This is a genomic window from Chryseobacterium sp. R2A-55, from assembly GCF_021401085.1.
Taxonomy (GTDB): Bacteria; Bacteroidota; Bacteroidia; order Flavobacteriales; family Weeksellaceae; genus Kaistella.
This window is the reverse complement of record NZ_JACBFP010000004.1, coordinates 1-115,343: the sequence shown is the minus strand read 5'-3', so window position 1 is coordinate 115,343 and position 115,343 is coordinate 1. Positions and strand designations below refer to the sequence as shown.

97 protein-coding genes (1 of these 97 running past the window's edge) are annotated in these 115,343 nt (G+C 40.1%); 42 read left to right on the top strand and 55 right to left on the bottom strand.

Features of this window, described 5'->3' with window-relative positions:
* Both purB and L0951_RS06785 read right to left on the bottom strand, forming a co-directional pair.
* On the bottom strand, nt 1-412 hold the 5' portion of the coding sequence (gene purB, locus L0951_RS06790) for an adenylosuccinate lyase (RefSeq protein WP_234110474.1). It extends 1,016 nt beyond the left edge of the window; 412 of the gene's 1,428 nt are visible here — the first part of the coding sequence; its start codon is at nt 410-412; its stop codon lies beyond the left edge, outside the window.
* An 89-nt stretch (nt 413-501) separates the two neighbouring features.
* Nucleotides 502-1,308 carry an SDR family oxidoreductase gene (locus L0951_RS06785; RefSeq protein WP_234110473.1) on the bottom strand — a complete coding sequence of 269 codons (807 nt, stop codon included), beginning with the start codon at nt 1,306-1,308 and terminating at the stop codon, nt 502-504.
* Nucleotides 1,309-1,412: 104 nt separating this feature from the next.
* Between L0951_RS06785 and L0951_RS06780 the strand changes: the two genes are divergently transcribed.
* Nucleotides 1,413-2,774: an aldehyde dehydrogenase gene (locus L0951_RS06780; protein WP_234110472.1), complete on the top strand. Its 1,362-nt coding sequence runs from the start codon at nt 1,413-1,415 to the stop codon at nt 2,772-2,774.
* A gap of 211 nt (nt 2,775-2,985) precedes the next feature.
* Here L0951_RS06780 and L0951_RS06775 read toward each other — a convergent pair whose 3' ends face one another.
* Nucleotides 2,986-3,573 (bottom strand): thioredoxin family protein, encoded by a 588-nt coding sequence (locus tag L0951_RS06775; protein WP_410686171.1) that lies wholly within the window; start codon nt 3,571-3,573, stop codon nt 2,986-2,988.
* Between the two features lie 82 nt (nt 3,574-3,655).
* Here L0951_RS06775 and L0951_RS06770 point away from each other — a divergent pair, with 82 nt between their 5' ends.
* The 6 genes from L0951_RS06770 to L0951_RS06745 all read left to right on the top strand — a co-directional run bounded on the left by L0951_RS06770 (nt 3,656) and on the right by L0951_RS06745 (nt 8,474).
* Entirely contained in the window at nt 3,656-4,540 is an 885-nt protein-coding gene (locus L0951_RS06770; RefSeq protein ID WP_234110471.1) for a lysophospholipid acyltransferase family protein, read from the top strand.
* The gene (locus tag L0951_RS06765) at nt 4,533-5,525 is read left to right on the top strand and encodes a glycosyltransferase family 2 protein (RefSeq protein ID WP_234110470.1); all 993 of its coding nucleotides are present in this window, start codon (nt 4,533-4,535) and stop codon (nt 5,523-5,525) included. Before L0951_RS06770 ends, L0951_RS06765 begins: the two co-directional genes overlap by 8 nt.
* 67 nt (nt 5,526-5,592) lie before the next feature.
* Nucleotides 5,593-6,450 carry an alpha/beta hydrolase gene (locus L0951_RS06760; protein WP_234110469.1) on the top strand — a complete coding sequence of 286 codons (858 nt, stop codon included), beginning with the start codon at nt 5,593-5,595 and terminating at the stop codon, nt 6,448-6,450.
* A 75-nt stretch (nt 6,451-6,525) separates the two neighbouring features.
* On the top strand, nt 6,526-7,017 hold the full coding sequence (locus L0951_RS06755; protein ID WP_234110468.1) for a GEVED domain-containing protein: 492 nt from the start codon (nt 6,526-6,528) through the stop codon (nt 7,015-7,017).
* A gap of 89 nt (nt 7,018-7,106) precedes the next feature.
* Nucleotides 7,107-7,874 (top strand): alpha/beta hydrolase, encoded by a 768-nt coding sequence (locus L0951_RS06750; protein WP_234110467.1) that lies wholly within the window; start codon nt 7,107-7,109, stop codon nt 7,872-7,874.
* A gap of 42 nt (nt 7,875-7,916) precedes the next feature.
* Nucleotides 7,917-8,474 carry a 3'-5' exonuclease gene (locus L0951_RS06745; protein ID WP_234110466.1) on the top strand — a complete coding sequence of 186 codons (558 nt, stop codon included), beginning with the start codon at nt 7,917-7,919 and terminating at the stop codon, nt 8,472-8,474.
* A gap of 36 nt (nt 8,475-8,510) precedes the next feature.
* Here L0951_RS06745 and apaG read toward each other — a convergent pair whose 3' ends face one another.
* The 7 genes from apaG to L0951_RS06710 all read right to left on the bottom strand — a co-directional run bounded on the left by apaG (nt 8,511) and on the right by L0951_RS06710 (nt 18,252).
* Nucleotides 8,511-8,897 (bottom strand): Co2+/Mg2+ efflux protein ApaG, encoded by a 387-nt coding sequence (apaG, locus tag L0951_RS06740; protein WP_234110465.1) that lies wholly within the window; start codon nt 8,895-8,897, stop codon nt 8,511-8,513.
* Between the two features lie 85 nt (nt 8,898-8,982).
* Nucleotides 8,983-10,227 (bottom strand): 2-oxoglutarate dehydrogenase complex dihydrolipoyllysine-residue succinyltransferase, encoded by a 1,245-nt coding sequence (gene odhB, locus L0951_RS06735; RefSeq protein ID WP_234110464.1) that lies wholly within the window; start codon nt 10,225-10,227, stop codon nt 8,983-8,985.
* A 40-nt stretch (nt 10,228-10,267) separates the two neighbouring features.
* A complete protein-coding gene (locus L0951_RS06730) occupies nt 10,268-13,075 on the bottom strand; it encodes a 2-oxoglutarate dehydrogenase E1 component (protein WP_234110463.1) in 2,808 nt (935 codons plus the stop codon).
* Between the two features lie 100 nt (nt 13,076-13,175).
* On the bottom strand, nt 13,176-14,150 hold the full coding sequence (locus tag L0951_RS06725) for a polyketide cyclase (RefSeq protein WP_234110462.1): 975 nt from the start codon (nt 14,148-14,150) through the stop codon (nt 13,176-13,178).
* A 203-nt stretch (nt 14,151-14,353) separates the two neighbouring features.
* Nucleotides 14,354-15,622 carry a glucose-1-phosphate adenylyltransferase gene (locus tag L0951_RS06720; protein ID WP_234110461.1) on the bottom strand — a complete coding sequence of 423 codons (1,269 nt, stop codon included), beginning with the start codon at nt 15,620-15,622 and terminating at the stop codon, nt 14,354-14,356.
* A gap of 227 nt (nt 15,623-15,849) precedes the next feature.
* On the bottom strand, nt 15,850-17,253 hold the full coding sequence (locus L0951_RS06715) for an OmpP1/FadL family transporter (RefSeq protein WP_234110460.1): 1,404 nt from the start codon (nt 17,251-17,253) through the stop codon (nt 15,850-15,852).
* A gap of 24 nt (nt 17,254-17,277) precedes the next feature.
* Nucleotides 17,278-18,252: a prolyl-tRNA synthetase gene (locus L0951_RS06710; RefSeq protein ID WP_234110459.1), complete on the bottom strand. Its 975-nt coding sequence runs from the start codon at nt 18,250-18,252 to the stop codon at nt 17,278-17,280.
* A gap of 157 nt (nt 18,253-18,409) precedes the next feature.
* Between L0951_RS06710 and proS the strand changes: the two genes are divergently transcribed.
* From proS to dnaJ, 5 genes are all read left to right on the top strand, one after another.
* Entirely contained in the window at nt 18,410-19,885 is a 1,476-nt protein-coding gene (gene proS, locus L0951_RS06705; protein ID WP_234110458.1) for a proline--tRNA ligase, read from the top strand.
* A 109-nt stretch (nt 19,886-19,994) separates the two neighbouring features.
* Nucleotides 19,995-21,284, top strand: coding sequence for an OmpA family protein (locus tag L0951_RS06700; RefSeq protein WP_234110457.1), 1,290 nt, complete (start codon nt 19,995-19,997; stop codon nt 21,282-21,284).
* A 121-nt stretch (nt 21,285-21,405) separates the two neighbouring features.
* A complete protein-coding gene (locus L0951_RS06695; protein WP_234110456.1) occupies nt 21,406-22,737 on the top strand; it encodes an Nramp family divalent metal transporter in 1,332 nt (443 codons plus the stop codon).
* A 126-nt stretch (nt 22,738-22,863) separates the two neighbouring features.
* Nucleotides 22,864-23,403 (top strand): nucleotide exchange factor GrpE, encoded by a 540-nt coding sequence (locus L0951_RS06690; protein WP_234110455.1) that lies wholly within the window; start codon nt 22,864-22,866, stop codon nt 23,401-23,403.
* Nucleotides 23,404-23,459: 56 nt separating this feature from the next.
* Nucleotides 23,460-24,584, top strand: coding sequence for a molecular chaperone DnaJ (gene dnaJ, locus L0951_RS06685; protein ID WP_234110454.1), 1,125 nt, complete (start codon nt 23,460-23,462; stop codon nt 24,582-24,584).
* A gap of 57 nt (nt 24,585-24,641) precedes the next feature.
* On the opposite strand, the gene L0951_RS06680 is transcribed toward dnaJ, so the two are convergent.
* The 3 genes from L0951_RS06680 to L0951_RS06670 all read right to left on the bottom strand — a co-directional run bounded on the left by L0951_RS06680 (nt 24,642) and on the right by L0951_RS06670 (nt 28,926).
* Nucleotides 24,642-25,718 carry a GNAT family N-acetyltransferase gene (locus L0951_RS06680; protein WP_234110453.1) on the bottom strand — a complete coding sequence of 359 codons (1,077 nt, stop codon included), beginning with the start codon at nt 25,716-25,718 and terminating at the stop codon, nt 24,642-24,644.
* On the bottom strand, nt 25,715-26,689 hold the full coding sequence (locus L0951_RS06675) for a polysaccharide deacetylase family protein (protein WP_234110452.1): 975 nt from the start codon (nt 26,687-26,689) through the stop codon (nt 25,715-25,717). The genes L0951_RS06680 and L0951_RS06675 overlap by 4 nt, the downstream gene beginning before the upstream one ends.
* A gap of 95 nt (nt 26,690-26,784) precedes the next feature.
* The gene (locus L0951_RS06670) at nt 26,785-28,926 is read right to left on the bottom strand and encodes a S46 family peptidase (RefSeq protein ID WP_234110451.1); all 2,142 of its coding nucleotides are present in this window, start codon (nt 28,924-28,926) and stop codon (nt 26,785-26,787) included.
* A 47-nt stretch (nt 28,927-28,973) separates the two neighbouring features.
* Between L0951_RS06670 and L0951_RS06665 the strand changes: the two genes are divergently transcribed.
* Nucleotides 28,974-29,111, top strand: coding sequence for a hypothetical protein (locus tag L0951_RS06665; protein WP_234110450.1), 138 nt, complete (start codon nt 28,974-28,976; stop codon nt 29,109-29,111).
* Between the two features lie 135 nt (nt 29,112-29,246).
* Here the strand turns inward: L0951_RS06665 and L0951_RS06660 are convergent, their stop codons facing one another.
* From L0951_RS06660 to L0951_RS06650, 3 genes are all read right to left on the bottom strand, one after another.
* On the bottom strand, nt 29,247-30,812 hold the full coding sequence (locus L0951_RS06660; protein ID WP_234110449.1) for a SulP family inorganic anion transporter: 1,566 nt from the start codon (nt 30,810-30,812) through the stop codon (nt 29,247-29,249).
* Nucleotides 30,813-31,172: 360 nt separating this feature from the next.
* On the bottom strand, nt 31,173-32,087 hold the full coding sequence (locus tag L0951_RS06655) for an alpha/beta fold hydrolase (RefSeq protein ID WP_234110448.1): 915 nt from the start codon (nt 32,085-32,087) through the stop codon (nt 31,173-31,175).
* A gap of 66 nt (nt 32,088-32,153) precedes the next feature.
* On the bottom strand, nt 32,154-32,891 hold the full coding sequence (locus tag L0951_RS06650) for a hypothetical protein (RefSeq protein WP_234110447.1): 738 nt from the start codon (nt 32,889-32,891) through the stop codon (nt 32,154-32,156).
* Between the two features lie 160 nt (nt 32,892-33,051).
* On the opposite strand from L0951_RS06650, the gene L0951_RS06645 reads away from it, so the two are divergent.
* The 4 genes from L0951_RS06645 to L0951_RS06630 all read left to right on the top strand — a co-directional run bounded on the left by L0951_RS06645 (nt 33,052) and on the right by L0951_RS06630 (nt 39,540).
* Nucleotides 33,052-33,870: a DUF5995 family protein gene (locus L0951_RS06645; RefSeq protein ID WP_234110446.1), complete on the top strand. Its 819-nt coding sequence runs from the start codon at nt 33,052-33,054 to the stop codon at nt 33,868-33,870.
* 788 nt (nt 33,871-34,658) lie between these two features.
* On the top strand, nt 34,659-36,797 hold the full coding sequence (gene glgB, locus L0951_RS06640) for a 1,4-alpha-glucan branching protein GlgB (protein WP_234110445.1): 2,139 nt from the start codon (nt 34,659-34,661) through the stop codon (nt 36,795-36,797).
* A gap of 138 nt (nt 36,798-36,935) precedes the next feature.
* Nucleotides 36,936-38,342 (top strand): glycogen synthase, encoded by a 1,407-nt coding sequence (locus L0951_RS06635; protein ID WP_234110444.1) that lies wholly within the window; start codon nt 36,936-36,938, stop codon nt 38,340-38,342.
* A gap of 331 nt (nt 38,343-38,673) precedes the next feature.
* Nucleotides 38,674-39,540: a L,D-transpeptidase gene (locus tag L0951_RS06630; protein ID WP_234110443.1), complete on the top strand. Its 867-nt coding sequence runs from the start codon at nt 38,674-38,676 to the stop codon at nt 39,538-39,540.
* On the opposite strand, the gene L0951_RS06625 is transcribed toward L0951_RS06630, so the two are convergent.
* The gene (locus L0951_RS06625) at nt 39,537-40,076 is read right to left on the bottom strand and encodes a hypothetical protein (protein WP_234110442.1); all 540 of its coding nucleotides are present in this window, start codon (nt 40,074-40,076) and stop codon (nt 39,537-39,539) included. The genes L0951_RS06630 and L0951_RS06625 overlap by 4 nt on opposite strands.
* A gap of 189 nt (nt 40,077-40,265) precedes the next feature.
* Between L0951_RS06625 and L0951_RS06620 the strand changes: the two genes are divergently transcribed.
* The gene (locus L0951_RS06620) at nt 40,266-42,743 is read left to right on the top strand and encodes a DUF4394 domain-containing protein (RefSeq protein ID WP_234110441.1); all 2,478 of its coding nucleotides are present in this window, start codon (nt 40,266-40,268) and stop codon (nt 42,741-42,743) included.
* A 237-nt stretch (nt 42,744-42,980) separates the two neighbouring features.
* On the opposite strand, the gene L0951_RS06615 is transcribed toward L0951_RS06620, so the two are convergent.
* Nucleotides 42,981-44,504: an FMN-binding glutamate synthase family protein gene (locus L0951_RS06615; RefSeq protein WP_234110440.1), complete on the bottom strand. Its 1,524-nt coding sequence runs from the start codon at nt 44,502-44,504 to the stop codon at nt 42,981-42,983.
* Between the two features lie 272 nt (nt 44,505-44,776).
* On the opposite strand from L0951_RS06615, the gene L0951_RS06610 reads away from it, so the two are divergent.
* Both L0951_RS06610 and L0951_RS06605 read left to right on the top strand, forming a co-directional pair.
* The gene (locus L0951_RS06610) at nt 44,777-45,454 is read left to right on the top strand and encodes a DUF4197 family protein (RefSeq protein ID WP_234110439.1); all 678 of its coding nucleotides are present in this window, start codon (nt 44,777-44,779) and stop codon (nt 45,452-45,454) included.
* Between the two features lie 94 nt (nt 45,455-45,548).
* Nucleotides 45,549-45,854, top strand: coding sequence for a DUF493 domain-containing protein (locus tag L0951_RS06605; protein ID WP_234110438.1), 306 nt, complete (start codon nt 45,549-45,551; stop codon nt 45,852-45,854).
* Nucleotides 45,855-45,953: 99 nt separating this feature from the next.
* On the opposite strand, the gene L0951_RS06600 is transcribed toward L0951_RS06605, so the two are convergent.
* The 4 genes from L0951_RS06600 to L0951_RS06585 all read right to left on the bottom strand — a co-directional run bounded on the left by L0951_RS06600 (nt 45,954) and on the right by L0951_RS06585 (nt 48,900).
* On the bottom strand, nt 45,954-46,301 hold the full coding sequence (locus L0951_RS06600; protein WP_234110437.1) for an ArsC/Spx/MgsR family protein: 348 nt from the start codon (nt 46,299-46,301) through the stop codon (nt 45,954-45,956).
* 15 nt (nt 46,302-46,316) lie between these two features.
* Nucleotides 46,317-46,931, bottom strand: a complete 615-nt coding sequence (locus L0951_RS06595; protein ID WP_234110436.1) for a deoxynucleoside kinase — start codon at nt 46,929-46,931, stop codon at nt 46,317-46,319.
* Between the two features lie 79 nt (nt 46,932-47,010).
* Nucleotides 47,011-47,757 carry a hypothetical protein gene (locus L0951_RS06590; protein WP_234110435.1) on the bottom strand — a complete coding sequence of 249 codons (747 nt, stop codon included), beginning with the start codon at nt 47,755-47,757 and terminating at the stop codon, nt 47,011-47,013.
* Between the two features lie 117 nt (nt 47,758-47,874).
* The gene (locus L0951_RS06585) at nt 47,875-48,900 is read right to left on the bottom strand and encodes a glutaminyl-peptide cyclotransferase (RefSeq protein ID WP_234110434.1); all 1,026 of its coding nucleotides are present in this window, start codon (nt 48,898-48,900) and stop codon (nt 47,875-47,877) included.
* A gap of 144 nt (nt 48,901-49,044) precedes the next feature.
* On the opposite strand from L0951_RS06585, the gene L0951_RS06580 reads away from it, so the two are divergent.
* Nucleotides 49,045-49,902, top strand: coding sequence for a T9SS type A sorting domain-containing protein (locus tag L0951_RS06580; RefSeq protein ID WP_234110433.1), 858 nt, complete (start codon nt 49,045-49,047; stop codon nt 49,900-49,902).
* Between the two features lie 182 nt (nt 49,903-50,084).
* Entirely contained in the window at nt 50,085-51,698 is a 1,614-nt protein-coding gene (locus L0951_RS06575; RefSeq protein WP_234110432.1) for a M1 family metallopeptidase, read from the top strand.
* A 341-nt stretch (nt 51,699-52,039) separates the two neighbouring features.
* Here L0951_RS06575 and L0951_RS06570 read toward each other — a convergent pair whose 3' ends face one another.
* The 11 genes from L0951_RS06570 to L0951_RS06520 form a co-directional block, all read right to left on the bottom strand.
* Nucleotides 52,040-52,939: a TIGR01777 family oxidoreductase gene (locus L0951_RS06570; RefSeq protein ID WP_234110431.1), complete on the bottom strand. Its 900-nt coding sequence runs from the start codon at nt 52,937-52,939 to the stop codon at nt 52,040-52,042.
* Nucleotides 52,936-54,240 carry a cryptochrome/photolyase family protein gene (locus L0951_RS06565; protein ID WP_234110430.1) on the bottom strand — a complete coding sequence of 435 codons (1,305 nt, stop codon included), beginning with the start codon at nt 54,238-54,240 and terminating at the stop codon, nt 52,936-52,938. The genes L0951_RS06570 and L0951_RS06565 overlap by 4 nt, the downstream gene beginning before the upstream one ends.
* Complete coding sequence (locus L0951_RS06560; protein WP_234110429.1) at nt 54,230-54,790, bottom strand: lipocalin family protein; 561 nt, start codon at nt 54,788-54,790, stop codon at nt 54,230-54,232. Before L0951_RS06560 ends, L0951_RS06565 begins: the two co-directional genes overlap by 11 nt.
* Nucleotides 54,768-55,475, bottom strand: coding sequence for a lycopene cyclase domain-containing protein (locus tag L0951_RS06555; RefSeq protein WP_234110428.1), 708 nt, complete (start codon nt 55,473-55,475; stop codon nt 54,768-54,770). The genes L0951_RS06560 and L0951_RS06555 overlap by 23 nt, the downstream gene beginning before the upstream one ends.
* Entirely contained in the window at nt 55,472-55,930 is a 459-nt protein-coding gene (locus tag L0951_RS06550) for a sterol desaturase family protein (RefSeq protein WP_234110427.1), read from the bottom strand. The genes L0951_RS06555 and L0951_RS06550 overlap by 4 nt, the downstream gene beginning before the upstream one ends.
* A 12-nt stretch (nt 55,931-55,942) precedes the next feature.
* Nucleotides 55,943-56,401: an SRPBCC family protein gene (locus L0951_RS06545; protein ID WP_234110426.1), complete on the bottom strand. Its 459-nt coding sequence runs from the start codon at nt 56,399-56,401 to the stop codon at nt 55,943-55,945.
* Nucleotides 56,402-56,404: 3 nt separating this feature from the next.
* The gene (locus L0951_RS06540; protein WP_234110425.1) at nt 56,405-56,725 is read right to left on the bottom strand and encodes a hypothetical protein; all 321 of its coding nucleotides are present in this window, start codon (nt 56,723-56,725) and stop codon (nt 56,405-56,407) included.
* A 134-nt stretch (nt 56,726-56,859) separates the two neighbouring features.
* Nucleotides 56,860-57,696 (bottom strand): phytoene/squalene synthase family protein, encoded by an 837-nt coding sequence (locus L0951_RS06535; protein ID WP_234110424.1) that lies wholly within the window; start codon nt 57,694-57,696, stop codon nt 56,860-56,862.
* Nucleotides 57,697-57,810: 114 nt separating this feature from the next.
* Entirely contained in the window at nt 57,811-58,764 is a 954-nt protein-coding gene (locus L0951_RS06530; RefSeq protein WP_234110423.1) for a fasciclin domain-containing protein, read from the bottom strand.
* Nucleotides 58,765-58,902: 138 nt separating this feature from the next.
* Nucleotides 58,903-60,372 (bottom strand): phytoene desaturase family protein, encoded by a 1,470-nt coding sequence (locus tag L0951_RS06525; protein ID WP_234110422.1) that lies wholly within the window; start codon nt 60,370-60,372, stop codon nt 58,903-58,905.
* On the bottom strand, nt 60,369-61,025 hold the full coding sequence (locus tag L0951_RS06520) for a MarR family winged helix-turn-helix transcriptional regulator (RefSeq protein WP_234110421.1): 657 nt from the start codon (nt 61,023-61,025) through the stop codon (nt 60,369-60,371). The genes L0951_RS06525 and L0951_RS06520 overlap by 4 nt, the downstream gene beginning before the upstream one ends.
* 111 nt (nt 61,026-61,136) lie before the next feature.
* Between L0951_RS06520 and L0951_RS06515 the strand changes: the two genes are divergently transcribed.
* Together L0951_RS06515 and L0951_RS06510 are read left to right on the top strand one after the other, a co-directional pair.
* Nucleotides 61,137-63,563 (top strand): TonB-dependent receptor, encoded by a 2,427-nt coding sequence (locus L0951_RS06515; RefSeq protein ID WP_234110420.1) that lies wholly within the window; start codon nt 61,137-61,139, stop codon nt 63,561-63,563.
* A 491-nt stretch (nt 63,564-64,054) separates the two neighbouring features.
* Nucleotides 64,055-66,424, top strand: coding sequence for a TonB-dependent receptor (locus L0951_RS06510; RefSeq protein ID WP_234110419.1), 2,370 nt, complete (start codon nt 64,055-64,057; stop codon nt 66,422-66,424).
* 72 nt (nt 66,425-66,496) lie between these two features.
* Here L0951_RS06510 and L0951_RS06505 read toward each other — a convergent pair whose 3' ends face one another.
* Together L0951_RS06505 and dacB are read right to left on the bottom strand one after the other, a co-directional pair.
* Complete coding sequence (locus L0951_RS06505) at nt 66,497-67,666, bottom strand: sensor histidine kinase (RefSeq protein WP_234110418.1); 1,170 nt, start codon at nt 67,664-67,666, stop codon at nt 66,497-66,499.
* Nucleotides 67,667-67,668: 2 nt separating this feature from the next.
* Nucleotides 67,669-69,039 (bottom strand): D-alanyl-D-alanine carboxypeptidase/D-alanyl-D-alanine-endopeptidase, encoded by a 1,371-nt coding sequence (dacB, locus tag L0951_RS06500; protein WP_234110537.1) that lies wholly within the window; start codon nt 69,037-69,039, stop codon nt 67,669-67,671.
* Nucleotides 69,040-69,236: 197 nt separating this feature from the next.
* On the opposite strand from dacB, the gene L0951_RS06495 reads away from it, so the two are divergent.
* The 3 genes from L0951_RS06495 to nhaA all read left to right on the top strand — a co-directional run bounded on the left by L0951_RS06495 (nt 69,237) and on the right by nhaA (nt 73,456).
* Nucleotides 69,237-69,665, top strand: coding sequence for a hypothetical protein (locus L0951_RS06495; protein ID WP_234110417.1), 429 nt, complete (start codon nt 69,237-69,239; stop codon nt 69,663-69,665).
* Nucleotides 69,666-69,945: 280 nt separating this feature from the next.
* Nucleotides 69,946-72,150: a RelA/SpoT family protein gene (locus tag L0951_RS06490; protein WP_234110416.1), complete on the top strand. Its 2,205-nt coding sequence runs from the start codon at nt 69,946-69,948 to the stop codon at nt 72,148-72,150.
* A 124-nt stretch (nt 72,151-72,274) separates the two neighbouring features.
* Nucleotides 72,275-73,456: a Na+/H+ antiporter NhaA gene (gene nhaA / locus L0951_RS06485; RefSeq protein WP_234110415.1), complete on the top strand. Its 1,182-nt coding sequence runs from the start codon at nt 72,275-72,277 to the stop codon at nt 73,454-73,456.
* A 47-nt stretch (nt 73,457-73,503) separates the two neighbouring features.
* Here the strand turns inward: nhaA and L0951_RS06480 are convergent, their stop codons facing one another.
* From L0951_RS06480 to L0951_RS06470, 3 genes are all read right to left on the bottom strand, one after another.
* Nucleotides 73,504-76,176 (bottom strand): M36 family metallopeptidase, encoded by a 2,673-nt coding sequence (locus tag L0951_RS06480; protein ID WP_234110414.1) that lies wholly within the window; start codon nt 76,174-76,176, stop codon nt 73,504-73,506.
* A 147-nt stretch (nt 76,177-76,323) separates the two neighbouring features.
* Nucleotides 76,324-77,949, bottom strand: coding sequence for a tetratricopeptide repeat protein (locus L0951_RS06475; RefSeq protein ID WP_234110413.1), 1,626 nt, complete (start codon nt 77,947-77,949; stop codon nt 76,324-76,326).
* A 103-nt stretch (nt 77,950-78,052) separates the two neighbouring features.
* On the bottom strand, nt 78,053-79,000 hold the full coding sequence (locus L0951_RS06470; protein WP_234110412.1) for a YihY/virulence factor BrkB family protein: 948 nt from the start codon (nt 78,998-79,000) through the stop codon (nt 78,053-78,055).
* 30 nt (nt 79,001-79,030) lie between these two features.
* Between L0951_RS06470 and rlmH the strand changes: the two genes are divergently transcribed.
* From rlmH to L0951_RS06455, 3 genes are all read left to right on the top strand, one after another.
* Nucleotides 79,031-79,504 (top strand): 23S rRNA (pseudouridine(1915)-N(3))-methyltransferase RlmH, encoded by a 474-nt coding sequence (gene rlmH / locus L0951_RS06465; protein ID WP_234110411.1) that lies wholly within the window; start codon nt 79,031-79,033, stop codon nt 79,502-79,504.
* A gap of 122 nt (nt 79,505-79,626) precedes the next feature.
* On the top strand, nt 79,627-80,403 hold the full coding sequence (locus L0951_RS06460; protein WP_234110410.1) for a HipA family kinase: 777 nt from the start codon (nt 79,627-79,629) through the stop codon (nt 80,401-80,403).
* Nucleotides 80,390-80,773: a DUF3037 domain-containing protein gene (locus tag L0951_RS06455; protein WP_234110409.1), complete on the top strand. Its 384-nt coding sequence runs from the start codon at nt 80,390-80,392 to the stop codon at nt 80,771-80,773. Before L0951_RS06460 ends, L0951_RS06455 begins: the two co-directional genes overlap by 14 nt.
* 71 nt (nt 80,774-80,844) lie before the next feature.
* On the opposite strand, the gene L0951_RS06450 is transcribed toward L0951_RS06455, so the two are convergent.
* From L0951_RS06450 to L0951_RS06440, 3 genes are all read right to left on the bottom strand, one after another.
* Nucleotides 80,845-83,187: an ATP-dependent helicase gene (locus tag L0951_RS06450; RefSeq protein ID WP_234110536.1), complete on the bottom strand. Its 2,343-nt coding sequence runs from the start codon at nt 83,185-83,187 to the stop codon at nt 80,845-80,847.
* Between the two features lie 111 nt (nt 83,188-83,298).
* Nucleotides 83,299-83,664: a PleD family two-component system response regulator gene (locus L0951_RS06445; RefSeq protein ID WP_234110408.1), complete on the bottom strand. Its 366-nt coding sequence runs from the start codon at nt 83,662-83,664 to the stop codon at nt 83,299-83,301.
* An 11-nt stretch (nt 83,665-83,675) separates the two neighbouring features.
* A complete protein-coding gene (locus tag L0951_RS06440) occupies nt 83,676-85,547 on the bottom strand; it encodes an ATP-binding protein (protein ID WP_234110407.1) in 1,872 nt (623 codons plus the stop codon).
* A gap of 550 nt (nt 85,548-86,097) precedes the next feature.
* Here L0951_RS06440 and secG point away from each other — a divergent pair.
* On the top strand, nt 86,098-86,433 hold the full coding sequence (gene secG / locus L0951_RS06435; protein ID WP_234110406.1) for a preprotein translocase subunit SecG: 336 nt from the start codon (nt 86,098-86,100) through the stop codon (nt 86,431-86,433).
* Nucleotides 86,434-86,777: 344 nt separating this feature from the next.
* Here the strand turns inward: secG and L0951_RS06430 are convergent, their stop codons facing one another.
* Nucleotides 86,778-87,458 carry a DedA family protein gene (locus L0951_RS06430; protein WP_234110405.1) on the bottom strand — a complete coding sequence of 227 codons (681 nt, stop codon included), beginning with the start codon at nt 87,456-87,458 and terminating at the stop codon, nt 86,778-86,780.
* Between the two features lie 71 nt (nt 87,459-87,529).
* A complete protein-coding gene (gene prfB / locus L0951_RS06425) occupies nt 87,530-88,642 on the bottom strand; it encodes a peptide chain release factor 2 (RefSeq protein ID WP_234110404.1) in 1,113 nt (370 codons plus the stop codon).
* Nucleotides 88,643-88,897: 255 nt separating this feature from the next.
* Between prfB and L0951_RS06420 the strand changes: the two genes are divergently transcribed.
* The 3 genes from L0951_RS06420 (at nt 88,898) to L0951_RS06410 (ending at nt 91,633) form a co-directional block, all read left to right on the top strand.
* Nucleotides 88,898-89,503, top strand: coding sequence for a hypothetical protein (locus tag L0951_RS06420; protein WP_234110403.1), 606 nt, complete (start codon nt 88,898-88,900; stop codon nt 89,501-89,503).
* An 80-nt stretch (nt 89,504-89,583) separates the two neighbouring features.
* Nucleotides 89,584-91,032 carry an aminoacyl-histidine dipeptidase gene (locus L0951_RS06415; protein WP_234110402.1) on the top strand — a complete coding sequence of 483 codons (1,449 nt, stop codon included), beginning with the start codon at nt 89,584-89,586 and terminating at the stop codon, nt 91,030-91,032.
* Between the two features lie 64 nt (nt 91,033-91,096).
* The gene (locus L0951_RS06410; RefSeq protein WP_234110401.1) at nt 91,097-91,633 is read left to right on the top strand and encodes a DUF4256 domain-containing protein; all 537 of its coding nucleotides are present in this window, start codon (nt 91,097-91,099) and stop codon (nt 91,631-91,633) included.
* Between the two features lie 216 nt (nt 91,634-91,849).
* Here L0951_RS06410 and L0951_RS06405 read toward each other — a convergent pair whose 3' ends face one another.
* Nucleotides 91,850-92,185 (bottom strand): 2Fe-2S iron-sulfur cluster-binding protein, encoded by a 336-nt coding sequence (locus tag L0951_RS06405; RefSeq protein ID WP_234110400.1) that lies wholly within the window; start codon nt 92,183-92,185, stop codon nt 91,850-91,852.
* A 70-nt stretch (nt 92,186-92,255) separates the two neighbouring features.
* Nucleotides 92,256-93,308 carry an NAD(P)/FAD-dependent oxidoreductase gene (locus L0951_RS06400; protein WP_234110399.1) on the bottom strand — a complete coding sequence of 351 codons (1,053 nt, stop codon included), beginning with the start codon at nt 93,306-93,308 and terminating at the stop codon, nt 92,256-92,258.
* A gap of 144 nt (nt 93,309-93,452) precedes the next feature.
* On the opposite strand from L0951_RS06400, the gene L0951_RS06395 reads away from it, so the two are divergent.
* On the top strand, nt 93,453-94,217 hold the full coding sequence (locus tag L0951_RS06395; RefSeq protein WP_234110398.1) for a DUF3108 domain-containing protein: 765 nt from the start codon (nt 93,453-93,455) through the stop codon (nt 94,215-94,217).
* 107 nt (nt 94,218-94,324) lie between these two features.
* The gene (locus L0951_RS06390; protein WP_234110397.1) at nt 94,325-96,745 is read left to right on the top strand and encodes a DUF5916 domain-containing protein; all 2,421 of its coding nucleotides are present in this window, start codon (nt 94,325-94,327) and stop codon (nt 96,743-96,745) included.
* Between the two features lie 106 nt (nt 96,746-96,851).
* Here the strand turns inward: L0951_RS06390 and pheS are convergent, their stop codons facing one another.
* The 3 genes from pheS to L0951_RS06375 all read right to left on the bottom strand — a co-directional run bounded on the left by pheS (nt 96,852) and on the right by L0951_RS06375 (nt 99,412).
* Nucleotides 96,852-97,862, bottom strand: a complete 1,011-nt coding sequence (pheS, locus tag L0951_RS06385) for a phenylalanine--tRNA ligase subunit alpha (RefSeq protein WP_234110396.1) — start codon at nt 97,860-97,862, stop codon at nt 96,852-96,854.
* 117 nt (nt 97,863-97,979) lie between these two features.
* Nucleotides 97,980-98,552 (bottom strand): RdgB/HAM1 family non-canonical purine NTP pyrophosphatase, encoded by a 573-nt coding sequence (gene rdgB, locus L0951_RS06380; protein ID WP_234110535.1) that lies wholly within the window; start codon nt 98,550-98,552, stop codon nt 97,980-97,982.
* 23 nt (nt 98,553-98,575) lie between these two features.
* The gene (locus L0951_RS06375; protein ID WP_234110395.1) at nt 98,576-99,412 is read right to left on the bottom strand and encodes a CPBP family intramembrane glutamic endopeptidase; all 837 of its coding nucleotides are present in this window, start codon (nt 99,410-99,412) and stop codon (nt 98,576-98,578) included.
* 139 nt (nt 99,413-99,551) lie between these two features.
* Between L0951_RS06375 and L0951_RS06370 the strand changes: the two genes are divergently transcribed.
* Both L0951_RS06370 and L0951_RS06365 read left to right on the top strand, forming a co-directional pair.
* Entirely contained in the window at nt 99,552-100,376 is an 825-nt protein-coding gene (locus L0951_RS06370; RefSeq protein WP_234110394.1) for a class I SAM-dependent methyltransferase, read from the top strand.
* Nucleotides 100,377-100,439: 63 nt separating this feature from the next.
* Nucleotides 100,440-102,038 (top strand): peptide chain release factor 3, encoded by a 1,599-nt coding sequence (locus L0951_RS06365; protein ID WP_234110393.1) that lies wholly within the window; start codon nt 100,440-100,442, stop codon nt 102,036-102,038.
* A gap of 113 nt (nt 102,039-102,151) precedes the next feature.
* Here L0951_RS06365 and L0951_RS06360 read toward each other — a convergent pair whose 3' ends face one another.
* Nucleotides 102,152-102,937: a T9SS type A sorting domain-containing protein gene (locus L0951_RS06360; RefSeq protein WP_234110392.1), complete on the bottom strand. Its 786-nt coding sequence runs from the start codon at nt 102,935-102,937 to the stop codon at nt 102,152-102,154.
* Nucleotides 102,938-103,172: 235 nt separating this feature from the next.
* On the opposite strand from L0951_RS06360, the gene L0951_RS06355 reads away from it, so the two are divergent.
* Nucleotides 103,173-104,153 carry a hypothetical protein gene (locus L0951_RS06355; protein ID WP_234110391.1) on the top strand — a complete coding sequence of 327 codons (981 nt, stop codon included), beginning with the start codon at nt 103,173-103,175 and terminating at the stop codon, nt 104,151-104,153.
* A gap of 177 nt (nt 104,154-104,330) precedes the next feature.
* The gene (locus tag L0951_RS06350) at nt 104,331-107,528 is read left to right on the top strand and encodes a hypothetical protein (RefSeq protein WP_234110390.1); all 3,198 of its coding nucleotides are present in this window, start codon (nt 104,331-104,333) and stop codon (nt 107,526-107,528) included.
* Nucleotides 107,529-107,813: 285 nt separating this feature from the next.
* Here the strand turns inward: L0951_RS06350 and L0951_RS06345 are convergent, their stop codons facing one another.
* The 5 genes from L0951_RS06345 to L0951_RS06325 all read right to left on the bottom strand — a co-directional run bounded on the left by L0951_RS06345 (nt 107,814) and on the right by L0951_RS06325 (nt 112,175).
* Nucleotides 107,814-109,427 (bottom strand): hypothetical protein, encoded by a 1,614-nt coding sequence (locus tag L0951_RS06345; protein ID WP_234110389.1) that lies wholly within the window; start codon nt 109,425-109,427, stop codon nt 107,814-107,816.
* Between the two features lie 156 nt (nt 109,428-109,583).
* The gene (locus tag L0951_RS06340) at nt 109,584-109,886 is read right to left on the bottom strand and encodes a type II toxin-antitoxin system RelE/ParE family toxin (protein WP_234110388.1); all 303 of its coding nucleotides are present in this window, start codon (nt 109,884-109,886) and stop codon (nt 109,584-109,586) included.
* Nucleotides 109,868-110,092, bottom strand: a complete 225-nt coding sequence (locus L0951_RS06335; protein WP_234110387.1) for a hypothetical protein — start codon at nt 110,090-110,092, stop codon at nt 109,868-109,870. Before L0951_RS06335 ends, L0951_RS06340 begins: the two co-directional genes overlap by 19 nt.
* Before the next feature lie 646 nt (nt 110,093-110,738).
* On the bottom strand, nt 110,739-111,350 hold the full coding sequence (locus L0951_RS06330; RefSeq protein WP_234110386.1) for a hypothetical protein: 612 nt from the start codon (nt 111,348-111,350) through the stop codon (nt 110,739-110,741).
* A 168-nt stretch (nt 111,351-111,518) separates the two neighbouring features.
* On the bottom strand, nt 111,519-112,175 hold the full coding sequence (locus L0951_RS06325; RefSeq protein ID WP_234110385.1) for a hypothetical protein: 657 nt from the start codon (nt 112,173-112,175) through the stop codon (nt 111,519-111,521).
* Between the two features lie 284 nt (nt 112,176-112,459).
* On the opposite strand from L0951_RS06325, the gene L0951_RS06320 reads away from it, so the two are divergent.
* Nucleotides 112,460-113,998 (top strand): IS1182 family transposase, encoded by a 1,539-nt coding sequence (locus L0951_RS06320; RefSeq protein WP_234110384.1) that lies wholly within the window; start codon nt 112,460-112,462, stop codon nt 113,996-113,998.
* A 133-nt stretch (nt 113,999-114,131) separates the two neighbouring features.
* On the opposite strand, the gene L0951_RS06315 is transcribed toward L0951_RS06320, so the two are convergent.
* The gene (locus L0951_RS06315) at nt 114,132-114,806 is read right to left on the bottom strand and encodes a hypothetical protein (RefSeq protein WP_234110383.1); all 675 of its coding nucleotides are present in this window, start codon (nt 114,804-114,806) and stop codon (nt 114,132-114,134) included.
* A 314-nt stretch (nt 114,807-115,120) separates the two neighbouring features.
* On the opposite strand from L0951_RS06315, the gene L0951_RS06310 reads away from it, so the two are divergent.
* Nucleotides 115,121-115,343 (top strand): phage integrase N-terminal SAM-like domain-containing protein (locus tag L0951_RS06310; protein ID WP_317207194.1); only part of this gene is annotated, 223 nt, incomplete at its 3' end.

The window sequence follows — 115,343 nt, the reverse complement described above, 5'->3', positions numbered from 1 at the left end:
GGGCAAAATCCGAGAGACTTTTGATGACGTTCACCAGCTGTTTTCTGATGAGCAAAAGTCCGTCGCGGATTTGAATCAAGTCGGTATTGTCTCCCACAAATGCTGAAGTTGCTCCCAGGTGAATGATACCTTTAGCCAAAGGCGCAGCGTCGCCATACGTGTGCACATGCGCCATCACATCATGGCGGAATTTTTTTTCATACTCCGCCGCTTTTGCAAAGTCAATGTTTTCAGCGTGTTCTTTCAGTTGGGAAATCTGCTTGTCGGAAATCTCCAGACCTAAATCTTTTTCGATTTCTGCAAGTGCAATCCATAGTTTCCGCCAATTCTTGAACTTGTTCGAGGGCGAGAAATTATAGAGCATTTCCTCACTTGAATACCTTTCTTCAAGCGGGTTTTTGTAAGAATCCATTCTTTCTTTTTACTTTTTTAGAAGCCCAAAAATACGATTTTTTAACCTTAAATTAAAACTGAATTCACAAAATTAACAGAACCTTAATTTCAGCTCCTGCCTTTGAAATTCTTCATGGTATCATAAATCCCAAAAACATTCCGCATCACCCAGTCAAATGCCGGAAGTGGCAGTGTTCCCTGTGAAAATCTAATGAACCAGTACGGAAGCGGCATGGCCAACATTTTTCGGTTGGATTCGATGGCTTTCATGATTTTTTCGGAAGTTTTTTCGGGATCGAGAATTGGCAAGAGTCTGGATTTCACCCCATCAAACATTCCCGTATTGATATAAAACGGCATGATGGTGGTGAAGCATATGTTTTTCTGCAGCTGTTCCATTTCCAGTCGCAAACTGTCGCTCCAACCAACAACTGCCCATTTTGAAGCAGCATAAACCGACATTTTCGGATTAGAAATCAGACCCGCAGAAGACGCGATATTGCATACCGCACCCGAATTTTCGGCCATCATTTCAGGAAGAAATTCCAAAGTGATGTGCATTGCTGCATTGGCATTAATCTGCATGCTTTTTTGGATTTGCTCGTGCGTGTGCTCATGGAAAAATTTTCCGACCACGATTCCGGCGTTATTGATCAGGACATCTACTTTACCAATATCTGTACGGACTTTTTGAGCATTGGTGCGGATTTCATCAACATTCGAAATATCTACTTTAAATATAAATATTTTGCCACCCAGTTCGCAAAACTCATCTTGTATTTTTTGAGCACCTATTTCGTCAATATCCCAAACAATCAGCGTTTTGCACCCTCTTTGCAGGGCTTTTTTCGCCATGATCTTTCCGATTCCGGAAGCACCGCCGGTAACGAGTACTGTTTTTCCTTTAAAATTCATTATAGAAAATTTGTAAATTATTTCAAGTAACTTTGTGGTAGAGTCAGTTGGAAATCCTGTTCGGCAAAGCCAAACGGCATCCATTAATCTAAATCTTAAAAGTAATGAATTTTCAGGAAATTTTGTCCGCGCAGAGAGAATTTTTCGATTCCCAAAAAACCAAGAACGTTAATTTCAGAAAACGGCAGCTGCACATGTTGAAAGAAGTACTGGTGAAGAACGAAGACCTTTTATACGATGCGATTTATGACGATTTCGGAAAATCACGATTCGACACCTTTAGCACCGAAATTTCTTTCATTCTTAATGATATCGACTATTATTTGAAAAATCTGAATGCGCTAACCAAACCGAAACGGGTTTCTACCAATCTGGCAAATATGCCAGGTTCGAGTAAAATTTATTCTGAACCATTAGGAAATTCATTGGTCATTGGTGCGTGGAATTATCCCTATCAACTTTCACTTTCACCCGTGGTTGCAGCGATTGCAGCTGGAAACACTTGCATTTTGAAACCAAGTGAAGTGGCAGAAAATAGCATGAAGGCCATAGCGAAAATCATCAACGAAAATTTCCCGAAAGAATATCTGTTCGTGGCAGAAGGCGGAGTGGAAGAAATTACAGAGATCCTGAAACTCAAATTTGATAAGATTTTTTTTACCGGAAGTCCGAAAGTGGGAAAAATAGTGTACGAAGCCGCGGCAAAAAATCTCACTCCAGTCACGTTGGAACTGGGTGGAAAAAGCCCGGTAATTGTGACTTCGAGTGCCAATCTGCAGGTAACAGCAAAAAGGATTGTTTGGGGAAAATTTCTAAATGCCGGACAAACCTGCGTGGCGCCGGATTATATTTTGGTGGATGAAAAAATCAAGGATTCACTGATTGATCTGTTAAAATTTAACATTAACAAATTCAATTATCTTCCTAACTGCGAACATTATACAAGAATAATTAATGATAGAAATTTTAACAGACTGATAAACATGATCAACCCCGAAAAGGTGTTTTTTGGCGGAAAACACGATGCTGAAAAACGATTTATTGAACCAACCATTTTGCATGATGTCAATTGGAGCGATTCGGTGATGGAGGAAGAGATTTTTGGGCCGATTCTGCCGGTACTTACCTTTCAGAATTTCAATGAAGCACTCCAAATGGTGGCAGATCATGAAAAACCCCTTGCTGCGTATTTATTTAGTGGAAATAGTGAGGAGAAAAAACATTTCACAGAGAAAATTTCATTTGGTGGCGGCTGTATCAATGACGTGGTGATGCATTTGAGCAATGATCGCCTTCCTTTTGGCGGCGTAGGAAATTCGGGAATTGGAAATTACCACGGAAAGGCGGGGTTCGATGCATTTTCTCATCAAAAATCCGTGCTTTCGCGTGTAAATTGGGGAGAACCTGACTTTAAATATCCACCGTATTCTGAAAAGAAATTGAGCTGGATCAAGAGAATTCTTTGATGAAAAAAGCTGAAAAAGTTCTGTTCAAATCAGTGTACTTTTTACCAGAAAAGAAAAAACACAAACTCTAAAACCTTGAACAAAAGCATATTAATTTATAAAATTCACCATATTTAAAAGCAAATATTTTTACCGCTCATGCTTTAAAATTTGAGGTTCCCGATTCAGAATCTAAACAAAAAAAAAACGTGGAAAATCTCCACGTTTTAAATTATCCTTTCGGTAGCCATTCGTTGAAAAAAGCCTTAACCTTCTGTAAGCTATATCCTTTATCTTCCTCTAAAACAGCACTGTCTTGGGTATGGATTTGTTTGCCATTTTTATCTAAAACAATGAAAACCGGATATCCAAATTTGTCTCCTGGATTTCCGTATTTTGCGAACGTTTTTGGATTTTTATTTTTTGGCGAATAATTGAGGTGGTAATAAAGGTAATTTTCATCAACGATTTCCTTTAATTCCGGTGTTGTCTGAACAAAATTATTAAACCTCAAACACCAAATACACCAATTTCCTCCTGCTTGAAGGATGATATTTTTGTTTTCTTTTTGTGCTTGTTTTACCAGTTCTGCAATTCTTTTCTCAGCATCTTCCTTCTCATTATAGGGTTTTGGAAGTTTTGCCTTCTCATCTGCCGCAGCTTTTTTCTTGGCTTCAGCCATTGCGGTACTGTCTGCTTCTACCATTGATGACTTATCGTTATCCACTTTTACAGATTCCTGTTTCTGTGAACACGCTAATCCACTGACCAGAAGGCATGATAATGCGATCAATTTTATAGTATGGGTTCTCATTCGGATTAAAAATTAATTAAAAACTTTGCAAAATAACAAAATTCGAGCCAATCATAAATTTAATAATGCCTAAATTTGTTGGCAGTTTATGAATATACTTTTCCGCATCGCAATTATTTTTTCCCGCCTCCCATTAAAAATTCTGTATTTGTTTTCGGATCTGATTTTTTTTGTGCTGTATCATGGGGTTGGTTACCGGAAAAAGGTTGTTCTTGAAAACCTGAAGAATTCATTCCCGAGAAAATCTGATGACCAAATTAAAAGAATTCGAAGGGATTTTTATAAAAACTTTGCAGACTATCTGGTGGAAACCTTCAAGTCATTCACCATTTCTTCCGCGGAATTGCGGGTTCGGGTGCAACATGTTAACCAGCATCTTTTTCAGGAGGCAAAAAATGAGAAAAAGAATGTGATTTTGCTTACAGGCCATGTCTTCAACTGGGAATGGTTCACTGCCTTAGCCAAAATCATACCTCAGGAAAATTCTTTTCCGGTTTATCGAAAAGTACAGAACAGTTTCTGGGAAGAAAAAATTAAGGGAATCCGGAACCGGTTCGGCAACCAATCACTGGAGGCACGGGAAGTGATCCGCCATATTTTTCGTAATCCAAATGACGGGAACTCTGTCTATATGTTTGTTGCTGACCAGACTCCCCACTACTCTGAAGTGACTTATGGGCTTAAATTTCTTAACCAAAAAACTCCAGCGTTCGTGGGTTACGACAAACTTGCAACACGAATGGATCTTGCCTTTATTTATTGTGATATGAAAAAGGTAAAGCGCGGTTACTATCAGGTAAATTATTATCGGATTTATCCTGAGGATGAAAGTTTTCACGAGTATGAAGTAGTGAACAAATTCCATAAACTTCTGGAAAACACCATCGATAAAAGACCCGATAATTACTTGTGGTCTCACCGAAGATGGAAATATCAGAGTTCGATTAAAATAATGAACGGAAATCATGAATAGTGATCCATCTGAAATGAACAGCGGAAAATTGGCAGTGGTCATTCTGAACTGGAACGGGAAAAATTGGCTGGAGAAATTTCTCCCCACCGTGATTCGTTATTCGCCAAAGGCAGATATTTACGTTATTGACAATGCTTCCACCGATGATTCTGTGCAATATATTAATGCTCATTTTCCTTCTGTCAAAGTGATCTTGAATGAGCAGAATTTCGGTTTTGCAAAAGGTTATAATGAAGGTCTGAAACACATCGAAGCACCCATCTACTGCCTGCTGAATTCCGATGTTGAAGTCACTGAAAATTGGACCGAACCAGTTCTGAAGATATTCAAAAGTTCTGAAGATATTGCTGCTGTGCAACCAAAGATATTGGATTTCAACCGACGGAACTATTTTGAATTCGCGGGAGCCGGCGGAGGTTTGATTGACCAATTAGGCTATCCTTATTGCAGAGGAAGGATTTTTGAGAAAATTGAAGAGGATAATGGTCAATATGATGATGAAACAGAAATTTTCTGGGCATCCGGAGCATGCCTATTTATCCGTTCAACAGATTTTTGGGAGCAAAATGGTTTTGATGAGCGGTTTTTTGCACATCAAGAGGAGATCGATTTGTGTTGGCGTTTAAAAAATTGCGGAAAGAAAATTTTTTACACTGGGAAATCGCGGGTTTATCACATAGGAGGAGGAACTTTATCGAAACAAAATCCAGAGAAAACTTATTTGAATTTTCGCAATAACCTTTCGATGATGCTGAAAAACCTTCCTTTTCCTGATCTGATTTGGCTCATTTTCATGAGGCTTTCTTTAGACGGAATTGCGGGAATTTATTTTGGCTTAAAAAATGGTTTTCCTCATTTGTGGGCGATAGTTCGGGCACATTTTGGTTTTTATGCCCAAGTTCCGGAAACTATAAAACGGCGGAAAAAACTTCAAAAAACTGATTATTTCCAATCGAAATGGCTCGTCTTTCGGCATTTTCTTTAAGAATATTGCAAAAAAAATTTTCGTTCATCAGTGGATTCAATAAATAATCTCTATTTTTATACTGAAAATGAAAATAGATCTCTACACCTTTTTTGCAATTGTACTTTGTATTACCCTTTTTATTGGGCTTTTTATTTATTTTTTTCAAGATAAGTTTTTCTTCCAGGCCGAAAAGCTACCGCCAGATTTCAAATTTGCATATGACCATCTAAAAGCTGAGGAAGTCATTGTGGAGCCAGAACCCGGCGCAAAAATCAACTACCTTCACTTTTTGGTGGATGAACCGAAAGGCGTGGTAATTTATTTAAAGGGAAACACGAAAAGCATCAAAGGATGGGGAAAATTTGCCATTGATTTTACCAGACTAGGATATGACGTAATCATGATGGACTACCGCGGATTCGGAAAAAGCACCGGAAAAAGAACGGTGGATGCGATGAAGCGCGACTCTCAGTTTATCTATGACCTCGCGAAAAAGCAGTTTTCCGAGGAAAGAATTGTGGTTTATGGCAGGTCGCTTGGTTCAGGGTTTGCGGCAAGACTCGCAGCGAAGAACAATCCAAGACTTTTGATCCTTACTTCTCCGCTTTATTCTCTTCTTCGGACGATACACCGCTTTCTTCCTTTTATGCCTGCAAAACCATTCTTACGATATAATATTCCGACATTTCATTACCTGAAAAACGTCCGCTGTCCGATCAGGATAATTCATGGAAGCGATGACAGGTTGGTTCCTCTTTCCACGGCGGTTGACTTATCCGAAATCAATCCTGACCTGACCAGACTTTATGTGATTTTGAAAGCCGGACATATCAATGTGCATCAGTTTGAAGAATATCACCGGGTGATGGAGGAGATTTTCCAGGAAAGGAAAGCACGCTTCGATCCTGAAACAACCAGTATTGGTTATTCGCACCGCAAATAATTCGCAAAATTTCTCCGCTCAATTAGACCGGTTAAGGGAATATGGTATCTTTCAAAACATATCTCGTTGTATTAATTGATTGATTGGAATGGGAACGATCCGAATTTTACCAGTGCAACTGCCTATGATTTAGGTACAATCACCAACAATGCCAATGGAGCTCCTAGCTTGAGTCCGGTTGCAATCACAGTTCCTGCAGGTCAACCAGCTGGTTCTTACAGAATGAGGATCCGTGCGGTTTTTGGATCCACTACTGTACCTGTTCCATGCGGAAACCAAAACTGGAGTGAAGCTGAAGATTACACCATCGTGGTTGGAACCATGGGAGTAACTGACAACCAATCGAACCAAGCTGTTCAAATTTATCCTAATCCAACATCTGATGTGCTAAACGTAAAAGGATTTAATCCGAAAAACGTTCAAGTGTTTGACATCAGCGGTAAGAGAATTGATGTGAAAATTGATGGAAACGTCATCAATACCAGTAAACTTCAAACCGGCGCTTATGTAATTCAAATGACAGACGCAAATGGAAACGTGGTTTCCAGAAGATTTAGCAAAAATTAGAAGCAGGAAACTTTTTAATCCTTGACATGCGGCTTTGTGCCGCATGTTTTTTTTTGCCAAATTTCTCAATTCTTCCGTAAATTTGCCAAATGTCCGAACTCATCAAATATTTTCAAGAAAAAGTGGTCTTTTTGCCTAAAGTTTTGGCAAGTGAACACCAGTTTGATTTCCGAGAAAACTTTGAAGAACATCTCCTCGAAACTCCTTTCGGCGGTAAAATCAACATCCTTCATTTCAAAATCAAAAAGCCGAAAGGGGTAATCCTTTATTTCCACGGCAATGCGGATAATCTTGGCCGCTGGGGAAAAATAGCAATGGAATTCACCAAATTTGACTATGATGTTTTGGTAATGGATTATCGAGGTTATGGTAAAAGTTCAGGACCCCGAAATGAAAAATTTCTTTATTCAGACGCCCAGTCTTTTTATGATTTTGCGAAAGAGAATTATGACGAGAAGAACATTGTGGTTTATGGCAGAAGTTTGGGTGGTGCTTTCGCCACGAAGATAGCAGGCGAAAACCAACCGAAAATGGCAATCTTGGAAGCTACATTTTTCAACTTGCAGGATATAGCGAGCCGATGGTTACCTGTGAAGGTGACTGACAAAGTTTCGCCCAAAATGTACTACCACTTTCTTTCGAATGAACATATTTTGAAGGTGAAAGTTCCTCTATTTCAATTTCATGGAACTAAGGATTTAATGGTTCCGATAAAGTCCGCGAAAAAACTTTTCGAGACTTTTGAAAATACACATCCGAAAATCGATAAAAAATTCATCGAGATAAAAGGCGGAACCCATGATGATTTGATTCACCATAAGGAATTCCGTGAAGAATTAAGAAAAATTCTAAAATAATTTTAAAAACAAATCCGAACCCTACAACTCCATTGACTCATTATGCTCCATTTTTGCGCCATCGACTTTGAAACTGCTACCCACGAAAGAAACTCCGCCTGTGAAATGGGAATTTGTCTGGTGGAAAATGGTGAAATTGTGGAAACAAAAACCTGGCTGATCAAACCCCCAAGTTTTCCCTATTTTCATCCGAGAAATATTGATGTGCATGGAATTACCCCGGAAGATGTTCAAAATGCGCCAACTTTTGAAGACATTTGGCACGAAGCCGAAAATATGATATATGGCAATCTGATGATCGCACACAATGCCGCTTTTGATGCTGGCGTTTTGCGTGGTTGTCTTGATTATTATGGATTTTTCAAACCGAAAATCAATTATCTCTGCTCGATTTCATTGGCAAAAAAAGCATGGAAAACATTACCAAGATATGGATTGAAAAGTTTGGCGGAACAACACCACATCTCCTTCAACCATCACCGAGCAGGAGCAGATGCTGAAGTCTGCGCCCAAATTTCACTTCTGGCTTTCCAGAATTTGATGGTCACCTCAAATGACGAAATCCAAGAAGTGATGAAGAAAAGCTTGAAGCTGCTTTAGCAAAAAAACAGATCTCGAAAAATCTGTTTTTTTATCTTAATTACTCAAAACTTCCGCCACCAAATTGAACTTCGGAATTTCAACCCCGATTTCTTCGTTGTTCAAAAGGTTTCTGCAGTAATACACGCCATGCATGCTTCCCACACCTGATCGGAGAATGACGTTTGAAAAATACCGGAAACTCTCACCTGGTTTTATTTCTGGGGTAAGACCAATGACCCCATCTCCAGAAACTTCAGTATATCCAAAGCCCACATCGTAGATCAGCCATTTTCTCTTCATCAGCTGAATGGGCACTTCACCCATATTTTCAATAATAATGTGGTACCTGAAAACGAAACGGTTTTCTGAAGGAAAACTATTCTTCATGTCATATTCCGGATTTACCGAAACCTTGATGTCAAAAGTAGTTGTAGAGAACATGATATTGTGCTTTATGTATTCTATACAAAAATCCCGCCTTTTTTGACGGGATTTTGAATATTTTCAGAATCTTTACCTATTTTATTTAAAGTTCCAAAGCTTTTCTTTCGTCGCCGCCCATTAAGACTTCAACAGGATTGTCAATTCCCTCTTTCACCGCAACCAAGAATCCCACAGATTCTCTGCCGTCAATAATTCTGTGGTCATAAGACATGGCCACATACATCATCGGACGGATTTCCACCTGTCCATTTACAGCAACCGGTCTTTGAATAATGTTGTGCATTCCCAAAATCGCAGATTGTGGCGGATTGATAATCGGAGTAGAAAGCATGGAGCCGAAAACTCCACCATTGGTTATGGTAAAAGTTCCACCCGTCATTTCATCTACCGTAATTTTTCCGTCTCTTACTCTTTCTGCCAATTCTTTGATGCTGGCTTCAACACCTCTGAATGACATGGTTTCGGCATTTCTCAAAACGGGAACCATTAAGCCTTTCGGACCGGAAACCGCAATTGAAATATCGCAGAAGTCGTAATTAATCTTGAAATCTCCATCAATAGACGCATTCACATCCGGATACATTTGCAGTGCTCTGGTAACTGCCTTTGTAAAGAAGGACATGAAACCTAATCCAACGCCGTGTTTTGCCGAGAATTCGTCTTTATATTGTTTTCTGATTCTAAAGATTTCAGACATATCCACTTCGTTAAAAGTGGTCAACATCGCAGTTTCATTTTTCACGGAAACCAATCTTGTTGCCAATTTTCTTCTTAGAACTGAAAGCTTTGTGGTGGTAGAAGCTCTTGAACCGCTGATTGCAGAAACGGAACCCATTGCAGGAACAGCTGCTGTTTCTGCATCCTGTTTCGTTATTCTTCCGTCTTTTCCAGAACCTAAAACCTGTTCAGGTGTAATTCCTTTTTCATCCAAAATTTTCTTCGCTGCAGGTGAAGGAGTTCCCGCGGCATAAGAAGCAGGTTTTGCTGTTTCTTTCTTGGCTTCCTGCACTACTTCAGGTTTCTCCTCAATCTTCTGTTCTGCTTTCGGAGTTTGTGCAGCAGGAGCAGTGGCACCATCCGGTTTGGAAGCAGCGGTATCAATCAGGCAAACAACCTGTCCCACCTGCACCACTTCACCTTCTTCTGCCTTCAAAGTGATGACTCCGCTTTCTTCAGCCGGCAGTTCCAGGGTGGCTTTGTCGGAATCAACTTCGGCGATAGGTTGGTCTTTTTCCACATAATCGCCGTCTTTAACTAGCCATTGTGCGATTTCAACTTCTGTGATGGATTCTCCCGGTGATGGGACTTTCATTTCTAGTATGGACATCGTGAATATTTTTGTTTATGATTTAATATTTAAGCTGCAATTACGCGGTAACCGGTCTTTTCGCTGGTGCATCGTCCCGATCAAAAACCTTATTAATAATCGCGTTTTGATTCTTTTCAAACATTTTGTGACTTCCCGGAGCAGGACTTCCACTTGGAACCGGTGCAATCACCTGGATATCGGTATTTCGCAAATTTCTCAAAATATAGCTCCATGCGCCCATATTTTCAGGTTCTTCCTGAACCCAAATCAAAGATTTTTTGCTGGAATATTTGGCAAAGATTTCTTCAATCTTGTCCATGGCAAGGGGATAAAGCTGCTCAATTCTTACCAAAGCAATCGTATCACAACTGAGTTCTTCTTTCTTAGCCAATAATTCGTAATAGATTTTACCGGAGCAGAGCACTAGTTTTTCCACTTTTTCCGGTATTGCGGTTGGATCATCCAAAATCGGTTGAAAGTGACCATTGGCAAAGTCTTCTAAAGGTGAAACCACTTTTGGATGCCGAAGCAAAGATTTTGGGGTCATCACCACTAAAGGCTTTCTGAAATTCCATTTCATCTGTCTTCTTAATAAATGGAAATAATTGGCAGGAGTTGTTGCATTGGCAACCGTCATATTTTCGTTTGCACAAAGTGTCAAAAATCTCTCCAAACGGGCTGAAGAGTGTTCTGCACCCTGTCCTTCAGAACCGTGTGGAAGCAGCATCACCAAACCATTCTGGATTTTCCATTTTTCTTCGGCAGCAACCAAATATTGATCCACGATGATTTGCGCACCGTTTGTAAAGTCACCAAACTGCGCCTCCCAAACTGTCAGTGTATTTGGCGACGCCATTGCATAACCGTAATCAAATCCGAGTACTCCGTACTCTGAAAGATGTGAATTATAAATATCAAAACGGCTTTCAGAAACATGTCTTAATGGCACGTATTCTTCTTCAGTATCCTCAGTTTTCACTACAGCATGACGGTGAGAGAAAGTTCCCCGTTCCACGTCTTCACCGGAGATTCTCACGTTGTTTCCTTCCGTAAGCAAAGTAGCATACGCTAACCATTCACCGAGAGCCCAGTCCAGTGAATTGGAATCAATCGCCTTTAATCTGGCTTCATAAAGTCTGGTAATTTTACTGATGAATTTTTTATCTTTTGGTAAAGTTGACATTTTGATGGCCAAGTCTTTCAAATCATTAACCTTAAAGCCAGTATTTACCGATTTCAGCATCTCGCCTTTGGCATAGCTCGGATAGTCTTTCCAATCATCTGCCATAAAGACATCCATCGTGTTTTTCTCGATTTCCTTCGCGGCATCAAAATCTGCGTCAAGCAAAGTTTTAAATTTCGCTTCCATTTCCTTCATTTTTTCGTCGGAAACGATGCCTTCCTTAATCAGGACTTCTTTGTAGATTTCTCTTGGATTAGGATGTTTAGAAATCAGTTTATAGAGATTGGGTTGGGTGAATCTTGGTTCGTCACCTTCATTGTGACCATATTTCCTGTATCCCAATAAATCAATATACACATCTTTTCCGAAAGTCGCCCGGAAATCCGCAGCAAACCGAATAGCATGCACTACAGCTTCCACATCATCCGCATTCACATGCATCACAGGAGATTCCGTAACTTTTGCAATATCTGTACAATAGATGGACGATCTGGCGTCCAGATAATTAGTGGTAAACGAAACCTGGTTATTCACCACAATATGCACTGTTCCACCAGTTTTGTATCCGTCCAAGGTCATCATTTGAGCCACTTCATATACAATTCCCTGACCTGCAATTGCTCCGTCACCATGGATGACAATTGGCAGCACCTTCTTGTAGTCTTTATATTTGTTGTCCACTTTTGCCCTACAAATTCCCTCCACCAAGGCCGCTACTGTTTCCAGATGGGATGGATTGGGAGTGAGATTGATGCAGACTTGCTCGCCGTTTTCTGTGGTGATTTTTTTGGAGGCACCCAAGTGATATTTCACGTCCCCTGAAAAAATATCCTCCGTGAATTCCTTTCCTTCGAATTCAGAAAATATTTCCTTATATGATTTGCCGAAAATATTGGTTAAGACATTCAATCTGCCTCGGTGAGCCATTCCTAAAACCACCTCATCAACTCCCAGTTGAGAAGATCTGGTGATCAGCTGGTCCAAAGCCGGAATCAAAGATTCGTTACCTTCCAGGGAAAATCTTTTTTGACCCACGAATTTGGTATGGAGATAATTCTCGAAAGCAACACCCTGATTGAGTTTACCAAGGATCTCTACTTTTTCGGCAGCGTTGAGTTTTGCTTTGTTCTCATTGACCTGCAACCATTTCCGGATATAGAGTTTTTCCTCCACATTGTTGATGTGCATATACTCTGTCCCGATGGAAGCGCAATAAATATTTTCCAGGCGGCTAATGATTTCTGCCAATGTAGCTGCACCACTCATTCCGATTTCGGTTGCAGAATTGAACTTTTTATTCAAATCTTCTTTGGTTAGCCCAAAATTTTCTATTGCTAAAGTGGGCTCATAATGTCTTCTGTCCCGCACCGGATTGGTTTTCGTGAAAAGATGGCCGCGCTGTCTATAACCTTCGATCAGGTTTAGAACATGGAATTCCTTTTGGATATCATTCGAAATTTGTCCCGTTGCGAGTTGTTGGTTGGCAAACTGCGTTACCTTCTGCGGTGCAGAAACAGTTTGGTTTTCCGGTATATCTTCGCCATAATTTTCCAGAGCAAAATCAAATCCCTGGAAAAATGCTTTCCAGGAAGGCTCTAAAGAATCAGGAAATTTTTGGTATTGTTGGTATAGGTCCTCAATCAGCTGTGAATGAGCGGCATTCAGAAATGAAAATTTGTCCATTTTTTACAGGTTAACTGTTGAATTTTATTTAAACCACAAATTTAGGGAAAATAAGTGAAGTAGTAAAGCCGATAGACTTTTAAAAATAATCAAAAACAAATTATTTAAAAACAGGTAAAGACAATTTGATCACGGCATTGTTTTCGTCATCGGGTCGTTCCAAGAAAGTCTGCTGAAGATACCCGCTTTTTAGGGAATCCTTCTTTGCCTGCAAAAGCAATTGCTGTATGGGTTTTATTCTTCCTGCATAACTACCTTGGTAGTAAATCACGTAGTTTCTGGATGCATTTAAGGTCCTGAAACTGAAATTATTATCCGATATTTCCAATTTTCTGGAGAGAGGAATTCCATAGAAATATGAAACTTCTTTATCTTTAAAATTATCAGCGTCAGTGATCATCACCGGTGCGCCATATTCGTCATCTCTCTTGCCTAAATCCATGGTGATGAAATTCAGCACCTTGTTGTGATTCATCACGATATTTTTGAACAAGGTATTTTTCATGTTTTTAGTGGTCACGTTAATTCCTAGAAGCAACTGGTTTTGGGCATCTTCCACCATCAAACTGTCAAATTTGAGATTTTTTCTTTGCTCTTCCTTATCCACTTTATTTGCCAGAATATGGACCAGGTTTTTCATGCTTCTGTCAATTTGCTCAGCGATATAATCTTCATTGATTAAATTAAGAGAACGTTTGAGAAACGGCTGTTTCGGCGTGTGGATGATCCAGGTGATTTTGGTTTTTTGGTTACCAGTTTTAAATTTTAGATCAATTAAATAAGGGCTGTTATGTTTTCCCTCAAAAAGTTGATACCTCAGTGTGTGGAGTGGGTTTTCATACCGTATAAAGATTTCTCCCATGGTGCCGCTATTTTTAAGATTGCGGTAGGTCATCGAACTACCTTGACCTTCATATGGAGAAAAGAATTGGTAGCTCATTTGGGGATCATCGCTGAAGAAGGCATTCCACCGGGCAAAGTTTTGCAGATTATTGAATTGTGGAAATACTTTCTCTACAGGATAACTGATTTCCTTTTCGATGGTGAAGCTTCTACTTTCATCCACAAAATTCATTGAAACCGCATATATTGCTGCTAAAAAAAGCAGAATGACAATACCGAACTTAAGAAATCGCATGCGCAAAAATAGCGAATTGAATTGAAATTTCAGGACGAAAAGTTTTTCCTTGGAAGATGAAAATAGTCAATAGTGCAGTTTTATTACTTTTCGCAATAAATAAAAAACAGCATTAAGAAATGGGGCTTCCCGGTCACTTCTTAAGGAATATGGGTTCCGGGAGGAATCTGGGCGTTTTTCTTCACGACCACGATACCGTCTTTAATAGAATGGGTTTCAAAATCCCCGTCTGCGAGATGTTTTGCACCAATAATTCGCACATTGTCGCCAATACGGCAGTTTTTGTCCAAAATTGCCCGCTCGATATAGCAGTATTTCCCTACGCCCAAGTTAGGTTTGCCCTCGTTATCGTTTGCAATAATCTCTGATGGCTCCTGGTAATAATCTGAACCCATCATATAGGTACTCATCAAGGTGCTTCCTTTATCAATTCTGCTTCGGTTTCCCACGATTGAATTCTCAATTTTGTCTGCCATCACGATGGTTCCGTCTCCAAAAATCGCTTTGCTCACGTAGGAACCTAGGATTTTTGATGGTGGAAGCATTCTGGCTCTGGTATAAATCGGGGCTTTGGTAAATAGGTTAAATTTAGGAAAATCACCTGTCAAATCAAGATTGGCGTCAAAGAAGGATTGTATGGTTCCAATATCTGTCCAATAACCATCATATTGAAAACTGAGGGTTTTGTATTTCCCTATTCCATTGGGGATCAATTCACCTCCAAAATCGTCGCCGCAATCTTCAGCAAACATTTTCTTCAAAACATTTTTACTGAACACATAAATTCCCATTGAAGCAAGATATTCTTTGCCTTCATTTTTACTTTTCTCGGAGACCTCAGATTTCCATTCAGGCAGCATATCTGAAGAGGGTTTTTCAATAAATGAAGTGATATTTCCCTCATCATCTGACTTGAGGATTCCAAAACCAGTCGCATCATATGCATTCACAGGAATGGTCGCGATGGTGATATCGCCCTCATTCTTGCAATGGAAATCAATCATTTCGCGGAAATCCATCTGATACAGCTGGTCACCGGAAAGTATCAAAATAAAATCGTAGTCATATTTATCCAGGTGCTTCATCGATTGCCTCACTGCATCCGCTGTTCCCTGATACCACTGGTCGTTCTCCACATTCTGCTCAGCGGCCAAAATATCGACAAATCCGCGACTGAAAATATCGAAATGATAAGAGTTTTTAATATGCGAATTCAGCGATGCCGAATTGAATTGCGTCAATACCATAATTCTGTTAAAACCCGAGTTCAGACAGTTTGAAATTGGGATGTCCACCAAACGGTATTTTCCGGCAATGGGCACTGCCGGTTTTGAACGGGAATAAGTAAGCGGGAAAAGTCGAGTTCCTCTTCCGCCGCCTAAAACGATCGAAATAACGCTGGGTTTCATAGACTGATTAGATTAATGTTTCACACCAATTTGCACTTAACAATATTAATCATTTTTGAGACATTAGCAAAATAAAAAGTCTTGTTTTATGGCAGTTAATGCGAATTTGATTTTGTCTTAACCTGAAGTTAATTCCTATTTTTCAGCATGATACTTCTATGAAAAAATCCCGCACCTGAAACTTAAGGGCGGGATTCTCCATTATTTATTTCACCTCACTCTGGAACTTAAAACTTCCAGCCGAGCGTGATGAAGTAATTGTTCTTTTTATTTTTCACACTGGAAACTGAATAAGCTGGGGAATTAACGATGAAATTCGGGGTATAATAACCTGTTTCAGTAGCAGCAGAACCTGCCAAGAATGGACTGCTGTACTCGGAACTTACATTTTGATACGCTGCATCGATGAAGAATGCTTTGAAATCGTAACCTATTCCCGCGCCGACGGTATTTCTTTTCCCCACAAACATATTGGCAAATGAAGCATTCCCGGAAGTTCCGTCAGTTTTATATGAATTCACCGAAATATTGTCGAAAGGACTCGACGCATAAGCATACCCTCCTCTCAAACGGAAACCATCAATTCTGTATTCCGCACCTATTCTGATTTCAGACAAGTTTTTGTAATTTTCGGAAATAATTTGGTTGGCTTCCACATCTGCCGCTCCATATTCTTTAAACGTCGGTTTGGTAAGACCCAAAACATAGTCCACATTGATCGCGAAGTTTTTATTGGGAACATAGGCCGCGCTTAAAGTTGCTTTTAGTGGGCTTGAAAGTTTGCTGTCTTCGGTATAAGTTGCGTTATCCACATCACTGTATGCATTATAAAGTCTCACCATATTCCACCAGGTTGGCGTTTCCAAAGCCGCACCCAGTCGGAATTGCGGATTTATTTTCCCGATGATGCCCACCGAAGCTGAGAATCCGCTTGATGTTTCAGAATATGGAGTGTATTGCTTGTCCCCAATTTCAGTTTTGCCATCTGCACTCGATAAGAAACTGGCTCTGTCATACTGATCCAAAACAGCGTTGTGAAAATTCAGGCCTAAACCGACATAGATGCGGTTATCATAATTTCCACCAACCCCTACAGACATTTTCGAAACTTCACCGTACCGCTCATAATATTGACCCGCAAAACTCAAATCAGTATATGGCGTTCCATCATTGTTCAAATAATTAAAAACGATATTCGGATTACCAGCTGATCTGGTTCTATCCTCAATTTTTTGAGTAGAGAAATTTACTGCCAAGTTTACAAATTTCCAGGGCGTGTTCCCTTCAATTTTAAAGGCCGCAGTACCTCCCACATTTCCCAGAACCGTCTTATTGATATCGCTTTCTAAGGATTTACCAAATGAGGTTGTGGAATTGTTACTGTTTTGAATATCTAAAGTTCCTGAAATTTCACTGGTAATATTCACCCCAATACCTGCCGGATTGGAATTCAAAACTGAAATATCTCCACCCAAAGCTCCCATGGAACCCGCCATTGAATTAAATTTTGAAGTTCCGTTGACCGAAGAATTGGAATATACTTCCACGGTGTTTCTGATGACTGAAACCTGTTGCGCATTGACAAAATAAGCTGAAGCAATGCCCAAAATCATTAATGATTTTCTGACCATTTTATAATTTAAATAATATTAATGTTATCTTCTGAATCCGCCTCCACCAGATGATCTGGTTCCACTGGAGTTTGAAGAGCCACTGTTGAAGCCACCTCCGTTTCTGAAACCGCTGCTGTTTCCTGAACGGAAACCACTGTCTCCACCACTCCTGAAACCACCTCCGTCATTTCTTTTGATCGGCTGCTGATACCGTGGCGAAGTATCGTTTCTTGGCGTGGTGTTCGGATAGGTGTTTCGCATTCTTGGCTGCGGATTATTGTTTGGATTTGTTGGATTTATCCTTGTGTTATTATTGAATTGACCACTGTTATTCCTAAATCCGCCATTGGTATTCGTATTTCTAAATCCAGGTGAATCAGCATTTCTGACCCCCTGATTGACTGAATTTCTATTCACACCTCCGATAGACATACCTTCTGCACCTCGTCTTTTGTAAGGAACTGAATAACCATACCCGTAATTATATGGAGAATAATAAGGGTCATAATATCCATAATACGGATTGTATCCGTAATAATAAGGGCTGTAGTAACCGTACCAAGGATTGTAATAACCATACCAAGGATTATAGCCAAATCCCCAAGGACTGTAATATCCACTATATCCCCAACCGAATCCCATTCCAAATCCGAAACCATTATAGTAACCATAAGGAGAATACCCCCAATTGTCAGTGTAATAGGTTTCCGTTCCTGTAAAATTACCCCAATCAGAATTTCCGGAATCTTGCCATTTTTGGTTTCTGTTTTCAGAATTAAGATAAACGTTTTGGTCGTCATTTGCCTGGTAATCATAATACTCTCCAACACGGTTTCCGGAATTCATCACTATTCCCTCTGGCAAAGTGTCTTTGTTCGGGTCGTAATAAACTCCATCGGTCTCGCTGTATCCCCCAGTCTGAATGGTGCAGGAAGCAAGAACCAAAGCAGCCGAAATACCTAAAACCACATTCGATTTAAGCATTCCAAGCAAATTTTTATACGTAAATTTTTTCATGATAAGCTGAAAAGTTTTAATTTGAATTATATTTGCATTTTCTACCAAAATTATACCATTCGAAAGGTAAAATTCCCTTGTAAAATTAAGCTTTTTAAATTAGATAGGGCAGGTCGCAAAAAGTTAAAACAAAAATAGAAAAATAAAAGACAAAGATATGGCAAAACTTACTTCAAGAGCCGAAGATTACAGTAAATGGTATAATGAGTTAGTGGTAAAAGCAGACCTTGCCGAGAATTCGGGAGTTCGCGGATGCATGGTAATCAAACCGTATGGCTATGCAATCTGGGAAAAAATGAGGGATGAAATGGACAAAAAATTCAAGGAAACCGGCCACCAAAATGCCTATTTCCCGCTTTTTATCCCAAAAAGCTATTTTGAGGCAGAGGAACAAAATGCCGAAGGTTTTGCGAAAGAATGTGCCGTCGTCACACACTATCGATTAAAGTCTGATCCAGATAATCCAAAAAAACTCATCGTAGATCCCGATGCTAAGTTGGAAGAGGAACTGATCGTGAGACCAACTTCAGAAGCCATTATCTGGAACACCTATAAAAGCTGGATTCAATCTTATCGTGATTTGCCGATCCTCATCAACCAATGGGCTAATGTGGTTCGCTGGGAAATGAGAACGAGACTATTTCTAAGGACTGCCGAATTTCTTTGGCAAGAAGGTCACACTGCTCATTCCACCAAGGAAGAAGCCATCGAGGAAACAGAAAAAATGCTTGATGTTTATGCAGACTTTGCCGAAAATTTCATGGCAATCCCAGTCATTAAAGGCATCAAGACCCCATCTGAAAGATTTGCCGGTGCTGATGAAACCTATTGTATTGAAGCTTTGATGCAGGACGGAAAAGCTCTTCAGGCAGGAACCTCCCACTTCTTAGGGCAAAATTTTGCGAAAGCTTTCGATGTAAAGTTCACCAACAAAGAAGGTAAAATCGAACATGCATGGGCGACTTCATGGGGAACTTCCACCCGACTGATGGGAGCTCTGATCATGACCCATTCAGATGACTTAGGTTTGGTTTTGCCACCGAGTCTGGCGCCCATCCAAGTGGTAATCGTTCCTATTTTTAAAGGCGAAGAACAATTGAATCAGATCAGCGAAGTTGCTCTCGAAATTCAAAAGAAATTAGTTGCCAAGGGAATCTCCGTTAAATACGATAACGATGATCAAAATAAACCAGGTTGGAAATTTGCCGAATACGAACTAAAAGGAGTTCCGGTAAGAATCGCATTGGGTGCACGCGATTTGGAAAACAAAACAGTGGAAGTTGCCAGAAGAGACAATTTAACCAAATCTGTACAGCCTTTAGAAAACATCGATCTGTATATTGAGGAATTGCTGAAAACCATCCAACAAGCAATCTTCCAAAAGGCACTAGATTTCAGGGCATCTCATATTACCAAGGTAGATTCATATGAAGAATTCAAGAAAGTACTTGAAGAAAAAGGAGGTTTTATCTCTGCACATTGGGACGGAACTGCCGAAGAAGAGGAACAAATCAAAAATGAAACAAAGGCAACGATCCGCTGTATTCCTTTAGACAACCCTCAAGAAAATGGAATTTCACTGATCTCCGGAAAACCATCTAAGCAGCGGGTGATTTTCGCCAAAGCGTATTAAAACACTCATTTACAATAATGTTAATAATTATATAAAATGATTGAAATGTTAACATTTTGGATTAATTATTGCATAAATTTGGTTTATTAATCAAAAAAAATAAACTATTATGGCATTAAACATTATTGACCTTATCAAGGGGCAGTTGGGTTCTGCACTGATTTCGCAAGCCGCCTCGCAACTTGGTGAGAGCGAATCAGGAGTATCAAAAGCCATTAGTGGCTTACTTCCAGCAGTGGTAGGTGGATTGGCAAACAATGCGGATCAACCTGGAGTTATCGATTCTATTACCGGAGCTGCTTCCAGTGGAATTCTTGGCAACTTGCTAGGTGCATCCTCGGGTAATTCTTTGATTAGTACCGTACTTTCAGCAATTTTCGGTGATAAAGCAGGTGGTCTTGTCAATGCAGTTTCCACTTTTTCAGGAGTAAGCAATTCCAGTTCCCATTCATTATTAAATTTGGTCACCGGTGCCACTCTGGGATCTTTAGGAAAATATGTGGCCGATAATCATCTTGATGCATCGGGAATTAGCAGCTTATTACAGGAGCAAAAAGGAATCGTTTCTTCTCTTCTTCCTGCTGGATTGACTTTGGCGTCATTAGGATTAGGAAATTGGGGTTCTGTCGCTACTCCAGATGCAGAAAAAGTCCTACTAACTTCTGATGACCAAACAAAAGTGGAAGTCACCAGAGGCGGAACATCTACCACAAACGTTGAGACTAATGACTACAACACCGATGGCGGATCAATCTGGAAATGGCTATTGCCGCTATTGCTACTGGGTCTTGCCGGATGGTTCCTTTGGACACAATTCAATAAACCTACTACCGATTCCACAACGACTACATCAGACACCACAACCGAAGTGATTCAGGATACCGCAGTAGCAAATGCGCCAACGGCCGCAACAACTACTGCCAAATCTCCAACTGAAATCGACCTCAACGGGATCAAACTAAAAGGAAATGCAGGTGGAATGGAAGAATCTATGATCGCATTCCTAAAGTCTGATGGCTACAAAAACGCTTCTGATGACGCTGTGTTGAAAGACAAATGGTACAATTTTGATAATGTCAATTTCAAAATGGGTTCATCTACTGAATTGGAGCCTGGTTCACAAGAACAAATTGATAATTTAGTTGCCATCTTAAAAGCCTACCCAGAGGTCAAAATCAAAATTGGAGGCTACACTGATAAAACCGGCGACGAAGCTGTGAATTTAAAAATATCGCAATCAAGAGCAGAATTCATCAAAGCTGCCCTAGTAAAAGCCGGTGTTGGTGCCCAAGTTTCAGAAGCAGAAGGTTATGGCAGTAAAATGGCAACTGTTCCAGCTTCTGCCTCTGATGCAGAAAGAGCCAAAGACCGAAAAATGGCTGTTAGGTTCACAAAATAATTTTTAGAATTGATCATCATAAATCCCGTTCCGAAATTTAGGAACGGTTTTTTTTATATAAATTTTGACCGTATAAAATATTTAGCTATTTTTGTTAGATTATTCTAACATTTAAATAAGATTGCTCTCAGACATCATCAAATCCGGTTGGAGAAAACAAAAGACCACTGACTCATTGCCAGAGGTTTTCTCTAGCATTCATGTGCCTAGAAATGCAGGTTTTTGGCGTAAGCTCCTCGCATTCGTTGGTCCTGGACTCATGATTGCGGTAGGATATATGGATCCCGGAAACTGGGCAACAGATATTGCGGGTGGCGCACAATTCGGCTACGCCTTGCTTTCAGTGATATTAATTTCGAACATCTTTGCAATGATTCTGCAGCACTTATCCCTAAAACTAGGAATCGTTGCTGAACGAGATTTGGCGCAAGCCTGTCGGGACCACTTCAACCCAACCACCAATTTTATTTTGTGGATTCTCTGCGAAATTGCGATCGCTGCCTGTGATTTGGCGGAAGTAATCGGTTCAGCAATTGCATTGAATTTACTTTTTGGAATCCCCTTAACTTGGGGCGTGGTTATTACTATAGTTGACGTTTTCATTATCCTTTTCCTACAGGCCAAAGGATTCAGAATTTTGGAAAGTATAGTCGCTGGATTGATTTTCGTGATTTTGATTTGCTTCGGATATGAGATTTTTTTGAGCAAACCCGAAATCCTTCCGATGGTCAGCAGTCTGCTTCCACAAAAAGAAATCGTCACCAACCCCTCGATGCTCTATATCGCAATAGGAATTTTGGGAGCCACGGTAATGCCGCACAATCTGTATCTGCACAGCAGTATTGTGCAAACTAGAAATTATGATCGCACACCAGAAGGCAAAAAAGAAGCAATCAAGTTTGCGACGATTGACAGTACTTCGTCGCTTTTCTTGGCGTTCTTCATTAACGCAGCGATTTTGATTGTAGCCGCAGCAACTTTTCATACCTCCGGAAACAAAGATGTAGCAGACATTCACGATGCCTACAAAATGCTCACTCCGATCTTGGGAACCACCTTCGCAAGTGTATTCTTTGCGATTGCTCTACTCGCTTCCGGCCAGAATTCTACCTTAACAGGAACTTTAGCCGGACAAATTGTGATGGAAGGTTTTTTGAATATTCGGCTAAAACCTTGGCTTCGCAGACTGATTACAAGACTCATTGCGGTGATTCCCGCACTCATCGTCACTCTTCTTTATGGCGAAAAAGGAACCACTCAGCTTTTGGTGTTAAGTCAGGTAATCTTGTCAATGCAGCTAGGATTCGCGGTAGTTCCATTAATCATGTTCACCGATTCAAAACCCAAAATGGGAGAATTCGCCAATAAACTCTGGCTAAAAATCATCGTCTGGATCATCGCCGGAATCATTATTCTACTTAATGGATTTTTATTGGTAGAGGAAATATTCTAAAATTCCATAACATATTCTGTTCGATAGTTCAGCTTCAAGTCGATATTTTTCTTAAAACGTGCCGAAATGTCCTAAAATTTTCTTTGGCAAAATCTTTGCGAAAGCATGACCATAAAATGTAATATTATGTCAGATACCAAAGATTTACACGAAGAAAATATGGATTCTCAGAAAGAATTCAATCAGGATAACAATGCGGAAAATGTAGAAAATGTGACAGCAGAACCCACAGCAGAAGAACTTTTGGCAGAAGAAAAAGACCGATACATCAGGCTTTTTGCGGAGTTTGAAAATTACAAGAAACGTACTGCCAAAGAAAAAATGGATTTCTTCCAATATGCAAACCAAGACATGATGATTTCTATGCTTGATGTCTTGGATGATTTCGAGAGAGCGCTGAAAGAAATCGCAAAATACGGAAATGAAGCTGATCTGAAAGGGGTTGAACTCATTTACCAAAAATTCAAAAGCAAATTGTCTGAAAAAGGTTTAAGATCGATGGATACTAAAGTTGGAGACGATTTCGATGTGGATTACCATGAAGCGATTACTCAGATTCCTGCGCCTTCTGAAGATTTAAAAGGAAAAATTGTTGACCTTATCGAAACTGGATATACATTGAACGAGAAGGTCATCCGATTTGCAAAAGTAGTGACCGGAAACTAACATAAGCGATAAGTCCCGATGCTTTGCGGGATTCATTATTCAACAAGATTATGACAATGACTAAACGAGATTATTACGAAGTTCTGGAAATTTCAAAGACCGCTTCCGGTGAGGAAATCAAGAAGGCTTACCGAAAGATGGCCATCAAATACCACCCAGACAAGAATCCGGGCGATGCAGTAGCCGAAGAAAAATTCAAAGAAGCTGCAGAAGCTTACGAGGTCTTGAGCGACGCCAATAAGCGGGCGAGATACGATCAATACGGACACGCTGGAATGAACGGAAACGGAGGATTCGGTGGCGGATTTGGAGGCGGAATGAACATGGAGGATATTTTCTCACAATTTGGGGATATTTTCGGAGGTCATTTTGGAGGCGGATTCGGTGGTTTTGGAGGCGGAAACCAAAGACAGCAACTTCGCGGAAGCAATCTCCGGGTGAGAATAAAACTCAATTTGGAAGAAATGGTGAATGGCACCCAAAAAACCATTAAAGTAAAAAAACTAAAACTCGCTGCAGGAGCTACTTCCAAAACTTGTCCCACCTGTAATGGCAGCGGAGTTCAGGTGAAAGTGATGAACACTATGTTCGGACAAATGCAGACACAGACCCATTGCAGCACTTGTCAGGGAATCGGCAAAATAGCAGATAAGATCCCAGCTGGAGCAAATGCGCAAGGTTTGATTAAAGAAGAAGAAGAAGTGACCATCAACATTCCGGCAGGAGCAAGAGACGGAATCCAACTCAGTGTGCGCGGAAAAGGAAACGACGCACCATTCGGCGGTCATCCCGGAGATTTGTTGGTGGTGGTAGAGGAAGAAGTAGATGCCACCATCAAAAGAGAAGGTGATAATCTGCATCAGGAACTCTATATTTCATTTGCAGAAGCCGCTTTGGGAACCCAAAAAGAAATCGCCACAGTAGGAGGAAAAGTGAAAATCAAGATCGATGCAGGAACGCAGTCCGGAAAAATATTAAGGCTTTCCGGAAAAGGTTTGCCAAGTTTGGAAAGCTACGGAAAAGGCGACATGTTTGTACATATCAATGTTTGGACACCTACCCACCTTTCGGCCGAGCAAAAAGAATTCTTTGAAAACCAAATGAAAAACGGCGAGATGGTTGCCGAACCTTCAGGAAAAGAAAAAACTTTCTTTGACAAAGTCAGAGACCTGTTTAATTGAATAATAAAGTGTTTTACGAAATGAAAGTAAGTCTGCCCTACTCTGTGCAGACTTTTTTTAGGTAAAAACCGGATCACCATCTCCATCCTGGAAGCTGGGCTCGAAATCCGCCGGAAGTGCTTTCAGCAAGTCTTTATGGAAAAGGTATCTTCTCTCCAAATCTTTCTGGTAAAGCTTTCCGAAGGATTTTTGGATTAATTCGGCATTTAAACTTGTTTGGTAAGAAGTCAGAGCTTTCACATTCTTTTCATCATTAAACCTTTGAAGTGCATGAACAAACAATTCAATATGATCCTTAGAAAAAAGATAAGGTATCTTTAAATGACCATCTCTTAACTGCAGCAGCGCACAAGTTTCCAGCTTTTTATTTTCACCGAAAACCTTTAGCCAAAAATATTGGAATTCCTTGGCGTAACTTGAAAACACATATCTTTGGTCTGGTTGATTTCCCTCTAAAATCCAAGGATTTTTCAAGATGCAATCCAGTTCCTCTACGCTCCGGTTTTTTGCAAAATCTTCCAGGAATATTTTAATTTCGTCATCTGCAAAATCCAGCAGCTGAAAATCAACGTTTTTTGAATTCCGCAAACCACTTTTAAAGGAAATAAAGAAATTAAGCAGAAAATCCCCCATCATCAGAAAAGGCTTCAAAAAGGACATGCCTGGTTTTTTTCTGGGAATAATTTCTGCCATCTGGCTTTTGAAATAAAACCGTTTCCCAGTCATCGGAGTGATATAATCAAATTTCTGGGTTTTATTATATAAATTCTCAGCTTCCGGTGTGAATTCTGTCATCGCAATTTTTCCGGCATACTTTTCGAAGACCAGGTCCAAAAGTTGTTGTGCAATCCGTTTCCCCCGAAAGTTTTCATGCACGAAAAGCGTGCTCAGCCAAGCAAACTTTATCCTTTGCTCACCGACTTGCAATTCATCTGGTAAACTTCCCAGGTAACCTGCCAGTTTTCCGTCAAAAAAAACCAAAGTAAGCAGCACATCTTCGTCCGATGCTTTTTGATTCCTTATCTGAGACCAAGCACGGTGTCTGGTAATGGGCAGAAAATCAAAAGTCTCAAACTCGCCAGAATTGACGAATTCCTCCAACATTTTCTTGTTCAAACATCTAAATTCGATCATCTTCGGTATATTTGATTTCGGTTAATCATTTTCTTCAAGTTAAAATAAGCAGTTTCTTGCTTTAAAGTTTGTTGTGCGCTTTTTCCATTTTCCATAGGAATTCGTTGAAAGTTTTTAGTGACACTATCGAGTTTAATTCCCGCTGAACCCATCGTGCAAAAGAAATCCCTTTGGAAAAGTTGATCAAAAAAGGATTTCTCCACACCGAAATCGGTAAAGGGAAATGCAAAACTGTCTGTCAGAAAATCATTTTCCTTCAGGAATTGGGCTCCTTTTTGGAAATTTTCAATTTGTTTTTCGAGCGTCAAATCTTTGTACAGCGGATGATCCCAACCATGATTGGAAATTCCGAAACCTTGCCGACTTACCGATCTCAACTGTTCCAAATTCATATATGGTTTTTGAGTTTTCACATATTCTTCGAAATCTATTTCAGCTAAATCCGCAATTTGATCAAGGAGATTTTGCTTTTCAAACGGAATTTTCAAAATCTTTTGCTTTAGAGCTTTTTCAGAAATGCCGGAGATATCCAGTAATTTGAAAATTTCAGGATGAATGTTTTTTTTTCCGCTTATCATATCCAAAATCACGCTTGCTTTCCCACGGAACATCAGCTCATTATTCTTATTAAACTTCGGATTGATGAAATTGACTGCATAAATCCCTTTTCTCAGCAAAACAGGAACCGCATTAAAGTAAAACTCCGAAAGTCCGTCATCAAAAGTCAGTAAAGCAATTTTCTTCTTAGGTTGGAAAACTCCCGCATGGAAATCCTTGAACTCACTCCAAGTGACAAACTGAAAAAAGCGGCACAGCTCATCCAGATCACTTTCAAAATCCTTCACCTTTTTATATTGGACAATGTGTTTCAAGTGAGCAACATCAACATCTGAAACTGCATGATAGACCGGAATGCAATAATCCAGTGGAAATGATTTCTCCAAATCCGAATCCTGAAATTTCGTGGCCAACCGAATGATTTTTTCCTTTAGAACCATGTTCAAATGTAATAAAAAATCCGCAGGGTTTCCTACGGATTTAGCTTGGAATGTATTGAATAATCAAATTATTTCACAATCTTCATTTCTTTGATCAGCCATTTCGCATCGGCGTACTTGTCAATGATGAACAAAATGTATTTAGTATCCACCATGATGTTTCGGCACAGTTTCGGATCGTAGTTGATGTCGCTCATGGTTCCTTCCCACTGTCTGTCGAAGTTCAGTCCGATTAAATTTCCGTTGGCATCCAGAGCGGGACTTCCTGAATTTCCTCCTGTAGTATGGTTAGAAGCTGTGAAATTCACTGGAACATCTCCTGTTTTATCTTTGTAGATTCCGAAATCTTTCTTGTTGTAAAGGTCGATCAATTTCTCCGGAACATCGAATTCATAATCTTTTGGGACATATTTCTCCATGATTCCCGCAATATGGGTTTGATATCCATATTGCACCGCGTCTCTTGGGTTGGAACCAGCCACTTTTCCATAGGTCACCCGCAAAGTGGAATTGGCATCCGGAAAGAATTTACGGTCTTTGTCGGTTTCCATCAGCAATGCCATGTATTCCTTTTGAAAACGGTCGATATGGCCTTGATAGGTATTGTAATATTCTTCTGAATTTTCCATATATGCTTGCTTCATTGAGGTGAACAGCTTCATCAGTGGATCATTCTTCAAGTCCTGAACCAAATTTTTCTGATCTGAAAAAACTTTGTCAATATTCTTCATGGCAGTGGTTCCGTTGAAAGTTCCCCTTCCGGTAATCACAGAGTTCTTAGACCATTCCTCAATTTGTTTCAGGTTCTGGTTTTCATCTTTATACTTCTCAAAATCTTTAGGTAAAAATTTCTGCGGAGTCTTGTTTGCATACAGCGCCAAGACTTTTGCGGTAACTTTAGCATCCAGTTCGCCATCGAAGTTTTGATAAATTCCGGTCAGTCTTTTTTTGAAATTTTCAGTAGTTGCCGCATCCATTCTTCCAGACTGTACCGCCTCTGTAAAGTTACTGTATAAGTTAGCTAAAGTGAGTGTTTCCGCATTTCTAACCACTTCGGAATAATAAGCCCGATTTAAAGCGTATGGTCCTTGTCCTACATAAAGACGGCGAAGCTCGATCAGTGTAGCACTCAGTTTTGGATTCTTTTCCATCAAGCTCTTTTCATAAGCTTCCTTTTTCTCCACCGCGTTCGATTTTTTTAATCCCTCTACTTCGCCGATCCATTTTTTCCAATAATTGGCAACGGAAGCGTATTTGGAAGCGTACTTGATTTTGGTTTCCTTGTCTGCGCGCATCTTTTCATCTAAAGTCTTCAAAGCTACTTCGCGTACAGAAATCATGGCAGGATCAATTTCGTTCATCACTTTTTCAATGGCGATTGCCGGGAGATATTCAGTAGTTCTTCCCGGAAATCCGAATACAAAAGTGAAATCGTTTTCCTGCTTGTCTTTAATGGAAACCGGCAGGAAATATTTTGGTTTGTAAGGAACGTTGTCTTTGGAATATTCGGCAGGTTTATTGTTTTTGTCGGCATAGATCCTGAACATCGAGAAATCACCGGTATGTCTCGGCCAAACCCAGTTATCGGTATCTGATCCAAACTTACCGATAGAACTTGGTGGTGCTCCTACCAATCGGATATCTTTGTAGGTTTCAATAATATAGGCGTAATATTTATTGCCGTAATAAACTGGCTTGATTACTACTTTCTGCCATGGTTCGAGTTTGAAGCCGGCTTTCACTGTTTCCAAATTCTTGGTAATAATATCGTCGGCCGCTTTTCCTTCGAGTCCTTCAGTTCCTGCCAAAACCTGCTTCGTCACTTCTTTGATATCTGCAATAAAATCAACGGTAACACCCGGATTTGGGAGTTCACCATTCATATCTTTCGCCCAAAACCCATCGGCAAGATAATCATTCTCCACAGTGGAGTGTTTCTGAATTTGCCCATAACCACAGTGATGGTTGGTCAATAGCAACCCTTGCGGCGAAATAATCTCAGCTGTACAACCTCCGTTGAATTGGACCACTGCATCTTTGATGCTCGGTTTTGAAGGATCGAAAATCTGTTTTGCGGAAATCTTCATTCCCATTTCCTTCATCTCTTTCTCGTTCACTTCCGTAGGAATCCACATTCCGCCGTATTGTTGCGCAAACGCCATCACCGCTGGAACAATCACTGCCGAAAGTAAAAAACTTCTCTTTATCATGAATTACAATTTAAAAATATGGGCTAAAAATAGTCAATTTAATGGAAATGCCGAAATCTACTGGAACAAGTGGGCATGGAAAAGTGATCGCACTGAATTCCGGTTCAGAATTTCCAGCCAGCGATTTTCCAACCATTCCGCTTTATGATCTTGCTTCATACATTATTCGTGGCCGAAATGCTTGACCCGCTATATCTTTGGCGCATTCATTTACTTTTTCTAAAGCTGTTCGTATCAGTAAGTCCCTGATCTGATGAATTCATCACCACATTCATTTCCTTAATGCCTCCCGAATCCAGTTAACTGGAATTGAATTTAAATTAATGTCGTTCGGCGGTAGTTTCCACCACCTCGATATCGACCAGGTGAAGCTCAATATGGCGATCGTGCGCTTTGGATTTGAATTCTGAAATAATTTCCAACACATCAAAGTCGATAAAATGGATATCGCTTCCATCGATGGTGAGCACCGAATATTGCGGAACCTCTTCCAGACTGATCTTGATTTTGACTTTGTTCAAGAACGTCACATTTCCGTGAAGTTTTAGGGTATAATAATCGATTCCGTTCAGGTGACTGTGCGTAATTTCGTAATCTTCTTTAAAGTGATTTTTAATGATGTAATAGAACGAAAACAGAATTCCTACTGTAACTCCAAAGAGCAGATCGGTTGCCAAAACCACTCCAATCGTCACAGCAAAAGGTACAAACTGGTTCAGTCCAAGTCTGAAAATGTTCCGAATAATTCTGGGCTTCGTGAGCGAATAACCGGTCATGATCAGGATCACGGCAAGCGAAGCAAAAGGAATTAAGTTAATCACAAAAGGAATCAGCAAGACGGAAAGCAGCAACAAAATTCCATGGGTAAAAGAAGAAACTTTGGTTCTTCCGCCCGCATCGTTGTTGGCTGCACCGCGCACCACTACTGCAGTAAGCGGAATGGCGCCAAGTAATCCGCAGAAGATATTCCCGGTTCCCTGTGCTACAAGTTCCCGGTTGACCGGCGTCACCCGGTTGTGTTTGTCTAATTTGTCCATGGCCTCGATGCAGAGCAGGGTTTCGAGGGTTGCCAGAATTCCGATGATCAGTCCGTCTTTCCATATCCTTTGGCTGGAAAGCAGCTTGGTGAAATCCGGGAATTGGATATGTGCGAAAATATTATCTGGAATTTTCACCAACTGGGTCGAATTAAGTGCAAAACTGGAGCCCGAAAGTGCCAACACATAATTCATGGCAATTCCGATCAGCACGATGAAGAGCGGAATCGGAATCAGTCGGAATTTCTTGAATTTATCCTGTTTAAGGAATATGTAAACCGCAAGTGAAACCGTTGAAATCAAAACAGCTCCTTTGGTAAGCTGGCTATTGAATTCCTTCAAATGATCGGTAATGTGAGAAGAGGTGAAAAGTTCCAGGAAACCGGTGGACCAGAAATTAGGAGCGTTGTAGCCCAATGCGACTGGAATTTGTTTGGAAATCAGAATGATACCAATTGCAGCCAACATCCCTTTGATGACCGAACTGGGAAAATAACTCGCGATCACACCGAGCTTTAAAACACCAAGCAGAACCTGGAAAACTCCGGCAATTACCACGGTCAAAAGGAAAATCCGGTAATCTCCCAAACTGATGATGGATGCTGCAACCAAAGTCGTCAATCCTGCAGCCGGTCCGGAAACCGAAAGTTGGGAACCACTAATCACTGTGACCACAATTCCTCCGATGATTCCTGAAATCAAACCTGCGTAAATCGGCGCTCCCGACGCCAATGCAATTCCAAGACAAAGCGGAAGTGCCACCAGGAAAACGGTTAATCCGGCAGCAAAATCGTGTTTCACGAACATCAGCCGGTAATATTTAAAAGACCGGCGAATCTCTGATTCCATTGATGAAAATTTAATACAAAGATACCGCTTTCGCAGAAACGTGGTCGCTGCTGAAATATGAGAAATATTTCGTTTTCAGTTTTCCACACCGCCACTCTTTTTCGATGTTGAAATCTTAAGACCAGTAGAATTCCCGGTATCTCCCTTCCAGATTGACATTGATTTTGAAACCAAACTGCAAGGAATGGGAACCTAGCCAACCTTCCATGGTCTCTTCTGAAAATCAGGGTAATCAGAAACTGGGCAAATCTTTATTCATCACCTGGAATAACTGCAAAGATGAGTTTTGAAATGATGATCAATTCGCCCAAAGTCTGATTTCATTTTTTTTTTCAAAGAATGTGAACTGGGAATCACTTCCTATTTCTTTATAAATGAAAACACGTTCTTTACAAACTCATCGCTATTTTCATAATAAAGCATATGTCCACCGTCAATTTTCACCACCTGCTGTGATGGAAATCTAAAGAGTTTATAATGATCTGGACCTACGGCGTGATCTTTTGTTCCGGTAATGACCAAAACAGGAACTTTTATTTCAGGAGTAAGTTTAGTAAAATCCCCATAATATTCATCGATGGACCATACCGTATTCCGGAATCCGTTTTCTGCCGGTCTTTTCTCGTCTATTTTGTTCAGCGCATCCATATTTTGCTGACTGTCTGTCAGAAGTTTGTACAGCAACCCTTTTTCATTCAGCGCGTTCATTGCCTCGCCCAATGCCGGCATAAATTGTCCGTCTTTAACTTCAATATGGGTTCCAGCGAGTTCATTGGCATAAGCCAACTGGCTCATGATCGAATCATTAAGGTAAAGCGTACTGCTGACCAGAATGAGACCTTTCAGATGATCGCCATATTTTGCCGCGTAACTCGCTGCAATAATTCCCCCAAAAGAGTGGGACATGAGATATATTTTCTTTGCGCCCAGCTTTTTCCGTATGTCTTCAATATCTTCCACCATTCTTCCGATGGAATAATCATTGGTTGCTGATGCGGCTGAACGGCCACTTCCACGTTGGTCGTAGTAAACCATTTTAAGTTGGCTTTCCAAATTTTTGCCTTTTAGGTTTTCGAAAGAATCGCTCCACATGCCGGGACCGCCATGAACATAAATACACAGCTCGCCGCGGCCGGAAACTTTGGTAAAAAGCTTGGTACCGTCAGAAGTCTGCGTGAAAAACGGAGCTGCAGGCTTAGATTTTTGTGAATTCATTTGAGCGAAGAATAGATTCGCTACCAAGATGAACACGAAAGAAAGTTGATTTAATTTCATTTACATTGAATTTTAGTGCGGCATAAAACCGCTGTTATTATTAACTAATTTGAGTAAACTACCCTATTATGGCCAAACTTGATGAGGAATTTTATCCTTAAGAAAATGAAAATGATCGTCACCGGTAAGGATTAGGATTTTCTTATTTCTATTGCTATCGATCAATTTTTGTAATTTTTTCTGCAGTTCCAAATTTCGGCGTTCATAAAAATCCACTACGCGTTGGTGCACGCTTCCGCGGAGACTTTCCGCTAGACAGCTATAAAATTTTTCGGTGAGTTCGCCATCGTTACTTTTCAGGATTTCGGAGAGGCTTTTGGTTTTCAGAATGGGAAGACGCTCCTCATTGAAATGGCTGCATTTTGATTTTCGATCCAAATAGACAGGATCTTCATTGAGTGCTTTTTCATATTTCTTAATGGCGGAAATTTCTTTCCAGTAATTTTCGGGAATGGCTTTGCCCTCAATATCACTTCCCAACCAGTCAAAAGCTTCAATTCTGGTGGTGGGAAACCATTGTTTCATCATCCACATTTCATACGGATAATTCTTTTTCAGATAGAGCGAATCCCGCGATATATCTTCGGACCTAATTTCCACTGCGATCACCTCGGGTTTCAGTTCAGCCACTATTTCTCTCAGCTGGTCATATCCGTATTGTGGATTTACTTGATGCAATTTGTGAATGGTAGGAAGCAGATAGACTTTTGGGTTATTAGTTTTGCAACTATGCAGAAGCGCAATTGCACTAAATAGTATGATAATTTTATTCATCGTGAATCCGGAACCAACTGAAGTTTTCAAGAAACAATTTTTTGATAGCTCACAATTGGTAGTATCCGCATATTTTTTGTTACAGCGTTGGCCAAAAAAATACTTTACATTGCAATGCATGCCATTAACTGGTTTTGATTTTCTTCTGCGCTGTTTCCCGAATTTTTGGCAATCAAAAAAAACACTAACTTTGGCTGTAAGAGCTGATCATCAATTGGTTAATCCACCTGAAGAAAAAAAAAACCAAAACACCATGAAAACCATCGAGCAAGTTTTAGAAAAATTAGACGAAATTATTATCTGGGCAAAAGAAAATAAGAATCCCGCAGGATATTTCGCCTGTACTTACAGAGCCACCACAGCACAGGTTTTAAAAGAAATTCAGCAGAAAAAATTTGAAGACAATGCCAGAATGACCCTCATGGATATTGCCTTTGCAAAAAGATATCTGGATGCGTGGGATGATTATCGGAAAGGTAAAAAAATCACAAACTCTTGGTTTATCGCTTTTGAAGCTGCCAAAAACAATAACCTCCTCATTCTTCAGCATATTTTTTTGGGGATGAATGCACATATTAATTTAGATCTGGGGATTTCCGCAGCCTCCATTATGCCAAACCGAAAAATAAATCCCCTAAAAAATGACTTTGACCACATCAATTCTGTAATTGCATCTGTTAACCAAAATGTTCAAGACTCGCTTAATAAAATTTGCTATCCGGTGGCATTAATTGATCAGATATCGAACGGAAAAGACAATACAGTTTTAGATTTTGCCATCTCAAAAGCCCGGAAAACCTCCTGGACAACGGCCGTGATTTCTTCAAACACCCCCAATTTCCTGAAAGAATCCGTGATAAGTATTGTAGATTACGCCGCGGCGAAAGTGGCTGCACAAATTTTAAACCCAAAAATGCTTTCTCCTGCTTTGGCAAAACAATTGAAAAACTGTGAGAGCAATAATGTGGTGAAAAATATAGAAATTTTAGAGAAAATTAGAAATACCTGAAACAGTTTCTCCGTTTTTAACCGAGGTGACTTAATTGCACCGATAATCTAAAATTGATTTCAGAAGAACCAATGATTTTTACAAGCAACATCTGATTTTATAAGGATAAATTTAAGTTTTTTAATGGAATTCAGGTCAACGCGAATTCCCTCTACTCGCAGATTTCACTCCAGTCGTAGCATATGCTCTCTTCTGCTTTTCCAAACAAAAAAGCATAGTAATCATAACCAATCACTTAGTCAATCGATCAGCCTTTTCTGTACCAGTGAAAAAGTACCGAACCAAAAAACGGCATCAGCAAAACCATAAATAACCCGAGAAGTTTCCCCGAACTGCTGTAAGGACTTTTTATGATTTCTATGCTGCTAAAGATGATGAAAGCAAGGAAGAGGATTAAGAATACCTCATAATAAACCATGATACCCATTGTGATTTTGTCTTCCCGAAAAGGGTTTTAAGAAAGCAGTAGGACCGGGAAGCTGTTTTTTATCCGGCTGTTTTGGTGAGGCGGTTTTTGAAGAATCCGCCAGCTTTTATTGAGCAGCAAATATTTTGCCTTTGTCGTAATTTTTAGAAAAAACTTTAAAAAACTCAAGATTTATCCTATGTTTCTAATCCGCTATTGTACAGAATTGGTTTCCATGTTCAATATCCCAAATCTATTGGAAATTTATTGAGTCTATCCCATATTTTGCATAATATTCCGCCCAAATTCCCTTTATTTTAAATATATTTGACAAACAAAAAATTGCTAACCTTTCCATCTAGTAACCTAAAATTCTGCCGCCATGGAAAATGTTCGTCCACATTCGCTGTTCACTGAGCAAGACATTTACCTTTTCCGCGAAGGAAAGCATTACAAACTTTACGAAAGATTCGGAGCACACACCATGGAAATGGAGGGTTTGTATGGTGCCTATTTCGCAGTTTGGGCACCTCATGCCAAAGAGGTTTCGGTGATCGGAAATTTCAATCATTGGCATTCGGAGTCGCACAAACTCTTCCCTAGATGGGATGATTCCGGAATTTGGGAAGGATTTATTCCTGGTCTAAGTTGGGGAACGGTTTACAAATACGCCATCAGAACCAATAAAGGTGAGCTTCTGGAAAAAGGCGACCCTTTCGCATTGAGCTGGGAACAGAATATCCAGGCAGGTTCGTTGGTTTCCACGACCTGGTTTGAATGGAGCGACCAATCCTGGATGGCGGATCGATGGAAAAAGAATTCACTGAAAGCACCGATGTCGGTTTACGAAATGCATCTCGGTTCGTGGATGCGTGGAACAGACGACCCGGACAGGTTTTTCAGCTATCGTGAAATTGCGGAGCGACTGATACCCTATCTCAAGGAAATGAGTTTCACCCATGTGGAGTTCATGCCGGTGATGGAATATCCCTATGACCCGAGTTGGGGTTACCAGGTGACCGGATTTTTTGCCGCAACTTCCCGTTTCGGCTCACCACAGGATTTGATGTTTTTGATTGATGAACTTCACAAAAACGGGATTGGCGTCATTCTAGACTGGGTTCCATCCCATTTTCCGGGAGATGCAAACGGACTGCATTTGTTCGATGGTACTTTTCTCTATGAACACGAAGACCCAAAGAAAGGTTTTCATCCAGATTGGAAATCCCATATCTTTAATTATGGAAGACCGGAAGTGAAATCATTTTTGATTTCCAACGCAATGTTTTGGTTAGACAGATACCATGCAGACGGACTTCGGGTAGATGCGGTGACCTCTATGCTTCACCTTGATTATTCCAGAAACGAAGGCGAATGGGAACCTAATATTTTCGGCGGAAATGTGAATCTGGAAGCGAAGGATTTCCTTCAGGAATTCAATAAAGCGGTTTATAAGGAGTTTCCAGATATCATGACCATTGCGGAAGAAAGTTCGGATTTTCCCATGCTCACCAAACCTGTGCACGATGGCGGAATCGGTTTCGGAATGAAATGGATGATGGGTTGGATGCACGATACGTTGAAATATTTCAAAGTAGATCCTATCAACCGGAAATACCATCACAACAAGCTGACTTTCGGCTCGATGTATGTGTACAACGAAAACTACATGATGCCTTTGTCCCATGATGAAGTGGTCCACGGAAAATCAAGCCTTATTTACAAAATGCCGGGAGACGAATGGCAGAAATTTGCAAATCTTCGTGCGCTTTACACCTATATGTTCACGCATCCAGGTGCGAAATTGCTGTTTATGGGCAATGAATTTGCCCAAACAAACGAGTGGAATTTCAGCAGAAGTCTGGATTGGCATTTGCTGCAATATCCGGTTCATAAAGGAATGCAGGATTTCGTGAAGGACCTGAATCATCTTTACACTTCGGAAACTGCGCTTTATGAAAACAACTTCAGTCCGGAGGGAATGGAATGGGTGGAAGCGAATGATGGAAATAATTCCATCTACATTTACCTGCGCAAAGGAAAGCACGAAGACGATGTGTTGATGGTGGTCTTGAATCTGACACCAAGCGTTTTTGAATATAAAATCGGAGTAAATGAAGGGACCAATTGGGAAGTCATCCTCAATTCCGATGACGAAAAATATGCCGGAAGCGGAGTGAAAGCCGAAATAGTAGATGAAGAAGATGATGAGTGGATGTACAGACCAAACGCGATTATCCTGAGACTTCCGCCGCTCGCCGGAGTGATCTTAAGACAAAAGAAAATGGACAAAAAAAGGGTTTCCAAAGCCAAAACCATTTCTAAGGAAACAACTGCAGAGAAAAATATTGATACTGATCAAGAAGCGGGCACTTCAAAAAAAGTGGCTGCCAAAAAAATTGCTGTTAAAAGTACGAAGCAAATTAATAGAGCATTGGCAGAAGCCAAAGAAGACATTCCGCCATTGACGATGGAAAAATGGAAGATAGAATTTGGAGCAAGGAAGTCTTTGACCTCATAAAATAAAAGGACTCCGAAATAAATAACTCCAAAATAAAAATATCCCGTACAAGTTGAAACCTGTACAAAATCTTGAACTCGCCGAATTCGGTCTTCCCTGTCTGCCGGCTAGCAGGCGTCGCACAAAATAGATAAAACTATGAAAATTTTCAACCTCTCTATGGAATGTTATCCGGTTGCCAAAGTGGGCGGACTTGCCGATGTAGTGGGAGCTTTACCGAAATATCTCAACCAAATTGAAGGGGTGGAAGCAAGTGTCATCATGCCGTGGTACAATAAGCCGTTCGTGCATGACCACGAATTTCAGGTGGTTTTCAATGGTTGGATTCACCAGAGTTTCCATATGTTTGAAGTCACGGTGATGAAGGAAAGGGCAAAAATCTTGGGGTTTGATTTGTATCTGGTGAAAATTGCCGGACTCTTGGATCGGGATAATCCGTATGGATATTGGGATGAAAGCCAACAATTTCTCGCATTTCAACACGGAGTGCTTCACTGGCTCACTGCGATGAAGATTCGTCCGGATGTGCTCCATTGCCACGATTACCACACTGGATTGGTACCGTTCATGGTCGAAAACTGTCCGGAGTTTGGCTTCCTGAAAGGCGTGAAAACCATTGGAACGATTCACAATGGTGAATATCAGGGACAGATGCGGTGGGAAATGGCGGAGTATTTTCCCTGGTTCCGTGGGGACAAAGCAGGTCTGCTGGATTGGGATGGCCAGATAAATCCACTTGCGGCAATGTTGAAATGCTGCCACGCTTTCAATGCGGTTTCGGAAGGCTATCTGGATGAACTTTTCCATAGTTTGAGGGGGTTGGAAATACTGGTTCAACAGGAACATGCTAAAGCATACGGAATCATCAACGGAATCGATACCGAAGTTTGGAACCCAAAAACTGACGCATTTTTAGACTTTAATTACACCCGTCAAAACGCCGATGAAGGAAAATGGCGTAACAAAAAAGAATTATGTGGTCAATATGGATTAAATCCCGACCTGCCTTTGGTGAGCTTCATCGGAAGATTTGCCGTTGAAAAAGGAGCCGATCTGCTTCCGGATATTGTGTGGAAAAGCATTCAACAAACCTATGGCGGTTTAAACATTATGGTTTTGGGGTCTGGCGACAAACAGGTTGAACACGAACTGAAGGAACTGAAATATAGTTATTCCAATTTCGCGCTGGACTTAGGTTACAAGGAGTTTCTTTCTCACAAAATCTATGCCGCTTCAGATTTTCTCCTAATGCCATCGCGGGTGGAACCATGCGGACTGAATCAAATGTATGCGATGCGTTATGGAACCGTGCCGATTGTTCGGTTCACGGGTGGATTGAGAGATACGGTGGAAGATATCTCTACTGGCGGGAGCGGAATCAATTTCGGTGCCGCCACTGCCGAAGATGCGGTTCATGCGATTCATCGGGCAATGCATATTTTCCATGACAAAAATTTGATGGATTCATTGGTCCATTCGAATATGGATTATGATTTCTCTTGGGAAAAATCAGCGGAGAAATATTTGGAACTATACAGAAAATAGGGTTTCTGTAAACAGATAATGTGCGAATTTTTCCACCTTTTTTTAAGAATAAAGTACATCTGGATGAATTTGAAAAGGCGCAAACACCATTGCCATAAAGACGTTACCCCAAAAACATTTAAGGCTTTTATTTAAGGACTTTCGGAGTCTCACTGGTATTCCCATTTTGGCTAAGATCGAACAAAATCCTTGACTTATGGTATTATTATTGTAATTTTTAGCCAAAGAATAAACTATGCACGCGATTTTCAAAACGAAAGATCTCATTTTTTTACTGATTTGCCTTTTTATTTTATTTGCTTTCATTCAATGCGAAAAAGGGCAACCTCCCGTGTCAGATTTACGCGTTCAGAATAATGCCGATTCGCTAGCGAAAGCCAAAACCGACTCGATCCGGCTGGACTCTCTCAATAAGTCGAAGGTAACTTTCACACCCTTCATTTTTCCCGCAAAAAATAAAGATGCCGCGATGGCAAAGTTCAACAAGGAATTCCCTGAAGAAGAGCGCTACATAATTTTAGCCATAAATCGCCTGGATTCCAAAAACAAATGGAGAGCAGATACACTTGCCGTTCCCGATAAAATGGACAAATCCTTAATGGCTTATTCGCCGTTCCCTTTCAAGGTGGAGAAATTGAAAGAGGTAAAAAAAATCGTAATATTTTCTTATCCCATTCAGGCCTACTCAATTTACGAAAACGGAAAACTCCTCAAATGGGGTCCAACCAGCATGGGCAAAAAATCGGCACAAACCTATCGCGGACTCATGTTTGCCAACTGGAAGAAAGAACTTGCCATCTCCACCGTTGACAGCGATTGGAAACTGCCTTACAATGTGAATGTTCACAATACGCTTGGAATCGGATGGCACCAATATGATTTGCCGGGATTTCCTGCGTCTCACTCCTGTTTAAGGTTACTGATGGATGATGCAAAATATCTCTACAATTGGGTGGACACCTGGATCCTGAACAAAGGCGGAGGAACTGTGAAAGCCAATGGAACACCGGTCATCGTCTATGGAGATTACGATTGGGGAGGGAAGAAGCCCTGGAAAAAACTGATTGAAGATGCCCATTCCAATGATATTTCCGCCGGAGAACTTGACAAAATCATTGAGTCCTATCTCAGTAAGATTCTTGAAGCCCAAAAGGAAAGAGAACTGGCTTTAGGCGAAGGAATAAACATTCAGAATTAAAGCTGATCTGCAGCGCCGGCAATACTCAAAATGGACTCCTCTGCAAAATGGCGCAATTTGTTCATCTCTGCTCTGGCTTTGATTTGACCAATTATGGATAGCAGATAAGTCGCCAGAACACCGAATAACATCAGGAATGACAGCGAAAGCGCCCAAGGAAAGTCAGCACTCTTGATTTGCTTTTCCACAAACCAAATAGTCATGAAGACCATCCACAAAATGCCGAACACAAAATAAAGGAACATAAAGAAAGTCCACACCGCTGAACTCGGTCCGAAAACACCGCGAACAATCATTCTCCGTTCCAACAAATCGGTTTCCGTTCTCAATGCGAGATTAGGTTTCCAATACTCATTATGAGTAGTCTTTACTGTGAATATAGCGACTTCCCGATTGATATTCCCTGAAAACTCGTGCGAATGTTCGGCCAAAAATTTCTTCAGACCATCGGTATATTCTTCGCGGCTGAGCTGGGTGGAGATTTGAAACCTTGGTCTGGAGCGGATTTGGTCTAAAACAGTCTGTTCAATTTTCATGGGATAGGTTCTTTGAAGATATAAATTTACCTCAAAAACTGCAAGCATTCAAATATTCTCATTATCAAATTTACACCTTAAATAAATACCCATACTAAATAAACTAATTTTTATATTAAATTTTTGTACTTAAAGTATCATTTTTCAATTTTTTTTGTAAATTTGGAAAACCATCAAAACAATATTAATATGAAAAAATTCTATCTCAAGGCAGGAGTCGCAACTGCGCTCCTTCTTTCTGCGATGGTTTATTCGCAGCAAAACCGGATCACGGAAGCTCAAATCAAGCCCATTCAGGAAAAACTTCGGACGCTTGGAGCAAAGAATCCAGCAGCAGCTATTCCACTTGACCAGCTGTCAAAGGAGGAGTATGCATTGCTCGCGAATTACCGGATTCAGCAGCAGGAAGAAAAAACTAATCCTTATGGAATTACGGAACAGGAGTTAAAAAACAGGATTCCGAAAAGTAAGGTTCAGCACATTCTAGACAGGATTAGCGCATTACCGCCTTCAGTACTGCCCTTTCCGGATGACAAGTTTACTTATGACGAGTTGCGACTGCTTAGAATCTACGAACTTCAGAATGTGAAGAAAGACGGAAGTTCGGAATTGCTTTTTAACAAAGCATTTGTAAAGAATGCCAGAACGACTAACCAGTTCGGTACTTTGCCGCTTGTTCCACCGTTTTCGATCACCAATGTTTCTACCATTACCAATACTATTTACTGTGACGATATTGCCGGTGATGGAAAACTTTATGGCATAGATAACACAGCGAGGACTTTGGTAAGAATTACCCCTACAGGAAGTGTAGTGACGATTGGAAACTTGGGAGCAGCTGTTCCTACTGCCGATACCACTACCGGATTATCGTGGAATGCCGCCACTGGCAAGATGTATTTGATGGCCGGAAATTCTTTGTACACCGTTAATCTAATGACTGGAGCCGCAACCGCAGCGGCCACCATAACTGGACTTGCAACCGGTGCGCTCCCAATTTGGCTGGAAATAGACAATACAGGGAACGCTTTTATAGCCGACATCGCAGATGACAACTTATACAAAGTTAATTTAACAACTGGTGCCGCAACCTTGGTAGGACCGCTGGGAGTCAACCTTAATTTCGCGCAGGAAGCGGATTTCAACAGAGACACCAATGAACTGTATATGGCAGCATATGTAGGAGCAGGAGTCGGTGGAATTTACAAAGTAAACACTACCACCGGAGCTGCAACATTGGTTGGAGATACCACTTCACTAAATGCCGAATTTACCATGTACTCTATCGCAGATGCTGTGGAACCTCCTCCATTGGACAAAGCTTTTGTATTAAAAGTTTATCCTTCACCGGCAGTATTTGGAACCATGCCGCTTACTCCACCATATACTTTGACCACTATTGCACCTGTTGGTAAGAAAATTTATGCAGACGATTTGGCAGGTGATGGTAATTTATACGGATTAGATAATGATACAAAAATGTTGGTGAAAATGTATGCCGATGGTACCGTCAAAAATGTTGGATCGCTGGTAAATATGCCAACCGCTGATACTGCGAGCGGCTTATCGTGGAACCGTGCCAACAACACTATGTATGCGACTAGCACAAGCGGTACCGCAGGAAAACTTTACACAGTGAACCTCACTACCGGTGCCGCAACACTTGTAGGATCTATGACCAATATGCAAACTCCAATCTGGTTGGAAATTGACAATAATGGTTTGGCTTATAGTGCCGACATCACCACTGACAAACTGTATTCCGTTGATTTGGGCACCGGTGCAGCGACAGAAATCGGTCCTTTAGGAATTGATATCATGTATGCGCAGGATGCTGATTTCAATACAGACAACAACAAACTGTATATGGCAGGATGTCTTAATTCAGCTTCCGATGACAGCGGCATTTATGAAGTGAACCTCACCACGGGCGCTGCGACGTTGATTGGACCAACTACTCCAAATGAACTTACGATGTTCACCATCACCAATAGCCTTCCACTTCCGCCTCCTACACCACCTGTTACCTGTGGAGATAATTTCACAGATTCAGGAGGACCAACTGGCAATTACGGCAACAGTGAAGATATAACCACAGTCATTCAGCCGCAAAACGCTGGTGAAAAAGTGAAAATCACCTTTACCCAAGTTGAAATCGAAAGCTCCACTGGATCAGGAACGACAGGTGGTTGCTGGGACTATCTAAGCATCTATGACGGACCATCCGTTGCATCTCCAGTATTGGCTGCAGTGAAATGCGGAAGAACTGGATTCCCTCCTTCTGTTCCTTCGAGCTTACTTTCAGTGGGTGATTCATTTACCGCAACTGACGCCTCCGGCAAACTGACAGTTAGATTCCGCTCAGACAGCAGTTTAAATTATGCAGGATGGCAAGCAACTGTTAGCTGCGCAGTGATGGCAGTGGATGAAAACATGGTAGGTAATTTCAGTTTCTATCCAAATCCAACGACTGGAATTTTGAACATTGCTTCTAAAGGAAAAGTGGAATCTCTGGAAGTGATCAATATTGTGGGACAAAAAGTGATGGCGATCACTCCTAAAGATATGAATTCACAAATCGACATGTCCAGATTAGCTCCAGGCGTTTATTTGGTGAAAGCCACTGTAAACGGCAAAGTATTTACCAACAAGGTCATCAAAAAATAGCAGGATGGTCTAATAATAAAAGAGAACAGCTTCGTTTGAAGCTGTTCTTTTTTTGTCTTACTTACTACTGGATTGAATGCAAACCAATTCACATCTTGCTTTCAGATTCGGGCTTAAAATGCTCATAGCGAAAGTTGAAAATGATTTTTTTTCAATGAAGTCTTTCCAGCATACCTCCAAAATAAAGGATCAATTCGTATCATCTTATATTTCAGCTAGGGTGCATGAATTTAAGTCTTAATATTTATTCGCAGGATTTCGCACATTGCTCAAAATATCGGGGAAATATAAATCTGCCAAATGTTCAAACTCATCACCCCGCATAAACATACTCGCATCCACTTCCTCATAAGAACTTCGTCCGGCAGCTGCGATTAATTCGTTGCAGGTATGCAGCGTATTTTTGTGGAAATGGTAAACCCTTTCACTCTTATCAGTGATATCAAGTCCTTTTATGAGCATTTTGTCTTGGGTTGCAACTCCTGTTGGGCAAGTATTTGTGTTACATCTCAACGCCTGAATACAGCCCAGTGCAAACATAAATCCTCTCGCATTGTTACACATATCCGCCCCCATTGCCAATGCGCGAAGAATATCCAGCGAGGTCAAAACTTTACCACTCGCCACTACCCTCATTTTATCCCTCAAATTAAAATTGGTCAAAGTCCTGTTAACAAAGATCAATGCCGGCTCAAGCGGCATTCCCACTCCGTCTGAAAATTCCGGCGGTGCTGCACCCGTTCCACCTTCTGCTCCGTCAATGGTGATGAAATCCGGATAAATTTTCAGCACGTTCATTTGAACGCAGATATCTTCAAATTCTTTGGTGTCACCAATGCACATTTTGAATCCGATTGGCTTCCCTCCTGACAGTTCACGAAGCTGCTGCACGAAATGAAGCAAACCTGCCGCATCTGAAAAAGCTGAATGTGACGGCGGCGAAATAATGGTAACCCCTGGTTGCACGTGGCGGATCGCTGCAATTTCCGGGGTGTTTTTGGAACCAGGCAACACTCCACCGTGGCCAGGTTTAGCACCTTGCGAAAGTTTGATTTCGATCATTTTTACAGCGGGAACAGCTTCCACTTTTTGTTTGAAGATTTCTGGGGAGAATTTCCCTTCTTCATCTCGACAACCGAAATATCCGGTTCCAATCTGCCAACACAAATCCCCACCTTCCTGATGGTAAGGCGAAATCCCTCCTTCACCCGTATTGTGGTAGAATTTACCCTTTTTTGCTCCTCTGTTCAATGCGATTTGCGCACGGTCGCTTAACGAACCAAAACTCATCGCCGAAATATTGAAAATGGATGCGCTATATTTCTGAGTACACTGTTCTCCTCCCACAACGATTCTGGGCAATTCCTCATTGGGCGATTTTGCATAGATGGAATGTTTGATCCCCTCGTAAGTACGGTTATTGATATCGAGTTGCGTTCCAAAAGGCACTGTATCGCTCAAATTTTTAGCACGGCGATATGCGGCGGAACGCTGACTTCTTGGAAAAGGCTTGCCATCGGTTTCTCTTTCAATAAAATATTGCTGCATTTCCGGTGAAATGCTTTCAAAAAAATATCTAAAATAACCCAAAACCGGGAAATTCCTGAGAATAGCGTGTTTGCTTTGAAAGGTATTATATAAACCTACCAGGTAAATGCAGGTTAGCAGAATCGGGATCCAATAATGAGCCTTGATTAGCAGTGATGTGGCCCAAACCAAAACCAAAATCACAATTCCCCATCGAATGAATTTGTCTCTCATTTCATTTAAAAATTTAACAAGGCTGTAAAAATAACAATAAAAATCCATTGAAAAAAAAGGAATAGTCCAAAGAATCCCCACTACTAAAAAGATGATTTTCAAAAATTTAATCCATTTTTTGGTGTTCTTCATAAAAAATACATTCTTTGTATCTAATAATTCAACTTTCATGAAAGAAAGTGAATTTTATTTGGGAAAACCTTTTTAATTGTTTGGCTTAATATTTGAGAAATAATTTTCACCTATTCAAAAATTAACTTAAAATCTTCAAAATGAGACGAAATACTATTTTAGTTGCCACCATGGCAGTTGCAACCCTCGGAACTACCACCCAATCATGTTTGGCACTAGCCACTTCAAGCGTAGGTTTAAGCATCCTAAAGCAAATTCTGCTTGGTGGAATTACAAAAGGACTTGATATTTTCAGCAACAAAGACAGTTTCCTCGCCAATCAACTGATCGAGGCAGCTCTGCCGCAGCAACTCAAAAGCATCAATAACACGCTAACCAATCTTGGATTGAACAACCTGGTTCAAAAAGAAAAGGAATATATAGCACAGGCAGCAGCTTTTACCGTTGAAACTTCACGACCAATCTTGGTGAATGCCGTGAATTCATTGACCGCCGAAGACGCAGCAAGAATCGTTCAGGGTGGAAGCGGTGCTGCCACACAACTCCTGAAAGAAAGAACTTCGCAACAGCTGATGGCGGCGATCGCACCAAAAGTAGATGCAAAACTGAACGAGTTCGGAATCATCAAAACTTTGAATACTGCACTGGCGGGAAACAACATTCTGACCACAATTCTGGGCGGTCAAAACACATCTGTCACCAGCGGAATCAGCAACTTCGCATCGGAGCAGATGGTAAATGGGCTTTTCAACATTATTCAACATCACGAACAGCAAAATTCCACACAGATTTTGAACGCATTAGGAGGGATGAAATAAAACCAACGCAGGATTCCGCAAAAGAAAAAATAAAATTTAATATCTTTGAAATTCCGGCAGGTTCCGGAATTTTTTATCATTAAAAACAACGACAATGAATATAATAGAAGGCAGCAGCACGAGTAATCCGGAGGAATTTTATGCATCTTTAAAGGAAAAGCTGGAAGCAACCCATGATTTTCCTGAAGATTATCTTTTTAAGTTTATTGTGGCAAATGATCCAGCAAAACTTACCGAAATCTACCGCGTTTTTGATCAGATCAAGTTTACGCTGAACTCTAGGGAAAGCAAGAATGGAAAATACACCTCACTGAGCATCAATGCGTTTGTGTTGGATGCTGATCAGGTCATCAAAATCTACAAAAAAGTCGGAAAGATAGAGGAAGTCATGATGCTCTAAAACCAAGTCATCAAACATCTGATTACTGACGGAAAAGATTTGATTGGTGCTTAATTGATGAGAAACTGAACAGGCGTTCATGGCACTTCATTTTGAGTTTCATTCTTTCAAAAACTCCAGCACTTTTTCGAATGGTCTTCCGATGATGGCGATTTCATCTTTAATTAAAATTGGACGCTGCATCAGTTCCGGGTTATCGATCAGGATTTTGACCCACTCGTCTTCCGAAAGATTTTGATCCGCGAATTTCTCCTGAAAAAGCACCTCGTTTTTTCTAATGATGGCGTCAACCGGAAGATTCAGTTTTTGCAGCACCGACTTTAAGTAGGCTTCCGGAATCGGATAATTGATGAAGTCAACCAGTTCGTAGGGGATTTTTTCCTCTTCCAGATAATCAAGAACACATCTGGATTTCGAACAGGAATGATGATGTAAAAGCGTGATCATATTGCTATTTATCTTTTAGAAAAGTCCGTGCAGTTCGGTCTCGATTCTTTCTAAAATATACCCAAAATCTTCAGGTCTTTCCACGAAATCCAAATCATCAACCTCGATGACCAAAAGTTTTCCTTCCTGATAGTTGGAAATCCACTTTTCATATTTTTGGTTGAGCTTAGACAGATATTCAATTGAAATCGTGGCTTCGTAATCGCGGCCTCTCTTATAGATTTTATTGACCAGATTGGGAACATCCGATTTCAGATAAATCAACAGATCTGGTGCAGAAACGAAGCTTTTCATCAGGTTGAAAACCGAGGCATAATTATTGAAATCCCGATCCGTCATCAATTCCATATCGTTCAGGTTTTCCGCAAAAATGTGGGCATCTTCGTAAATTGTGCGGTCCTGAATGATGTTCTTTCCGCTTTCGCGAATTTCTTTCACCTGCCGGAAGCGGCTTCCCAGGAAATAAATCTGCAGTGCAAAACTCCATTTTGCCATGTCTGCGTAAAAATCCTCCAAATAAGGATTGTGATCCACGTCTTCAAATTGGGCATCCCAACCGTAATGTTTGGAAAGCATAGTGGTTAAAGTGGTTTTTCCGGCGCCGATATTTCCGGTGATCGCGATGTGCATGGGTAAAAATTAAAAATTAGGTGATTGAAATATTAAGAAAATCAGCGGAATAGATGAATTTCCCATCGCCAATTTCTCATTACTCGTTAAGTGGGTAAAGATAAAGTTTGTTGCCTTTGATTGCAAAATAAGACGACGAGTTTTTATCCACAATCTTAGATTTTTCAGCCATGAAAATCGTTTTCAATGAGTTACCTTCAACACGCTTGATGCTGTTTTTGCCCATAATCAGCACTCTGTTATTTTCTCTCCTCAGCATTTTTCCATCAGATAGGGGAATTTCCAAAAGTTTAACCGCCTTGAAATCATACACCGAAAAAAGGTCTTTGGTGAGCAGATAAAGTTTGTTTTCAAAAACCAAAATATCAACCAAATCCATGTCATCAATTGCGATTGGAAATGCGTTGATGATCTGTTTCGTCCTGAAATTATATTGGATCAGCCGTTTGGTGCTTTCATCCAGAAGCCAAACCTGCTGCAGATCTTCCACATAAACTTCCTTAATCATTCCAAATTTTTCTCGCAGATCAATGGACTGGATCAGATTCAGGTTCTGGTCGAAAAACCTCAGTTCCTGGGCGTTTTCAGAGAACGAGGGAATATTCAGCGGATTCTGAACCGACTGGATTTTGAAAGGCAAAGTCAGCATCAGCTTTCCGAGTTGCTTTCCCAAAGAATCATACTTGGATAAAGAGAAATCCTTGTTCCTGTAGAGATAGATATTTCCATAATCATCAGCGAACAGGTCGCTTGCATCTTTTAGGCGCAGCGAATCAAACGGCAGGTTTCTCTGCGCCGAAATTGAGCAGAAAAGGAATATTGCCAAGATTTTCAGAAAAGCTTTCAACTTAGATTTCGGTGCTTCGCATCTTCATTTTAGGTGATGGATTGTTATTACCAACATTTCGCAGGTTCGCCGCTTTGGACAAGTTTCGATAGGTCCCTACTGAATCGAAACCTCATAAATCTTCGGCCACAATTTTCCGGTCACCAACATATGCTCGCCTTTGAATGCGATTCCATTCAGCACGTCATTTGTCGGATCTTTAGTGTTCAGTTTCGCAAGATCTGTAAAGTCGAATTTCCCGACCACTTCCCCATTTTGCGGATTAATTTTCAGGATGATCGGCTTTTGCCAAACATTCGCATAGATGAACCCTTTGTGGTACTCCAATTCATTGAGTTGGTCATAAGCCTCGGTATTTCCGGCCACCGAAATATACCGCACCATTTTCGAGGGATCTGAAACCTCCAGGAAATAGATATTTTTGGTACCATCGGAAGCGATCAGATTTTTGCCGTCATAGGTCAAACCCCATCCTTCTCCCATCACGTTTGGATAAGGAAATTCGGCCAACAATTTCAACGAATTTTTGTCGTAGATAAAGCCTTTCTTGTTTTGCCAGGTCAGCTGATAGATTTTGTCGCCAACGATTGTGGAACCCTCAGAAAAAACATCTTCCGGCTGTGAAGTTGAAGCGATTGGAGTGGTTTCTCCCAATGTATATTTCAGGATTCTGGATTCGCCGTGTTGTCCGTCGGATTCATAAACAGTGTTTCCTTCGAGTTGGAATCCCTGCACAAAATTTTTCGGGTCGTGTGGATATTCCTTTACGATTTTATAAGTCAGCTTTGCTTCAGGATTTTTTGCGAAAACATAGATGGTTGCATCTTGGGTCAGGATCTCGCCGTTTTTCTTTTTAATGTTAAAAGTTACCGCATTGTCGCCCAAGGTGAAAAATTCTGGATCCACGATTAAAGTGGAGGTTTCCTTGTCGCCGAAACTGATTGCGATACTTTCAGCATTTTCTGTTACTTCTTTAGGCAAGTTCAAAACATCACCAAAATGGTAACCTTTTGATTCCATTTCGGTATTGTACTCATTTAAAGTATTGAGAATGTCTTTGTCCTTGTTGCAGGAAATTACCACTGAAAAGGCAAAAATGGCGAGCAGCACTCTGATTTTCATTAATAAAAATTTTTCCAAAAATAGCGATTTTTTTTCCATTACTTGCCTTATCCTTTTTTTTAATCCTCCAAAAAATTGACAAAAAAATTAGGCACGGTGCGGTAATATTCATATATTCGTTGCACTAACTTAAATTAAATTTTTATGAAAAAAATCTTTACAGGTTTAGCGGTTGCTTTCTTAGCATCCAGTTCTTATGCACAGGTAATTACGCAAAGTGGCTCAAACACCGTCACTGCGGCTACTTCCGTAGCATGCGCCGCAAGTGGCGTAGAAACGAAAGACAATGCCTATTCGAGGGCATTCAAGTTATCTGACTATGGGATTAATTATGATTACAAAATCACCAAAATTGCATTTGGTGTGGAATCTGCAAACAAACCTATGGTAGTGAATGCAAGGGTTTACAAATTAGACTCCGGAACCTATCCTACCGGACCAACCACATTATTATCTTCTGCTACGGTAAATGTGACGGCAGCGAACAACTTGGGAATCGTAGACACCGGAACTGCTTATTCCCAAGTGATTCAAAACGGGACCTCTTTTGTAGTAGAAATCTTCCACGATGGCACAGGAACAGGAGAACTGTTCTACATGGGAGCAAATAACGGAACCCAAACCGGACCATCTTACCTGAAATCTGCTACATGTGGCGTTACTACTCCTGTAGCTACAGGAACGGGTGCATTGGCTTCTTTCCCGGCGAAATGGGTAATGACCATCACCGGAGAAAATTTCCTTGGTGTTACAGAAATCATCAACTCAAGACAGTTGCAGATTTATCCTAATCCGGTTAAAGAAATCCTTAACTTCAAAATGGATAAAGGATTAAATGTGGAATCCGTTGAAATTTACGATATGTCAGGAAAGCTGATGCCTTTGAAAACTTCAAGATTGGCCACTTCTGTAAATGTGTCCGGCCTTGCAAAAGGAAACTATATCCTAAAAGTGAAAGGTGATGATGGCCAGATTCATATTCAGAAAATGATCAAGGAATAATTTTATCATTTTCACCAACTAAAAAAGACCGTCCGACAAGTTTGGGCGGTCTTTGTTTTCACCTATCTTTTAAGCCAATGCCATTGGGACGACTGAATCTCAAACACATCCAACTCACCTTCGGAAAGCCCGCTGATGTTTATTAAAATAAGTATCTTTGTATGGAGTCTATCTTTAATTTTATGAGAATATTTTTTCTGACATTCGTTTTTTCGGCGAGTCTTTTTTCGGCGCAGAATTTCACCAAACAGGACACCTTGAAAGGTTCAAACACCGCATTCCGGAATTTCTGGGATGTGAAAAAATACGAACTTTCTGCGGAGCCCGATTTTGAACATCAATCGATTTCCGGCACCAATAAGATTACTTTTGAAATCACGAAGGATGTTCTGAATCCTGTCTTTCAAATCGATCTTCAGCAACCCATGAAAGTGGATTTGCTGAAAGCAGAATTCCCCACCGTGGATGGTTATCAAAGAAACGGCGATTTCATCTTTGTCTCTTCCAAACAGAATTTCAAGAAAGGGCAGCAATTCAGCATTGATATTAGCTTTTCGGGAAATCCCACCATCGCCAAAAACGCACCATGGGACGGCGGCTGGATTTTCACCAAAGATCAAAACGGCCGTCCTTGGATTTCTGTCGCGCAGGAAGGGATAGGTGCCTCAGTTTGGTTGCCCACAAAAGACATATGGAGTGATGAACCCGATGACGGAATCGTGATGAAGATTATCACGCCGAAAGATTTAGTGGGGGTAGGAAACGGAAGATTGATTTCCACCACCGAAGAAAACGGAAAAAAAATCTTTACCTGGGAAGTGAAAAACCCAATCAATGACTACTCCATCATTCCAAACGTCGGCAGATATGTGAATTTCAAGGATACTTATGACGGGGAGAAAGGTAAACTCGACCTCGATTACTGGGTTTTGGATTACAACCTGGAGAAAGCGAAAAAACAGTTCTCTCAGGTAAAGCCCATGATGAAGGCTTTTGAATACTGGTTTGGTCCCTACCCTTTTTACGAGGATTCTTTCAAACTGGTTGAAAGTCCGTATCTCGGGATGGAGCACCAAAGTTCGGTAGCTTATGGAAATCATTTTGAGAATGGCTATTTGGGGAGAGATGTTTCGGGAACCGGAGTGGGCTTAAACTGGGATTTCATCATCATCCATGAAAGCGGACACGAATGGTTTGCCAACAACATCACGGCGAAAGACAAAGCAGACATGTGGATCCACGAAGGTTTCACGAGCTACTCCGAAACACTTTTCACCGAAAAGTTCATGGACAAGATATCCGCTGAAAAATACGTGCAGGGAATCCGGCAAAACATCAGAAACGACCGACCGATCATCGGGAAATACGGAGTGGGAAAAAGCGGTAGCGGCGACATGTATTACAAAGGCGCAAATATGATCCACACAATCCGCCAAGTGATCAATGACGACGAGAAATTCCGACAGATTTTGCGCGGTCTTAATAAAGATTTCTACCACCAAACCGTAACCACCAAACAAGTTGAAGACTATATCAGTCAAAAATCAGGAATTGACTTCAGTTCGGTTTTCAACCAATACCTGAGGACCACCAAAATCCCGGTTTTGGAATACGCACAACATGGAAAAAGGTTCAAATTCCGCTACAGCAACGTGGTTGAAAATTTTAAACTTCCTTTAAGGATCAATGGAAACCAGATGATTTCGCCGAATGAAAAATGGCAAACCGTCAATTTGAAATCTTCGAAACCGGTTTCGTTTGACGGGAATTACTATATCGAATATCAAAAAAATTAGTTTTCCTATTTAAATTTCAGCTGTTTCATGCTCTGTAAAAATCCTGACGAGTTCATTATCTTATGAATTTGTGCTAAAACGGGTTGTATATTTTTAAAAAAACTGCTATTTTTTTTTGTAATGAATACAATTTATAAAGCTATTTAAAGTCCCAAACAAAAATCTGATTAAACACAAATCATTTGCCTAACAACAAAGCTTTCCTTTTGTCCGCCGCAAACAAAATAAAACCCCATAGATCCTTTTGAAAATTTCAAACACCTTTTAATTATGGTGGTGTATCAAGAATGAATGTCAATTCCAGAAAAACTAAGGAGCCCCATTTTTTTGGAGGGAACTCACTACGATAAGGACTTTTCTATGGTGTCAAATTCAAAGGAAAATCCGGTGCTTTTTAATTTTTCATTGCTGACTCTTGAACCCTCCAGAAGCATAACAGACATTTCCCCATATAACAGGCGAATGATAAAAGCGGGCACATTAGGCAAAAAACTTTTCTTTCCAAAAGATTTCAGCAGGGTTTTGGAAAGGTCATTCATGGTAATCTGTTCTGTGGCGACGGCATTATAAACTCCGCAGAATTCAGGATTAGAAAGGATTAGTGCATACAGCCGGACCAAATCCCGAAGATCCATCCACGGCATAAACTGCTTCCCAGAACCCAGTGAAACACTTATTCCCTGTTTGGCTAAAGGCGTTAATTTTTGAATCATTCCGCCCTCTTTTCCCATGATGACGCCTTTGCGCAATATAACAGTTCTAGCCCCTAAATCTTGAAACTTCATGGCTGCAGCTTCCCAAATCTGGCAGACTGAAGCTAAAAAATCTGATCCCATTTCAGAGGTCTCCCGATAGATTTTGGCAGTGGTTACTGCTCCGTAAACTCCGACTCCAGAAGATGAAATAAAGGTATTTATTTTCAAATGATTTTCGGAAACGTATTGATACAGCAAATTAATGGACTTGATCCGGCTGTCAATAATTTCCTGCTTCCTTTTTTTAGTCCATTTTTCTTCGGCAATATTTGCACCCGTTAAGTTGATAATAACATCAACACCGTCGAAAGCTTTCTTGTCGATGTATTGCTGCTCGATATTCCACTTAAAAAACTGAATGTTTTCTGACGGATGATCCATGGATTTCCGGGTCAGGACGTTGATGAAATATCCTTGCTCCGCCAAAAAGGAAACAAGACGCTTCCCGACAAATCCGGTTCCACCCGCGATGAGTATTTTTTTCATGCTTTTTCTTTTATTGCTTCTCCATAAATTCTTAGAGCCCTATTTCTTGCAAGAGCATGTTCAATGATTGGTTTCGGATAATTGCTGGTGCCAAATTCGGGCAACCATTTTTTAACATATTCCAGCTTCTTGTCAAATTTTTCGGTTTGTGCAGTGGGATTAAAGACCCTGAAATAAGGTGCCGCATCACAACCGCAACCTGCTGCCCATTGCCAGTTTCCGTTGTTGGCTGATAAATCGTAATCATTCAGTTTTTGGGCAAAATACGTTTCTCCCCACCTCCAATCGATGAGCAAATGTTTGCACAAAAAACTGGCGACAATCATCCGCACCCGATTATGCATATAACCTGTTTCATTCAATTGCCGCATTCCCGCATCCACAATCGGATAGCCGGTTTTGCCTTCACACCACCATTTAAATTCCTGCTCATTATTCCGCCACTGGATATGGTCATATTTTGCCTTAAAGGAATGTTTGACCACTTTTGGGAAATGATACAAAATCTGCATAAAAAACTCCCTCCAAATCAATTCGTTCAACCAGGTTTCATTGTGCTTTAAGGCAAAAGCCACACATCGGCGCACGCTGATTGTTCCAAAACGCAAAGCAGTTCCGAGTTGAGTGGTTCTCTGCAACGCCGGAAAATCTCTGAATTTATCGTATTCATCAATAATTGAAGCGGCTAATTGGGGTTTTTCAAAAACCATATCTGTTTTGAAAAATCCTAACTCCTCTAAAGAAATGATTTCAGAAAATTCGCTTTTGAAGAAATTGTTGGAATCAGATTGAATCTCCTTGTAACTATCTTCCCTCAGCGATTCTTTCCATTTTTTGGAATAGGGCGTGAAAACCGTATAAGGCGTTCCATCATTTTTTACGATTTCATTCTTATCGAAAATTACCTGGTCTTTGAATGCTTTAAAAGAAATGTTTTTGGTTTTGAAATAATGGTAAATTTCAGTATCCCGGTCAATGGCTTTAGGTTCATAATCCCGGTTGAAGAACACGGATTGAATATCGTATTCTTCGGAGAGTTTTTTGAAGATTTCCATAGGTTCTCCTTCAAACGAAAAGAGCTTTGAATGGTGTTTTTTTAATGAAAGGTTGATTCCTGAAAGAGCCTGATGAATATAATCTACGCGCCGATCATATTTGTTTTCTAATGCATCTAAGATGGACCGGTCAAATATGAAAATCGGAAGCACCGGAAAACCGGAAGCCAAAGCTTGAGACAGGCCGGAATTATCCTGCAAACGCAAATCACGCCTAAACCAAAATATCGAAATTTTAGTGTTCATTCAAATAAGGGTTGTCATTTCTATCGTGCTTTACCCAAATTAATTTGGAGGTGTCATAACCGATTTCTTGGGCAATTTTCAGGTAATTTGCCTTCACCTCATCCGGAATGGATTTTTTGCGGGATAAAATCCATAAATAGTCAAGATCTTTTCCTGCAATCAATGCATATTGATAGTCTTTATCTAAGGCAACTACATTATATCCGGCATAAAAAGGACCAAAGAAGCTGACTTTCAAAGCCGCTACACTTTTTTCTCCTCTAAATTTTGCCAGTCCTTCCGCTTTAGTCCATTTGTTTTTCGCCGAATTGAAACCACTGTTCAACACAATCACATTTCCGTTTGGGTCTAAAGCATAATGTGCCGAAGTATTGTCCAGACCACGCTCAAACCGGAAATCAAACCGGGCGATTTCATACCAGGTCCCCAAATACCGATGGACATCAAAATTCCGAACAGGTTTTGCTTTCTCAGGAATGGAGGTGCAAGAATTTAAAAGCAAAACTGCGCAAGTCAAAACGGCTGCGCTAAAGATTATTTTTGTTTTCATTGTTTTGTTGCTTTTGAAATTGTTTGAAAAAATAGAGCACCAAAAGAAATTGTGCATAGCCATAAACCGCATCTTCGACAGGGATGGTAAACATCCTGATTCCAAGGAAATCCTTTGGGTTGTAATTTACAATGGGATGCGCAATGAAACTTCCGGTCAAAATTCCGTTTACCGGAAAAAAACCCAACATCAAGAGTAAAAACACGGCGGAAGCTTTTGTGATCCATTCCGCTCTTGCTATGAAATGCAGATAGAGCAAGGTGGCAATGGTGACCACGGCAGTCACTAAAGTATAAATTTTGTCCACATTCAATAAGGCTACAACTGCCAAAATAATTACACTTGCGAATACCAAAATGTTATTGAACGCAGAGAGGAACTTCCACGGGTAGTATTTATCAATGGTAAAATACGTAAAGACACAGGAAAATGGAATGAAGATAAAGAAAAGGATTTCTTCCAGAGGAAGCCCCGCAATTTTAATTCCTACGGTGTAATCTGTATTGAACCACCAAACGCCGATCGAGGTAAAATAAATATCCCACGCAATAAATGGAACCGCAACCAAGACGGCTGCCTTAAAAAACGCAGCAAAATGCCGATTAAACCTTATTCTTCTATCAAACGAGGCGATCAAACAAATGATCACCGTGAAAAACAATATCAGGGAATAAGTAAAACTCATTTTTGCTCTTTATTAAAATACATTTTAAAATATTTGTAGGGCACATACAAAAATCCGAAACACTCGCCATCTTCTTTGCCTAGATGTTTGTGATGCTGTTTGTGTGCTCTTCTTAACGCCAGAAAATAGGGATTATCGGTACGCTTAAAGACTTTCAGACGTTGGTGGATAAAGATATCGTGGACAAAAAAATACGCCATTCCATAAAGCATAATTCCCAACCCAATAAAAAATAGATAGTTGAAGTTTTCCAGTGAACCGAAATACATTAATGCAATAGTTGGCAGCGCGAAAATCACAAAAAAATAGTCATTTTTTTCCAAAACGCCTTCGTTGCTGTGGTCGTGATGATCTTTATGCAAAACCCACAAAAATCCGTGCATGATGTATTTGTGAATAATCCAGGTAGCACCTTCCATGCAAATAAATACCGCTAAAGTGATCAGGAGATTCATTTCTTTTCAGGTCTATTGATTAAATTTTTTTTCTAAAAACTGAAAACGGTAATTAAAGATATTTTCCAGTTTTTTACGCACAAAAATCGGATGAGCGATTTCACCCAATAATCCAAAAGGAAGTTCGTAATCCACCGTATCCTTCATGAATACGCCTTTTTCATTAGGAATAAATTCATGGAAATGATTCCAAAATTGGTATGGACCTTTTTGCTGAAAATCGGTAAAACTTTTACCGCTTTCAACCTGGGTAATTTTGGTCACCCATTTTAGAGGTATTCCCAGCAACGGTGACACTCTGTATTCAATAATCATTCCCTCATAAATATCTTGATCTGAGTCATCACTCACCACATGAAATCCCATATCTTTTGGGGTAATCTCAGAAAGATTTGACGGAGAAGAAAAAAATCCCCACGCAGTTTCTACATCACAATTTAACTGCTGCTCTCTATACAATTGAAACCTCATACATTAATCTTTTATCAGTGCGTCTATATGTTTACTTATAATTTCAGAACCGATTGCATCTCTGTTTTTTCTAATGAATTCCTCATCTTCTTTTAAATTCGATCTGTACCCCAAAAAAGCAGGTGCATTCTTTTGAACAGAAAATCGAATAAACCGGAGTTCTGCATTTTTTGGCTGTTGTCTGATGGCTTGTTCTATATTTTTTTTTCCTTTTTTGAAGGTATTGAGTTTTTCTAATGGACTAAAAACATGATTGGCCCAAATGGTTTGATAAGCACCTAAGTAGCCTAAATAGACAGCTGAATTATTTTTTTCCTTTTCCAAATCGCTGATCAATTTTGCGCACAGTATTTTATCGGTGACCACCTTGCTGTAATTATGGCGATAAATCTGCAAATCAGCACTGCTGAAACTCCAAATCAATGCAATTGCCGGTGTAATAAAAGCTAAAAATTTCATTACAAAAACGCGGTTTTATACCGAACATAGCTTTTAAATGCCAGGAAAGCTTTCTCTGGGTTAGAAACCCTTATCCGTGAACTAAAAATATCATCAGACGATTTTGATTTAATTTTCTTAAACAAAGATAAATAATACTTGTATGCCAGATAAACCCCAAACATGGCGGAAGCCGGCAATTTCCTGATGCCGATTAAGGCTTCCTTGAATTCTTCTTCTATCTCCTTTTCAATTTCAGATTTCACCATATTGTCGAATGTCCGCATATCAACATTGGGAAAATAGGTTCTGCCCAAATCCTGATAATCAGATTTCATATCTCGCAGGAAATTTATTTTTTGAAATGCCGATCCCAACTTCATGGCATAAGGTTTCAACTCTTCATATTTCATTTTATTGCCTTCTGCAAAAACCTGCAGGCACATCAAACCCACTACTTCCGCAGAACCAAAAATATACTCATTATAGAGCTCGGAATTGTAATCGATCTTCTGCAAATCCATTTCCATGCTGTGCAGGAACTGATCAATCAATACTTTATCAATTTGGTATCGGTGCACTGTCTCTTGAAATGATTGCAGAATAGGGTTCAGAGAAATTCTTTCAGTGAGTGCAATTTCGGTCTCATTCTTCAGTCGCTTCAATAATTTCTCCTTGTCAAAATCATGAAAACTATCCACGATTTCATCTGCCAATCGCACATACCCGTAAATAGCGTAAACAGCATGGCGAATGGAGGGCTTTAAGGCTAAAATACCCAGCGAAAAACTGGTGCTGTATTTTTGAGTGGTGATCTTACTTACCGAGTAAGAAAGCTCGTCAAATAATTGCTTCATGGCTGATTTTTTTGATTTATATTTTACTTTTAAGAAAAGGCCAAAGCATTTACGAATTTAGTTCAATTTCAAATGCTCTGACCTCTTTTATTTCAATTTTATATCTGAACGAAATTAAGGGAGTAAAACCTTATCGATTACATGAACCACACCATTCTTCGCCATGATATTGAAAGCAGTAATATTAGCTGGACTTGCATTACCGTTTCCTTTAACCGTAGCGTTGGCTCCTAAACCTATTTTTATGGAACCACCGTTCGCCGTATTTAAAAGCTGTCCGTCAGACAAATCCGATGAGAATGCTCTGGCTGCTACAGCATGGTAGGTTAAAATGGCGGCTAATGTGTTTGGGTCAGCTGCCTGTATCGAGGCAATGGTAGGGAAACCTGCATCAATGAAAGCTTGATTGGTGGGAGCAAATACCGTAAAAGGTCCGGCTGAAGCCAATATCTGTGCTACATTGGTACTTCCTTCACTTGCGCGCAATACGGCTGCAACTAAGTAAGTCAAATTACTGTTTCCTTGAGCTACTTCTACAATGTTTCCACTTGGCGGTAGCAATACACGCTCCAAAGAATGGATCACCCCATTACTTGCAGCAATGTCTGCTTGAGTCACCTTCCAACCATTCACGAAAACACCCTTGCTGTTTTTGGTCACATAGATATTTTCACCACTTGCTGTTGCGACCGAGGCATTAGGACCTGCCGGAACATCTGCTGCCAAAACTTTTGCGCCTAAAGTATGATACAGCAAAATATTTTTGAGCTGGTCAGCAGACAAGCCCTGAATCACATTACTTGTAATTCCTGAAGCGATGAAAGCATCGTCATTGGGAGCAAATACGGTAAAAGGACCAGATCCACTTAAAGTTGCTGCCAGATTGGCTTTGACTACGGCAGACTTCAGCAAAGAGAAACTGTTATTGGAAGAAACAATATCAGTGATCGTGTTGGGCGGCATTGGGGTTTCCTCATTATTATCTCTGCATGAAGTGAACCCTAAAAACAATCCCAGGAACAACAATATCAGTTTACTTGATATTTTAGAAGACTTGTTATTTTTCATGATAGCAAAATTTTATATGTTAGAATTTATGTTTTTAGATATGGAGTTTTTGATCAACTTATGGACCCCTGCATTTCATCCTGTCAAAACCAACGACGGATTGATGATAAAGATTAAAATATTCACTCAGATTTTTCATCATTTTAAATTTTTGATCAGTTCATTGGCCACAATTTTACCGGAGACAATCGAAGGGGGAACTCCCGGTCCAGGAACCGTTAATTGCCCTGTATAAAAGAGATTTGGAACTTTTTTATTTCTTATTTTTGGTTTTAGAACTGCTGTTTGACTCAAGACATTGGCCAATCCGTAAGCGTTTCCGCCGTAGGCATTATAATCTGCAACAAAATCACTTACACAATAGCTTCTTTGATAGGCAATTTTGGAAGCAAGGTTTTCCACTCCGGTATGTCTCTCAATTCGCTCCAGCATTTCCAGAAGATATTTTTCACGGATCGTTTCATCATCGGCAATTCCAATTGCCAAAGGCATTAAAAGAAAAATATTTTCCTTCCCATCCGGTGCCACATTACGATCAGTTTTGGAAGGACAGCAACAATAAAACAGTGGATTTTCCGGCCATTTCTTTTCACCATAAATGCAGGCAATATGCTCATCCAGATCGTTTTCGAAAAACAGTGTATGGTGTTTGAGGCTGGGAATTTTTTCGTCTATCCCCAAATAAAAGAGGAGACTGGATGGCGCAAATGTTCTTTTTTCCCAGTAATCTTCCGTATAATTTCTGTATTCTTTCTGTAATAAAGTCTCTGTATGATGATAATCTGATGAAGCAATCACTGCATCAAACTGGATATCTTCACCGTTCACCGTTAAAGATTTAACCGCTCCATTCTCAATATTGATGCTTTCCACATTACTGCTGAAGTGGAAAGCAGCACCTTGCTCTTCAGCCACCTCCTTCATCGCTAAAACCAATTGGTAGAAACCACCCAAAGGATAATGAGTACCTAAAGCATAACCTCCGTAATTCATTAGACTGTACATAGCAGGAATATCCTTAGGTGAAGCCCCTAGAAAAATCACCGGAAACTCCATGAGCATCCTCAACTTATCATTTTTAAAATATCTGGAAACATAACTCCGAAAGTTGGTCAATAAATCTAATTTCAGGGCACTTAGTGCTATTTTCGGAGCCATAAATTCAAACCAATTATGGGAAGGCTTGGTCACAAAGTCCTTCATTCCCACTTCGTATTTGAATTTTGCAGCCTTCATGAACCGATCTAATTTTTCGCCTGCACCTTTCTCTAATTTTTCAAAGAGGGCTTGTAATTCTACATAACTTTCCGGCACCTCGACTTTGTCATCAGAAAAAATCATTTCAAACTGAGGGTTCAAAGACACCAACTGAAAAAAATCAGAGGTTTTCCCATTAAAATCAGCAAAGAAATCCTCCATCACATCCGGCATCCAATACCAACTTGGACCCATATCAAAAACAAAACCTTCAGCCGTGGTGAATTGCCTTGCTCTTCCTCCCGGTTGATCATGTTTTTCAAAAACATGCACCTCCAATCCTTGTCTGGCGGCATAAGCAGAAGCAGACAAACCAGAAAAACCGGAACCGATTACAGCTACTTTTTTCATTGCAAAATAGTGTTTAAAGCTTCGTTTAAAAGAAGTTCTGTTTTTTTATTCTTCTCATATATCTGCTGATGAAAATCATCAAGTTTTTGAAGCAGCCCAATCAGCTGCATCTTTTCGTTTCGAGATAAATTGCCGGCAACCACCGTTGTTGCTTGTCTGATTTTATCCATTTGCTTTTCTAAGGCAGCCAAACCTTTTTCAGAAACTGAAATCAACTTACTTCTTTTGTCTGCGGTAGATTCCCTCTGCTCAATCCAGCCTAATCCAATCAGCCGGTTAATAATCTGCATTCCGACCGGTTTTTCGTGGACATTCTTTTTGATCAGTTCCATCTTAGACATTTCACCAAAAGCATTCAGATTAATAAGGAAGATAAAATCATCCTGCGTGGAAAAATCCGATCCCAAAATGGCCGATTTTGAATAACTTTTTGCATACCTGTTTAAGTGAACAATTAAAGTATTGATAACACTTTCCGCACTTCTTCCCCTATCTTTACCTTCCCATTCAGGTTCTTGAGGAACAGCGTTAATACCATTTGAAATCCAGTTCTTAAACCCATCCACAGACACTTCATAGTTTTCTGTATCCTTATTTTCAACCTCAAATTGTTGAACCAAATCAATGACATCTTCAATTAAACGATAATTCATTTTGAACTATTTTAGGATACAAATATACTATTTATTTTGAACAATAGAATAAAAATAAACTATTTTTAAAAAAAATTAGCTTAATTTTGTACAGGATATTAGATTTAAAGCATGAGAAATACTCTTTTGGGATTGGTTTTCCTATTGTTTGGACCAAGCGTTTTTGCTCAAATTCAGGGCACCATCAATGGGGTGGTGAAAGATAAAAACACTGAAGAAATATTAGTTGGGGCAACTCTGACATTTAGCGGAAACAGCATTATCAATACGGTTTCTGATATAAATGGAAACTTCTCGGTTCAACTTCCGGTGGGAAAATACAATCTGGAAACTTCCTACCTTGGCTACACCCCTTTTATCCTTTACAATATTAATTTGAGTTCGGGTAACGCTCAGATTTTAGAAATAGAGATGGAACCGAAAAGCCAGGAATTACAGGAAGTGGTCATCAATACTGGAAAATCGGTTCGCGCGACCGACATGGTTACGCCTTTGGCTACACAAAAATTAACTGCGGAAGAAATCAAGGTAAATCCCGGAGGAAATTTTGACGTGTCAAAAGTGATCCAGGTTTTGCCGGGAGTAGCAGGAGGAACCACTCCAAATAGAAATGACATCATTGTACGTGGCGGCGGACCCAGCGAAAATGTATATTATCTAGATGGCATAGAAATTCCCGTTCTAAACCATTTCCAAACACAAGGAGCAAGTGGCGGAGCAACAGGAATTTTGAACGTATCGTTCATCCAGGATGTGCAGCTCACTTCATCGGCTTTTAATGCCAAATACGACAACGCTTTGGCCTCAACAATTGTCATCAAACAGAGAAACGGAAACCCAAATCATCTGAGTGGAAATCTGCGGTTGTCAGGAACAGAATTTGCCGCAATGCTGGAAGGTCCCTTAGGAAAAAACACCACCTTTATGGCATCCGCGAGACGGTCATACCTGCAGTTTCTGTTTAAGTTATTAGACTTACCCATAAGACCCGATTACCATGATTTTCAATACAAAGTAAACCACAAAATCAACAGCAAGACAGAACTCACCTTCATCGGAATCGGCGCAATTGACCATTTTGAATTGGCGGTACCCAAAAAGAGTGACGCGAATACCGCCTACATTAACCGGGCAAATCCATTAATCGATCAATGGAACTATACGGTGGGAACTACCATGAAAAGATTGGTAAATGACGGATATTTCACTGTTGCTCTTAGCAGAAACATGTTTTTTAATGGTGCAGACCGATATGAAAACAATGCATCGAAATCCGGTCACCCATTATACAGTCTGGAAAGTCATGAAACGGAAAACAAAATTCGCTTTGATATGAACAAATTCACCGATGGCTGGAAATACAGCTACGGTCTGGATGCCCAATATGCAAAGTATGATGCCGATATTTTCAACACTGTCAAAGAAGAAGTGAAAGATAACGACGGAAATACCATCAGTCCAGCAATTACTTTTTCAAGCAATTCCGCAATTGATTTTTTCAAATTGGGTGCTTATGGCCAGGTTGCCAAATACTTTTTCGACGATAAATTTTTGGTGTCCGGAGGTATTCGCGCAGACCTCAACACTTATACAAAATCCGGATTAGATTTATTAAGAACGCTTTCTCCGAGGGCTTCCTTATCTTATAGGATTAATAACGGATGGAACATTTCGGCATCAGTGGGCAGCTATTTTAAATTACCGGTTTATACAATGCTTGGATACAAAGACCGCAATGGAAATCTTGCCAATAAAGATTTGGAATATACCAATTCCATTCACTACACCTTGGGAACTGAATTTGTTCCCAGAAACGATTTGCGTTTTACCTTAGAAGCATTTTACAAAGATTATAGAAACTACCCAATATCATTAACCAGTGGAATCTCCTTTGCGAATATAGGCACGGATTATTCAGCAGTCGGCAGCGACACCTATACTTCAGCAGGACGGGGACGGGTTTATGGAATTGAAGCATATGGCCAACAAAAACTGATGAACAGACTTTTTTATGTAGCCAGTGCAACCATCTACAAATCAGAATTTTCGGGTGCAGACCATCAATTTAGACCTTCAACCTGGGATTATGGATTTATTGTTTCCGCTACTTTCGGATATCAGTTCAAAAAAAATTGGGACATCGGTTTGAAATACCGAATCGCAGGAGGACAACCTTATACTCCGTTTGATATGGCCGCATCTACCGCGACGTATTTAACCACCGGAACCGGAGTTTACGATTACGCGCAACTCAACAACAAACGGCTTCCTGTTTTCAACCAATTGGATTTGAGGGTTGACAAGAAGTTCAATTTCAAGAAGGTAAGTTTAGATGTATTTGCAGATTTTCAAAATATTCTCTCTTACAAAACCCCTTATCTGCCAAAATTCACTTTCCAAAGGACCGCGGACAATTCAGGTTTTATGACAACCGATGGAGAACCGATCAAATCTGATGGAAGCAATGCAATTCCGGTAATACTCGATCAAAAATCCGCCACCATTGTGCCATCCATTGGATTTATTTTTGAGTTTTAAAGAACTGCAGACACTCACAGAGCCTATTCAAAAGCAAAACTCCCCCAAAAGAGTTTTGCTTTTGAATATAAAATAAATCTTATCCATATTACTATTTCCGCTTCAGCTGACCGTAAGGAGTTTTTCAAATGTGCGCTTAGAGTGTTGAGCATGAAATCTTCCGCTAAGTTAAAATACTGATTCCTCCATTGAGGATTTTTGCAAAATCCCTCTCCCTGCAAAATCTGACATTCTTTTTCATAGCGACCAACTCTATTTCTTTGCTTTTTATTTATCAGATTATACGTTTAAGGCCTGATTAAATCGAACATTTCTAGAAAATAATTTGCCGCTGATTTTTCCCTTGTAGTTTTGGGTTAAATGTAGCGAAGTCCAGAAATAATTTTTCCGGGTTCGAAATCATTTCTAAAACTGAAAAAGATTTAACTAATAACATTTGTTAGACTAATCTAACTTAATTAGTTTTGCAATTGAAAATCCGGAGAAATAACATGAAACCAGCAATAATTACCCTTATTTTAGCAACTTACTCCGTATTTGTTCAAGGACAGGTGCCGGTAAATAGAAGTTCCGCAAAGGATTTCGACTTCCCGATAATCCCTACCGAAAATAATAATGAGATTACTCTCAACATGGGCAGCGAAAAAGACACCTTGAAAATCCAACGTGATGACGCTCAAGCCACTTCTCACCTGCGCTCCAATTTTTTAGGCTTGGAAGAAATCATCATTTCAGCATCAACCAGAGCATCTTTAGCCAGCGAAAACCCTATCGCATCAGCTTCTGTTTCTTCGAAACAAATCGAAAGAACCACCGAAAACAACATTATTGACACACTAGTCAAAAATATACCCGGACTAAAAGCCGTTAAAACAGGTCCCAATATTTCAAAGCCTTTCATCCGCGGTTTAGGCTATAATCGGGTACTGACCCTGTATGACGGAATTAGGCAAGAAGGGCAACAGTACGGAGATGAACACGGACTTGAAATTGATGATTACAATATAGAACGGGCCGAAGTCATCAAAGGTCCGGCAAGTCTTCTCTATGGTTCTGATGCTATTGCCGGGGTAATCAGCCTGTTTCCTTACATTCCTTCAGCCCATGACAGCAAACTGCATGGGAAATACCTGAATGAATATCAAACCAATAACAACTTAATAGGCAACAGCTTACGTTTAAATTATTCAAACAAGCGATTTCTTTTTGCCTTAAATAGTTCTTACCGAATAGCGAAAAACTATCGCAATCCCATTGACGGCAGGGTATACTTAACCAACTTCAAGGTAACCAACCTTTCTACTATTGCCGGGTACAAAACAGATAAAGGATTCACCTATTTAAATCTTACTTTGTATGATAATCATCAAGGCATTCCCGACGGCAGCAGAGACGCGCTCACCCGAAAATTCACCAAACAGACTTCAGAACAAGATCAGGATGATATTTTCAACCGACCAATTGTGTCGGAGCAGGAATTAAATTCTTATAAAATTCCAGATTTATCGCAGCACATCCAGCATTACAGAGCTTACCTGCACAGCTCTTACGAAATCGGAAATGGCGATGTGGACTTCTTATTCGGCGTACAACAAAATATCCGACGTGAATTTACACACCCCACAAACACAAAACAGGCAGGAATGTATATGCACCTAAATACCTTGAACTATGGGATTAGATACAATGCACCCAGGTTTGCCAATATTGAAACCTCCATCGGAATCAACGGAATGTTGCAAAATAATAAAAATAAAGATGCAACCGATTTCCCCATTCCAGACTACGATCTAATCGATGGCGGAATATATCTGTATGGAAAATGGAAAAAAAACAAATGGAGCATAAGCGGAGGAGTTCGTTATGATTTAAGACAGGTTCAGTGGAACGATTTTTATATTGCCGAAGATCCCATTACAGGATTTGAAAAACAATCCGATGCCAATAACCCCAATGCCGATTTGCAGTTTGAAGCCTTCCAAAAAACATATCGTGGGTTGAGCGGAAGCATTGGGACAACCTTTCAAGCCCATAAAAACTTCAGTTTGAAAGTGAACATTGGACGCGCTTATCGAGCACCAAACATTACTGAAATAGGAAGCAACGGACTGGATCCCGGAGCACATATTATTTATTTAGGCAACAGAACTTTCAGTCCGGAATTTTCTTTGCAAGAAGATTTTGGGGTGAACTGGAGATTCCGGAACATATCGGGAGAAATATCCGTTTTCAACAACAATATTCACAACTTTATGTACATGTCCACCATCGCAGATTCACAAGGAAATCCATTACTGGATGCGCAAGGCAACAGAACTTATCAATATGAACAATCGAAAGCCCAACTCTATGGCGGAGAATTTTGGTTCGCCCTACATCCCAGAAACTGGAAAGGTTTTCGGTGGGATAATAATTTAAGTGTGGTTTATGGCTATAACCGCCAATCAGAGTTAAAGGGAAAAGGAACCGAAGGTGAATATTTGCCGCTGATCCCGCCACTAACGATAAACAGCAGTCTTTTGCAGAGAATAGAGTCAAAATCAAAATGGCTAAATTCCATCACCCCGAAATTGGAAGTAGAACATTCTGCTCCGCAAAACAAATATTTTGGCATCAATGGTACCGAAACTGCGACACCTTCATACACCCTTTTCAATCTTGGTCTTACTGCCGAAATCAAGTTTACAGAAGACCACCTGATTCACTTTGTGTTTCAGGTGAATAATCTGTTTGACAAAGCCTACCAATCACATCTCAACCGCTTGAAATATTTTGAATACTACGAAAAAACGCCCAACGGAAGATATGGAATTTACAATATGGGGCGGAATTTTGCACTGAAAATAATCCTCCCTTTTTGACGAAAAGCAACAGGTGGTGCCTATTTTGAACCGGTATCGGAATCCTTTGAAAAAGTCATCGGGACCAGAAACCTACCCGTTCCGCATCATGATCCTAAATGTACTTCCCTCTCCCACTGTAGTTTGCGCTATTTTGATGTCTCCTCTGTGGTATTCCTTGATCACTCTTTTCGCCAGAGACAACCCAAGTCCCCATCCGCGATTTTTGGTAGAATACCCGGCTTTGAAAGCATTTCTCGCTTGCGAATTCGTCATTCCGGAACCGGAATCCTTAAAATCGATCAGCACATTTTTGTTCTTTTCGTAAAGTTCAATTTCCAGCCGGCCTTCACCTTTCATCGCATCCACCGCATTTTTCACAATGTTTTCAATAACCCAGCTCAAAAGGATCCGGTTGTGGGGAATCAGGATTTCGTGATTAGGAAGAACCAGCATGAATTTCACTTTTTTCGAAATTCTGGATTTCAGGTAATCGTAGTTTTGCTGCAAAGTCTCGTTCACATTCAGATCATTCAGCTCCGGAACCGAACCAATTTTAGAGAACCTTTCCGAAATGGTTTTCAAACGGTTGATATCCTTTTCAATCTCTTTCACACCCTCGCTGTTTTCGTTCTCCATCCGCAGAATTTCGATCCAGCCAATCATTGACGAGAGTGGAGTCCCAATTTGGTGCGCGGTTTCTTTCGCCAAACCAGCCCACACATAACCTTCGTCGGTCTTCTTAATGGTACGCAAAAACCACAGCGAAAAAAAGATATAGCCCAAAATAAAAAAGCCCAATAGATAAGGAAAATACCGTAAATTATTCAGCAACTTCGAGTTATCATAATAAACGTACTGTTTCTGGTTCTCAGAAATATCCAATTCAAAAGGCTTGTACCTGCTTCCCATGTCGGCAATCAACAGGGAAAGTTTTTGGGGGTCATTCACTATTTCTTCAGGAATATTTCTGTAAAAACCTTCATCAACAATGGCTTTGCGGTTTTGATCCACCACCAGAATCGGCAACTTGTCGTTTTCCTTAAAAATGGTGAACAAAAGGTTTTGGGTGTCGGAATCCAAAGTCTGGTTCGCTTGCTGGATTTTCATGGCTTGGGCAAAAACAATGATTCTGTTGGCTTCCCGCTGCCTCAACTCGTTGATTAATGCAACCGAATAAATGGCCACCCCAAAGACAATCGCAGAAAACAGTCCATAAACCACCCAAATATTGATTTTCGAAAAAAAGTTTTGTTTTCTCATCTTTATTTCAGCACGTTTAAAACTTTATACAGCGCGTCACTTAAGTTTGAACTTTGATAATTATTAATGATGATCGCAAAAACGTACTTTTTACCCTCTTTTGAAGTGTGGTATCCCGCAAAAGATTTCGTATCCTTCATGGTTCCGCTCTTCATTTTCATGCCGTTTCCCTGAACCGGAAAACCATCAAAAAATTCATTAAACCAAGGCTGTTTTCTGCTCCAAAGAAGTGATTGCACTTCTGCCCGTGCAGAAACGTAGTTCTGTGGTGAAAGTCCGCTCCCATCGGCAAAATTAATCATAGCGGGATTAATTCCTCTGGCCTTCCAAAATTCTTTCAGATAAGCTGTTCCGGCATCAAAGCTCGCTTCATTTTTCTTTTCTTTGCCTAAAGTCTTAATAAAGGTTTCCCCATAAAAATTCACACTTTTCCTTAAAAACCAAAAAACAATTTTATCTAAAGTTGGCGATTTATACTCAAGCAGAATATTGTTTTTCGGGGCAACCTGAATGGTTTCGCCATTAATCCTCTGCATCGAGCTGGAAGTAACTTTGCCCTTAAGATCAAGTCCGGATTCCTTCAGCCAATTTTTAATTTCATTTCCCAATGTCAAAGGCGGGTTCGGCATAGAACCTGAAACCGTGACCGATTTTGCAGGCAGTGTTCCGTTAATCATCGCCACCTCCGAAAAAGGTGCTGTGAAAACCAGGCTTTGATCGGAACTTCCGCCGGTTTTCACATCATTGATCCATTTCACATTCGGTAATTCCACATTCAGGTTTTTCATTTCCTTTCCATTCATGAAGATATCGAACTGGTTTTCGCGCCAGTTTATGCCCCAAACTCCTGCTCCGTAATAATTCCCCAAATCGTTCCACGGCCATCCTCCAGGAATCGTTTGGAAGTCGAAGTAAGAATCATCCAATACCAAATCGCCGGAAATTTTTGAAATTCCCTTCTGTTTCAAGGCATCCAACAGTTTTTGCTTAAAGTTTTCGGGTTTGTAACCTTCGTAGCGCCAACTTCCTAAAGTGGGATCTCCATTGGAGGTGACGAAGAGATTTCCGGAGAGATTTCCATCAGTGATATTTCCCGAATAGCTAGCCGTGGTCATGTATTGATAGTTGGTTCCCAAAGTTTCCAGAACAGCTGCCGCAGTGAAAATCTTCTGGGTAGAAGCACTTGACAAACCCTGATTTCCACGGTATTCATAGATGAAATGGCCATCTTCATCCGCAACATAGAAAGAAAGGTTTGCAGCATAAGCCGGTGCGGAGCTGAGTAGGTTCTTGGTAGCCGCATCCAGTTTCTGGGCAATATTTTGAGCCATAAAAAAGGGGGAACTCAGGATCAGTAATGGAATCAGCCTCATGTGGATTTTTAACTTCAAATATAGCGAATTTATCTATTTGTGGAATTGAGAAATAGGCCGCGCTCAATTTGCTTCAGATATAAAAGTTTTAAACCATAATTATTATTGAAAAATCTAATTAAAGATTTGGACAAAAAAAATAGGATTATCCATTATAATTTTATAAAATTTGTATTGGTGAATTAAAACGTGAAATTATGGCATCAATCATCACTGGCTTATTTAAAAGCCAAGATCAATCCCGGAAAATTTCCGAGGATTTAGCGCATGCAGGTTTCAAGGATTCTGACTTCATCCTGTATCTTCACGATCATAAAATACCAAAAGAGGTCAAAACATCTGTTTGGAATTATTTTTTCGGAGATCATACCGAAGTCGAAGAGGAACACCTTGTGATAAGTGTAAAGGTGAAAACTCCCGAACAAATCGAGAGTGTAGCAAAAATCTGGTCAGAAAACGGAGTCATCCAACAAAACTATTATGAAAACGTGAAATTCGAGGCAGCGAAATCCCTGGATTGTTTAAAAAGATTAGTTGCCTTGAGAGCAAGAGCACAAATCTATCAATCACCGGAAATCAAAATCCACGAAAACTCTGAAGGAATCTCTTCTGAAGTTACATTCTAATAAAATTGGATAACCCTAAAAAAGTAAAAAAAAATAACCTTGAGGAGAGGATTGATTGAATCCTCTCTTTTTTTGAGAAATCTGTTTGATTCCTCTTTAGAATAAAGATTTCACACCTGTTGAAAATCAATCATTGGAACACCCAAAGCAAGATGTTGCACATTCCGTTTTTCAACCAAATTTTTGGAGTTTTCAGACCCTCTTTTTTCAGAACTTTTCCGCATAAACCTTCTGAAAACCGCATTTTTTTCTTAATTTCGTGTATTAAATAAATTCTTAGATGGTTTATGATATAGATCAGGAAAACAAGGAAATTCTAGCCAGATACAAAGATTTGATTTCCAATACATACCGAACTTTGGATGAGAAACAGAACAGACTCATCCGGAAGGCTTTCGATATTGCTTTGGATGCTCACAAAGATCAGCGAAGAAAATCCGGCGAACCATATATTTACCACCCGATAGAAGTCGCGAAAATCGTTGCCAACGAAATCGGTTTAGGCGCGACCTCCATAGCTTGTGCACTTTTACATGACGTGGTGGAAGATTCGGATTATACTTATCAGGACATCACCAAGATTTTTGGAAAAAAGATTGCCGATATCGTCAATGGACTGACTAAGATTTCGGTGATGAACCATCAAAACATCTCCGTTCAGTCGGAAAATTACCGTAAACTTTTGCTCACGCTTTCGGAAGATTTCCGGGTGATTTTAATTAAAATTGCAGACCGGCTACACAATATGCGTACGCTGGAAAACATGCAGCCGGAAAAGCAAAAGAAAATCGCATCGGAAACGGTTTACATTTATGCGCCACTTGCCCACCGACTGGGACTGTATAACATCAAGTCAGAATTGGAAGACCTTTCCCTGAAATTCAACAATCCCGATGTATACTTCGATATTGCCGAAAAATTGGAACTTGCGAAAGAAAGCCGGGAAAAATACATCGAGGAATTCAAGAAAGAAGTTTCGGAACAGCTGATTGAGGAAGGTCTGAATTTTACCATAAAAGGCCGTGCAAAAGCAATTTCCTCCATTTACCGGAAAATGCTGAAACAAGGGGTTACTTTCGATGAAGTGTTTGACAATTATGCCATTCGGATCATCTACAAGTCTGATGCAAAAAACGAAAAATTTCTGGCCTGGAAGATCTATTCCATCGTTACAGACCTTTACCACAGCAATCCGCAGCGAATGCGCGACTGGATTTCCCAGCCAAGATCTACCGGTTATGAAAGCCTCCATTTGACGATTCTGGGACCCGATAAAAAATGGATTGAAGTGCAGATTCGCTCAGAAAGAATGGATGACATCGCCGAAAAAGGTGTTGCCGCCCATTACAAATACAAAGAAGGATTCCGCCACAGTCCCGATGAAAAGAATTTTGAAAGATGGGTGACTGAAATCCGTGAAGCGCTGGAAAGTCAGCAATCACTTTCCACGACTGACTTTCTTGATAACATCAAACTCAATCTCTATTCCAAAGAAGTTTTCGTCTTTACGCCGAAAGGCGAGATCAAAATACTTCCGGTAGGTTCTACCGCCCTGGATTTTGCATTTTCTGTGCACTCGGATCTGGGCACCAAATGTTTGGGGGCGAAAGTAAACGGAAAATTAGTCCCGATTTCATATGTGCTCCAAAATGGTGACCAAGTAGATATTCTTTCTTCCCAAAACCAAAAACCAAAAGCTGACTGGCTGGAATTCGTAGTGACCTCCAAAGCCAAAACAAAGATTAAAGCCATTCTGAATTCGGAAAAAAACCAACTGGTAGAGGAAGGCAAAGAAATTCTGCAAAGAAAAATGCGCCATGCCAAACTGAATTATGTGGATGAGGAAATCAACAAAATGCAGAAATTCTTCGGGTTGAAAACTTCGCAGGAAATGTTCCTGAAATTCCAAAACGGCACACTGGATACGGGAGACATTAAGAAATATACAGAAGGAAAAGGGATTTTCAGCAATATCCTTCAGCGTTTCCGAAAATCACCCACCAAGAGCGAATATTTTGGCTATTCTCCCGATACCAATCTGGACTTGATTGTTTTTGGAAAAGATGAACAGAAAATGAACTACAGCTTCGCAAAATGCTGCACCGTGATTCCAGGCGATAAGATCTTCGGATTCATTACCATTTCCGAAGGAATCAAGGTTCATAACGACAATTGTCCGAACGCGATCAATCTTCGGGCACAATACGATTACCGGGTTTTGCCCGCAAAATGGGTGAATGAAGAAAGTTTCAAAAACAGGATCCAGATCGAAATCGAAGGTCTGGACCGAATGGGAATGATCAACGACATCACCGCTGTAATCAGCAACAACATGAGCATGGACATGAAAAGCATGTCGATTGAATCCAACAACGGAATTTTTCTGGGAACCATTACCCTGGAAGTAAAGAACAAAAACCAACTGGAGGAAACTTTTAAGCAGCTCAAAAATATTAATGGCGTTTCCCGCGTGAAAAGGCTTTAGCTCTTATTCCTGCTCACGGAATCTGACCTCAAATAAAACTTTACTCCGAAGTAAAATCCACTTCCAAGGAAATTCGCAGCCAGTATGATTTACTGGAACGCATTCATTTTAAAATTAAGAAACATTGAACATTACCAGCTATTTTAAAAAATTCCTCCACAGTTCAGAGTCTTCAGGGATTATCCTCATTCTTTGCGTGGTAATTTCTTTACTGATCGCCAATTCTTCATTCGGCGAAACCTATCAAAATGTACTCGATCAAAAAATAGGCATTGACCTGTTTCACCTGAAATTTCCTTTGAGCATCTGGATCAACGACGGTTTGATGGCGATTTTCTTTTTGCTCGTGGGATTGGAGATCAAGCGGGAAATCGTGGAAGGCGAACTTTCAAGCTTCAAGAGTGCCTCGCTTCCGATTGTAGCGGCATTAGGCGGAATGATTGTTCCGGCTTTGATTTATTTCCTGTTTAATCACGGAACCCATTATGCAAAAGGTTGGGCAATCCCTATGGCGACGGATATTGCTTTTTCTTTGGCCATCATTTCAATGCTGGGAAAAAGGGTTCCGCTTTCGATAAAAATATTTTTGGCGGCACTCGCAATCGTGGATGATTTGGGGGCGATTTTGGTGATCGCAGTTTTCTACACCGATCAGATTCACTGGGATTATTTGGGATGGTCGGCTTTAATGGTTGCCATTTTATTCGCTTTTAATTTCTTCAATTTCAAAAAACATATTTTCTACATCATTCCGGGGATTTTTCTTTGGTATTATATGCATCATTCCGGGATTCACGCAACAATTGCCGGAGTCTTACTGGCTTTCACAATCCCGACCAATATTTCAAAGACCGAAAGCTCACCTTTGGAAAAACTGGAAAGAAAACTTCATCTTCCGGTGAACTTTCTCATCATGCCGGTTTTTGCGTTAGCCAATACCAATATCACCTTTAAAGACGGAATGGTGGACGGACTTTTCAGCAATTTTGGCTTCGGAATTATTCTGGGTCTGTTTTTAGGAAAAATTATAGGCATTAATTTATTTTCATGGATATTTATCAAGCTGAAAATAAGCTCATTACCCGATAAAAGTTCTTGGATCCAAATGATGGGAGCCGGACTTTTGGCTGGGATCGGATTTACGATGTCTATTTTCATCGCTCTGCTTTCATTCAGAGATCACCCAGAAATTCAGGACGAGGCGAAATTTGCAATTTTGGTCGCATCGATGATTTCGGGATTTTCGGGTTATTCGCTTTTGAGATATGTGGGGAAAAAGAAGGCAAAAATATACCATGAAAAATAAAAACCCTTTCTCATTGGGAAAATCGAAAGGGTTGAATGATAGTGTCTTTATTTTTTTACCACTTTGAAAGACCGGCTTTCTTTTGGGGTGACAATCCTTAAGATATAGATTCCCGTAGGTTGGCCTGAAATATCTATATTCACAGTGTTTTCCATCATTTTCAGTTTTTCAGTTTTCAGGGCTCTTCCGGAGGAATCCCAAAGCGAAACAGAAATTTCGTTCAGATTTTCTTTGGTCGTGATATTGATGATGCCGGCTGTAGGATTCGGATAAATTTTAACCATATGGGTATCAATTTCATTTACAGCCATTTGCGAACAATCAAGAATTCCACCAGGAGGCATATCAAAGTTCGCAGTTCCGTCTGTTCTGTCATCTGCGTTTCCCTGATTGGCATAATATCCTAAACCCCTCTTGCTAAAAGCTTTCCAGATTTCGCATTTATTTGCACCGTTATAAAGTAACTCATCTGCCTGCAAAATAGCGTCTCGCCCATCAACAAATCCCGGAGTGCAGGTTTGCAGCTTCAGACCTTCCATGACGAGTTGCAGGGCTTTATTGTTTCCACCGGCTCCGGTTTTTATATTGGGATCAAAACCATATTTATTGATCAGATTCCAATTCATTTCCCATAACATTGTTGCCCAAACATAACCCAATCTGTGCGGAGATTCTGTATTGTCATAAGTTTTAAGCGTATCGTAAGTTGCGGGATTTATAGCCATGTCTACAGAATAAGGAGTTGGTCTTATTCCGATATCGCCGGTATTTCTGAACGACACATAATTGCTCATTCCTCTTGGGTCCGCACTTTTATCTCCGGGCTTCATGGTAAAAAGCAATCCGAAAAAATCGCTCCAGCCTTCTCCCATCTGTTCTAAGTTGGTAAGGCACCAGTTGTCTGCCCCTCCTGTTAATCTTGACGAAACACCATGTCCAAATTCGTGAGAAATAATTCCGTTGTCTAAAGAAGAATCCCGTAGTTGAGGAATCGGCGTGTTTTCCGCCGGAATAGACCCGGAAAGTGTTCCCGTCTGTAGAGCAGAAATTATGGCGTCTCCGTTGGTTTTGGAAATCATTATTGACGGAATCGTTACATGACCAGAATTTACACCTCCCATTTCCATGGGTTCCCCTTCGATATTATTCACCACAATTACACCTTTTGCACCTGCATTTTGTGCATGGTAAACTTTTTGGATGAAACTGCATGTCCCACGTCTTATCAATGCGATTTTATTAAGAATTTCAGCGGGATTTATTGCCGCATCACAACCGTCATAACTGTCGTTTCCAATGGAATTGGTATCTTTCATAATGGCTAAATCAGCATACATGGGTGGATTCTGAATCATCGGACCGAAAACCGCTCCGCGTCCCTTGTATTTTCCCTTTAAACTTCCGTTGGTGTAAATCTCCAATAAGTCCATTGAAAGCGGAGCAGATGAACCGAAAGGAGTCCATAAAAACATCGACATCAATGCGGGATAACCGTCTATACCAAGTTCAAAACTTGCATTATTTAACTGACCGAGGGAAACCCCTGTTTGCGTCAATGATAAAACCAAATCGTTATCCACCCCTTCTCCGGTATAATTATAAACCTGGAAATTTCCCGCCGCTTCATCAAATCCGTAGAGGTAGAAAATGTCGTGCAGCACATTATTCATATAGAACAAATTGGTGGTAATCGCTTCTTTGTTTTCATAAGGATGAAGGTTTAAATCCAGTGGGAAATCAAAATTGAAGTCAGCCCCACCTTCTATAAAATGTTCAAATTCAGGCCAATATCCGTTGTGGTAATCCGTATATTTCTGACTGTCGTGGTCGTACATCGTATAAGTATTATTTCCGGCACTAAAGGAATATTCGTTCACAAGATCATTTTCAGAATGCCATCCGAAAGGTGACGCTTCGGCATCGGCGGGATCCACCACAATACTTCGGCTTCCGGAAATAGGTGATTCCACAGGAAGCGCATAAACACTGTACTTCACCGTTCCGGTTTTGGCTTGATTTTCTGCCACTTCAATTTCCCTATTTTCTGCATTCAGTAATTCTGTTCTGATTTTCCGATCGGGATTTGAGAAGCTGTAGCTGTCAAAATCACAGGATAGGGTTGTATTCATTTTTTTTAAGACTTCTCCGCTGGATGCATCAGCGATTACAAGAAAAGTTTGCGCCCCTTTTTCAGTATTAACGCGGATGACGGTTTGGTAACTCAAAACCAGTTCGTCATTTTTTGTAAGAAAATAAACCTGTTCCGGAGCAGGCGTTTTCATTTTTTTATTTGCCTGTTTCCCGTTGTTTTCCATATGAATTAAGGGATAACCAAGGTTTTGGGCAGCTTTTTCTTCGATTTGGTTTTCAGGAATTTCGATTTTGTTTTTTGACTTAATTTGGTTCAAATCCCGAATCAGCGTAGAAGCGACCGATTTGAGTTCGCCGTTTTTCAAAGCCACCGAGACCGAGCTGTTGAAAATGGGGATTCCGTTTAGGGTCTGCCTGTAGTAAATGTGGGTAATCTCAGAATTTACGGACTTGTGCGCATCCGTTACTTTCAGATTTTCAACATCAGAAAATTTGATTTTCTTGTCAGATTTTTGCAAAAAATTATAAATTTCCGAGGCTGTTGCGGTTTTTAACCTTTGCGGTGTTTGGGAAGTGAATTTTGAAATTCCCATAACCAATACTATTACGAAGATAAATTGTTTTTTCATTTTGATGTTTTTTTAGGGTTAATTCCGGAGCGAAGTAAGAAAATCCATTAGAAAAAACAGCTAAATAAAACATGACAAAAAAGTGACAATGTCATTTGCCGCTATTTAAAATGCAATAAATCAATGAATTATAAATTATTAAACGTATCAGATCTTTATTCTGTTCAGAATATCCTGCGGAGATTCATCCCTTGAAAAACCGAATTTTTCGCGCAGGCGTTTCCAGGTAACGTGAACGGTATTGGGCGAAACACCGAGAATATCAGCCATTTCCCTGCTGGAAAACCCTATTTTCACCAACATCAGGTAACGCAGTTCGGCGGCAGTGATTTTGGGATACTCAGTTTTGATGACAGAGATGAAATCCGGGTAGATCTTTTCAAAGCGCGACAAAAACTTTTTCCAGTCTTCATCAGTGAGGATCACGCTTTGCCTTATTTCGGTTAAAGTTTCTTGTATGGCGCTTTTTTTCTCGTCCTGAAAGTAATTATGCTGCCGCAGTTCATCTGATATTTTGTTAATCAGCGTGTTTTTTTCGTTCAGACTGCTTACGAATTGCTTCATTTCCATTTTTGCCTGATCGAGTTCGGATTCCATTTTTTCTTGTTCCATTTCCATGATCTGCCGATGGGCTACATAGATTTCCTTTTCTTTGCGTTTCTTCATCCGCGTGTAATAAAAAAGCGAAAATCCTGCTGCGGCAACCATGAAAAATAGAAACAATAGCATACCGTAACGGAGTTTCAGCTGTGCTTGTTTTTTTTCGTTCTGCATTTTTTCCGCAGCTTCCTTCTTATCAAAAAAATACTGCGATTCTTTCCTGGCGATTTCAGCTTTGATTTGCTGCCCCGTCATCTCATCTTTAATTTTCGTCAGCATTTGAAATAAAGAATAGGCCTTTTTAAAGTCTCCCAACTTTTCATAGCCGGAAACCATCAGTTCCAGAATATAGGTTTTTTGCGGGGTGTCTCCCAATTCTTCGGCAATCTGCCATGCTTTTGCCTCATAATCCAGCGAGGTTTGGTAACGTTTTTCGGAAAGGATGCCGATTTTTTTCAAAACTTTGTCCGGCGCATTTTGAATGAGTCCGCCCATATCTTTAAAATACAGCATTTCAATGTACCGATCCTTATTTTTCTTCAACAGCGCATAGCATTTCTGGTGGTATTCCAAAGCCGTTTCATAATTTGAAAGCAGCTGATATTCGCAAGCCACATTTGCATAATCCACAGCCAACCTTCTATCGTCATTGAGTTCCTTCTGCATGATAATGGATTCCTCATATTGCTTCAGGGACTCTTTGTATTTTCCCATCATCATCAAAATATTGCCTTTCCAGGAAAAAGCATAACCGGTATTCTTTTTATCCCCTATTTCATTTCCAATCTCTATGATTTGGTCTGCACGGTTCAATGCCTTTTCAAATTCCCCAAGATGGTAATAAAGTTCGCCGGACTTTTTAAGCAGATCTATTTTCCCCCGCTTATTACCGGTTCGCTCACAGATATCCAATGCTTTTTGGTAATATTCAAACGCTTTTGGGAAATCCAACATCTGATAGAAAACCCTTCCGTATTCTCCATAAAGTGCCGCCAAAAGTTCCTGGTCATTGATTCTGAATGCAATAGAAATCGCCTTTTGGTAATATTCTCCGCTTTTCGAAAAGTCCAGGTAATCACCGTATAATTTAGCAATATTACCGAGAACCTTTGCCGAACATTCTTCATTTTTTTTCAGTTTGCAAAAAGCGAGTTCCCTTTGATATTTAGCCAAAATTGTCGCAGAATCCTTCTGTGCAGAATATATTCCCACATGTAGAACCCATATCAGAAAGGTGCATAAAACCCGAAATTTAATCAAAGGAAAATAAGTATAGTTAATTTAATAGCTCATTTTGATGTTCCATATCCATTTCCTCCGCCATCATCTTTTCAACCCGCACTTTTTTGATGGCGATATTGAGTTCATTACCCAAAAGAATCAGGATGATATTGATATTCACCCACACCATCACTAAAATAATAGATCCAATAGATCCGTAAAGCACATTATATTTAGCAAAATCTTTCACATAGATGGCAAATAAATAAGTAACGACCACAAACAGCACAGTCGTTAAAATAGCTCCGGGAAGCGCCTGTTTGAAGGTGGTGATTTTTAGGCAGCCTACCCAATAAAACAGGGCCAAAAGAATCAGATAAAAAATCGGAAAAGAGATAAACCCGATGATCCGTGACATATTTTTGACCAACCAGGAAATATTGATTTCCGGGGTGAAAAGTTTCAAGACGACCTCACTGTAGTAAACCCCCAAAAGCGATGCGATAATCAGCACCACGAAAGCAATGGTAATGCCGAAAGCCACAAGATATTCTTTCACCACTCCCCTTTGCAGATTGGTATTGATATTAAACCCATTAATCAGCGAATGCGTACCGTTCACCGCGAAAATCATCGCAAAAACAATGGTGAGATTGCTGATGTTTTTCATATTGGGGATGATGAAATTGTTGATATACCCAGAAACATCTTTCTGAATATGCGCCGGGAAAATATTCGGCATTAAAACTTCGAAAATGTAAAACTGAAGTTTGTCGTAATGGGGTAAAAGTGGTAAAAGGGAGAGCAGAAAAAGGATAAAAGGAAACAGACTCAGAAAGAAACTCCAGGAAATACTCGCGGCCATTCTTCCAATCTGCATTTTGAAAACTCCCTGACCATAAACCTCGAACATTTTCCATAATGAAATCCCCAAAAACGGGATATGGATCTGATCCAGAAAATTGCGGAACTTAATCAGGAATTGTGGAGTTTTTATGCCCATTCATCTATATTTGCAAAACAAAGATAAGAAATGAGAATCAATTTGATCTGCATCGGAAAGACGGATGACAAAGAAATTTCAGGGTTAATTAAATATTATCAAAACCGTCTTCCCAAACATTGGAACTTTGAAATCACTGAAATTCCGGATGTAAAAAATGCCAAAAACCTCTCCCCTGAACTTCTGAAAAAAGAAGAGGGAAAACTGTTTCTCAACCACTGCGAAAATTCTGATTACCTCATCCTTCTGGATGAAAAAGGAAAGCAATTTACAAGCAGGGAATTTGCCTCAAAAATTGAAGGCTGGATGAACTCTTCCCTTAAAAAAGTCTCTTTCTTCATCGGGGGTGCATACGGTTTTTCAGAGGAAGTCTATCAAAGAGCAAACGAGAAAATGTCTTTGTCTAAAATGACTTTCACCCATCAAATGATCAGGCTGTTTTTTGTGGAACAGATTTACCGCGCAGATCAGATTCTTCAGGGAAAACCCTATCATAACGACTAAAAGAGCCCGGTAATAAGCAATATTAGAAAAAATTTTCGCTTTTGTCTGAAAGTTTGACTGAATTTCCGAATTTTCTTACGCCTTCCCGCACCGGTCTCCCCGCTTTTCCTTATTTTTGAACAATGGATTTATCTTTACGAACAGTCACCGTGATGCGCTACATCCTGCCTTTGCGAGAAGGCGGAAGTTTGCCGGCTTTGGCAGAAGCAGATGATGATTTCAAGTATGTCCTGAAATTCCGCGGCGGTGGTCATGGCGTGAAAATGTTGATTTCTGAATTGCTCGGCGGCAAAATTGCTCAGGTTTTGGGCCTGCAAATTCCGGAACTGGTTTTTGCCAATCTGGATGTAGATTTTGGCAGAACCGAAGCTGATGAAGAAATCCAGGATTTGCTGAAATTTTCAGAAGGACTGAATTTGGGACTCCATTTTCTTTCAGGAGCGATTGCTTATGATCCCTCGGTGAAAATCGATCCGCTTCTGGCTTCGAAAATTGTCTGGCTGGATGCGTTTATTACCAATATCGACCGGACTTTCAAAAATACGAATCTGCTGATGTGGCACAAGGAATTGTGGGTGATTGACAACGGCGCCTCTTTTTATTTCCACCATTCCTGGGAGAATTTTGAGAAACATGCGTTAAGTCCTTTTGCCTACATCAAACAACATGTACTACTGAAACAGGCGACCATGCTCGAAGAAGCCGATGAATGGGCAAAAACGGTTTTGAATGACTCCATTTTCAGGGAAATCGTGGAGCTGATTCCATTGGAGTGGCTCCACTGGAAAGATACCGAAATGTCTCCGGATGAAATCAGGGAAGTGTATTTCAACTTTATGAAAACCAGGCTGGAAAATTCCGTTAACTTTGTAAACGAAGCACAACATGCAAGAGGCTAAAATCTACGAATACGCAGTAATACGGCTCGTTCCGAAAGTTGAGAGAGAAGAGTTTTTCAACATCGGGCTCGTTATGTTTTCTAAGAAAGCAAAATACATCCGGGTGGAATTTCATCTTTGTCCGAAAAAATTTGCATTGATGCATTCCAAACTCGATTACGAAGATGTGCGGCATAATCTGGAAAATTTCAAAGCGGTTGCCCATGGAGAAAAATCCGGGGGAGAAATCGCAGCCCTCGATATTCCGGAAAGATTCCGCTGGCTGACTGCGGTGAGAAGTTCAGTAGTTCAGACTTCGAGGCCGCATCCCGGGAAAACGGTGGATCTGGATGGTACTTTTGAGAGGTTGTTTGAGGAGTTGGTGAAATAATTACTCTTCTTTTGTCCTGAGACAAAATAACCAGAAAAATAAGGCCTCTTTATTTTCCTATTTCGTACTTCCTAAATTTTCGTCAGCTTCGCAAACTTCAAAATCAGATTCTTCTCGCCTTCATGCTGGAAAACCACTTTTGCCTTGATGTTTTTCGGGTCGGTTCCATCTAAAAAGGTCACTTCACCGATTCCAAAACGGTCATGCCGAACTTTGTCGCCCACTTCTATATCTTCCGAACTTTGTCCGCTCGGATTGATGATTTTTGCGGTGGAAATGGGTTTCAGGTTTTTCGGTAAAGATTTAGGTTCCCGATTTTCGTCACGACTCAACTTTTTCTTTGGATCCTGCTTTTTGAAAAATCTGGGCTCACTTGGAGCATCGTCAAAAATGTTGGATTTCAGTCCGGAATGGTTCACAAAACGGCTCTCAACTGCAGGATTGATGAATTCGATAAATTGGGTATCCACTTCGCTTAAAAATCTTGAAGGTTCCGCATCCGTGATTTTTCCCCACTGAAATCTGGAGACCGCATACGTGAAAAAAACCTGCTTTTCAGCTCTGGTCAAAGCCACGTAGAATAATCTTCGTTCCTCTTCCAATTCTTCACGGGTGGATGAACTCATAAAACTTGGGAACAGATTCTCCTCCAATCCCACCAAATGGACGATCGGGAACTCCAAACCTTTGGAAAGGTGGATCGTCATTAATGAAACTTTGTCTGTGCCGTCGTCTTCCTTATCTTTTTGGGTATCCGCAGAAAGCGCGATGTTTTCAAGGAAATTTGCAAGACTGGGATTTCCGTCTTCCAGCTGTTGTTGTTCTTCGATGAAACCCTGCATGGAGTTCAGCAATTCCTGCACGTTTTCCACACGGGAAATTCCTTCGGGAGTTTGATCGTCTTTCAAAAACTTAATTAATCCGCTTCTTTTGGCGACTTCCATGGCGACATTGTACACATTTTCAGTTTTTAATAAAACTTGAAAAGCTTTAATCATCGACCAAAAATCCGAGAGTTTGGTTAAAACTCCATTGTTCAAACCCAGTTGAGGCGCATAAAAACCGAGATTATCCAAAACCTGCGATGGCGAAATATTCTGTGAATCCGCAAAAACAATGAGTTTGTTCTGGGTGGTTTCGCCAATTCCACGGGCGGGATAATTGATGACCCGGAACAATGCTTCGCTGTCATTTTCATTGACCAAAAGCCGCAGATAAGCCATCAAATCCTTCACCTCTTTCCTTTGGTAGAAGGACAATCCGCCATAAACACGGTAGGGAATATTTTTTTTTCGAAGCGCATCTTCAAAAGCACGGGTTTGCGAATTGGTTCGGTACAAAATGGAAAAATCGTTGAATTTTCTTTGTTGTGAATGATGAAGTTCCCAAATATTTCCGGCTACAAAATTCGCCTCGTCCGCATCGGAAAGTGCGCGGTACACTTTGATTTTTTCGCCTTCCTCATTGTCTGAAAAAACATTCTTTTTGAATTGCTGCACGTTCTTAGAAATCACCACATTGGCCGCATTCACGATGTTTTGAGTGGACCGGTAATTCTGTTCGAGCGACACGGTTTTTGCATCAGGATAATCTTTTTTAAAGTTGAGGATATTGTAAATATTCGCTCCACGGAATGAGTAGATCGACTGTGCATCATCTCCCACCACACAAATATTTTCAAATTTGGAAGCCAAGGCTTTTACAATCAGATATTGCGAGTGATTGGTATCTTGGTACTCATCCACCAAAATGTATCGGAAACGGTCTTGATATTTCGCCAAAACCTCGGGAAACCGAGTCAGTAATTCATTGGTTCTCAATAACAGGTCATCAAAATCCATCGCGCCATTTCGGTAGCAAACCTCCACATATTTTTGGTAGATCAAACCGATGTGTTTCATGTTTGTCCTTTCATCTGCCTCGATTAATTCAGGATTGTTGAAATATGCCTTTACGGTAATCAGGTTATTTTTATAGGACGAAATCCTTGCCTGAACTTTCTTTGGCTTGTATAAGTCTGAATCAATATGGAGTTCTTTGAGGACTTTCTTGATGACATTCAGAGAATCCTGGGAATCGTAAATCGTAAAATTCGAAGGAAATCCCAGATAATGCGCCTCACTTCTCAAAATCCTGGCAAAAACCGAGTGAAAAGTCCCCATCCAGAGTGACCTGGCTTCGCTCTCTCCCACTACTTTTGCGATACGCTCCTTCATTTCTTTCGCCGCTTTGTTGGTAAAGGTCAGTGCAAGAATATTGAAAGGATCGACCAGGTTGGTAATCAAATGAGCAATCCGCATCGTGAGAACGCGCGTTTTTCCCGAACCTGCACCTGCGAGAACCATCAGTGGGCCTTCAAGTGTGGTTACGGCATCGTATTGAGCTTCATTTAAACCTTTCAAATAATCGATCATCGCAAAAAAATTGAGTGCCAAATTTAGGGAAATAAATTCCCGATGTCAAATTAAAGACAAAATACAAAAACTTTCAATGTGATCAAGACCTTGATTTTGCTTTGGTAAAAATCATTCCGTAAACCGCTGAAGGGTACCGAGGAAGTCTTCAATCTCGAAAGGTTTGGCTAGAAATGCGTTTGCACCTGATTCGATGGCTGTTTTTTCTAATTCATGACTTGCGGACATGATGATGATCGGAACATTTTTGGTGGGTTCCAGTTTTTTCAGGCGTTTGCAGATTTCTCTGCCATCTTCGTCCGGGAGCCACATATCAAGTAGGATCGCATCTGGAACACTTCGGTTTTCGACCCATTTGAAGACCTGTGAGCCGCTTTCAAAAGCCACTACTTCAAACCCCTCAAAATCCAGCAAAACCTGAAGCGAGTTCAAAATAGCGACATCGTCATCAACAATTAATATTTTCTTAGAATTCATGACCTATCATTCTAATTGACGTCCATCGGCAAATAAAAGCAGAATGTAGAGCCTTTCCCTAATTCGCTTTCCACCCAAATCTTTCCTCCGGAACGCTTGATGATTTCTGATGAAATATACAGACCGAGACCCAGACCAGTAAAAGTGTGCTCAGAATCGTGGGTCACTCGGTAGTATTGCTCAAAAATTTTCTCCCTTTTTTCGACAGGAATACCGATTCCAAAATCCTTCACACTGAACTTCACTCTGTTTTCTGAAATTTCCGAGGAAACGATGACTTCACTTGCTTCCGGCGAATACTTGATGGCGTTGCTGATGAAATTATTCATCACCTGACTGATCCTGTTTTGATCTGCAAAGATTATTCCGGGGTTATTAGATTCAATGATGATTGTGTGTTTGGTGGCGAGTTGCTGTTCAGCTACCACCTCTTTCACCAATTGGGAAAAGTCGAAACTGCTTTTTTCAAGCTGTATTTTGCCGCTGTTTATTCTGGTCACATCCAGCAAATCGTTGATCAGTGACGTGAGTTTGATCACCTGCTCGTCCATTTTTCGCGCGAAATTGGCGTTCTTTTCATCTCCTGCCTTTTTCAGCGAACGCTCCAACATCTGTGCATAAAGTTTGATACTGGTCAAAGGCGTTTTCAGTTCATGACTTGCCATTCCCAGAAAGGTATCTTTTTGGGCTTGCAGCTTCTTGAATTCATTGATATCGGTACTACTGCCGATCCATTGCTTGATCTTCCCGTCATCATCCAAATCAGGAACTGACCGCGTAAGAACCCAGAAAAATTCGCCGGATTGCTGATTCATAATACGGTGCTCCATTTCAAAATCAGATTTAGCAAGCATCGCTTTTTTCCAAACCAATTTCAGTTTGGGCAGATCGTCTTTGTGAACAATTGAAACCAATCCGTTGTTTTTCTTAAAGTCATTGGCATTTCCAATATATTCGCAGAATCGCTCATTAAAATAGGTGAATTTTCCATCAGGACACATGGTCCATACAATTTGCGGCATGGCCTCGGAAAGGTTCTTATATTTCGCTTCAGAGCGCTTCAACATTTGCGTATTTTCTATTAAAATCTGGCGAAATTTCACCATCTCGGTAATATCCACTGCCATATTTAAAATCGCGTAAATTTCACCTTTCGCATTTCGGATGGGTTTGTAGGAATAATTGAAATAAAAAGTCTGCAAAACGCCATCTACAATCAAATCTGCTCTGGCTTCGGAAGATTGATGAGAAATTCCTGTGGTGTAGACTTTCTTCAAAATATCCATAAACGGCTGACCTTCCAGTTCTGGCAGTGCTTCACCCAGCCTTTTCCCTATGACCGATTGGTCTTTTCCCCAGGTTTGAAGCATCTTTTCATTAGCAAGTTCTATCACCATATCCTCGCCTCGGTAAATGGCAGTGGCATAATCAGCATTCAGCAGCAGTTCCTTGAATCTGAATTCACTTTCAGCCAGTTCTCTTTCGGAAACAACATGCGCAGTGACTTCTGTGGCAACCACACTTACTCCAATGATCGCATCATCATTGTCATAAACCGGGGAATACACAAAATCAAAGAAAAACTCACCCAATTCTCCTTTCCGTTCAAGGAAACAGGAGACTTTGTAACCACGAAAAGGTTTGCCAGTCTCAAAAACGCCCCGCAAAATTTCTGGAAATGCCTGATCCTTGATTTCTGGAAGTCCCTCAACCAGTGGAAGTCCCAGCACGGATTTGTCTTTTCCCCAAATTTCAAGCATCTGCGTGTTGGCAGTCTCAATAATAAATTCGCTCCCAATAAGCAGAGCCAATGCGACCGGAGTTTGGGAAAATAAATTGATAAGAGCTTCAGGATTAATTTTTTCGTAGTACTGTTTCTCCATGGTCTGCAAGTCAAAATACCAAAATTTTGATTTGATAAATGTAAAATTTTAAATTGATAAACGAAAGAAAAATGTTGCGAATCCCTACAACATATTAACAATAAATATAATTTCCACAATAATATATCCCTTTTATAATTAAATAAACTACAATAATCACCATCTATTTCATTTTAACCAAAAACAAACCTCAGTCAGAAAAATCAATCTGGTGAAAAGATTTCGGGTTTTCGGAAATGCTTTATTCGCATCGGAGTATAGGTGTGCAGTGCAATTTTCAACCATAATGCTGAAATTACCCAGCCTGCTTTCAGGAAAAGATCACGCTAAACTGTTGTGTGAGATTTCTGGCAAATGATTCAGAAATCGCTTGCCAAATTTTGATGTTCCTGCACCTACGCGGAAAAAATTTTAAAGCAACCATTTTTGATATTGGATTCATAAAGAATAATTTTATAGATACAAGGTGTTTTCCTTCTATTTTTATGGTGCACCAATACATTTTTCAAAAAAATAACTTATATTTGCAACCTAAATTTAAGAACGAGAAATGAGCACAATATTTACGTTATTCATGGTTTTGATCATGATTTTGAGCATCCTTCTAGTCATCGTGGTTATGGCGCAAAACCCTAAAGGCGGAGGACTTTCCGGCACTTTTGGGGGAGCTTCTCCGGCACAATTTGGAGTACAGCGAACCAATGACTTCATGGAGAGAGCCACTTGGACATTAGGAATCTCAATCGTTGTTCTCATCTTCTTAAGCGTAGTTTTAACGGCAAAACCAAGCCAAAACACGCAGACAACTCCAGTTAGAAAAGAGGCTCCAGCTCCGCAAACCGCTCCGGCTACAAACAACCCAGCTCCTGCTCCTGCTGGAAACTAATCAAAGCACAACAAAACAGATAGAAAAGCGGCCAGGATTTTTTTCCGGGTCGTTTTTTTTTGGATTTATTTTAGGTCGGATTACCTCATTGAATCTACTTCACTTATCAACCACTTTAGGTGATGAAGCCGAAATAACCCATCCACCTCACTTTTCATTCCTGCCGGCGAATTATTTCATCCATTTTCTGTTCCTAAAAACAGTTCAGTCTCTGCGATGGCGTTTCCATTTTTTGCCAATTCTGTCAAACGCAGATAGCAGATTTCTCTAAGCAAATTACTTTTTTTACCGCAAAAAAAAACAGCCCTGAAAAAAGCTGTTCTACTCACCTATGATTTTGAAAACTATTCTGAATCCTTGTCTTCCTTTTTGCCACCAAAGAAAAACTTGATGATTATCGGTGCCGTAGTGATAATTACAATGACTAAGATAATCAATTCCAAATGTGATTTCAGGTCAATCCCAAACTGATCGATGAAGAGTTTGTCCAGATAATGTCCCGCAAAAACCAGTATAAACGACCACAAAACCGCACCAACGACATTATCCACAAAAAATTCCTTTTTGTCCATTTTCACGATTCCTGCAACAATGGGAGTAAAAGTTCTCACAATGGGAAGAAATCTTGCCATGATCACCGCTAAACGACCGTGTTGCTCAAAGAAATCATGAGCCTGGAAAAGATACTTCTTTTTGAACAAAAAAGTATCTTCTTTTTTATAAAGTGCAGGTCCTGCTTTGTACCCAAACCAATAGCCAACCTCATTTCCAATGATTGCAGCGACCGCTATCGCAGTGGCCAGGATGGTGGTATCCAGCAAATCGCTCCCGGTTCCCCCGAAAGTTTCCTTCATAATTTCGACTGCATAAATCCCCGATACAAAAAGCAAACTGTCGCCAGGAAGAAAAAACCCCACGAACAATCCTGTTTCTGCGAAGATAATAAATAAGATGAGCCAAAAACCGCCCATCTTAATGTAAAATTCAGGATTCAGCAAATCCTTCCAACTCTCAAAATGTTCCATATTGGCAAAGATAATGAAACGGCGTTTTCCCGGGGAATAAGTTTTTGTTAAAGTTTCGTAAATTTTTCAGTTTACAAATCGAAATCATCATCTGAAACAGCAGTTCCGTCTGCCATCAAGAATGCCTTCAGGAATGGAGTCAAATCACCGTTCATCACTCCTTCCACATCTGAAGTCTCATAGCCGGAACGCACGTCTTTTACCAGTTTGTATGGATGCATCACATAATTCCGAATCTGGCTTCCCCATTCGATTTTCATTTTTCCCGCTTCAATTTCGTTTCTCGCCTTCATTCGTTCTTCCAGTTCCATTTCATAAAGCCTGGACCGCAAAAGCTGCATTGCCTTTTCCTTGTTTTGCAGCTGGGAGCGGCTTTCTGAGTTTTCGATGATGATTCCGGTTGGTGCGTGGCGAAGTCTCACCGCAGTTTCCACTTTGTTTACGTTTTGACCGCCTGCACCGGAACTTCGCATGGTTTCAAAGGAAATATCTGCAGGATTGATATTGATTTCAATGGTGTCATCAACCAATGGATAAACATAAACCGAAACAAAGCTGGTATGGCGTTTTGCATTGGAATCAAAAGGAGAAATCCTCACCAATCGATGAACCCCATTTTCTCCGCGAAGATAACCAAAAGCGAACTCGCCGTCGATTTCCAGGGTTACCGTTTTTACTCCGGCCACATCGCCTTCCTGAAAATTAAGTTCACGGATTTTGTAGCCCTGATTTTCAGCCCACATCGTGTACATTCTCATCAACATCGATGCCCAGTCGCAGCTTTCGGTTCCACCAGCTCCTGCCGTGATTTGCAGTACTGCCGAAAGTTCATCTCCCTCATTGGAAAGCATATTCTTGAATTCCAGATTTTCAATCTTTTCCAGGAGAACCGGAAATGCCTCATCCAGTTCTTTTTCTGAATCCGCATCTTCTTTCGCAAAATCAATAAGTACCTGAATATCTTCAAATCTGGAATAAATTTCCTCATAATCATCTACCCACTTTTTCTTGGATCGAAGCTGCTTCATGAACAACTCCGCTTCTTTCGGATGATCCCAAAAATCTGGAGCCACGGTTTTCTCTTCATCATTGATGATTTCAAGTTTCTTTTTCTCAATCTGCAAATACTTATAAAGTTCCCCTATTCGGGACTGCACATCTTTAAGCTGGTCGCTGTTTATCATACTGCAAAAATACTGATTTCTTGGCTTTTTCAGAAAAACTAATTTCCATATTCTTCACCTCATCATTTTCCCAGAAAAGAAATTGCTCATCCTACCTGATCTCAATAGCGATAATCACTTCCTTTCAACCACAGTATTTTTATACAAAGTTTTTCCGCATGAAAAATATTGAAACCGTACACCATTAAAAATGACTTAAATCAAGATTCGCAGAAAATGAGTCGGCTTAATTATTATCTTTGAAAAAAATAAATTATGAACTTAAAAAACCTCAATTATCCTTTAGATTTTAAATTTAAAATCACCACGCTTGCAAGCGATTTCAATATTACGGACCGGCACAGAAATGATGTAGCCTATGTGCGGCAAAAAATGTTCAAGCTGAAAGAAGATGTAGTGGTTTTTAATGATGAAAGGAAATCGCAGGAATTATACAGAATCAAGGCGGATCGCTGGTTGGATTTTAATGCCAGTTACTCCATGACCGATCTTTCCAGCCAAAAAACCTTCGGAAGACTTGCCAGAAAAGGAATGCGCTCGATTTGGAAATCGCGATACGACATCATCGACGAACACGAAAATCCAAAATTTCAGATTAATGAAGATAACGGATGGATAAAAGTCTGGGATAACCTGATTGGCGAAATACCCATCATCGGCATGTTCACCGGCTATTTCCTAAATCCTTCTTACACCGTGAAAGATGCCGCAGGAAAGGAATATTTTAGGCTCAAAAAAATGCCTTCGCTATTTGGCAGAAGGTTTCAGCTTGACCGCTTGATTGACATTGACGACGAAGACGAATCGCTGGTCATTTTATCTTTCCTAATGATGGTTCTGCTTGAAAGAGCAAGGGGTTAAAAACCATTTTAGCAAAATTCCGTGCTTCCATTTTTTTGGAGGCACTTTTTATTTGTAAATTTGAGCTAAATAAAATCTTTATGAACCTCACACAATTAGAACCCCAACTCATCTGGAAAAATTTTGAGGCACTGAACGCCGTTCCGAGACCTTCCAAAAAAGAAGGAAAAGTCATTGAATTCATCAGGAATTTCGGTGAAAAACTCGGTTTGGAAACCAGAGTTGACGAAGTTGGAAACGTAATTATCAAAAAACCGGCAACTCCCGGAATGGAAAACAGAAAATCCATCGTGATCCAGTCTCACCTCGATATGGTTTGCCAAAAAAACAGCGACGTGAATTTCGATTTTGAAACCCAGGGAATCCAAATGGAAGTCGATGGCGATTGGGTAAAGGCAAAAGGAACCACTTTGGGAGCAGATAACGGAATTGGTGTCGCCTCGATCATGTCGGTTTTGGAAAGCAGCGATATTCCGCATCCTGCTCTGGAAGCACTTTTCACCATCGATGAAGAAACCGGAATGACCGGCGCAATGGGATTGAAACCGGGTGAACTTCATGGTGAAATACTGCTCAATCTGGATACAGAAGAAGACGACGAAATCGATATCGGTTGTGCAGGCGGAATTGACGTGACTGCAACCCAGAAATATCCATTGGTAGATAGCAAAGGAATGACCGTGAAAATCGAGATCAAAGGATTGCAGGGAGGACATTCCGGAATGGACATCCACAAAGGTTTCGGAAATGCGAATGTGATTTTGGGAAGACTGCTTTTCACCGGGGTTTACGATCAAAATATCCAGTTGATTTCCATGGACGGTGGCGGATTGAGAAACGCGATTCCAAGAGAAGCGAATGCTGTTTTATCGGTAAGAAATTCGGTAGAATTCATCGAGAATGCCAGCAATTTGAAAGCATCTATTTTGGAAGAATTTGCAAACATTGAAAAAGATTTACAGATCAATATCGAAACCTTTTCCACGGAGGAAAAAGCGATTTCGGAGGAAGATTCCAGGAAGATTATTTTGGCTTTAAAGTCGGCGCACAACGGAGTTTACAGAATGTCGCCGGATGTTGCCGATTTGGTGGAAACATCGAATAACGTGGCGAGAGTGGAACTGCAGCAAGGCGAACTGAAGATCATGAACCTTTCCCGTTCATCCGTAGAATCTACCAAATTTGCCGTTGCCGAACAATTGAAATCTGTTTTCGAACTGGCCGGAATGAACGTAGAATTCAACGGTTCTTATCCGGGCTGGAAACCGAAACCGGGTTCAGAAATCGTGCAGTTGATGGAAAAAATCTATGAGAAAAAGTTCGGCTCAAAACCGCACGTAGTCGCCTGTCACGCTGGATTGGAATGTGGAATCATAGGTGCCAATTACCCGCAAATGGAAATGGTGAGTTTCGGACCTACCATTCGCGGCGCCCATTCGCCGGATGAAAAAGCGAACATTCCTTCTGTGCAGAAGTTTTGGGGATTTTTGAAAGAAATCCTTTCAGATATCCCAGTGAAAAATCAATAATGAAGAATTAATTATGAAAATGAGCGGTTTTATTTCGCTCATTTTTATTTATAAAATGCAAGCAATGGATACTCAAGATTTACTTTCAATTTTAAGGATGCGTTTCGAGAAACATAAAACCCGGCACCCAAACCTAAAATGGGAAAATGTGGTGAAAAAACTCGAAGCCAATCCCACTAAACGAGCTTCACTTCAAAAAATGGAGGAATCCGGCGGCGAACCGGACGTGGTGGATTTCGACAAAAAATCGGGAACATTTATCTTCTTCGACTGTTCGCCGGAAAGTCCGAAAGAAAGACGAAGTTGGTGCTACGACAAAGAAGCACTGGACAAACGGAAGGAAAACAAACCGAAAAACAACGCAATGGATGTGGCAAAATCTATGGGAATCGAAATCTTGGATGAAACCGATTACCGTTTTCTGCAAACCTTAGGTGCGTTCGACCAAAAAACTTCAAGTTGGCTGAAAACCCCGGAAAATATCAGAAAACTGGGTGGTGCTGTTTTTGGAGATTTCCGATATGGAACAGTTTTCGTCTATCACAACGGTGCAGATTCTTATTATGCTTCGAGAGGATTTCGGGGGAAGTTGAGTGTATGATTTTGTTTGAGGTTTGAAGTCTTGTTTTGTGTCAAATTACAGGTGTGCATGGCGACAGGTAGGTTTCAGGTTTTAACCATCCTGTCTTTCGAAACTCAAAGTCTAGGAACTCGAAATGCTCCCCTCCAAAAGTGGAAAATCTCCTTCTTAGAAAATTTAGTGAATTCAATCAAAGAAATTCAAAGCCATTTGAATTCACGCTACATTCTATAATTCTTAGGGATACGGGGCAATCTCCACCTCCAATCCGTCAATTTCTGGAGTGATGGCGATTTGGCAACCTAAGCGGGAATTGTCTTTGACGTAGAATGCCTCGCTCAGCATCGCGTCTTCTTCCGCTCCCATTTCTGTGAGTTTTTCATCGCCATTCTTGATGTAAACCTGGCAAGATGCGCACATCGCCATTCCGCCGCAAACTCCGATGGTTCCTTCTTCCGCCAGTTCGTAGGAACGGATGACTTCCATCAGATTCATCGACATATCGGTGGGTGCGACTACTTTGTGGGTTTCGCCGTTTCGGTCGGTTATTTTTAAAGTGATATCTAAAGACATGAGTAGTGAATGATAAGTGATAAACTTTCAGCAATTGGGCGGAAGCAAGTCGCCAACTGCGATATGCTTCTTAATCGATTTTCATGACCACGGCTTTTTCTGCTTCTTTTCGGCTGCCGTCGAAACCGTCAACTCCGCTTACGGTGGTGTATTTCAGGACATATTTTTTTCCGGGATTCAGCATGTTGTACACACTTTGACACATCAGAGTCGCTTCATGGAAACCGCACAAAATCAGTTTAAGTTTCCCGGGATATGTGTTGACATCGCCAATCGCATAAACTCCGGGAATATTCGTCTGATAATCCAAAGCATTGTTCACTACGATCGCATTTTTTTCGATGTCCAATCCCCAGTTTGCGATATCCCCCAATTTTGGAGTCAGTCCGAAAAGTGGAATGAAAAAATCAGTTTCCAAATCGAAAACGTCGCCTTCTTTTTCCACGGTAATTGCAGAAAGTTTTTCCCCACCTTTCAAACCGGTCACTTCGGCGGGAGTGATTAAATTGATTTTACCCAGGTTTTTCAGTTCCCGAACTTTCTCTACCGAATCCAACGCGCCACGGAATTCGTTTCTTCTGTGAATCAGAGTCACCTCATCGGCAATATTGGCAAGAAAAATGCTCCAATCCAGAGCAGAATCTCCTCCTCCTGCGATAACCACTTTCTTTCCCCGGAAATGTTCAGGTTCTTTGATGAAGTATTCCACACCTTTCTCCTCGAAATCTCCCAGATTTTCAATCGTCGGTTTTCTGGGTTCGAAGGTTCCCAGTCCACCTGCAATTGCCACTGCTTTTGCATGATGAACAGTTCCTTTGTTGGTAACCACTTCAAAGGTTCCGTCTTCCAGTTTGGTCAAAGTCTGAGCTGTTTCTCCCAAAGTAAACCCCGGCTGAAACTGCTTGATCTGCTCCATTAAATTATCTACCAATTCTCCTGCATTAATCGATGGGTAACCCGGAATATCAAAAATTGGTTTTTTAGGGTAAAGTTCAGTTAATTGTCCTCCTGGTTGAGGAAGTGCGTCAATCAGGTGGCATTTCATTTTGAGCAAACCAGCTTCAAAAACTGCAAAAAGTCCGGTTGGTCCGGCTCCGATGATCAATATATCGGTGGTAATCATTGATAGATCTTTAGAAAAATTTAGAATTGCAAATTTAGTAAAAATAAAGGAACAGCGAAGTGCATAGCTCTAAGAATTCCGATCAGTATTATCTATCAAACCGATGTTTTATATTTGTGGCAAATTTTTTGCAAAACAGTAACCATGAAAAAATTTTTTAGTTTATTGACGCTGCTTTCATTCGCATTGGGATTCACGCAGAAACTCAGCAATATTCAATCCGGTGAAGAATTAAATTACCGGATTCATTACGGAATACTGAATGCAGGAACCGCATCTTTGACCACTTTGCAGACCACTTACAAAGGACAGCCTCACTTTTATGTGAAAGGTTATGGCAGAAGCACCGGTGCAGTGCGGGCTTTCTTTAAGGTGGAAGATATTTATGAAAGTTATATCAACATCAACACGGGATTGCCCAGTTTCTATGTGAGGAACGTGCGTGAAGGCGGATATACCCAACATTTGGAGACGGTTTTCAACCATTCTAATCAAACCTTAACTCTAACCGATAAAGAAACCAATACCACCAGAAATCTCAATTCCGTAAAAGGGGTTCAGGACATGCTCTCTGCGTTTTACTACCTCAGAAGTTTAGACAGTTTGGATTTGAAGATTGGGAGTGTGAAAAAACTCAATGTATGGATTGATAATGAGCTGTTCCCATTCCAGTTAAGAGTTGCCGGCGTGGAAAACGTGAAAACCAAATTCGGGCATATCTCTTGTTTGAAAATCGTTCCACAGGTCATTAGCGGTCGGGTTTTTAAAGACAAAGAAGGCGTGACTTTATGGGTAACCAACGACCGAAATTACATCCCGGTTTTGGTGCAGGCACAATTGGCAGTAGGTTCCTTGAAGGCAAGCATTGATTCTTTCAAAAACGTGAAATATCCACTTAATTTTTACTGACAATAAGTCATCTGATGATACAAAAATCGACTCCGGTCGATTTTTTTTTGTTGGGGAATGTAACAATCCTTACCGGTTGATTGTCTTATCCCAAAGTAAAAAACTTAATGAAGACAATACTTGCCGGCACTATCTTGCTACTTTCAACCCAACAAATCATCGCTCAGAAAGCTGATAATGAAAACATTATCAGAAAAAACCTCACGGTCATCAGAACGAATTCCGCTCCCAAAATCGATGGGATTTTAGATGATGAGGTCTGGCAAAATGCTCCTGTCGCACAGGATTTTGTGGAAAGAAATCCAAATAACGGAATTCCCGAACCTGGCGATTTCAAGTCAATTGTTAAAGTTTTGTACGACGATACCGGCCTCTATATCGCTGCAAAAATGTTTGATCCACATCCTGAAAACATCAAAAGACAACTTACGGAGCGAGATTACACTGGAAATGCCGATATTTTCGGAATCACCATCAATGGTTACAACGACCATCAACAATCGGTTCTGTTCATGATTCAGGCATCAGGAGTTCAGGCTGATGCGAAAATAATGACCAATGCCAACGATGACTTCACCTGGAACGCAGTATGGAATTCCGCAGTGAAAATAGATGAAGATGGATGGAATGTGGAAGTGAAAATTCCATTCTCTGAACTGAGATTCCCCAAAAAAGACGTTCAGAAATGGGGTATCAATTTCACACGGGTCATCGCAAAAACCAACCAGAATCTCACCTGGAACCATGTGGATAACAAAAAAGCTTCCTATTTGATGTATGATGGAGTTTTGGAGGGAATTGAAAACATCAAACCGCCGGTGCGACTGTCTTTTACCCCTTATATTTCGAGTTACCTCAATCATTTCGATGGTAAAAATGCTTCAAGTTTCAACGGAGGAATGGATTTAAAATATGGAATTAACGATGCTTTTACCCTGGATATGACCTTGATTCCAGATTTCGGACAAACCAGTTTTGACCCCGCCGTTCTCAACCTGACTCCTTTCGAACAGCAATATTCCGAGCAACGTTCATTCTTTATGGAAGGAACCGAACTTTTTAACAAGGGAGGCCTATTCTATTCCCGAAGAATCGGCGGGTTTCCCTCCAAATACCCGGAAACGGAAGAAGACGAAAAAGTGACGGAATATCCTGCAAAAGTGAAATTGTTTAATGCTTTCAAAATTTCCGGAAGAACCAACAAAGGACTCGGAATTGGCTTTTTCAACGGAGTTACAGAACAGATGGAAGCCAAAATCCTGAATGAAGCCACCGGCGAAACCCGGAACGAAGTGGTGGAACCCTGGTCAAATTATAATGTTTTGGTTTTGGACCAAAGGTTTAATGGAAATTCCTCGGTCACACTCGTGAATACGAATGCAATGCGTGATGGAAGTTTTCGGGACGCAAACGCAACCGGTTTTCTTTGGGACATTAACAATAAAAAAAATACCTACAACTATTTCGGGAGCCTTAAAGGAAGCTGGGTGATGGACAACGGAACCAAATTCGGTTCCAAAGGACAGGCAGGCTTCGCGAAAACCTCCGGAAAAAACCGGTTTAATCTGAACGGAGTTTATGCCACCAAAAATTGGGACATCAACGATGTGGGGTTTTCCACTACCACCAATTTCGCAAATTACAACGCATGGTATGGGTACCGGATTTTGCAACCCACAGAAAAATTCAACAATATTTACCTGAATTTCAACCTTAATTATTTCCACAGACTGGAGCCGTTCCTCTACACCAATTTTGTATTCAACCAGAACAGTCAGTTCACCGATAAAAATTTCCGAAGCATCGGCGGCGGAATTGAAACTGCTCCTTTTGGCGAAAATGACATCTATGAACCCAGAGTGAACGGAAGATTCCTAAAAGTTCCCGCCTACTTTGATTCCTGGATCTGGGTGGAAAGTGACAGCCGAAAAAAGCTACAGTTCAACGTGAGCCTGGATTACTATGCTTATAACGAAAAAGGCCGGAATAAAGTAATACCGCAATTATACTTAAGATACCGGTTTTCGGATAAACTCAACGCAATCTGGAGATTCAACACTACTTTAAGCAATAATGAAATTGGTTTTGCAGGAAAAGACGACGAGAATATCTATATGGGGAAAAGGCAGCGGAACACTTATGAAAACAGCCTGACTTCGCAATACACCTTCAATGATAAGATGTCGCTTTCCTTGGCTTTCAGACATTATTTTTCAGATGTTACCTATAATGGATTTTCCACCTTGAATCAAGACGGAACTTTATCAGACACAACGCTTTTTAACAAAAATCTAAACGGGACCTACAATTCCTGGAATTTGGATTTGCGTTATTCATGGTGGTTTGCTCCCGGAAGTCAGCTGACATTAATGTATCAGAATGCGGTAATGAACTATTTGGAGGTTTCCAGAATGAGATTCAATGAGAATTTCAGCACCCTTTTCAACGAACCGATGGCGAATAATTTTTCGCTGAAATTGACTTACTATATTGATTACAATCAGGCGAAAAAGTGGGTGAAAAAATAGCTGAATACTTTAGAATTGAGTGCGGCGGTACTAATTCTTTCGAAATGAATTTTTCAACTGCACCGAGCGGTACAGTGAAAACTGCTGCAATCCGGGAAATTCAATATCACAAGCTCCTAAACTGCTCCAACATCCGCTTATCGTTCTCGAAAAACATGCGGATATCGCTCATTTGGTAAAGCAGCATCACGATACGCTCGATTCCCATTCCGAACGCATAACCGGAATATTTGTCAGCATCGATGTTCACATTTTTCAAAACAGCGGGATCCACCATTCCGCAACCCATGATTTCCAGCCAGCCGGTTCCTTTGGTGATTCGGTAGTCGGTTTCAGAATTGAGTCCCCAATACACGTCAACTTCCGCACTGGGTTCGGTGAAAGGGAAATAAGACGGGCGCATCCTGATTTTAGATTTTCCGAAAAGTTCGGTGGTGAAGAATTGGATCGTCTGCTTCAAATCTGCAAAACTCACATTTTCGTCAATATAAAGTCCTTCGATTTGATGGAAAATACAATGGGAACGCGAAGAAATCGCCTCATTACGGAAAACCCTTCCCGGAGAAAGAATTCTGATTGGAGGTTGATTTTCTTCCATATATCGGATTTGAACAGATGAAGTATGCGTTCTCAATAGGACATCCGGATTGGTTTCAATGAAAAAAGTATCCTGCATATCTCTTGCCGGATGATATTCCGGAAGGTTTAGTGCGGTGAAATTATGCCAGTCGTCCTCGATTTCGGGACCGTCTGAAACGGCGAAACCGATGGATTTAAAGATGTCGGTGATTCTGTTTTTCACCAGACTGATAGGATGTCTTGTTCCCAGTTCCAAAGGAAATCCAGGTCTCGTCAGATCTTCTTTTTCCAGAATAATGTTAGAAGAAATTGCATTCTTCAGTCCATCCAGTTTGGATTCTACCGCTTGTTTCAGGGTGTTGATCTTTTGCCCGAATTCCTTTTTCTGTTCATTGGGAACCTCCTTGAACTTGGCGAAAATATCGTTCAATATCCCCTTTTTTCCGTTGAATTTAATACGGAACTGCTCAATTTCATCTTTGTTTGTAGAGGTAAAGTGTGCTACCTCCACCAACAATTCATCGATCTTTTCTATCATTGTCTTTAATAATTGAGTGGCAAAAATACGATTTTTCGGTGGAAAATTTGGGGAAATAATGATCAGGAAATTTTTGATCCGAAGCCAAAAAAAACTGTGAATCTGCAGCAAGAATTTTTAACCCAGAAACTTCAAAAACTTCTCCAGCGCATATTTTCGGTGGCTGATCTTATTTTTCTCTTCCGCGCTCATTTCCGCGAAAGTGATTTCAAAGCCATCGGGAATAAAAATAGGGTCATAACCGAAACCTTTTTCACCTCTCCTATTTTCAGTAAGGTTTCCGTAAACGCGGCCTTCAAAGTAATGTTCGCCATTTTCATCAACCAGGCACATTACCGTTACAAAATAGGCTTTGCGGTTTTCTTCGCCTTTCATTTCCTCCAGCACTTTGGCAATATTCTTCCCGAAATCGTGATTTCCGGCGTACCGCGCAGAAATTATTCCGGGTCTTCCGTCAAGTGTTTCCACTACCAGTCCCGAATCATCTCCAAGCGAAGGTTTTCCCGTTTTCCGGAAACAATATTCTGCTTTGATCAATGCATTTTCGTGAAAAGTTGCACCATCTTCAATAATTTCATCCAATAATCCGTAATCGGTGAGTGAGGTGACTTTGAATCCGTCTCCTAAAATCTGCTGGATTTCTTCTTTTTTGTGTTGGTTGTGGGTTGCGACAAGGATTTCTTTCATAATTAATAAGTAATGAACAGTAGATATTATGGATTATCCGAATACTGGATCCGATATTTCTTCATAAATAAAAAGTAAAACACTGAGAACAAAACGATTCCGATTCCCAGAACCACATATTCCGAAACTTGAAGTGATTTCGAGAAACTTTCCGTATTTCCATAAAAAATCAAAAGTGCAGAACAGAGATTGTTAAAAGCATGCAGCAGAATAGGCATGAGCAAAGATCTGGTTTTGTAATAAACAAGGCCCAAAACGCCACCGAGCAAAACCCCACCCACAAATTGCCAGGGATTGGCATGAACCAAACCGAAAATGATGGAGGAAACAAGAATCGCTTTGAGCGGTGAAACTCCCTTATTGATCAATCCTCCCTGAATAATCCCACGGAAAACGATTTCCTCAAAAAGGGGTGCCATGATGACGGCAAGTAGAATTAAAGTAGGACGGTCATTGGTCATCTGCCTCATCAAGTCGGAAAAAAACTGATAATACCTGCCAAAAAAAGGTCCGGTTACCGGAATCTGGGCGGTAATGAATTCCGCGACAAACATCATTCCAAGCATCATCGGAAAAATCAGGAGATAGGTGGCAACATTCATCGGCGAAAGATTGAAATTCAGCTTCCTTCCGGTTTGCGGTCGGTAAATCAAATAATCAAAAGCGAAAATGGCGCCCAGAAATCCCGCAGCATTAGCAATAATCATGTAAAAATCCGTGTATTGTAGGTTATCTTTCAGAACAAACATGGAAAAAATATTCACAATGGCCATGATGGAAGTTCCCACAATCATTCCCGCAACCAGTGCGAATGCTCCTTTCCAACCAAAAGTGAATTTTTTACGGACAGGGTTTTCGTACATTGAATTTTTCGTTTCGACAAATATAATCTAAATTACCTGCAAATGAGAAATCGGTAAAATTGCTGCAAAAGAGATATTTTCGGTAAGTTTTCAAATCTCACAAAAAATAGCGATTTTCGCAGGAAGAAGAATAATCTTTATGGAGATCACAGGAGAACGGCACGTTTTGACCGGGGATTTTAGTAATCTTGCCGAATATTACAACCATTTGATGCATCTCGCCACTTATCAGTATGCCGAAAAATTCATCGCCGGCAAAAAAGTGCTCGATTTTGGATGCGGTTCCGGATATGGTTCATCGCTGCTGTCGAAAGCGGCGCAATCCGTTATTGGAGCAGATATCAGCATTGAAGCTGTTGATTTTGCTAATGAAAAATATGCCGCAAAAAATCTCAGTTTCAGGACCATCAATAAAATTGGCGGTGAAAAATTTGATGCTATTACTTCCTTCCAGGTGATAGAGCATGTTTCCAATTACCAGGAATATGTAAAGACTTTAAAAAAGCTTTTAAAACCGGACGGAATCCTTCTGATTTCCACGCCCGACCGTGAAAACCGACTCTACTCTTTTCAGCAACCCTGGAATATTTTTCACCTAAAGGAATATTCAGGTAAAAGTCTGAAAAATGCGCTCACCAAAGAGTTCAAACAGGTGAAAATCCTAAAAATGACGGCTGAAAAAGATTTGGTGATGAGTGAGATTTCCAGGACTTTAAAACAAAAAAAGATTACCCTGCCTTCCACTTTGCCTTTTTATCCCAATTTCTTAAGGGTATTTCTGCTAAAACTTCAGTCCAATATTTTTGAAAAGGTGAAAAGGGCTGTTTCAAAATCTCCAAAATCCACCGGGATTTCGCAAAATTCCACTCCGGATTTCATCCAAAAATATTCAGTAAACAATATAAAATTTGAAGAAAACCCCGAACTTTCAACAGACTTATTGGCAATCTGTTCGCACAATTAATTCCGGCATTATTTTCAAATAACGTTAAAAATGACGACTTTTGCACCCTGAAAATATTAAGAAATGTCATTAGCACAGGAAATTGCAAAACGTAAAACCTTCGGGATTATCGCTCACCCGGATGCGGGGAAAACAACCTTAACTGAAAAACTGCTCCTTTTCGGAGGTGCAATTCAGGAAGCGGGTGCAGTAAAATCCAACAAAATCAAAAAAGGCGCAACTTCCGACTTCATGGAAATCGAGCGACAGAGAGGGATTTCTGTGGCGACTTCCGTTTTGGCATTTGAATACAAAGGAAGAAAAATCAATATTTTGGATACTCCAGGTCACAAGGATTTTGCGGAAGACACCTACCGGACTTTAACCGCGGTGGATTCTGTAATCGTGGTTGTGGATGTGGCAAAAGGTGTGGAGGAACAAACCGAAAAACTTGTTCAGGTATGCAGAATGAGGAATATCCCGATGATTGTATTCATCAATAAGCTTGACCGCGAAGGAAAGGATGCTTTCGATCTGTTGGACGAGGTGGAACAGAAATTGGGATTGACTGTAGTTCCTCTTTCGTTGCCAATCGGTATGGGAAGCGATTTTCAGGGAATTTACAATATCTGGGAAGACAATATCCAACTCTTTTTGGAAGAAAAAAAACAGAAGGTCGGAGAATCGGTAAAGTTTGACAACATTAACGATCCAAAAATTGACGAAGCCATCGGAAAAAAAGCCGCGGAAACTTTGAGGGAAGAATTGGAACTCATTCAATCCGTTTATCCGGAATTCAACCGCGAAGATTATATGAATGGGGATCAGCAACCGGTTTTCTTTGGTTCTGCCTTAAATAATTTTGGAGTCCGCGAATTGCTTGATGCATTTATTGAAATTGCACCGATGCCGCAACCGAAAGAAACCGAGCAGCGAATCGTGAAACCCGAAGAGAAAGATTTCACCGGATTCATCTTTAAAATCCATGCCAATATGGATCCCAAACACCGAGACAGATTGGCTTTCGTGAAAATTGTCTCAGGAACTTTTAAGAAGAACGAAAACTATCTTTTGGTGAGAGAAGGCAAAAAAATGAAATTTTCTTCACCCAATGCTTTTTTCGCAGACAAGAAAGAAATTGTGGATGAAAGTTTCCCCGGTGATATCGTGGGACTGCACGATACCGGAAATTTCAGGATTGGCGATACTTTGACGGCAGGTGAAAAAATTCAGTTCAAAGGAATTCCAAGTTTCTCACCGGAACATTTCAGGTACATTAACAATGAGGATCCGCTGAAAGCGAAACAGCTCGCAAAAGGAATCGATCAGCTGATGGATGAAGGTGTGGCACAACTTTTCACACTGGATATGAACGGAAGAAAAATCATCGGAACGGTGGGTGCGCTTCAGTTTGAGGTGATCCAGTACCGGCTGGAACATGAATACGGCGCAAAATGTACCTACGAACCGCTTTCCATCCACAAAGCATGCTGGATTGAGGCGGATGAAAAATCTGATGAATTCAGAGAATTCGCCCGTTTGAAGCAGAGATTCATGGCAAAGGACAAATACGGACAGGCGGTTTTCCTCGCAGATTCTGCATTCACGATCCACATGACTCAGGAAAAATTCCCGAATGTGAAGCTGCATTTCATCAGTGAGTTTAAGCATTTCAGAGCGTAAGGAGACAGTGAGATCGGAATAGCTACGGTGAGATCTCAAAAAGAAATAGTAATCTCACCCAACAAAAAAGCCGCTCCTTTTCGGGCGGCTTCTTCAATATTTTTAAGAAAATATTAGTTCTTGATTACTTTTCTGCTTACTGTTGCAGTTCCATCACTTACAGTAACGATATAGTTTCCTTTCGCCATATTTGAAGTGTTGATAGACTCACCGTCATTTACTCTGTTTGAGCTGATCAATCTTCCGTCAACCGAATAAATGTTAACCGTTGCTCTGGCAGGAAGGGTCAATCTCAATTCATTTCCAACTACCGTGTTCATTTTTACCGCTTTGTCGAAAGTGTTAACATCGGTAACCGCAAGTGTTCCGGCATAAAGACTTACGTCGTCCAAATAAATCGGATCTGTTGCAATACTGTTCTGTGCATAAACTCTATAGTCAAATCGCAGGAAAGCAGTTGTTGCAGGAGAAGTAGCAGTTGCAGTCACAAATACCCACTGCGGTGAATCCGTAGTGTAAGTAGTCGGCTGGAAAGGTGCTCCACCAGCTCCTGGAGTAATGTTTGCCGATGCAGTTCTAAACTGAATCCAGTGTCTTCCTCTTGAATTCGCAACATTGTCCAAAACCCAGTAGCTGACAGTATAAGTCGCATTTTCTGCCGCAGCCACATCCACTGCACCAATATTGGCATTTGTGGTCGCTGAAACCGGGATCAGCTTCATTGATTTAGTTCCTGAATGTACTATGGTAGTTTCCATGGACCCACCATTCATCGCTGACCAACCATCTGGCTTTACTAATGGATCTGTCCAGGTTTCAAATCCTGGATTAACTAATAGATTCTGTGCAGACATCAATGCTACCGCAGAAATTCCTAAAATGGTAAAGATTTTTTTCATTGTAATAAGATTTAATTTACTCTTTTAATTCTTCTGCAAAATTACAAAAAAATACTTCCTAAAAAGGAAGTATTCAAAATTTAACAATTTATTAAAAAATCCTGACGAAAATATCCGGGTTCCTCAATTTTCTCTAAAAAGAAAATTAAAATAACCTTTAAAAGGAATCATTAAGCATAATTAACCTTGCCTCTGTAATAAATTCCTTATTTTTGCAGTATTAAAATTTATAAAAATGACAAAAACACTACAAATTTTTAGCAGAATGATGTTGCCATGCGCCATCGCAGCATCTGCATTCTACAGTGCACAAACCACATTCTCCCAGGATTTCTCGTCTTCTACCACGGTGTCTGATTATGTGACAAATCCTGCAGCAGGAACAACTGATAAGTTTGACGCAATCAGTACAAGTGGGGCCGGACTTACATGGAGTGCGGCAGCGAATAATTTGAAAGCAACCAGAACTGGTAATGCAGGAGCATTTACAAGATTAAAAGCATTGGGAACTACTCCCGGAGCTATTTCTGTGGTTTTCGACCTTTCTGTTTCTTCTACCGCTGCGCAAACAAATGCCGGAGGATTCTTCATTGGTGATGCAGTGGGAACTGCAAACTCTACTCCAGCAAACGCAAACGTAAATTCAAAAATTGGGGTAAACTTCACTACTACTGATGGAAACTTTTCCTTGAGAAATATTGCTGGAGGTACAAACAGTTCGACACTCTCCGGTGTGCAAAAAATCACTTGGGTTGTAAATTCCACGACAAGTGACATGAATTACACCGCACCTGATGGATCGACCAAAGTGCTTATTGCAGGAAAGGCTGATGTTTGGGCAGGAACCACTATTGCTTTTGACGGAATGGCTGCAACTACTGGATCTGTGGCGCTAAATGATTTCAAATTTGCATTGACCGCCGGAACCGGTAGCATCACAGTGGATAATATCGTAATTAAAGCTTTGGTAGACCCTACTTTGGCTGCAACCGCTGTTGCAAAAGACAACACCATTATTTCTGCAAACAATGGTTCCATCGTGGTGTCATCAGATGAAACAATCTCCTCGGTAAAAGTTTATGATTTTGCGGGAAGAACTTTAGCAAGCACCAAAGTGAATACTAAGTCTGCAAACATTGCTGTTTCTGCTAAAATGGCGATCGTGGAGGTAACTTTGGCCAGTGGAAAAAAATTGGCAAAAAAAGTAAGACTCTAGGAAATTACTTTTGCTAAAACATTGAACTGCTTCTAATAAAATTTAGAAGCAGTTTTTTATTCAAAAAAAAATGGAAAGTCATTTTCTTGTCATAATTAAAAACTTTAAATTTCGTTACTTTTACAATCAGTTTTTGCAGGTTTGTATAAAAAAATACCTTTCCTTTTTTTCATTTTTTTGGCTTTAAATCTTTTTAATGCCCAAATTTTCACTTGGAAAAACCCAAACATTCCGGAAGATTCCATAAAAAGGGACTCTATTCTCGCTGCTAAAATTGACCGGGACGTGTTTTCCAGAGACACCCTGGATTTCATCAAACTCCAGAATAAAATCATTGTAGATGAAGGAATTCTGGTAAAAAACACCCGCTCCCAAATCCTGGGTGATTTGCAATCCAAAGGTTCTATTATCCGCGGGATTACTTTCGGGAACAATCAGGGACAAAGCGTGCAAAGTTCGATGGACCTTCAGATTTCCGGAAAACTCTCAAAAGACGTTTCAGTTTTGGCGAGTATTTCAGACCACAATCTTCCCATCCAGGCAGATGGATATACCCAGACTTTGGAGGAATTCGACAAGATCTATATCCAGCTCAACATTAAGGAAAAATCTATCCTCCGCGCAGGACATCTGGATTTGCTGGATGACCAAACCTATTTCGGGAAATACCAGAGGCGGAGCATGGGACTGGAATTTGAAACGAAATTCGGCAACCAAAACAAAACTTTCGTGGATGTTTCCGCAGGTGTGGCAAGAAGCGAGTTCCACAGGATTCGCTTTCAAGGCGTGGAAGGAAATCAGGGACCATACCGCCTGAACGGAAAAAACGGCGAACAGTTCATCACCATTATTTCCGGCTCAGAACAGGTCTTCATCGATGGAATTCTGATGAAACGCGGCGAAAACCAGGATTACGTCATTAATTATAATACCGGCGAAGTTTCGTTTACCAGTTTCCGCCCGATTTTCAAACAAAATTTTATCACGATTTCTTATAATTACACGAACAGAAATTACAACCGTTTCCTGATCACCGGCGGAATCCGGCATGAAAGAGAAAAAGCGAAATACGGCTTCAGCTGGTTCATGGAAAATGATAACAAAAACGCGCCTCTTTCCCTGAATCTATCCAAAGAAGATGAACAGATTCTGGCCAATGCGGGAAATAATCCGGATCTGATGTATGCTCCGTCTGGAACGGTTTCGGAATATGACGTGAACAAAATTCTCTATGAGCTCGTCCAAAATCCTGCCGGAAATTATTACCAAAACTCCACTGATCAGACCAAGACCCTGTACCAGGTATCATTCACCTATTTCGGGCTGAATTCCGGGGATTACCGTTTAAAGCAAACCACCAATAACGGAAGGGTTTTCGAATATGTGGGACCCAATCTGGGTGATTACAAAGCAGTGCGAAAATTACCCGCCCCGCAGCAATCGCAGGTTTTTTCGGCCAATACCGAAATCAAGCTGCAGGAAGGCAGAATCGGTGCGGATCTGTCTCTGAGCAATTTTGACCCAAACCTTTTTTCATCCCGGGATTCTTACCAGAATTTCGGCTATGCCGGAAGAGTTTTCTGCACGAAGACCTATACCAAAAACAATTGGAAAGGAACTCCGAGTTTTGAATTTCAGCATATCAACAAACAGTTCCATATTCTGGACCGGATCAATGAGGTGGAGTTTTCAAGGGATTTCAACCTGACTTCCGAATTTAGTCAGATTACCCAAAACCGGCTGATCTTCAGCTTTTTGAACCAATGGAAAAACCTTTCCTTTCTGAATTACCGGATTAATTATCTGGACGAAAAAGATTCCTATAGAGGAATTAAAAATGATTTGGATCTCGGGTGGATTAAAGGCAGGTTCAATTCCAAAGCAAACGTCTCTTACCTCGATACGAAGGCGGATTTGATGAACACCAGATTCGTTCGTGGCGGAATCAGCACTGAATTTACCGGCCAAAAAGGAAGTTGGGGAATCGGCGGAAGCATGGAGCATAACCTGAAGAATTTCAACCAAACCAATCAGCTCGATGTTTCCAGCTTCAGCTGGCGCGAAGTTTTCGTGCAGAAGAAAATCGGCGATTCGGCGCGGACCAAACTGCTGACCAAAATTTATTTCCGGGACAATGATTCGGTGCGGAATAATTCCCTGGAAAACATGAACCGCATTTTAGGATTAATGGCGGAAAGCCAGATCATCAAAACCGAAAAGACCACTTTAAATGCTTTGGTTCATTACCGGAAATTCTATTACCAACAAAAGGATTTTGCCAATCAGTTCAACCAGGATTTCGTGGTGGGAAATATTTTATACAATCAGCTACTTTTTGAAAAAGGAATGCGTTTGCAGGCATTCTACGAACTCGGAAACGGCCAGGAAGCACAGCGCGAATTCCAATACGTGAAAGTAGCAGACGGAACAGGAATCTACAAATGGACCGACTACAATGGCGACGGAATCCAACAGCTGGATGAATTTGAAATCGCGGAATATGCCGACTTGGCTCAATACATCAGGGTTTACACAAATACCGTGAACTATATTCCTTCCAATAAAAACAAACTGCAATTGGCTTTATTTGTAAATCCTGCAGTAGTTTTCAAATCTGAAAACAGGTTTTTGAAAAGGTGGAATTTCAATATTTCACTGAATTCCCAAAATTCATTTTACAAAAAGGAAAAGATTTTCGTGCTGAATCCATTCGAAAAAAATACGGACCAAATCCTGAAAAACCAGAACATTTTGGCTTCGGCTAATTTTAATCCGACTGACAAATCAGGCTGGAACGGAAGTTACAGATTCATGACCAACGAAAATCTGATCAATGCGAATTTCAGTAATGAGGAAAGAAAGCAAACCTCCAGTTTCCTGAATATCGGTTATTGGTTCAGCAGCGATTTCAGGGTGGATTGGGAAAACGCACTGCATCAGATCACCAATTCGTCGCAGCTTTTCAAGACCCGGGATTATCAGCTTAGTAATGTAGAGACCAAGCCGAAAGCAACTTATAAACTCACGGAAGCACTTCAGGCTGAATTATCTTCGGCACTGAGGCAAAAGAAAAGAACAGATGGCGAAGAACAGCTGAACACTTTTGACCTGACCGGAAGTCTGCAGTGGGACCGAAAGAAAACCTCCGTCAGAGGTAACTTTTCCTTCATTAACAATAATTTTAGCGGCAACAGTTTTTCAATCGTGGGAAATCAGATGCTCGACGGACTGAAACCCGGAAAAAATCAGGTCTGGTCGGTTTTTCTTCAGCAGAGCATCAATTCCTTTATCCAGCTGAATGTGAACTATGAAGGCAGAAATTCCGGGGAAAGAACCATCCACATTGGGTCCATGCAGGTGAAAGCCAGCTTTTAGGCGCAGCATCTTAAAAAATGTTTTTCCAAACCATTTTCTCTCCGGCAAAACCTTACACTTTCTAAAAATAAATCTTTGTACTCGTTTCAGATGAACACATCCAGCCAACCCACTACTGCGAAGCTGATAAAATAAAGACCTTCAGGACGGTGGAATTTATAGTTTCGGCTTATTTGCTATGATGCTTTACGTAAAAATAGTAAATTCTGTTGATATTATTGTGACCACGCGAAGGGATTGACTACGTCGAATTACATTTCTCGCGGCAGCGGGGGGTAGTTTAATTTATTCGTTTTCATTAATGTCTTCCTCTTTACAAATAAAAAGGGTTACTCCATTAATATCTTTTTCTTTAATTGTATATAAATTAAATCGCCACCCATTTACAATCCAAGATTCATAAGTGCCTTTATTCGGTCTTGGTTTTACATGTACTTTATTTCCAACTCTCTCAAGTAGATTTCGTATTTCAGAATGTTTTTCTTTAAATATTTTATCGCTTTTATCTGAATTTTCACTTTGTATTGGGAAAAAATTTTTTCCTGTAGAATTAAAGTATTTAGTTTTGTCATAATTACAATAGATAGCCTTTAATTCTTTATCATTTTCGGTAAATAAATACTCAATATCTTGTGTTAAAAATTCATTTTCGGATTTAACAAAATCCATTGTTTCAATATTAATTTTTGCAAACTTTCTTGGATAGTAACCATTATGATTAGTGTTCGTTCTGTATTGTTGAATATCAGTGCCTTTTGTTGATTGCTCAAATTCTATTATTTCTTTTTTTGAAATTTGTTTCTTGTGTGTAAGCCTAGAAATTAGATTGACAATATTATCTGACTTTATATATTGTAAAGAATCATATTCAAATTTCACTTTTGTAATGTCAATTTTTTGATCTTCTACTTCGAAAAATCCAAATGAATTATATCCGTTTTTAAATTTGAAAAATTTCTGGTTATTATTTGTGCCTCTATATTCATTGTACCAAGAGAAAAAATTAAATTTTTCATCAAATTGATACAAAATTTCAACTTTGTTTTTTATAATTTTTGTGATTGCTGTATTATTTTTTAACTGTGTAATTTGATACAAATCACCATTTGTTACATAAGAAGCTAAGAAAGCATAGTTTAAACTGTCAATTGATCTTTGAAAATCATAAGGATTGTATTCAACTGAATCTTTAAAAATTCTCGAAATTCCTTTGTCATAATTATATGACTCAAACATTCCAAATTGTTTTTTAATAATTACATCATAGTATTGATTTGCTTCGCACTTATTTAAATTTTTAGGATTTTCTATTTCCCATATTGAAGAAATATTTGTAATATAAAATTTTCCATTTACAAAATTTACATTCTGTCCATCTAAACTTGTACAGAATTCTGATTTATCTTTTTTATTTATAAACCAAGTTGCTTCTCCCCATTCTCCAAAACTTTTATACATTACTTTATAATTGTCGTCTTCAAATACAAGGTCATTTCCTTTTGTGGTTTCAGAAAATTTATTGGTCTTTAAATCAAAGTTATATCTAAAATTAATTTGATCCTGCATGAATAATTTATCGTCTTGCACAAAAAAATCAAGATAATTGCCATTAGCAAAATTCACTGGGAATTTTTCAGCCATGAGAATTTTTCCAGTTTTATCAAATTTAATCAAATAACGTCGAGTTTGTCTAAAATCATACATTTGTTTCTCTTCAAAAATTGAATAATATTCATTGTTGAATTTTAATGAACTTAGCATTTCAATTTTTGAAGCAGGTCTAAAAACATTATTTGTGTTGATTACTATATCGTGTTTATTTTCATCAAAATTTTGGGCATTTACATTATAGAAAATTAGAAAAATCAGATAGCTCAAAAAGTAACTTAAGTGTTTCACGGACTGTTTTTTATAAATGACGCATAACGATTGGGTATTTCTGTTGGAGGGGATTATGATAACTGTTTTTTGTAAATATAACAAAAAGAACAATTAGCGAAAATCTTCATGATGTAAACTTCAACCCCGCTACTAGAAATACTTTGTAGGTTTTGTTTATTTAATTTTTAATTTACTTTCATCTCTATTCCCATCCCAAACTGACAAAACTTTAACTTGTTTAGAGTCATATTCATAAAATAGAAGATAGTCCCGGACAATTTTTAAGCGTACATTTTTATCAAAATCAGTTTTTCTTCCTGTTCTAGGAAACTCAGCAACTTGTTTCATTGCTTCAATAAATAGTTTATTGAGTTTTAAACTATATGATTTTGACTTATTTCTACTAATCCAATATTCAAGAATTTCTTTACGTTCAAAATTGGCTTTTTCAGTCCAATTTATTTTTCGTTGAGCCATTCCTCAATTTCTTTATTCGCTTGGGATTCGGTTAATACTTTATCGGTTTTAGCTTCTGTTAACCTTTTTCTTTGAGCGTCAGAAATTTGATAAACAGATTCGTCAAGTTCAAAATCAAGCAATTTTTTTATTTCCTCAATGATATATGATTCTTTAAGGTTTGCAATTCTATTTATTATATCTAATTTTAATTCAGCTGTACTCATTTTATTGAATTTTAATCAAAGTTACAAATTTTCTCCGTTTATTAAGAGTGGTTGTAAACTTTCGCCTAACGGTTGGGTATTTCTGTTGGCGGGGATTATGATAACTGGTTTGTGTAAATATAACAAAAAGAACAACTAGCGAAAATCCTCATGATGTAAACTTCAGCCCCGCTAATAGAAATACTGTGTTGGACTAAACCTCCGGTAGCTTTTCTGATTCGCCGTTTCATTAACTTTGTTTTCATTAACCTTTTAAAAACCCATAAAATGGCTACAAAAAAAAATCTATTGAGGTTGAAGATCAAACAAAATTCTGCATCCTGCTTCAAGCGAAGTTAACGGTTTTGCCGAACTCCTGCAACGCTTTGAAAGAAATATTTCCATTCTGGGCAGAAGCAAACGAACCATTGATAATCAATCCGCAGAACCTGCCTGTCGGCAGACAGAACCCCCTTCCAAAGGCTAGCAAACGCCACAAAAAAAAGCAGTAATTCTAAAAAACTGCTTTGTAGCTCTGAATGCTAAAAACGAAATCCCCATAATAGGACCATCATACTGCTGAAAAGCCACCGGAGCTTCCGTTCAACGGGCTTTCATTTCTTGTCTTGCAGACAAAACGAAAGCTTAGTTATTATGCGACGTATTTTTATGGACTTTTATTTAAGAATAGCCAATTTTCAATTTCTTTTTTAGATTGTCCTTTATAAATATCTGAAAATTTGAAGAACCAATCCGATTTTTTGAATTTTGAATTGTTAATATTTGAATTAATTTCATTTGAGTAGTAAATTTTGTTATTCAGTAATAATTTGAAACGAATTTTCGTGTTGAAATTTCCGTTATATTTTTTAGAAGATAATTCAACAATTTGATTTTCTTTAAAATCCAATTTTCTATCATAACTATTTCCGCAAGTTGAATATCCAAAAAATTCAATCGGTTTCCATGTTTTTTTTTCGTCTAACGCTTCTTGAATTAAATACAAACTATTGTCTTGCGGAACTAAAATTAGATTTTCATTCAAATTATTTTTTATAAATATTGAAAAAATTGTGTCATTTTTTTGTTCAGCGTAAATTAGTATTGATTTTTTATTTGATTTTGGAAATTCAATTTTTGACGCATCAATATTCACGATTTCATTTTCATTCATAAACATTTCATTCGCATAATTTTGAGCCGATATATTTACGTTCATTAGTAAAATACCAATGAATAATAAAATGTTTATATTTTTTAGAAAATTTCTTTTAACCACGATTTTTGATAATATGTCGCATAACGTTTTGCCGCTTTGCGAAGACGGGGATTTTCAGCACTAAACTTCAATAAATGCACAAAACTTGAATTTGGCACTTCACTGTCATAGAAGCAGGAAACCCCCGCTTTTGCAAAACGGCTGTTAACGGTTCGGGCTTCTTTCGGTCTATGGATATTCAAAACCAAATTCAATATTTTCGAGTTTGTCATTTGTCAGTTTATATGTGGCAAAATAAATTGGCATATTGTTCCTCTTCAATAATTTTGTCTTACTATCGTTTGGAAGTTCAATTCTGTAGTTAAGTACAATACTATTCCCTGTGCTGTCTTTGGCTAAATAGCAAGATCCAAGTTTTTCAATAATTTCTCTTTTACTTATTCCAAGTTTGATTCCTTTTTCGGTCTCAAATTCCTTTGATTTTATTTGTCGGAAGTTTTGTTTTGAATTGTCTGAATACGAAATGTTGAAAATACTCACTTGGCTATAGTAGTCTCCTGGATGCACGGTCAGTCCGAGTTTTTGTTTTTTGTCACTCGAATAGAATACGTGAGTTGAGTCACCTTCTAATTTCGTTTGTTTTCCTAAAATATTTAAAGTGCTTTCGACATTTTTAATTTTAATCCCAACAACTGAAGTGTCTGGATCAATAAAGCTACAATTCGATTTGTTTAATTCTTGTTGTTTTTCATATTCTTCTCGCAATTCTTTGTCCGGTTCAGGAACAAGCTCAAGTCTGTCGCTTTTGTCCACAGATTTTGTTTGCGAATTATTGCAGTTTGTCAAGAGCGAGATTGTCAATATTGCTAATAATAATTTTTTCATTTTTATGTCGGTTTGTGTCGTCATAGCCTGACCGCTAACGTTAAAAGGCTTTGCGATGGTAGGGCATAGAATTACAAATGTTTAATACATTACTAAATATGAATAAAGATACAAATGTTGAGGGCTTGCAGGTCAGCCCTGCTATTGCAAAACCGATGTGCCTGTTGCACAACCAAATATACTAATAAATTACAAATTCCTGCATGAGTGAAAAAACCATAAAAAAATTCATTAAATAATTGATAATCAATTGTATATGTTGATTTATTTCCTTAAATTAGCACATGCAGGGAAAGAAAAAATACACACCGAAAATCTTCTACCAGCTCAGTCTGGATGCCTTGGTGCCGGAAGATAATTTTTACAGGAAACTCCAGTCCGAACTTGCTCTGGATTTCCTCTACCGCGCCACACGGAAATATTACGGAAGCGAAGGCCAGGCCAGCATCGATCCGGTGGTTTTCTTTAAGATACTGCTTGTTGGCTATCTCAACAACATCAACAGCGACCGGGCTTTGCTTCGCTACTGCAGCAACAGTCTGGATGTTCGTCTTTTTCTGGGCTATGACCTCGATGAAGACCTTCCCTGGCATTCCACCCTGAGCCGAACGCGGCAGCTGTTTGGCGAAGAGCTTTTTCTGGAGCTTTTCCAAAAAGTGCTTTCTATGTGTGTGGAAAAAGGCATGGTTCGTGGCAAACGGCAGGCAGTAGACTCAGCCTTCATCAAAGCCAATGCAAGTATGGATTCTTTGGTGGAAAAAGAAGTTCTGGAAGATGCTTCTGCCTTTGTGGATGAGCTGGAAGAAAACAGCGAATTTAAAACCACTTCCACCCGAAAGAAATTGGTAGAACAGCACCACCAATGGAAAGAGAAGGAATACAAAGGCATGCCCGGCAATAATAAAAGCGAAAGAAAAGACCAGGACGGCAATAAGATCCGGCCAAAGTTCCTGAGCAACCACACCCACTACAGCCCCACCGATCCCGATGCCAAAATCTCCGTAAAACCCGGCAAAGCCCGACAGCTGAACTATTCCGGACAATTGGCTGTAGATGATGCTCACCACGTCATTACCGGTGCGTGCGCCAGCACCTCGGGCAGCAAAGATTCAGTGATTTTTCCTGAAATAATGAACCAGACGCTTGAAAATCTTTCCCTGAACCAAATGCAGACTGAAGAAGTTCTGGCCGATGCCGGCTACAGCAGCGGCGAGTCTTTAAAGTACTGCAAAGAAAAAGGCCTTAACGCCTACATCCCCAACTTCGGTCAATACAAACCCGAACGCGAAGGATTTTATTACAACAAATCCGAAAACCGTTACGAATGCCAAAAGCCCGGCGGAAACCATGCCGTATTGCTCTTCAAAGGCACCAAAACCGACAGCAAAGGCTACTCGAAGAACATTTACCGAAGTTCAGAAAAGGACTGCGGCAAATGTCCCTTACGGGCGGAATGCTGCGGAAAGGTCACGAAGTTCAAGAAACTGGATAACAGCATCTACAAACCACTGTACGATGAAATGCACGAAAAACTGAGCCGTGATCCAAATTACACCCGTTTCCTTACCAAACGCCGAAGTTCGCGCGTAGAGCCGGTTCTCGGCACGCTGATTAACCATCACAACATGAAGAGAATTAACTCGCGAGGTATGGCTCAGGCCAACAAACATGTCCTGATGGCAGCGCTCACCTACAATCTGAAGAAATACCTCAAGTTCATTACCCGAAAAGTTCACCGCAATGCCCAAATCATGAACCTTCCGAATGGGAAATTTTGGTTTTGGTACAACCTCTTTCCCTCGACTTCACCAGCTTCCATTTAAGCCACCCGAAAATCCGAAAAACTTTTATGGGCAAAAACAAAAACCTCCTTTAAATCGCTTTAAAAGAGGTTGGTTTTTATAGGGTTCTCAGAACTAAAGCCGGAAATTTAAGGTTGTGCAACGGTTACCCGTGTTATAGGGCGTTTTTCTCTTTCGGTTCATATGTTTCTCGTACTTTGTCTGCCCAGACAGCTACATAATTGTCGGCAAAATTTTCACTTTTCACTTTTGTTGCTTTACTCCAATATCGTTTATAAAAACTGTCGATGGAATGTCCAATTTCGTGAAGCAATAAACTTTCTAAAAAATATTTTTTAATCAATTCCTCTGTCCATTGTAAATACCAACCGTCTTTATCTTCTTTTAAGTCTGTCGTGTAGTTTTTGTAGTAGTTTAAAGTCTTTTTTAACGGTTTGCTTTTCCCAAGTCTCATTTTGTTGTCAGTCGGGAATGGATGCAAAACAATTAAATACACTTTACTACCACAAATAAATGAACCTTGAAAAGTATCTCCGTTTACATAATCTGTCTTTTTAATTTTCTGCAACCAAATATGCGTTAAATGGTCGGTGTGGTCTTTCGGTAACTTCTCAAGTGTCGATTTTATTTCATCAACAGTTATGGGGAAATAGAAGTCTCTTGAAGGATTGTCAATAATATAAATTGGCGTTGTTTCATCATTTTTTGGTGCAGATAAATTATGTTGTCGGTTAAAAATTTTGTCCGCAAGTTTTGGAAAAGTCCGTCCACCCCAAACGTCACCAAACTTTCGGTTTTTCTTCCAAGCTGTATGTTTTCTTGTCTGCATAGTGTCGTCTTTTAAAATGCCCTATAACGGTTGGGTATTTCTGTTGGCGGGGATTATTATAACTGATTTTTATAAATATAACTAAAAGAACAATTAGCGAAAATCTTTATGATGTAAACTTCAACCCCGCTAATAGAAATAGCATGTTGAACTAAACCTCCGGTAGCTTTTCCCATTCGCCGTTTCATTAACTTTGTTTTCATTAACCTTTTAAAAACCCATAAAATGGCTACAAAAAAAAATCTCCGGAGGAATTAAGAACGAACAAATTCCTCAACCGTGCCTCGAGCGAAGTTAACGGTTTTACCGAACTCCTGCAACGCTTTGAAAGAAATATTTCCATCCTGGGCAGAAGCAAACGCACCTTTGATAATTACTCGCGGCATGTCGCAGCCATGGCGCTGCACTTCAAAACGCTGCCCACCGAACTGGATCCCGAACAGGTCAAAGATTACCTTTTTGAACTCCAGCAGCGTTCCAAAACACCTTCCCAGTCGTACTTCAAACATACCGTTTACGGACTCCGCTTTCTGCTGA

What these genes read in the sequence shown, in the direction of transcription:
- L0951_RS06785 (WP_234110473.1), bottom strand. Translation starts at nt 1,308, where the DNA reads ATGAATTTTAAAGGAAAAACAGTACTCGTTACCGGCGGTGCTTCCGGA.
- L0951_RS06780 (WP_234110472.1), top strand. Translation starts at nt 1,413, where the DNA reads ATGAATTTTCAGGAAATTTTGTCCGCGCAGAGAGAATTTTTCGATTCC.
- L0951_RS06770 (WP_234110471.1), top strand. Translation starts at nt 3,656, where the DNA reads ATGAATATACTTTTCCGCATCGCAATTATTTTTTCCCGCCTCCCATTA.
- L0951_RS06765 (WP_234110470.1), top strand. Translation starts at nt 4,533, where the DNA reads ATGAATAGTGATCCATCTGAAATGAACAGCGGAAAATTGGCAGTGGTC.
- L0951_RS06760 (WP_234110469.1), top strand. Translation starts at nt 5,593, where the DNA reads ATGAAAATAGATCTCTACACCTTTTTTGCAATTGTACTTTGTATTACC.
- L0951_RS06750 (WP_234110467.1), top strand. Translation starts at nt 7,107, where the DNA reads ATGTCCGAACTCATCAAATATTTTCAAGAAAAAGTGGTCTTTTTGCCT.
- L0951_RS06745 (WP_234110466.1), top strand. Translation starts at nt 7,917, where the DNA reads ATGCTCCATTTTTGCGCCATCGACTTTGAAACTGCTACCCACGAAAGA.
- apaG (WP_234110465.1), bottom strand. Translation starts at nt 8,897, where the DNA reads ATGTTCTCTACAACTACTTTTGACATCAAGGTTTCGGTAAATCCGGAA.
- odhB (WP_234110464.1), bottom strand. Translation starts at nt 10,227, where the DNA reads ATGTCCATACTAGAAATGAAAGTCCCATCACCGGGAGAATCCATCACA.
- L0951_RS06730 (WP_234110463.1), bottom strand. Translation starts at nt 13,075, where the DNA reads ATGGACAAATTTTCATTTCTGAATGCCGCTCATTCACAGCTGATTGAG.
- L0951_RS06725 (WP_234110462.1), bottom strand. Translation starts at nt 14,150, where the DNA reads ATGAATTTTGTGGATGAAAGTAGAAGCTTCACCATCGAAAAGGAAATC.
- L0951_RS06720 (WP_234110461.1), bottom strand. Translation starts at nt 15,622, where the DNA reads ATGAAACCCAGCGTTATTTCGATCGTTTTAGGCGGCGGAAGAGGAACT.
- L0951_RS06715 (WP_234110460.1), bottom strand. Translation starts at nt 17,253, where the DNA reads ATGGTCAGAAAATCATTAATGATTTTGGGCATTGCTTCAGCTTATTTT.
- L0951_RS06710 (WP_234110459.1), bottom strand. Translation starts at nt 18,252, where the DNA reads ATGAAAAAATTTACGTATAAAAATTTGCTTGGAATGCTTAAATCGAAT.
- proS (WP_234110458.1), top strand. Translation starts at nt 18,410, where the DNA reads ATGGCAAAACTTACTTCAAGAGCCGAAGATTACAGTAAATGGTATAAT.
- L0951_RS06700 (WP_234110457.1), top strand. Translation starts at nt 19,995, where the DNA reads ATGGCATTAAACATTATTGACCTTATCAAGGGGCAGTTGGGTTCTGCA.
- L0951_RS06690 (WP_234110455.1), top strand. Translation starts at nt 22,864, where the DNA reads ATGTCAGATACCAAAGATTTACACGAAGAAAATATGGATTCTCAGAAA.
- dnaJ (WP_234110454.1), top strand. Translation starts at nt 23,460, where the DNA reads ATGACTAAACGAGATTATTACGAAGTTCTGGAAATTTCAAAGACCGCT.
- L0951_RS06680 (WP_234110453.1), bottom strand. Translation starts at nt 25,718, where the DNA reads ATGATCGAATTTAGATGTTTGAACAAGAAAATGTTGGAGGAATTCGTC.
- L0951_RS06670 (WP_234110451.1), bottom strand. Translation starts at nt 28,926, where the DNA reads ATGATAAAGAGAAGTTTTTTACTTTCGGCAGTGATTGTTCCAGCGGTG.
- L0951_RS06665 (WP_234110450.1), top strand. Translation starts at nt 28,974, where the DNA reads ATGCCGAAATCTACTGGAACAAGTGGGCATGGAAAAGTGATCGCACTG.
- L0951_RS06660 (WP_234110449.1), bottom strand. Translation starts at nt 30,812, where the DNA reads ATGGAATCAGAGATTCGCCGGTCTTTTAAATATTACCGGCTGATGTTC.
- L0951_RS06655 (WP_234110448.1), bottom strand. Translation starts at nt 32,087, where the DNA reads ATGAAATTAAATCAACTTTCTTTCGTGTTCATCTTGGTAGCGAATCTA.
- glgB (WP_234110445.1), top strand. Translation starts at nt 34,659, where the DNA reads ATGGAAAATGTTCGTCCACATTCGCTGTTCACTGAGCAAGACATTTAC.
- L0951_RS06635 (WP_234110444.1), top strand. Translation starts at nt 36,936, where the DNA reads ATGAAAATTTTCAACCTCTCTATGGAATGTTATCCGGTTGCCAAAGTG.
- L0951_RS06625 (WP_234110442.1), bottom strand. Translation starts at nt 40,076, where the DNA reads ATGAAAATTGAACAGACTGTTTTAGACCAAATCCGCTCCAGACCAAGG.
- L0951_RS06620 (WP_234110441.1), top strand. Translation starts at nt 40,266, where the DNA reads ATGAAAAAATTCTATCTCAAGGCAGGAGTCGCAACTGCGCTCCTTCTT.
- L0951_RS06615 (WP_234110440.1), bottom strand. Translation starts at nt 44,504, where the DNA reads ATGAGAGACAAATTCATTCGATGGGGAATTGTGATTTTGGTTTTGGTT.
- L0951_RS06610 (WP_234110439.1), top strand. Translation starts at nt 44,777, where the DNA reads ATGAGACGAAATACTATTTTAGTTGCCACCATGGCAGTTGCAACCCTC.
- L0951_RS06605 (WP_234110438.1), top strand. Translation starts at nt 45,549, where the DNA reads ATGAATATAATAGAAGGCAGCAGCACGAGTAATCCGGAGGAATTTTAT.
- L0951_RS06600 (WP_234110437.1), bottom strand. Translation starts at nt 46,301, where the DNA reads ATGATCACGCTTTTACATCATCATTCCTGTTCGAAATCCAGATGTGTT.
- L0951_RS06595 (WP_234110436.1), bottom strand. Translation starts at nt 46,931, where the DNA reads ATGCACATCGCGATCACCGGAAATATCGGCGCCGGAAAAACCACTTTA.
- L0951_RS06585 (WP_234110434.1), bottom strand. Translation starts at nt 48,900, where the DNA reads ATGAAAATCAGAGTGCTGCTCGCCATTTTTGCCTTTTCAGTGGTAATT.
- L0951_RS06580 (WP_234110433.1), top strand. Translation starts at nt 49,045, where the DNA reads ATGAAAAAAATCTTTACAGGTTTAGCGGTTGCTTTCTTAGCATCCAGT.
- L0951_RS06575 (WP_234110432.1), top strand. Translation starts at nt 50,085, where the DNA reads ATGAGAATATTTTTTCTGACATTCGTTTTTTCGGCGAGTCTTTTTTCG.
- L0951_RS06570 (WP_234110431.1), bottom strand. Translation starts at nt 52,939, where the DNA reads ATGAAAAAAATACTCATCGCGGGTGGAACCGGATTTGTCGGGAAGCGT.
- L0951_RS06565 (WP_234110430.1), bottom strand. Translation starts at nt 54,240, where the DNA reads ATGAACACTAAAATTTCGATATTTTGGTTTAGGCGTGATTTGCGTTTG.
- L0951_RS06560 (WP_234110429.1), bottom strand. Translation starts at nt 54,790, where the DNA reads ATGAAAACAAAAATAATCTTTAGCGCAGCCGTTTTGACTTGCGCAGTT.
- L0951_RS06555 (WP_234110428.1), bottom strand. Translation starts at nt 55,475, where the DNA reads ATGAGTTTTACTTATTCCCTGATATTGTTTTTCACGGTGATCATTTGT.
- L0951_RS06550 (WP_234110427.1), bottom strand. Translation starts at nt 55,930, where the DNA reads ATGAATCTCCTGATCACTTTAGCGGTATTTATTTGCATGGAAGGTGCT.
- L0951_RS06545 (WP_234110426.1), bottom strand. Translation starts at nt 56,401, where the DNA reads ATGAGGTTTCAATTGTATAGAGAGCAGCAGTTAAATTGTGATGTAGAA.
- L0951_RS06535 (WP_234110424.1), bottom strand. Translation starts at nt 57,696, where the DNA reads ATGAAGCAATTATTTGACGAGCTTTCTTACTCGGTAAGTAAGATCACC.
- L0951_RS06530 (WP_234110423.1), bottom strand. Translation starts at nt 58,764, where the DNA reads ATGAAAAATAACAAGTCTTCTAAAATATCAAGTAAACTGATATTGTTG.
- L0951_RS06525 (WP_234110422.1), bottom strand. Translation starts at nt 60,372, where the DNA reads ATGAAAAAAGTAGCTGTAATCGGTTCCGGTTTTTCTGGTTTGTCTGCT.
- L0951_RS06520 (WP_234110421.1), bottom strand. Translation starts at nt 61,025, where the DNA reads ATGAATTATCGTTTAATTGAAGATGTCATTGATTTGGTTCAACAATTT.
- L0951_RS06515 (WP_234110420.1), top strand. Translation starts at nt 61,137, where the DNA reads ATGAGAAATACTCTTTTGGGATTGGTTTTCCTATTGTTTGGACCAAGC.
- L0951_RS06510 (WP_234110419.1), top strand. Translation starts at nt 64,055, where the DNA reads ATGAAACCAGCAATAATTACCCTTATTTTAGCAACTTACTCCGTATTT.
- L0951_RS06505 (WP_234110418.1), bottom strand. Translation starts at nt 67,666, where the DNA reads ATGAGAAAACAAAACTTTTTTTCGAAAATCAATATTTGGGTGGTTTAT.
- dacB (WP_234110537.1), bottom strand. Translation starts at nt 69,039, where the DNA reads ATGAGGCTGATTCCATTACTGATCCTGAGTTCCCCCTTTTTTATGGCT.
- L0951_RS06495 (WP_234110417.1), top strand. Translation starts at nt 69,237, where the DNA reads ATGGCATCAATCATCACTGGCTTATTTAAAAGCCAAGATCAATCCCGG.
- L0951_RS06490 (WP_234110416.1), top strand. Translation starts at nt 69,946, where the DNA reads ATGGTTTATGATATAGATCAGGAAAACAAGGAAATTCTAGCCAGATAC.
- L0951_RS06480 (WP_234110414.1), bottom strand. Translation starts at nt 76,176, where the DNA reads ATGAAAAAACAATTTATCTTCGTAATAGTATTGGTTATGGGAATTTCA.
- L0951_RS06470 (WP_234110412.1), bottom strand. Translation starts at nt 79,000, where the DNA reads ATGGGCATAAAAACTCCACAATTCCTGATTAAGTTCCGCAATTTTCTG.
- rlmH (WP_234110411.1), top strand. Translation starts at nt 79,031, where the DNA reads ATGAGAATCAATTTGATCTGCATCGGAAAGACGGATGACAAAGAAATT.
- L0951_RS06460 (WP_234110410.1), top strand. Translation starts at nt 79,627, where the DNA reads ATGGATTTATCTTTACGAACAGTCACCGTGATGCGCTACATCCTGCCT.
- L0951_RS06455 (WP_234110409.1), top strand. Translation starts at nt 80,390, where the DNA reads ATGCAAGAGGCTAAAATCTACGAATACGCAGTAATACGGCTCGTTCCG.
- L0951_RS06450 (WP_234110536.1), bottom strand. Translation starts at nt 83,187, where the DNA reads ATGATCGATTATTTGAAAGGTTTAAATGAAGCTCAATACGATGCCGTA.
- L0951_RS06445 (WP_234110408.1), bottom strand. Translation starts at nt 83,664, where the DNA reads ATGAATTCTAAGAAAATATTAATTGTTGATGACGATGTCGCTATTTTG.
- L0951_RS06440 (WP_234110407.1), bottom strand. Translation starts at nt 85,547, where the DNA reads ATGGAGAAACAGTACTACGAAAAAATTAATCCTGAAGCTCTTATCAAT.
- secG (WP_234110406.1), top strand. Translation starts at nt 86,098, where the DNA reads ATGAGCACAATATTTACGTTATTCATGGTTTTGATCATGATTTTGAGC.
- L0951_RS06430 (WP_234110405.1), bottom strand. Translation starts at nt 87,458, where the DNA reads ATGGAACATTTTGAGAGTTGGAAGGATTTGCTGAATCCTGAATTTTAC.
- prfB (WP_234110404.1), bottom strand. Translation starts at nt 88,642, where the DNA reads ATGATAAACAGCGACCAGCTTAAAGATGTGCAGTCCCGAATAGGGGAA.
- L0951_RS06420 (WP_234110403.1), top strand. Translation starts at nt 88,898, where the DNA reads ATGAACTTAAAAAACCTCAATTATCCTTTAGATTTTAAATTTAAAATC.
- L0951_RS06415 (WP_234110402.1), top strand. Translation starts at nt 89,584, where the DNA reads ATGAACCTCACACAATTAGAACCCCAACTCATCTGGAAAAATTTTGAG.
- L0951_RS06410 (WP_234110401.1), top strand. Translation starts at nt 91,097, where the DNA reads ATGGATACTCAAGATTTACTTTCAATTTTAAGGATGCGTTTCGAGAAA.
- L0951_RS06405 (WP_234110400.1), bottom strand. Translation starts at nt 92,185, where the DNA reads ATGTCTTTAGATATCACTTTAAAAATAACCGACCGAAACGGCGAAACC.
- L0951_RS06400 (WP_234110399.1), bottom strand. Translation starts at nt 93,308, where the DNA reads ATGATTACCACCGATATATTGATCATCGGAGCCGGACCAACCGGACTT.
- L0951_RS06395 (WP_234110398.1), top strand. Translation starts at nt 93,453, where the DNA reads ATGAAAAAATTTTTTAGTTTATTGACGCTGCTTTCATTCGCATTGGGA.
- L0951_RS06390 (WP_234110397.1), top strand. Translation starts at nt 94,325, where the DNA reads ATGAAGACAATACTTGCCGGCACTATCTTGCTACTTTCAACCCAACAA.
- pheS (WP_234110396.1), bottom strand. Translation starts at nt 97,862, where the DNA reads ATGATAGAAAAGATCGATGAATTGTTGGTGGAGGTAGCACACTTTACC.
- L0951_RS06375 (WP_234110395.1), bottom strand. Translation starts at nt 99,412, where the DNA reads ATGTACGAAAACCCTGTCCGTAAAAAATTCACTTTTGGTTGGAAAGGA.
- L0951_RS06370 (WP_234110394.1), top strand. Translation starts at nt 99,552, where the DNA reads ATGGAGATCACAGGAGAACGGCACGTTTTGACCGGGGATTTTAGTAAT.
- L0951_RS06365 (WP_234110393.1), top strand. Translation starts at nt 100,440, where the DNA reads ATGTCATTAGCACAGGAAATTGCAAAACGTAAAACCTTCGGGATTATC.
- L0951_RS06360 (WP_234110392.1), bottom strand. Translation starts at nt 102,937, where the DNA reads ATGAAAAAAATCTTTACCATTTTAGGAATTTCTGCGGTAGCATTGATG.
- L0951_RS06355 (WP_234110391.1), top strand. Translation starts at nt 103,173, where the DNA reads ATGACAAAAACACTACAAATTTTTAGCAGAATGATGTTGCCATGCGCC.
- L0951_RS06340 (WP_234110388.1), bottom strand. Translation starts at nt 109,886, where the DNA reads ATGGCTCAACGAAAAATAAATTGGACTGAAAAAGCCAATTTTGAACGT.
- L0951_RS06335 (WP_234110387.1), bottom strand. Translation starts at nt 110,092, where the DNA reads ATGAGTACAGCTGAATTAAAATTAGATATAATAAATAGAATTGCAAAC.
- L0951_RS06325 (WP_234110385.1), bottom strand. Translation starts at nt 112,175, where the DNA reads ATGAAAAAATTATTATTAGCAATATTGACAATCTCGCTCTTGACAAAC.
- L0951_RS06320 (WP_234110384.1), top strand. Translation starts at nt 112,460, where the DNA reads ATGCAGGGAAAGAAAAAATACACACCGAAAATCTTCTACCAGCTCAGT.
- L0951_RS06315 (WP_234110383.1), bottom strand. Translation starts at nt 114,806, where the DNA reads ATGCAGACAAGAAAACATACAGCTTGGAAGAAAAACCGAAAGTTTGGT.